The organism is Pseudoalteromonas sp. CO325X, assembly GCF_004208955.1.
In the GTDB taxonomy this organism is placed as follows: Bacteria; Pseudomonadota; Gammaproteobacteria; order Enterobacterales; family Alteromonadaceae; genus Pseudoalteromonas; species Pseudoalteromonas ruthenica.
In genome coordinates, this window is sequence record NZ_SGPG01000026.1 from 57,672 (window position 1) to 173,014 (window position 115,343).

Genomic DNA, 115,343 nt, shown 5'->3' on the forward strand with positions numbered 1-115,343 from the left:
GATGTGATCTTCTTAACACGGCCGCGCGATAGAGATTAACTATGACGAGAAAGAAAAAGTCCCGCAAGGTCATCAACAACGGCACTGCGCGTTTAAGTAAAGATAAGCTCAGAGAGCTGCGAGCGATGAAAGAGCAGCGCAGCAAGAAAAAGAAAAAAGGTGCCGAGCCCGGTAACCGTAATTCACAACTTTTAAAAGTTGAGGGTAGCGAGAGCAGAGAGAGCGGCAAAACAGATAAGCGGGTGGGGAGCAAAAAGCCTGTGAGCTTAACACCACAGGCGCCTAAACAGAGCAAGCCTGAGTCTAAGCCTCGGCGCAATCTTCAACCACAAGCGACTCTGCGCCAAGCGAATGAGCCAGAACTGAGTCCGCAACAAGAGTTGGCACAGATTGAAGCGGATGAGCGCCTGCTAGCGCTTATTGAGCGTCACGATCAAGGCGAAACGTTAACAGGCAAAGATGCAAAATATTTCAATGCCAAGGTCGCACGTCATGAGCAACTATGCGAGATACTGGGCATTGATGATGAAGACTTTGCGGATGACGAAGATCTGCTTGACAGTTATATGAATGATTCTTTGGCGGATGAGTGGCTAGACGAAGAGGATAAAAAATGAGTTCCATGTGGATCATTGCCATCGTAATTGGGGCGCTGATCATTGCTGGGTTGGCTTTTTACGCAGGGCGTTTGATTTGGCAAGTGAAGGAGCAAAATCAGGCGATTGCAGCTAAACGAGCAGAGCTCGCCGAAAAGCGCTTAGCCCGTAATGCAAAATTGAGTGATAGTATCCACCTGCTCGCGAAAGCGATGAAAGAAGGTCAATGTGAATACTCGGAAGGGTGTTTACGAGTGTGGGTGCTTATGAGTCAGTACAGCTTCGATCAAGAGCGCGACTTGCAGGCGCACTATCCGGGTGTCTATGCCATGTACGATGCGGTTAAGGACCTACCTACTCACGAGGCACGCAAAAAATATTCGAAGAAGGAAATCTTCAAGCAAGACAGTGCGCGCTGGCGTAAAGAAAAAGAGTTGGAAGCGGACATTCTTGAGGATGCAGAAAAAATCCTCAGTGAATTTACCGCTGACCCCAACAGTAAGCATGTGTTTATGTAAGAAAAGCCGCTGTATAGCGGCTTTTTTATCGCTTCTAGATTACTCGTGAAAAGCGTTGTTGGTTGAGTTTTTGTTGTAAGTATTGATCAAAACACATACAGATGATGCGAATGAAGAGAATACCTTTTGCAGTTACGCGAATATGCCGCTCACTGACGCTCAGCATGTCATCGTTAATAAACCCCTGTAACTGCGCCAGCTCGTTGGCAAAGTGAGCTTTAAAGTTTATGTGGTATTGATTTGAGAATGCGTCCATATCTAGCTCAAAGTGGCAAATAAGCTGCTTTATTACCGCCGCGCGAATATGGTCTTCATCGTTGAGTGTCAGTGCTTTACAGGCACTCAGAGTATGATGTTCTAACGCTTGGTAATACAGCTTCAACTCTTTGTGGTTTTGAATGATGTGATTGCCCAGTTGCGAAATGGCGGACACGCCTAAACCCAGTAGGGGGAGGTCACCGCCGAGAGTGTATCCTTGAAAGTTCCGGTGCAGATGACCTTGACGCTGAGCGACAGCCAGTTCATCTTCCGGCTTGGCAAAGTGGTCCATACCAATGAATTGGTATCCAGCCGCTAGCATGGCGGAGAGGGTTTCTTTAAACATCGTCAGCTTGGCTTGGGCACTGGGCAAATCGGCGTCTTTAATTTTGCGCTGCGCGGCAAAACGCTCTGGCAGATGGGCATAATTAAATATCGAGACGCGATCCGGGCCAATATCAATCAGTCTGGCAATCGAGCGCGCAAAGGAAGCGGTTGATTGTTTCGGTAATCCGTAGATCATATCGACATTGACCGAGGTAAAGCCTACCGCTTGCGCGCGACGAACCAGTTGTTCTACATCCTGTGCGCACTGTGGTCGATTAACGGCGTTTTGTACCTCATCATTGAAGTCTTGAACACCAAAAGAAATACGATTAAAACCGAGCGCCTTAAGCTCATCAATGCGCTCTAGCGGTAAAGCGCGGGGATCAACTTCAATGCTGCGCTCACTGTCGCTGGCAATATTAAAGTGCTCATTAATGAGAGTCATTAAGCGGTGCATTTGTGCGCTATCTAAAAATGTTGGCGTGCCGCCGCCCAAGTGCAGCTGTTTAACTTTTAAGTGGCGGCTATGCTCACTTAATAGCGCCATTTCCTGGCCTAGATAATCCAGGTATAAATCCGCTTTATGTTGGTGGCGGGTGACAATTTTATTGCAGCCGCAGTAATAGCAAAGTTGGTGGCAGAAGGGGATGTGAATATACAACGATAATTCATCGCCCTGACACTGATTTAGTGCGTTTATTAGCGTATTGCCATCGGCCCCATCGGTTAATTGTAAAGCCGTAGGATAAGAGGTATATCTCGGGCCAGAAACGTTGTATTTGTTTATTAGCTCATTGTGCCATTGTACTTGTGCTATCACGACGCTCTCTCACACAGGTGGAAGTGCGGCTAGTTTACTTAACTTGCACAGCGGTGCTTTGATCTACAGCAATTGAGCGTGAACTATTCCAAAGTCGGGGTATTGCGTGCCAGTTCAGCCAGTAGAGCATGGGCACTATCGCCGGTCATTTCATACGGATTAAACTCACTTTTGCCGCTAAAGCGCATGGTGGTTTCGCGAATAATGCTTGAAGCGGGGATATAACCCATACTCCAACGGCCAAAATTACGTTCAGTGATCTCACCATAGCTCAGCAGCAGTATATCTTGATGCCGTGTATCGCTTAGTATGCGCTGGTACAAAGCATTCACTCTGGCTCTTGAGCCTTCTAAACACTGTAAAAAGTATTCATGGTTGAAACAGAGTAATCCTGATATATCGTTACTTCGGTTGTTGCTGCGCGAGTGCTCTAAAATTTGTGCCACATCGTCAGTGCTGAGAGAATCACTGACACGGGAAGCGTAAACTAAACGAACTAAAAACATAGCAAGTTGAATTCCTTGGTGTTGTACTGTGCAAAGTGTAGATGGCGGTGAGTTAATTTGGGAGAAAATATGACAAAAAAAATCGTGATTATTGGAGCCGGTTGGCTTGGTGAAGCGCTGGCACAGCGCTGTTTATCGTCAGGGTGGCAGGTACAAGCAACGCACCGTCGTCGTGGTGAGCAAAGTCACGAACGTCAATTTGTTATTAACGAGCGTGGTGAACTTGAGCATGACCTCGATTTAACCGATGCGTTTTGGCTATGTGCAATGACTCCGGGGAGTCGAAACCCCAATAGCAACTACCTACAAAGCCTTGAGTCGGCGCTGGCGCTCTATCAAACATTGCATGGCCGAGGGTTCGTATTGTGCTCAAGCTCGGGTATCTACCCTCAACAGAGTGGCGACTACAAAGAAAGCAGTGAATTGACGCTAAGCAGTGAACGCCAGCAGCGTTTGTTTGCTGCCGAACAGCGCGTGTTACAACAGGGTGGTCGGGCACTGCGTCTAGGAGGTCTTATAGGCCCGAAGCGGGAACCGGGGCGTTTTGTTAGTGGTAAAGCGCTATCATCACATGGCGATGATGTGGTGAACATGGTGCACCGTGACGATGTGATTGACGGCATTTTGCAGCTACTGTCGCACTATGAGCAAACGCAAAGCGTTTACAATTTGGTTCATCCTCAGCACCCTACGAAACAGCAATATTACCGTGATCACTGTCAGCGTTTGGGCAATGAGCCTCCGACCTTTACCAATCAGAGGCCCATTAAACGGCGTATCGATGGAAGCGCCATCGAACAACTAGGGTTTAGTTATCAGCAACCCATTTAGGCCGACGGCAACACCCCGTCAATCAGAGCACATAGTGCGCGCTCTTTGAGCAATTGATTAGCGCGCTCAATATCGGGAGCGAAATACCGGTCCTTGTCATAGTAAGCGACGCGTTCTCGCAAAGTGGCCTTGGCTTGCTCAACACTAGCGGCCGCTTTTAGCGGAGCGCGAAAATCAAGCCCTTGCGCACTGGCTAAATACTCTACTGCGAGTACACCGCGAGAATTCTCGGCCATATCTTGCAGTCGTCGCGCAGCAAAGGTGGCCATCGACACATGATCTTCTTGGTTGGCCGAGGTGGGTAGGCTATCGACCGATGCTGGGTGAGCTAAGGATTTATTCTCCGAAGCCAAAGCTGCTGCGGTGACTTGGGCTATCATAAAACCCGAATTTACGCCGCCGTTTTCCACCAAAAATGGCGGTAGTTTAGATAAGTTCGAATCTATGAGTAGGGCGATACGGCGCTCAGACAGCGCGCTGATTTCGCTGATCGCTAAGGCGAGATTGTCCGCCGCCATGGCGATGGGCTCGGCATGAAAGTTGCCCCCGGAAATGATTTCACCTTGCTCGGCAAAGACCAGCGGGTTATCGGTGACGCCATTGGCCTCGACTAGAATAACTTCACTGGCTTGGCGAATTTGCGTTAAGCACGCCCCTAGTACTTGTGGCTGGCAGCGTAAGCAGTAAGGGTCTTGCACTTTTTCACAGTCGATATGGGCGCGGCTAATGGCTGACTCTTTATCTAGCAGTTGCCGAAAAACTTGGGCGCTGTCGATTTGCCCTTGTTGGCCTCGGGCGAGGTGAATACGCTCGTCAAAAGGTGCCCGTGAGCCCATCGCCGCCTCAATGCTCATGGCGCCGATAACCGCACTTTGTGCCCATAAATCCTCGCCCTGAAATAGCCCCTCTAAGGCTAATGCCGTCGATGCTTGAGTGCCGTTGAGTAGTGCCAAGCCTTCTTTCGCGGCAAGAGTGATGGGGGTCAGGTTAGCTTTGGCGAAGGCTTGCGCTGCTGGCAAGATATCACCTTGATAGCGCACTTCTCCTTCGCCTAATAGCGGTAGGCACATATGTGCTAAGGGCGCTAAGTCTCCGGATGCGCCCACTGAGCCCTTAATGGGAATGCACGGGTAAATACCAGCATTAACTTGGGCAATTAAGAGATCGATAACGCATTGTCGCACGCCGGAAAAACCACGTGATAAAGAGTTGATTTTCAACAACATCATTAAGCGAACTGTACTATCTTGCATCAACTCACCAATACCGGCGGCATGTGAGAGCACAATAGAGCGCTGCAGCAGTTCTAGTTCCGGCTCAGCAATTTTGGTGTTCGCAAGTAAGCCAAAGCCAGTATTAATGCCATAAACGGTTCGCTTATCCTTGATTACTTGTTGCACGCAGGCGGCGCTTGCGGCGATAGCGCTCAGAGCACTCTCGTCTAAGGTGATATTGATAGGTTGTTGCTGCGCTTGGCGCAAAGTGGCTAAATCGAGCTGACCAGGGTGCAGGTGAACATTAATCATGGCGCTGCTCCTTATTGACCATAGGTAAATCTAAGCCTTGCTCAGCAGCACAGTCTATGGCGATATCGTAGCCGGCATCAGCATGGCGCATCACTCCGGTAGCGGGGTCGTTCCACAGCACTTTCCCCAGTTTGTCGTGTGCTTCATCGCTGCCATCGGCAACAATGACCACCCCGGCATGTTGGCTAAAGCCCATGCCTACGCCACCACCATGGTGTAGTGACACCCAAGTGGCACCGCCAGCGGTGTTCAGTAACGCGTTTAATAACGGCCAATCCGATACCGCATCTGAGCCATCGCGCATCGCTTCTGTTTCGCGGTTAGGGCTTGCAACTGAGCCAGAATCAAGGTGATCGCGGCCAATGACAACCGGCGCTTTTAGTTCACCGTTTTTAACCATGGTGTTAAAGGCTTGCGCTAAGCGGGCGCGATCTTTGAGCCCTACCCAACAAATACGAGCCGGTAGACCTTGGAATTGAATGCGCTCTCGGGCCATATCAAGCCAATTATGCAGATGCGGATCATCGGCAATAAGCTCTTTCACCTTGGCATCGGTTTTATAAATGTCTTCTGGGTCGCCCGATAAAGCCACCCAGCGGAAGGGACCAATACCTTGGCAAAAGAGTGGGCGAATATAAGCAGGCACAAAACCAGGGAAATCGAAGGCGTTATTAACGCCCATATCTTGTGCCATTTGGCGAATATTGTTGCCATAATCCGTGGCAGCGGCGCCTGCGTGTTGCATGGCGAGCATGGCACGTACCTGCACCGCCATGGATTGTTTCGCTTCGCGTACCACCCGCTCTGGGTCTTGCTGGCGCAGCTCATGAGCTTGCTCCAGAGTCCATCCCTGAGGCAAATAGCCATTTAATGGATCATGAGCGGAGGTTTGGTCGGTGACCACATCGGGTGTAACTTGACGCTCAACCAGCTCGCTGTAAACATCGGCGGCGTTACCTAATAACCCCACTGAGATTGCTTCACCTTGAGCGCAGGCGCTGTTAATCATTGCTAAGGCTTCGTCTAAGCTACTGGCTTGTTTATCCAGGTAGCGGGTTTTTAGACGAAACTCAATTCGGCTTGGGTCACACTCAACGACTAAGGCACTAAAGCCTGCCATGGTTGCTGCTAACGGCTGGGCTCCGCCCATGCCTCCTAGGCCGCCGGTGAGGATCCAACGGCCCTTTGCTTGACCTTCAAAATGCTGTTTGGCCATTGCCACAAAGGTTTCATAGGTTCCTTGCACTATGCCCTGAGAGCCAATATAAATCCATGAGCCAGCAGTCATTTGTCCGTACATCATCAGACCTTGTTTATCGAGCTCGTTAAAGTGCTCCCAATTAGCCCAATGAGGCACCAAATTTGAATTCGCGATAAGCACTCGGGGAGCATTGCTGTGGGTTGTAAAAACGCCAACAGGCTTTCCTGATTGCACCAATAAGGTTTGGTCGTCCTCAAGGCGGTTTAGGGTGCGAATGATCTCATCAAAACAAGGCCAGTCACGAGCTGCGCGGCCTATCCCGCCGTACACAACCAGTGCTTCAGGGTGCTCGGCAACCTCTGGGTCGAGGTTATTCATTAGCATGCGTTTAGCAGCCTCAGTTTGCCAGCTTTTAGCGGCGATTTTATCACCGTGCGGGGCGCGAATAACGCGGCTATTATCTAATCTGTGTGTTGTCATAATGTCACCTGTTGATAGGTTGTATATACAATTGGTTTTTATAAAATTTTTTAACTGCGTTTAGTGAATGTTAAATGGCCACCCAAGCGATATTTGCTGCCCGGAGATACAAGCCTAGCGAAGCTAACAATGCCTCTTTGTGACCAGGTACGACGGATCACTTGTAAGCAAGGCTCTTCGTTATAGAGGTTTAACCACGTACACATTTGTTGGTTTGGAGTAATAGCCTCGACCGTATGTCGGGCCTCGGTCAGAGGGGCAACTTGAGACAAATACTCATGTGGCGTCAGGGTATGAAAATCCTGCTGCAGGTAGTTAGGTGCCAGCTCCGGGTTAACAAAGCGCTCTTCTACTTGCAGGGGCGCATCGTTTTCAAAGTGCACTAATACTGAGTGATACACCTGATCGCCGGGCTCCACGCCTAGCGCAATAGCGATGGGAGCAACGGCATCAATGGACTCTAGGGTTACCGGTGCACAACTGTAACTGTGGTTACGTTCACGCACCTCATCGGCGATGTTACGGATCTCCAGCAGTGATGACTGTGATTTAAAACTGGCAACGAAGCTCCCTAAACCTTGGGTGCGAGTGAGTATGCCGGCATCGGTAAGCTCACTTAGAGCACGGCGTGCGGTCATGCGGCTGACTGCAAATTGCTGCGCAAGCTGGTTTTCTGATGGCACACGTTGGAACTCTTGCCATTGTCCGCTGCGGATCTGGGTTAAAATATGATCTTTAATTTGATGATACTTAGCTGACGACATGGGGGCTCCTAATCAATACCATCGCGGTACTTTGCACTGCCTTGGTTATTATGTAAACATGGCATAAATATCTTGTATATACAAGCTTAGCAAATTACTCATTAGGAGCACGTCTAATGCACGCGGATCACATTATAGTAGATGTAAATATCGCCACTATGGAGCCTCAAGGTGATGACCTTTATGGTGTTATCGAGCAAGGAGCCGTGGTCATGGGTGAGGGGGTTATTCAATGGCTTGGGCCGATGAGTGAGCTCCCAGAACTGGATTTATTAAGTATTCCTGTGACCTCGGCAAAAGGGGCGTGGGTGACTCCAGGGCTCGTCGATTGCCATACTCACTTGGTGTTTGCCGGTAATCGTGCACGAGAATTTGAGCGCCGTTTACAAGGAGAAAGTTACCAAGCTATTGCTGAGCAAGGGGGAGGGATTGCGACCACCGTGAGCGCAACCCGCGCGGCAGAGCCGGAACAGTTGTACGTTAGCGCCAAACAGCGCCTTGATGCGCTCTACGCTGAAGGGGTGACCACAGTAGAGACAAAATCAGGGTATGGTTTAAACCTAGCTGCTGAGCTAAAACTGCTGGAGGTCGCCAAGTTACTTGATAGCCATCACCCTGTATCGATTCAGAGCACATTTTTAGGTGCCCATGCATTGCCAAAAGAGTATCAAGGAGACAGTGATGGTTATATCGATCTGGTATGTGAGCAGATGCTCCCCGAAGTGGCGGCCAAGAAACTGGCCAGTGCTGTAGATGTTTTTTGTGAGCATGTTGGTTTTTCCCATGCGCAAACAGAGCGGGTGCTTAAGGCGGCGCAGGATTTAGGCTTCAAACTTAAGCTCCATGCCGAGCAGCTCTCTAATATGGGCGGTACTGCCTTGGCTGCGAAATATCAGGCGTTATCAAGTGATCATCTTGAATACCTTGACGAACAAGGGGTTAAGGCAATGGCACAAAGCGGTATGGTTGCGGTATTGCTCCCGGGGGCGTTCTATTACCTTAGAGAGAGTCAGTATCCACCGATAGAGTTGTTGCATCGTTATAATGTGCCTATCGCAATTGCCACTGATTTTAATCCCGGCACATCCCCGTTGTGCTCATTGCAGCTAATGATGAATATGGCCTGTACTTTGTTTCGACTAACACCAGCGCAAGCGTTACAAGGCGTGACATGTCATGCGGCACGAGCGTTAGGGCTTGCAGACAGAGGTACGCTTGCACCAGGGAAGCGTGCCGATGTGGCGTTGTGGGACATTGAGCACCCCGCACAATTAAGTTACGAATTTGGAACCAAGCCCTTGAAACAACTGTGGATTCAGGGAGTGTTAAGCAAAACTTTCTGATCATGGGCGGCTAAATTATAAGCGGCTATACTTGGCTTATTAACAAGTGTCAGCCGCGTCAACAATAACGATAATAATCATGATCACCAGCATTCATTTGAGCGCCTTTATTAGCGGACTGTTTATGATGGCGCTAATCGTCAGCGTTGTTCTCGTCAGTGAACGCCGTGATGGCTTAAGTGCGATGTTCTACTCAATCGCTGGACTGGCCTATATCAGTGGCTATTGGCAAGTCGCCAGCGTCATTTTGTTAGGCGCTTATGGCGTTCGTTGTTGGCTTGTATACCGGCATCAAAATAAAAGATTACTGCTTGGCAAGGGTGGGTTAGTGCTATTGCAGAGCTTGCTGATAGCAACGCACCTCTCTTTTGAGTTGCACAGCGCTTGGTTATGCATCGTCCCCTTGTTGTTGCAGCTTAGCGCTTATATGGAGCTGAGCTTTAGTGAGCCGGAAGTTGCATCCAACCAACAAGCTAATACACTTGATAACCACTCTCTCCCTATTATTTCTTGGCCGCAAGCGTTAGCGCAATATCAAGATTGGAGCGCCAATAATCGCGCTGATATCGCCTTAATTTTAGTACAAATAGAAGGTTATGAGCCTCTTAACCGTCAGCTTGGGCAAGAATTCGCTGAGCTATTACTGATGCAAGCCTTAACGCGGATGAATCAAGTCATCGACCACCCGCAAGTGTTAAATCTCAATGTGCCGCGACGACAAGTGCAACAGAGCGCGCAACTTTTCCAAGTTGCTCCGCTGTGTTACGGCACAGTGGTGGTATTCGATCAAGAGCGACACGTGCATGAGCAAGTTGCTCAACAGCTAGCCGATGCTGCTCAGCGGCCGTTCAATTCTCAGCAGGGTATCGTCGAGCTAAAACCGCATATCGCTATCGTACAAGGGGCGAGTTCAGCATCAAGCCTTGATGACATGTTGCAGTGCGCGTTTAAAACGCGTGACTTTTATCCCGAGCAACGTATTAGTCATTACAGTGCTGAGCTAGAGCAGCAGGTGCAAGCCCACGAAATACAACTGAAAGAGTTAGAGAAGGTCGATTTTGAGCAAGACTTTGTGCTTTATTTTCAGCCTGTAATTGGATTGCCCAAACAAGAGCTCTTGTATGTTGAATTATTGCTACGATGGCAGCATCCAGAAAAAGGGTTATTAAAAGCCGAAGAATTTATTGCTGATCTGCGTGCCGTTGGACGTGGTTATAAGCTGGCATTCCATGTGCTTGAACGTGCAGCAGAAATGGCCTTGGCATTAAAAATGGACGGGCAGCCGACCCCGATAAGCATTAACTTGTATGGTGAAGAAGTCTTGCACGATGAGTTTGTTGATTTTGCTGAGCGTATGGTACGAGAGCATAATCTTGCTCATGGCGATTTAATTGTTGAGTGTCCTCTGCCAGTGCTTATGTCGCTGGATAATCGCGCTTTGTCATTGTTAACTCGGTTACACCAGGTGGGGGTTCACGTCTGTTTGGATGGTCTTGGCGAAACGCCGCTATTTTTAGCAAAATTGCCTAAGCTTAAGCTAAGTTACGTCAAAGTGGACCCTGCATTGACTGAAGATGTTGATTATACCAGCGCCAATAAAGCGTTACTCAATGGCCTTATTGACATGCATCGCCACCTAAAGGCGCAAGTGATTTGCCAAGGTATTGAAACCGAAGCCCAGCTTAGCTACATCAAAGAGTTCAATGTGCAAGGCGCGCAAGGGTTCATTTTTACCCAGCCTTTACCATTAGAAGGGTTATTAGGGTGGGGGCGACAGTGGCGTCACCAACAATCCTTCAGCTAGCGTTGGTATCTTGCACGTAAAAAAGCAATAACTAAGGCAGTGAGAATTTGCCCAGCGGCATTCGCGCCAGCGTCATAACCATTGGGGTCTTGCTCTGGAGCCGCTTCGCACAAATGAATGTACGCCAGCGCCGAAGTGCGCGCGGCGCAAAAGACATATTGCTCAGCTTCGCTAAGGCTTACACCTCGGTGATTAAATGCACTAGCTGGCGCGCAGGTAATGGCATCGACATCCAACTCTATGGCCAGCGGGCTAGTAAGAGTAAAGCTGTGTAGGGCGCTATTCACCGACTCTGCTATTGATGTGGTCGTGGCTACTTTAAGAGCATGATAACTGGTGTAGCTGGCGTGATGTTCATGCAGTGCGGCTAGTATATCTTGGTTATTTTTCTGTTCATCCAGAGCGATGACATGGTAGCCCTGTAAATATCCCCGGCGTGCAGCATAGTGAAAACCATTGCCACTGTGGCGTCCCTCAAGTGCACGAAAGTCACCGTGGGGGTCTAGATTGAGTGCATTGATGGCACAGCCGAAATGCTTACTGCTTGCGCTCAGTAACGGGTAACAATTATTGTGACCGCCACCTATCACTATCGGGGTTAGTCCGGCCGCTAGAATAGCTGCCACTACAGGTTCGACTAACTGATCTATATTCTCACACAAGGCCCGCAGGCGTACCGTGTCGTCTGGATTAAGGTTGTCCAAAGCCTGGCTTTGCAGCTGCAGCGCTTGGCAGTCTATTTCTCCTAGCAAGAGTGTGTCTTGTACGGGGGTAAATTCATTAACAGGAAGGTTTAAAAACTTTGATAAAAAAGCGCGAAAACCTTGTTGAGCCCCGCCTTTACCTAAGTTTGCCCGAGGGCCTATATCTTCTGGAATACCGAGAATAACGTAACGTATGCCAAAGGCATAAGCATCTTTGAGGGCTTGACTGAACTCCAAACGCGTATCGAGCAAGGCCATCGCCTGCCACACACGCTGTTCGCCGGGGCGAGCAGCCACTATGCCTTGTAAGCTCTGCTCATCATAAATAGTGACTGCATGATTCATATAGTGGATTAATCCTCTAATACATCAAGCTCTTCGTCTTCGATGTACTCTAGCTCTAGCTCTTCGGCGGACAATATAATGCCGGTACTATCGGCATAAATATAATCATCTTCGTAGAAAGAGACCCCGGCAAAGTTAACTGGAATTCCTTCCTCACCCGGAGCGAGATTGTCTGCGCCCACAGGAATTGAGGCAATCGCTTGGATGCCTAGCTCCAGCTCTTCTAGCTCATCAACATGGCGTACCGCACCATATACGATGATCCCTTCCCAATTATTCTCGACGGCGAGTTCTGCAAGCTCGATGTCTACCAGCGCGCGGCGAGTAGAACCGCCACCATCAACGAGCAGCACACAGTCAGTACCATCTTGTTGCAGTACCTCACGCAGCAGTTGGCTACTCTCAAAACATTTCACCGTTCTTATACGGCCGCAAAATGCACTTTGACCACCAAAATTAATAAACATGGGTTCAAGCACATCAACTACATCGGCAAAATGGTCGCAAAGTTCAGAAGTACTGTATTCCATTGGGCTCTCCTACGGGCACTTTTGCATCAAGTATACCTAGGTTATGGGGCTTAGCAAGCGAAGCGCAAGGTCATCGTGAGACGACATATTAGTGTCTAAAAAACGTCATGTAATTGTTATTTTCGCTCACTATAGTCAAAGTAAGTCAGCTAGTTAGGTGAAAGCGAATGATCTTATCGCACATAGATCGCATAGACAGGGCACTGTTTAAGGTGATATTTCGCCGGCGTTACCGGCGCTGGTTACATCACTGCATTCGCATGACATCACGCTCAGGAGACGGCATTTTATATGGGGCCTTTGCTCTTTACCTAGTGGCATTTAGTACCGCGCAGCAACAGACGTTAGTAATGGTACTGCTGGTGGCTTACCTAATCGAGAGACCAGTGTATTACGCTACTAAAAACCTGTTTCAGCGTGTGAGGCCCTGTGATGGCGTGATAAGCCATGCGCATATTCGCCCAAGCGATAAATTTAGTTTGCCTTCAGGGCACAGCGCAGCGGCGTGGGTATTTGCTACTGTAGTCAGCCACTTCTATCCACCACTAGCTATATTTCTTTATGCATGGGCAAGCTTGGTAGCGTTATCGCGGGTGCTGCTCGGGGTACATTATCCCCTTGATGTAGTTATCGGCTCGTTGATGGGTTACGGCTGTGCCCTTTTAGCACTTATTATTACAGGGACTTTATGAGAATTCTTTATGGCGTTCAGGGCACAGGGAATGGCCACACCACACGCGCTCGGGTCATGGCCAAGGCATTTGCCAAGGCGGGTATTAAAGTGGATTACTTATTTTCAGGGCGCAGCAAAGCTGATTATTTTGATATGCAGGAGTTTGCCGACTTTCAGACGCGAACAGGGCTTACCTTTGTCACCGAACGGGGTCGAGTTAATGGCTTTAAAACGGTTAAACAAGCGAAAATACGAGAATTTATCAGTGATATTCGTGAACTCAACTTACGCCATTATGATTTAATCTTTAATGACTTTGAGCCCGTTACCGCGTGGGCTGGGCGTCGGCAAAAAATTCCTGTTATTGGCATGAGCCATCAAGCCGCATTTTTATCACCCCACGTACCGGTAACTGGCGATAACCTCTTTACCAAAGCAATGATCCGTAACTTCGCTCCAGCGGATGTTTATCTCGGAGTGCATTGGCAGCCTTTTGACGATTCTATTATTCCTCCGTTTATTGAGCATGGCACTGCGGTTGATAGTGAGTATGTCGATAACAAGGTACTGGTGTACCTGCCTTTTGAGGAGCTGGAGGAGGTTATACATTATCTCAAAGACTTTCCTGGCAAAGAGTTTTACTGTTATCACCCACACGCGCAAGACCAGTCTCTCGCTCATATTCATTTGCGCCGCCCGTCTCGGGCAAACTTCCTGCGTGATTTGGCAAGTGCGAGCGGAGTTATAGCCAATGCCGGTTTTGAACTTGCCAGTGAAGCGCTTACGTTGGGTAAGAAGCTCTTGCTTAAACCTCTGAACGGTCAATTCGAGCAATACTCAAATGCATTGACGTTGCAGCAAATGCAGCGGGCGCAAGTGATGCACTATCTTGATCAAGATGCGCTCGAAGATTGGATCAATATTGCGACCCAATCTCGAATTAACTATCCTCAAGATCCTGCGCCTTTGGTCGATTGGTTAGTACAGGGGCAGTGGCATCAGCGTAAAGGCTTAAATGAGCAGTTGTGGCACAACGTGTTGTAATTTTTGTTGGTTCTGGTCGCTTGATTAAGATATAACTGCCTTGATTTTAAGAAAAATCGACAAATTTTTTGCGACATATCATATATGGCGGCTAAAATTTGAAGATAATGGCGCTGCAGTTACTTAGAAGGTCAAAACCATGAACTTTATGAAAAAGCTCACGATTAAACGTCGTTTACAGTTAAATGGCGCAGTCGTAGCAACAGCTTTGCTGGTGTTATTCGCTGTAATTATCTATGAAGCCCGCATAATGGGCTTACTTAACTCCACACTGGAAAATGCTGAAGAGCTCAATGTTCATGAGCTTACCTTACGTAAGCATGAGAAAAACTTTCTATTTTACAAGCAAGAACAAGCATTGGATGAGTTTGCCACTGAGTATCAAGCTCTTGAAGCGCGGGTAGCGAAGCTGCGCGAGCAGTTTGTGACCCTCGATGGTGATACTCAGCTGATTGATAATTTCGCCTCACAGGCGCAGCAGTATCGTGATGACTTTAACAACGTCGAGGCTTTACAGCGCGAAATCGGCTTGCACCCAAAAGATGCCCTTTATGGCGCTCTACGCAGCGCCGTACATGAAGTCGAAACTCTTCTTAAAGAGCGACAAAACTTTGAAATGCTGGCGCTGATGTTACAACTTCGTCGGGCTGAGAAAGATTTTATGTTGCGCCTTGATGTGAAGTATCTAGGGAAGTTTGACACCCATTTCAGCGCATTGAAAAACAAAGTGCAAAGCGCGGGGTTTGATGCGCCATATCGCACTAAGTTAATCACCCTCCTTGATGACTATCGCAGTAAATTTAAAAGCTTGGTTGATGCCCAACAACGCTTGGGCGTTGATTTAGAGTCTGGCGCGCTGGGGCAATTGCGCCAGTCCGTTGAGCAAAGTGACAAGTATGCTCGCCAAGTGCTGGGCGCCACGAAAGAGATGATAGAGCAAGAGATGCGAGTGACTCAGATCACTGCTCTGACAATTTTAGTGATTGCTGCAATCTTGGTGGCGGCGCTGCTGACAATGACCAGTCGCGCGATTATTCAGCCAATTGATAGAGCGGTCAGTGCTATTACCCGTATTCGTGAGACCAATGATTTAAGTATTCAAATTGACACCCAAGGCAATGACGAAATTGCGACGCTGACTAGCAATATCAATAACCTCACCGCCGGTTTTAGAGGGCTTATTTTTGATGTAAACAATGCCCTAGCGACACTGAACGCCGCAACAGAAGACTTAGCTAGCACCACCGCATCAACCAGTACTGGCGTACAAGAGCAGTTACAAGAAGCTGATATGGTGGCCACAGCAGCCACCGAGATGCAGGCAACCATTCATGATATCTCTGGCAACACAGAGGAAGCTGCGAAACGAGCGCAAACAACCAATGAAAGTGCTTCTCAAGGGCGTCAGGAAGTGGATGCCACCGTATCTCGTATTGCCCAGCTCTCGGACTCGCTTGGTAATGCCTCTGGGGTGGTTGGTGATTTAGAGAAAGATGCTGACACCATTGGTTCGGTACTGGATGTTATTCGCGGTATCGCTGAGCAAACCAACCTCCTAGCGTTGAACGCTGCCATAGAAGCGGCACGGGCGGGTGAGCAAGGCCGTGGCTTTGCGGTGGTTGCGGATGAAGTACGTTCATTGGCGCAACGCACACAAGACTCCACACAGGAGATAGAAAATATTATTTCTGGCCTGCAACAGCGGACCCAACAAGTTGTGAGTATTATGCAACAGTGTCGCGATCAAGGCGGTGAGAGTGCAGAGCAAGCTTCTCGTGCCGGCGACTTACTGAGCTCGATTACCCAAGAAATTGAAACCATAATGGAAATGAGTACGCAAATCGCGGTGGCCATTGAGCAGCAATCACAGGTTGCCTCTGAAGTGAATCAAAACGTGGTGCGTATTCGTGATATTGCGGAGCAGGCCAGTGGCCATGCAAGTAATAATGCCCATACCAGTGAGGAAGTCGCAGAGCAGGCTCGGGTGTTGCACGATGCCGTGGCTAAATACAAGGTTTAGAAAAGCCGAAGACAGTAACATAATAAAAGGGGGCGAGAGCCCCTTTTTTGTACTCACCCACCCTAGTTGGTGGCAACGCACTTAGCTTAAGGCGTCACCTTAATCGCAATGCTTGCATCACGCTGGGCATTCGCTGATTTAAGTCGCGCCAAATAACTCTGCCAGAGATTATCTTTGTTACTGGTCAGTTCGGCTAAGTAGCGAAAGCTGTATAAGCCACTGAGATGGCCATCATCAAAAATTAGGCGCACGGCGTAGTGGCCAACAGGTTCGATTTTGTTGATACCAACGTCCCGTTTGTTGGTGACTAGGTTTGGCTCGCTTTGATGGTGGCCTTGTACTTCGGCAGAAGGGGAGTGTACACGTAGGAATTCAGCACTGAGCTCGGCGCTATCGCCATTGTCAAAGTGAATGTCTAAGGTTTTTGAACGCTGATGATAGTGTAAGGTTGTTATCAACATAAACCAGCCTCAGTAAAAAGGGCTTGGGTGGAGTTGCCCAAGCCCATGCCGTTATAAAATAAAGCGGCTTAGGTCTTCGTCTTGCACCAAGTTACCCAAGTGCTGATTGACGTACTCGCCGTCAATGGTAAGACGTGAGCCTGCCTTATCGGAAGCATCGAAGGATATTTCTTCCATCAATCGCTCCATCACTGTGTGTAGTCGACGAGCACCAATATTTTCTGTCTTTTCATTCACTTGCCACGCTGCTTGAGCAATGCTGTCAATGGCATCATCAGTGAACTCGATGGTGACTTCTTCGGTATTCATAAGCGCGATTTGTTGCTCCGTTAGCGAAGCATGCGGCTCAGTCAAAATACGCTTAAAGTCATTGGCGCTGAGGGCGTCTAACTCAACTCGGATCGGTAAACGGCCTTGTAGTTCAGGGATTAAATCTGAGGGTTTAGCCATTTGGAACGCGCCAGAAGCAATAAATAGAATATGGTCAGTTTTCACCATACCGTGCTTGGTGCTCACACTTGAACCTTCGATAAGCGGCAGTAGGTCACGTTGTACCCCCTCACGGCTTACATCTGGACCATTTGCTTCACCGCGCTTACAAATTTTGTCTACTTCATCTAAGAACACAATACCGTGTTGCTCAACGGCTTCAATAGCGAGCTCTTTAACATCTTCGGGGTTAACCAGTTTTGCGGCTTCTTCCTCAACTAGTAGTTTAAAGGCTTCTTTAATCTTCAACTTGCGCTTTTTGGTTTTGCCGCCGGACATGTTTTGGAACATGCTCTGCAGTTGGTTGGTCATTTCTTCCATGCCGGGCGGTGACATGATTTCAACATTAGGCGCTTGCTCAGCAACATCGATTTCAATTTCTTTATCATCGAGCTGACCTTCACGTAATTTCTTCCGGAAACTTTGGCGGGTACTACTATTTTCACTCGGTTGTGACTCGCCCCAGGTGTCTTTAGCTGGTGGCAGTAATGCGTCTAAAATACGCTCTTCTGCAGCTTCCTCAGCACGGAAGTGGTGTTTCTTCGCCTGCTGCTCACGAACCATCTTAATGGCAATGTCGACGAGATCGCGAATAATAGTCTCTACTTCTTTGCCAACATAGCCAACTTCAGTGAACTTAGTCGCTTCTACTTTCAAAAAAGGAGCATTAGCAAGTTTGGCTAACCGGCGTGCTATTTCAGTTTTACCCACACCGGTTGGGCCGATCATAAGGATATTTTTCGGTGTTACTTCCTGGCGCAGGCTCTCGTCAAGCTGCATACGGCGCCAACGGTTGCGCAGGGCGATAGCCACCGCTTTTTTAGCATTGCTCTGACCAATAATGTGTTGATCAAGCTCGTGAACGATTTCTCTGGGAGTCATAGCTGACATGGCAGCTCCTTTTACAATTCTTCGATAGTTTGGTGGTTGTTGGTAAAGACGCAGATATCGCCAGCGATTTTTAAGCTGCGTTCAACGATTTCACGCGCACCAAGCTCTGTGTTTTCTAATAATGCAATTGCGGCTGATTGGGCAAAGTTGCCGCCGCTACCAATCGCAATTAGGTCATGTTCAGGCTGTACCACATCGCCATTACCGGTAATAATCAATGAGGTGGTTTCATCAGCAACCGCAAGAATGGCTTCGAGTCGCCTTAAGGCTCTGTCACTGCGCCAATCTTTGGCCATCTCTACAGCGGCTTTGGTTAAATGCCCTTGGTGCATCTCTAATTTACTTTCAAAACGCTCAAAAAGGGTAAACGCATCGGCTGTACCGCCTGCAAACCCGGCGATCACTTTACCGTTGAAAAGACGACGCACTTTACGCGCGTTGCCCTTCATTACCGTGTTGCCGAGCGAAACTTGGCCATCGCCGCCAATAACAACCTTGCCTTCACGGCGTACAGAAACGATTGTGGTCATGTGTGTCCTTATACCCAGTCTGGGTGTTTGTAACTGTCTAATAGCGAGGAAATATGGGCATGAAAAAGGGATTTCAAGGTAAACTTGCAATCCCTTTATGTGATTTGCTGTGCCTGCTTGGTTATTTACATGGCGATAACGGCTTTCGCTTTGCCTAATTCCACAACCAGATGCCACAGCCCATGATTTTTGCCTGACGCTTAAGCTTGTTCTTATCGCTCTCTGCGCCGCGCTTAGTCGGATAGGGGCCTAACCGTACTCTAAACCAGACGCCATTGCTGCCTTCAGTGCGCCTGATTTCTGATACTAGCCCGACAAAGGCTATTTTGGCCTTGAGCGTTTCCGCCTGCGCATAGGTTCTAAATGACCCGCATTGCATTTGATAAGGGCCTTTTTGCTCAATTTCTTTGACCTCAACCTCTATCTCGGCTTGCTTTATTTCGTTGATAAATTCGGGCGTTTGCGGCTTTTTAATTTCTGGCTTGGAGGCGCTTGGTTTCTGCTTAACTTGCTCAACAGCCTCAGGATCAGCATGGGTTTTTATATACCAGAGGCCGTAAGCGAAGCCGGCGAGTAACAAAATGGCCAAAGCAATAAGCACAAGCGGCAGAGGCTTTTTTGCTTGGGCTTTTTTGTTCTTACCACGCTGAGGTCGTTTGCGATTTATATAGTCGTGCTGGGCCATAATTGTTTTTGTGTTCTCTTTACATCATGTCTATGGGATCAACGTCCAAATTCCAGCGTACTTTTTGCGCCAGCTTATTACTACCGAGGTAGTTCATTAGTTGCGCCAAAAAGCCGTGTAGCGCGCCTCTATCTTGCCCTTGAATATGCAATTGATAACGGTATTTGCCAGCGACTCGCTCGAGCGGTGCGGGAATCGGACCCAGCAATTGTATCTTAGGCACGGGGGCTGCGGGAACTAAATCCGATAAAAAGCGCAACAGTAGCGATAAATCATGCGCTTCCGCCCTTAGCAGGGCTAAGTGCGAAAACGGTGGCATTTCTGTTTCATGGCGCTCTTGCAAAGCATAACGGGCAAAGTGTTGGTAACCATTATTGACTAAATCTTGCAATAGTGGGTGCTCTGGGAAGTGAGTTTGCAGCAACACGGTGCCTGGTTCGCCACTGCGCCCTGCGCGTCCTGCTACTTGAGTCACTAGTTGTGCTAAGTGTTCGGTGGCACGGAAATCACATGAGTATAACCCGGCGTCGACATCAAGAATAATGACTAGGCTGACATCGGCAAAGTGGTGGCCTTTGGCTAGCATTTGTGTGCCCACCAATAAGCGTGCGCCGCCGCGATTGATGGCAGCCAGTTCTTCCTCCAAACTGCCTTTACGTCGTGTTGAATCTCGGTCGATACGGCTGATGGGTGTGTCGGGAAATTGCTCGCTTAGTGCTTCTTGCAATTGCTCGGTGCCCAGTCCCACTGGGTTTATTTGTGTGCTACCACAATCCGGGCATTGCATGGGTGGTGCACTTTGCTCGCCACAATGATGGCACACCAAACGACGCATGGCCTTGTGGTAGGTCGCGCTGGTGCTACAACGCGAGCAATCGCTGAGCCATCCGCACTCATGGCAAATGAGCGAAGGGGAAAAGCCGCGACGGTTCAAAAATACCATCACTTGCTTTTGTCTCGCCAGCTCACGCTTGATATAGGCAAGGGCGCTATGGCTGAGTCCAGCCTCAAGGTGCTGACCTTTAATGTCTATGAGTTCAAATTGATTGTCACTGCTGGTTTGTGCCCGTTGGGTGAGACTGAGCAATTGGTACTTATCGGACAATGCACGGTTGAGTGTTTCCAGGGCAGGGGTCGCGCTGCCTAGAACTAAGGGAATGTTTTGCTGTTGCGCACGATAAGCAGCCAGATCTCGGGCGTGATAGCGTAGGGTGTCTTGCTGTTTGAATGAGGCGTCATGCTCCTCATCGACAATAATCATGCCTATGCGTAAAAACGGCATAAAAATCGCTGAACGTGTGCCAATCACTATGGCACAGCTACCTTTTTGGCAAAACCGCCAGGTTTGCAAACGCTCATTATCTGTCAACGCTGAGTGCCAGAGCATAATTGGCGTATTGGGGAAGCGGCGGCGAAAGCGATTTACCGTCTGTGGTGTTAGGCCTATTTCGGGGACCAAGACTAAGGCTTGTTTGCCTTGTTGCAAAACCTCCTCTAAGCACTGCAGATACACCTCGGTTTTGCCGCTGCCAGTGACTCCCTCAAGTAAAAAAGCGGAAAACCCAGGAGATTGATTAATGGTCGTGCAGGCGACAGCTTGTTCGCTGTTTAACCTTGGTTTGTTGGCCACTTGTAATGGCTGCTCGCGCCATTGACTATCAAACTCAACTGCTTGAGTTATTAGTTTTTTATTGATGAGGGCATCAATGGTGGCTTTGGAGTAGCCCAGAGCTTTAATTTCCGTGGTGGGCGATTTCCCTGATTCAGCTAGCTGCTTAAGCAAGGCTTGTTGCTTTTTCGCCCGCAGTGTCGGTTGTTGTTGCCCTTGCTTGGTGAGTTGCAGGTAATTAATGCTGGTTTTATCAATATCCGCGCCTTCACGCAGCGCTTTTGGCAAAGCGGTAAAGACGGTTTCACCTAATGGATAATGATAATAGCGAGCAGTAAATTGCAATAACTGTAGGTGACTGTCATCAATAATGGCAGTGCTATCGAGCACGGCTTTAACGGCTTTGACTTTATCTTCCGGCATCTCTGTGCTGGCTTTTACCTTTAACACCATACCGGTCAGGACACGCGAACCAAAAGGAACACTGACCCTTACCCCTACAGTCACGGCGCGAGAGCACAACTCGATGGGCAATAAATAGTCGAAGCTACGGTGTAAGGGCACCTTAAGTGCTACTTCAACGTAGCACGGGGTCGCGTTGCTACTGTGGCTGTTGGAATCGCGAGATGATGGCAACAAAAATCAGGCCCCAAGAACTAGAATATAGCGCTAATGTACTAAATTCATGGCGCAGTGAATAGCCGCAATTAAAGCTTGAACATTAATCAGGAGTCAAATAAAATACGCGGCCTTAAGGGTGCTGAGCGGGTTATATCCATGCTTTGGCACATTGAAACTAACGCGTATGGTGCCAAACTTCGGGTTTGGAGAGCGATACGGCCTATTTAGAGGTAACCCCCATGAAAGAAGGTATCCACCCTAAGTACGAAGCAATCAACGCAACGTGCTCTTGTGGCAACAAATTCCAGACAAGCTCTACCCTGTGTAAAGACATTCACCTAGACGTATGTTCAGAGTGTCACCCATTCTACACTGGTAAGCAAAAGATCCTTGATACAGGTGGTCGTGTAGATCGCTTCAATAAGCGCTTCGGTGCGCTTAGCAGCAAGAAGTAATCTTTGCTTGTCGAGAAAAGCACCTTCGGGTGCTTTTTTTGTGTCTATGATTTTTATCCATCCCCGTTATTCATACTAGCCATTTCACCTTAAGCTCTAGCTCATTTAAAGTGACAAAAAAGCACAATAATGACGCTAAAGTTCACTAAAATTCACTTACTTTGTTATTAGCGAACAATAAGATTCGTTATCCGATCGGTATTCTTTTTAGTTATATTAAGTTATTCGGATATAGCATTATGCATGGCTTTAGGTGGTTTTTTATGCATGCATAAGTCCCTATAGTGCATGGAATATCAAAATTTACACATAAAGCTTTAGATAATGTGCATGAATTTGGGCTTAAAACCCTTTAATTTCGTACAACAGGATAGACCTGATATTGCTTGAATATATTTAGAAAAGCGGTATGGTTTGCCTTAACTAGCTGAACTCTCACATACATTTCTAGCAGGATACTCGTTCATGTCTGACTTTCGTGAAAAAGCCCTCGATTACCACGCTAACCCCGTTCCAGGAAAAATTAGCATTGAACTCACCAAAAGCGCCGAGACCGTTAACGATCTCGCTTTAGCCTACAGCCCAGGTGTCGCAGAGCCGGTACGTGAAATCGCTGCCGATGCTAATAATGCTTATAAATACACGGCCAAAGGCAACATGGTTGCTGTGATCTCTAATGGCAGCGCCATTTTAGGATTGGGTAACTTAGGGCCGTTAGCGTCTAAGCCGGTCATGGAAGGCAAGGCACTACTGTTTAAGCGTTTTGCTAATCTTGATTCCATCGATATCGAGGTGAAGCATCGCACCACGGAAGACTTTATTAACACTGTAGAAAATATTGCCGATACCTTTGGCGGTATTAACCTCGAAGATATTAAAGCCCCAGAGTGCTTCGAAATCGAGCAAGCGCTCATTGAACGCTGTAATGTGCCAGTATTTCATGATGATCAACACGGCACTGCTATTGTCACTGCCGCAGGCATGCTAAACGCCTTAGAAATTCAAGGTAAAGATATTCGTGATGCTCTGATTGTGTGTTTGGGGGCTGGCGCAGCGGCAGTTGCGTGTATGGAGCTGCTTATTAAGTGTGGCGCTCAGCGCGAGCATATTTACATGCTTGACCGTAAAGGGGTGATCCACACGCGTCGTGATGACTTAAATGAATACAAGCAATTATTTGCTAACAACACCGATAAGCGCACCTTGCAAGACGTTATTGCCGATGCCGATGTGTTCGTTGGTGTTTCTGGCCCAGATTTGCTCTCAGCTGAAGACCTTAAGTTGATGGCCGACAAGCCAGTCATTTTTGCCTGTTCTAACCCAGACCCAGAAATTAAGCCGGATGTGGCACACAGTGCGCGCAAAGACTTAATTATGGCCACTGGGCGCTCTGACTACCCGAACCAGGTGAATAACGTACTGTGTTTCCCATTTATTTTCCGTGGTGCACTGGACGTGCGTGCCACCGCTATCAATGATGAGATGAAAATTGCCGCTGTAGAGGCTATTCGTAGCATCGCCAAGGAGCCAGTACCTGAGTCAGTGTTAACGGCATCTGGAGTGAGCGAATTAGAGTTTGGCGCGCAATACATTATTCCCAAGCCTATGGATCCACGATTATTACCACGCGTAGCGAAAGCCGTGGCGCAAGCGGCTGTGGAATCAGGTGTTGCGCAAATTGATATGCCAGCGAATTATATGGCTGAGTAATCACTTTACTACTCAGCGCTAGAAAAAAGAAAACCCAAGCTCAGTGCTTGGGTTTTTTATGGCTTGCAAAGAGCAATTGCTTCACTAACCGCTTCTCATACAGGCCGACTTGCGACATCTATGAACAATACTAAGCTAGCTCCTGCAATGAGGCCTAATGCTCAGGGTTTAGTTAAACTGGCTTGTCTTTGCTAGTCCTCTCCGATAACAGGCACTTCCACACCCATTTCTTCCATAATTTTTCTCACCTCTTCAGGTACCTTCTCCGGGTTATCTTTTCGGAGATCTTCGTCATTTGGCAGCGGCTGACCAGTAAAGGCATGTAGAAATGCTTCACACAGCAACTCACTGTTGGTGGCATGACGAAGATTATTCACCTGGCGGCGAGTACGTTCATCGGTTAATACTTTTAAAACATTGAGCGGGATGGAAACGGTAATTTTCTTTACCTGTTGGGCTTTTTTTCCATGCTCCGCATAAGGGTGAATGTATTCACCATTCCACTTGGCCATAATTTGCGTCTTATTTTTGGTCACTTAGGCATCAATAAGGGCGAAATTTTATCGCGTTGGTAAGGATAGTCAAATATTCATAAATTAGCTATTTAGACGTATAAATGTTTTGACTTCTAAATTATGTTAATTTAACCTTTTGGACGTCTAAACATCTATTTTCTTGATTGGGGGCAAATATGTCACAACTAAAAAAAGACACCATCGCCGTGCGCCATGGTATTGATGCCGATAAGCACCATGGTGCGGTGGTGCCACCCATTCATTTATCGACCACCTATTCCTTTGCTGATTTTGATAGCAAACGCGAATATGACTATGGTCGTAGCGGTAATCCCAATCGGGATATTTTGGCGCAGACCTTAGCGCAACTAGAGGGAGGTGAGCACGGAATTATTACCGCGACAGGTATGGCCGCAGTACACCTAGTGACGCAGCTACTGACGCCCAACGACACCCTAGTGATCCCCCATGATTGTTATGGCGGCAGTTATCGTTTATTTACTTCTTTGGCGAAGCGGGGGTTGCTCAAGGTTGAGGTTATCGATTTCACTCAATCAAACTGTTACCAACGCTTAGTGGCCGCCAAACCCAAACTGCTGTGGATTGAAACACCCAGTAACCCCATTTTGCGACTCACGGATATCCGCGCAGTGTGCGATGCCGCGCAGAGCATTGGTGCGCTGGTTGCAGCCGATAACACGTTTTTATCTCCCGCCTTACAAAACCCGCTTTTATTGGGTTGTGATGTGGTGGTGCATTCGACCACTAAATATATCAATGGTCATTCCGATGTGGTCGGTGGTGCGGTGATCACCAAAACCAAAGAGTTAGGTGAAGAGCTGGCATGGTGGGCTAATAATATTGGCATTACCGGCGCCGCTTTCGATAGCTATCTCACCCTGCGTGGTTTGCGTACCTTGAAAGTGCGCCTGAAGCAGCATGAAGAGAACGCCTTGGCGATTGCCCAATACCTTGAACAGCATCCTTGTGTGCAGTCAGTTTACTACCCAGGGTTGAGTTCGCACCCACAACACGACTTGGCAAAAGCGCAGCAACAGGGTTTTGGCGGCATGGTGAGCTTTGATATTAAAGGTCAGTTGCAAGACAGTGCCAAATTCCTCACCTCAGTAACGCAGTTTACCTTAGCGGAATCGTTGGGCGGGGTGGAAAGCCTTATTTGTCACCCGGCGACCATGACTCATGCGGGCATGGACAAGGCCGCGCGACTTGAAGCTGGGGTCGGCGACACGCTCATCCGGATTTCTGTTGGTATTGAAGATAAGCAGGATCTTATCGATGACTTAGATGCCGCTTTTAACGCCCTAGCAAGCAAATAAGAGGATACTATGACTCAGGTTGTACATAAGTTTGGTGGTTCGAGTCTCAGCAACGCGGCGCGTTACCATGCGGTCGCCAATATTGTTATCGGCAACAGCCAACTCGGTGACGTGGTGGTGGTCTCTGCGGCGGGCAAAACCACGGATACGCTAGTGAAGTTGTGGCAGGCCTATCAACAGCACGATAGCCATGGTTATCATGATGTCTTGCAGTTGCTACGCACCCATCAGCATGAGCTTATTGATGAGCTATTGGCAGCGCACCAAGCACACGCTCTGCAATCACAGCTTAATAGTGAGCTTCAGCGCATAGCCGAGCAATTGCAGACCAATACCTTAGATGAGGCATCCTTATTAGCCCATGGTGAACTGTGGTCGGCACGCTTGCTCGCAACCTATTTGCAGCAGTTAGGCTGTGCTGCGCAAGATCTTGATGCGCGGCAGCTACTGTGTGTGCACCAAGGGCAACTTCTGCATTTGGACAATGAAAAGCTCTGTGAGCGCCATATTGTCAGGGATAAAATCAACGTTGTAACGGGGTTTATTGCCGCCGATAGCAACCAGCAAACTGTCACCTTGGGACGCAATGGCAGTGACTACAGCGCCACTTTATTGGCCCGTTATGTCAACGCCAAACAAGTTTGTATCTGGACCGACACGCAGGGGGTTTTCAGCACCGACCCACGCAAAGTAGCCGATGCCTTAAAATATCAAAAAATCTGTCGTAGCCAAGCCAACCGCCTTGCCCAGTTAGGTAATCCGGTATTGCATGCGAAAACGCTGTCGCCTTTGCAAGGTAGCGCGATTAAGCTATCGGTGCGCAGCTCCTATGACAGCGATGCCAGTGGCACCGAGATTGTCCGCGAAGGTTACTGTAAGCATAAACGTTTTGTGACCACCATCGAGGGCGTTGACCTATATCGTGTGTCGAGCCTTAAAGTGGATGAACTGGCAACGTTAAGCCAGCTTATACAGCACACCATAGGCTATTTTCAGCAGCAGGGTGTAGACTTTTTGATTGTACCTAGCGCCCACAGCACTCTGATCTCCCGCGAGCTGGGAGAGCGTGGACAACTCGTTGAGTCAAACCTCAATGGGTGCGCCTTAGTTAGCCCAAACCAGTATACTCAGCAAGGCTACCAAGAAATGCTGGCATGCTTAGAGCAGCTTAACTTGACTATCCGCTTTAGCCACTGCGATCAGGACTACGCCTTGGTATTGACTGATCAAATCATTGATGCTGATAGTTTAGGGAAGGTACATCGCACCTTAATTGGTGCACACCAGCAAATTGCCGTGATTGTCGCCGGCCTTGGCAATGTGGGCAGTGTGTTTTTACAACAGTTTACGCAGCAGCTAGCGCGTTTAGAGCAGCATTTTGAGGTAAAACTGGTTGGTCTACTTCGAAGTCGCAGCATGTTATTTGACCCCTGTGGGTTAGACCCGCAGAATTGGCAAGGTCAATGGTTAGAACAAGCGGTTCCCTATCAAAGCGAGCAGTTGTGCGAACGCCTCAATGAGCTTGATTACGAACACAAGGTGGTCATTGATATAACCGCCAGTGAGTCATTCAGTGGCCTTTACCCTGACTTTGTGCGAGCTAACTGTCATTTGATCAGTGCCAACAAGTATGCCGGAACAGCGCCACATAGTTGGTATCAGTCGTTACGTAACGAGCTGGCAGAGCGCAATCTCAAATGGCGTTATAACACCAGTGTTGGCGCTGGGCTACCCATTAACTTTGCACTAGCTGATTTGCAGCGTAGTGGCGATGAGATCACCCGTATTCAAGGTGTGTTTTCTGGGACGTTATCATGGTTATGCAGTCACTATGATGGCAGCCAAGCTTTTTCTGAACTGCTTTTTGCGGCGCAAAAGCTGGGCTTTACCGAGCCCGATCCGCGTGAAGATTTATCCGGTCGAGATGTACAACGTAAGCTGTTGATCCTTGCACGCGAGTTGGGTTTGCAGTTGGACATTGACGATATTGAGTTAAGCCCACTGATGCCAGAGTCTTTAGCAAAAGGGAGCTGGCAGGATTTTCTCGATAATATTGCCTTACTTGATGACTTTGTTAGCACCCACGCACAGCAGGCGCAAGCCGAGCAAAAGGTACTGAGGTACAACGCTGACTTACGCATTGTTGATGGCAAGGTAAAAGCCCAAGTGGGTCTTGTTGCAGTGGCACAATCCAACCCCTTAGCGGGGTTAAGTCCGGGCGACAATATCTTTGTCGTCAACAGTCGCTGGTATGCGCAGAATGCCTTGGTTATTCAAGGCCCAGGTGCAGGGAAAGAGGTCACCGCTGCAGGTGTCCACTCAGATCTCTACTGGCTTATTGAGAGTCTTAGTTAATGCGGTAACAGGGTAATAAAAAAGCCAAGCATCACTGCTTGGCTTTTTTATTTAGAAGAGTTCGTCTTCAGTGGGCAGCTCAGGCTCATCCTGCCCTTGCGTTTCGAAGATCACCGGCGGCGCTTTTTCCACATACTTAGTGGGGGCAGTCCCCTTTATAAAGTATTCAAAGCGGCTGGTGTGGTCGTTTTGATGACTTAATAATCCTGATTTTAAATCAATTCGTACTGATTCCAGTCCTTCGGGTGGCTCAATAGGGGCCGCAGGCTCATCTTCAAGGGCCACACGCATGTAATCAATCCAAGCCGGTTGCGCTGTTTTCGCACCAGATTCGGCACCAAAGGTTTGTCCTTTCCCTAAGTTGTTGTTGTAACTGCTGCGTCCTAGCGGGTTACCTGGGTTATCAAAGCCAACCCACACTGTGGTCATAACATTGGCGTTAAAGCCACTAAACCAGGTATCGACCGAGTTGTTGGTGGTGCCGGTTTTACCTGATAAATCACGGCGCTTTAACCGTGTTGCGCGCCAGCCTGTGCCATTCCAGCCGGTGCCATGCTTCCAGCTGCCACCGCCCCAAATTGCACTGGTCATCGCATCGGCAATTAAGAAGGCATTCTGTTTAGAAATAACCTGTGGTGCGCATTGCGGTAACTGGGTATCAGTAGTCTCTGTGCTGTCAGTGTTGTCGGGATTACTCTCACTGGTGCTGCTGGGCTCGAGCATTGCCAACTCTGCAAACATTTCATTGCTGCGCTTTTGCTCTTCAGAGCAGGCCTTATAGGGTCGAGCTTGCATTAGCACTTCGCCTTCGGCGCTTTGTATTTCGGTAATAAAGTAAGGCTCAACTAAATGCCCACCATTGGCGAAAGCACTCATACCGCGAGCTAATTCTAAAGGTGTTAATGAAGCACTTCCCAGCGCCAGGGTTTCATTGCGCGGAATATCTTCATCATGAAAGCCAAACTTGAGTAAGTGTTCAGCGGCAGGGTCTACACCGACGCCGCGCAGCAACCTTACTGAAACCACGTTTTTTGACTGCGCTAAGGCACGTCTAACACGGATCGGGCCGACATATTTAGCTGGGCTATTCTTGGGTCGCCAAGCAACACCTTGGCTTTTATCCCAGTGATTTATCGGCGCATCGTTAATAATGGTTGCTAAGGAGTAACCGTGCTCTAACGCCGCAGAGTAAATGAAGGGCTTGATGTTAGAGCCAACTTGGCGCTTTGCCTGAACCGCTCGATTGTATTGGCTTTGTTCAAAGCTGTAGCCACCGACAATCGCCTTAATACGGCCGTCTTTAGGGTCAATAGAGACCAGTGCACTGGATGCTTCGGGAACTTGCGCTAACAGCGGGCGGCCGTCATTGTCGAAACGATACCAAATCTGAGCACCTGCAGAGAGAATATCGGCCGCGCTCTTCGGAGCGTAACTTTGACGAGACTGAGTAATAAATTTGCGCGCCCATTTTAACCCGTCCCACTCTATGGTGAACCGTTCACCTAATTCATTAAGTACTTCAACGGATTGCTCGTCCACACTCATCACCACTGCACCATGTAAGTCAGCGAGTGGGTTAAGGCCTTGCAAGTGGGCGATTAACTGTGGTTCGTCAAGAGGAGCTTCGGTTTCGCTATCCCATAGCACGGCTTCGGGGCCGCGATAACCATGGCGCATATCATACGCATATAGATTATCACGCAATGCTTGCTGAGCTGCTTGCTGCACTTTTGACTCTACCGAGGTGTAAACTCGCATACCTGAATTATAGGCTTGCTCCTCGCCATATTGAGCAACCAACTCGGCGCGCACCATCTCAGAAATATAAGGCGCATAAAGCTCTATCTCGGCGCCGTGGAAACGTGCGGTAATTGGTTTATTAGTTGCCTCATCAAACTCAGCCTGAGTGATATAGCCCTCATCTAACATCCGGCCTAACACGACGTTGCGGCGATTTTTAGCACGCTCAGGGTTGCGGATAGGGTTAAGTGCAGAAGGCGCCTTGGGTAGGCCCGCAATCATAGCCATTTGCGCTAAATCAAGTTCTTGTAGAGGCTTTCCATAGTACACTTGTGCTGCAGCACCGATGCCAAAGGCGCGATTACCAAGCTCAATCTTATTAAGATAAAGCTCAAAGATTTCATCTTTGGTCAATAATTGCTCAATATGCAATGCGATAAATATTTCTTTCACTTTTCGGATGTATGCTTTTTCCCGAGTAAGAAAGAAGTTTCGTGCCAGCTGCATGGTGATAGTACTTGCGCCTTGGCGCTTTTCACCCGTCGAGATAAGAACGATTGCACTACGGACAATACCGATAGGGTCGATACCGTAATGATCGTAGAAACGATTATCTTCAGTGGCCAGGAATGCATTCAGCATAGGCTGAGGTACTTCGCTGATTTTTACGGGAATTCGCCGTTTTTCACCAAACTGGTTGATAAGTTTTCCATCTCGGGTAAATACTTGCATTGGAGTCTGCAATTTTACGTCCTTTAGCACCGCCACACTGGGGATGTCAGATCTGACGTAAAGGTACAGCCCAGCTAGTACGATGCAGCCCAAGAGGACACATATGCAAAGGATTTGTAAAAATTTTTTGAATATTTTCACGGATATTTCCCTGTTTAGACTCCCAATTGAGCGAAGAGATTGGTAGTATATCTTGATTGAATAGTGAATAAAATTTTTTCATCGATAATTTATAAGTCTATTATAATTATAAAAAAAGGTTTCACGTTGCTCTTATGTTAAATCGACTTCTTAAAAAGTCTGTGCCTGCTATGGTCGGTATAGATATTGGCTCGCACTCTGTAAAAGCGGTGTTATTAACACAGCATGAGCAGGGTTATCGCCTTGATGCTGTTGCTATAGAGCCCATGCCTAAAGGGGCTATGGCCGAGCGTAACATTCAAGACATTGAGGCGATTGGACGAGTTATTGCAAAACTTAGACGGCGCATTCCAAAGTCTGTTAGCCATGCCATTGTTGCAGTTTCCGGTCAAACAGTGATCACTAAGATGATCTACATGGATGTGTCTCTGAGTGACTCTGAACTAGAGTCACAAATCGAAATTGAGGCTGACAGCTTAATTCCTTATCCACTTGATGAAGTCAGTATCGACTTTGAAAAGTTGGAAATAAATGAAGCTGATCCATCCAAGGTTAATGTTTTACTCTCTGCTGCGCGCACCGAAAGTGTTGAAGCTCGTTCCGGCGCCGTTGAGGCCGGTGGCTTTGATACTAAGGTGGTTGATGTTGAAACGTACGCGTTATCACGTAGCTTGGATGTGAGCTATGCTGCACTGCCAGAAGATGCGAAAGACAAAGTTGTGGCGCTTGTGGATATCGGCGCGGTGATGACGCTAGTGAGTGTGGTGCAAAAGGGTGAAACCATCTACACCCGGGACCAAGTCTTCGGTGGCGAGCAGTACACTAACACTATTGTCTCCTACTACAATAAAAACTTTGACGAAGCTGAGCGCGCCAAGTGCACCAGCGATTTGCCGCCAAACTACACGTTTGAGGTACTTGCGCCGTTCCAGACCTCATTGCTACAGCAAGTGCGTCGAGCCGTGCAAATGTTCCTTACGACCAGCGGGAAAGACCAAGTGGATTACATTGTTCTCTCTGGTGGAACGGCAATGATCGAAGGGTTAGATAGACTATTAATCGACGAGTTAGGGATCCACACTGTTGTCGTTGACCCATTTGCGAGCATGGAGATTGGTTCCAAAGTGGATCAAGAGCTAATGCAAAAGCATAAGGCACAGTTCGCTGTTGCTGCGGGTCTTGCATTGAGGAGTTTCTCAGCATGCCACATATAAATTTATTGCCCTGGCGTGAGGCCGCGCGTAAAGAAGCACAACAACGTTTTGTAACTATTTTAGTTGTTGTCTTAGTTGCCGCTTTTGCGTCAATGTTTGCTTTAAGTTCATTTTACAGCGCACTCAAAGATGGGCAGAACGTTCGTAACAACTTCCTGAGCCGGGAAATTCAGATCTTAGATAGGCGCATCGCAGAAATTCGTGAGCTAGATAAGAAGAAAGAAAGCTTGCAACAGCGCATGCGTCTAATTGAAGAGCTGCAAAGTAACCGAAATCTCGGTACCCAAATAATGGATGAAGTAGCGAAAATTGTACCTTCAGGTGTTTACTTCACAACCTTAGAGCGTCGCGGCGATGCGATTCAAGTAACGGGTAAAAGTGAGTCAAACAACCGTTTATCGACTATGATCCGTCAGGTAGAGAGTTCATACCTGCTTGAAAATGCCTCATTGCAAGGCATTGTAGCCGGTGAAGAGCAGTCACGATTACTTAGCGATTTCAATATGCAATTCAATGTGAAGTCTTTCGATGAAATTGGCGAGGCACAAGAATGAGTATAGATCTTAAATCCCTCAACGATATCGATTGGAATGAGCTGGAACTTGATAATATCGGGGATTGGCCGGTAGCCGTAAAAGCAATTGTTTGTGTGATTGCTGCAGCATTGGTGTTGTTTTTCAGCTATAAACTATTGGTTGCTGACGAAATAACCTCTTACGAGCAAGCTCAGAAAAAAGAGTCTGAGTTACGCAGCACTTACCGTACCAAGTACGCCGTGGCAAGTAGATTAGAAATCTACAAGCAACAAATGCAGGAAATGGAAGAAAAGTTCTCGCAGTTGTTGAAGAAGCTACCAACGTCGAACGAAACCCCAGGGTTACTTGATGACCTTTCTTATGTAGGGACAACAAGTGGCTTGACCTTCGTAAAAATCGGTTGGCTTCCCGAGATTAAGAAAGAGTTCTACACCGAGCTTCCGATCAAAATCGAAGTAGAGGGAAGTTATCACGAGTTTGGCGAGTTTGTTGGCAAAGTGGCTCAACTACCTCGTATTATCAGCTTGCACGACTTTGAAATTGAAGCGACGGGTGATGACCAGCTGGTATTCAGTGTGGTTGCTAAAACTTATCGCTATGAGGGGGCAGAATAATGAAAAAACTCCTCACAATTACCACCGTGGCGGTGTTATTGAGTGGTTGTTTTGATGATACAACCGAACAGCGCGAATTTATTAACCGGGTAAAAGCCAGCACTCAACCTAATGTTGAGCCTATCCCCGAAGTCGCGCAGTTTGAACACTTTGCTTATGATGCTTCGAGCTTGCGTAGCCCATTTGTGGCACCCCGCCCGGAAGTTATTCAAGATAAATTGATACAAGTGCAAAACTGTTTGCACCCCGATCCACAGCGTAAAAAGGAACCGCTGGAGCGTTATCCGTTGGATAACTTATCAATGAAGGGAACTTTAGGCTCAGGTGAGCAAACGTGGGCGTTAGTGAAAGCGTCGGATGCAACATTGCACCGTGTATCACGGGGCAACTATGTTGGCTTGTATCACGGTAAAGTGACACAAGTACGCAGTAACTATATAGAATTATTAGAGTTAATCCCTGATGGAGCAGGATGTTGGAAAGAACGCCTGACCAAGCTAGAGATGTTGGAGGCAGGCGATGATTCCAGTTCATAAAAATCAAGGTAAAAGCACAATGCAAAAACACGGATTCAATATGAATCGTATTTACTCTTTGGTACTCGCTTTTGCGACCCTATTTATGTCGAGTTTTGCGACCGCAGTGCCGCTGTTGTACGACGTTCGCTATAACCCTTTGCTGGAAGGTGAAACTGAGATCGAGTTCGTTTTTGACGAAGAGATCTACATCGAACCGCAGATTCAGGTATTCAGTGAGCCAGCGCGAATTGAACTGTTTTTTGACGAAGCCGATTATGAACAGAGCCTTGAAGAGGTCTTAATCAATAAAGCGGGTGTTGAAAAAGTCACCAGTGAGTTCGTAAACGACGGCTTTAAAGTGACGGTGTATCTTGATCACTTAAAGATTTATCAAACCCGTATCGATAAAAACCTGTTCTACTTGCACGTTTCTGACAACCCTACGCAAGATGCTGCACAAACAATTGCAGAAGAAGATGAAGGCACAAGCTACATCAACCGTATCCAAGCGTTAGATTTTCGTCGTGGCGAAAAAGGCGAAGCTCGGGTGCTGGTATTCTTGCAAGAGAATATGGCGGCTATCGACGTAAGAGAGCAAGCGGGTAAGATTGTTGTTGAATTCCATAATACGGACATTATCGATGATCTGTTGTATCAACTCGATGTTATGGACTTTGGTACTGTTGTGAGCATGATTGAAACCTTCAAAGATGGTTCCAACAGTCGTATCGTTATCGATACCACAGATGCCTTTGATTACAACTATCAGCAGCTAGACAACATCTTTACTATCACTGTTGAAAAAGATGAGTCGAAGCGTAGCTTCTTGGGTAATGGTAAAGAATACCAAGGCCGCCCAATGTCTTTGAACTTCCAAGACATCTCAATTCGAGCAGTATTGCAAATCATCGCTGACTATAACGGCTTTAACCTCGTTGTTAGTGACTCAGTAGCAGGTAACATTACTCTTCGTTTAGATGGTGTACCTTGGGACCAAGCGTTAGACATTGTGCTGCGAGTTAAAGGCTTAGATAAGCGTATGGATGGTTCCATTTTAATGGTTGCACCGACCGAAGAGCTCGCTGCGCGAGAAGCAAAAGAGCTTAAGGCCAAACAGCAAGTTGAAGACTTAGAGCCGCTTTACAGTGAGTATATTCAGCTTAACTATGCCAAGGCGCAGACCTTTGCAGACCTACTGAAAACCGATGTAAACAGCATTATTTCTCAGCGTGGTAGTGTGTCTGTTGATGAACGTACCAACACTCTGCTTATCAAAGATACGGCGAAAAGTATTGAAAACGTGCGTCGTATGATAGAAAACCTCGATGTGCCAGTTAAGCAGGTTGTGATTGAGTCGCGCATGGTCACCGTTCGTGACAATGTTCAAGAAGACTTAGGTATCCGTTGGGGTTTCAGTGACCAGCAAGACAGTGACGGTATTTCTGGTAATCTTGATGGTGCCAATGCTATTGCTAACGGTCAGCGCCCAAGTATTGGCGACCGTTTAAATGTTAACTTGCCTATCGCTAACCCTGCGGGAAGCATTGGTATGCATGTAGCGAAGTTAGCAGATGGTACCTTGATCGACCTCGAGCTTACAGCGCTAGAGCAAGAGAACAAAGGTGAAATCATTGCTAGCCCGCGAATCACAACGGCTAACCAGAAAAAGGCACGAATTGAACAAGGTACGGAAATTCCTTATGTTCAGGCCGCCTCAAGTGGTGCCACTACCGTAACCTTCAAAAAAGCGGTGTTGAGCTTAGAAGTGACGCCTCATATCACCCCAGATAACAAAGTGATTCTCGATCTTGCGATTACCCAGGATACCCGAGGCGACACCGTAGACACGCCTACTGGCCCTGCGACAGCAATCGATACACAACGTATTGAGACGCAGGTATTAGTAGAAAATGGTCAAACAGTGGTGCTTGGTGGTATTTACCAGCAGCAAATTATTAACTCTGCCAGTAAAGTACCGTTGTTGGGTGACATTCCTTACCTAGGTTACTTATTCCGCTCAACCAGTGAGCGTAATGAGAAAAAGGAGCTACTTATCTTTGTTACTCCGAAGATCATGGTAGAAGACTCGATTTAAGCACGAGTTAGATAGCAAAAAGCCACTTCGTTTGAAGTGGCTTTTTTGTGTGCGCTGATAACGAAAATGCGAGTTAAGTAACCCGATAATGGGCGCTCTCGTTTTTACATGTATTCGAATACCTTAACCACGCGCTCCACGCCTGAAATATTGCGGGCGATATTGACCGCTTTGTTTGCTTCCACGTCTGCTACCAGCCCCATTAAAAAGACCTCACCATTTTCCGTGACGACTTTAATATTGTTACCACTGACATCCTCAGCTGCCAACAACTGGGTTTTTATCTTTGATGTTAGCCAGGTATCGTGGCTTTGTGTGGTGATGCTGGTAGGGGAGCCAATACGTAATTGGTTATGAAGCTTTCGCGTGCCATCGATGCGCTCTGCTGCGCGTTGTACAGTGGTTTTATACTGTTCACTCGGCACTTGCCCTAGCAGTAATACAATACCGTTATAGCTGACGACAGACACGTTGGCGTTGGCATTTTCGCCTAACGCCTCTTTAATCGCCATGGTGGTTTTTATTTCAATATTATTGTCATCTATCTGACTGCCTATAGTGCGGCGATCGTTAGCTGCTGTGACTGCGCCAGCGGTGCCGGCGACTACGGCTGCGGCGCAGCCTTGCAAAAGCACAGTACCAACTAAAATAGCTATAAGGTTCTTATTCATTAGCTTTCTTCCTGTGGGAATAAGGTCATATCAACAAGTTCTGTCAAACAGTGTATGTTGACTACATGAGATTCCAAAATACGGCTTGGACGCTTAGCTGGTACGCGAATCTCGACGTCACTTGCACTGAGCAGTCCCGCCAGCTCGCCGCCATCATCGCCGACTAACACGATAACGGTCATGTCTTTAGTCAAAGCGGCTTCTACGGCGCTGACGACATTCTTTTCATTGCCATTAATAGCAATGGCAAGTAATAAATCCCCTTGCTCGCCGAGCGCTTTAATCTGCCTAGCAAAGATATCGCGGCTGGGTTGTGATGAGCCAGCCGGGCTTAAATTCAGTGCGTGTGATGACAGTGATACCGCAGGTAAACACGGGCGCTCGGTCTCAAAATGGTTCACCAACAGAGCGGCAAAATGGTCGCTGAGCATATGGCAACTTGCAGCGCCACAACATAATAATTTGCGGCCGTTAATCAATGTCTGTGCAATACTCAACGAAGCGGTTTCAAGCACGCTAGGTAAAACTTCCCCTGCGGCAATTTGCGCCTGAATGCTTTCGGTAAAAAGTGCTTTAACTTGTTCCTGCATTTATAATACGTTCTTTATCCAGTGAAACTCTGGCTCTTTCTCACCTTGTATTGCGACAAAATCAGCACGCAATACGCAGCCTGCTAAGCCCTTTTGTTGCACATAGTGTGCAATGGTTCTTTGTAGTCGCTGTTGCTTGGTGTGGCTAAGCGCATGCAGAGCCCCGCCATAACTACTGTGGCGACGAAACTTTACCTCAACAAATACCCACACCTGACCTTCTTTCATTATCAGGTCCAGTTCGCCATAGCGACAATGGTAATTGCGCGCCACCGGCGTCAGCCCTTGCTGAGTTAGGTATTTCTGTGCCAGCAACTCAAAGTGCTGGCCTTTTTCTCGGCTATTGCGCCACGCTTTCGGGAGCCATGACATTACTCGATTCCTCAAATTGCTTCTTCATGAAAAGCGGTGTGGGATCGAGGTGCTCAAGACTCACTTTGTTAATGCTTCTTGACTGATAGCGTGCCCACGCTAAATGGCGAACAATTTCGCCGTTACTTATTACACTTAGCTCTCCAGTAAGACCGGTTTGACTTTTTCCTGGCAGCATACTGAGCTGTCGCAATTGCGGGATCAGTGAAATCGCATCATAGCCCATGGCAAATAGACGCTGCTCAATGTCGGCAACGTCAGGCCAGAGGCTATCAAAGCGTTCTCTGAGCTGCCGAGTATTCAGATTAGCTAACCCCTTTGTCGGTAGCATCCACGGTAACTCAGTGAAGTATAAGCCATTTAAATCACGTTTATCGGTGCTATCAATACGCGTGCTGTGGCTTTTGGAGCTTGCATACAGGGGAATGCGCTCAACGAAGGTGCTCACGTTAACATCAAGATAGGGTTTTAATAGCCGAGTTTGCGTGGCATTAGCGAGTAGATAAACCACATCTATGTCGCGACGAGAACGGGTTTCACTCTTTACGTTGCGCTTAAAAATGCCCTCGATGGCGTCTATGCGTGCTTCGCTATCGTCGACTTCAAGTAACTCAGTGATGACTTTTTCCATTTCTTTATTGTCATCGAATAACCCCACAAGTGGTGGTTGCTCATTATAACGTTGCCACTGACTGCTAAAGTGCTCACTCAATCTTTGTCCTGAGCGCTCATTTGGGGCCAAGATCAGCGGCTTTTCAAAGCCTTTAGCCATAAAGTGTGCTAAGGCCTGATCTAATTCGTGCTCCGGGGCTAGAGCAAAATAATAATGCTGTAAAGACTGGCGTTCGATGTCGCTGCGGTTCAGGTATATGCTGGGTATTCCCTCTAGCAGGTTGTGCTGTTCAAAGCGGTTAATGTTGCTTTTCAGTAATGGCCCCACGGCGAAATCGATTTGCTTGTCATTGAGCTGCTGCGTTAGTTGCTGATTTTCTAAATTTGCATCAATGAAATAAATGTCTTCGAATTGATAGTTATCCAGGGCCGCTAATACTCCTGACTTCACGGCTTCACCCAAGCCCTTATTAGCGCCACTTAAAGGTAAAATAACGGCTAATTTAGTAGCGTTATAGGGCTCAACTTTCATCAGCTCAGCCACTTTTTCGTCTAGGGCAAAGCTCGCGGGGTGTCCTGGATAGCGGCGTTGCCAGTTATTAGAAGCTTGGTGTAATTCAACCGGAGAACCCAAATAAAGTTGTTTTATTTTAGCAAGTTGCACCCAGCCTTTAGCGATAGCTGAGCCGGAGTCATACTTTGTTAGCTGTTGTGGGCTCAAAGATTGTAAAGACCGCCACAAAATAGGGTTTAACTGTGACGCTTCTATTTGATAGCGGTTTGCGGTTTCTGAAGCACGCAATAAAAATGGTGCGCTTTGTTGTGGCATTTGCATTCGCATGTAGGCGGTGCCTTGCACTAACTGATGCCAGTAGAAGTGCTCTGGCGTTTGTAATTGCGATTGCACTGAGCGTGAGGTTTGCAAAGCACGTTGTGGTTCGCCCATTTGCGCTTGCGCGTAAGACTTTAATAACACCGCTTGAATTTGTTGCTCAGGGTGACTGCGTAACAGGGTATCGCTGGCTTGCAATAATAGCGACCAGTTTTGCTCATTAATAGCCTGGTTTTGAGTGCGGTTAAGTAACTGTACGCGAGTGGCGCCTTCGCTATTTTGAGCTTGTTGGTATAACTGCTGTGCACTGAGTGTCTGAATCGGCTCAGGCTCACTCACGTTAGTTGTAAGATTTTCACTTTCTTGTGGCTTTTGTGTTGTGCTGCAGGCCGATAAGCCTGACAATAACAGCATAAAAGCAATCGATTTGAGTCGCACAGTCTTTGTATTCCAATTGGCCTTAGTGTGATTCGCTTATCTTACTGACTGATGCAGGAGAGCTCAATGTCCAATGCGGATATTTCAACCGACCCCCAAGACCAAGGTACCTTATTTATTGTTGCCACACCCATTGGTAACTTGGATGACATCAGCCAGCGTGCTATCAAAACCCTAAGTGACGTCGACTTAATCGCTGCTGAAGACACGCGCCACACTGCCAAGCTGCTGTCGCACCTGGGACTCAGTAAGCGTACCTTTGCCTTGCATGATCATAACGAAAAACAAAAGGCACAGCAGGTACTCACTTGGCTACAGCAAGGACAAAACGTAGCGCTGGTGAGCGACGCCGGAACACCTCTGATAAGCGATCCTGGTTATGCCTTAGTGAGTTTATGCCGTGAACAAGGGGCTCAAGTAACGCCAATTCCCGGCCCATGTGCAGCTATTGCGGCGCTGAGTTGCTCCGGATTACCCACAGACCAATTCCAATTTATTGGTTTTGCACCAGCAAAATCCAAGGCCAGACAAAGCTTTTTCAGTGACGCTTATAACTCAGGCATGACCAGCATTATTTACGAAAGTACGCACCGTATTATGGCGAGCTTAGAGGATTTAAGTGTCGCGCTAGGAGAGCAAGCTCAAGTCGTGCTTGCTAAAGAGTTAACGAAAAGCTTCGAGACCTTTTTCAGTGGTACGGTCACTGAGTTACAGCAGTTTTTACAGCAGGACCCTGCGCGACAAAAGGGTGAAATCGTGTTGATGCTGCCAGGGAAATCGAATAAGGCCAGTGCCGTAAGTGAAGAGGCACTGCGTTTGATTGCCTTGCTGGAAGAGCACATGCCACTGAAGCAAGCTTGCGGCGTGGCTGCTGACTATCTCGGACAAAAGAAAAATGCACTGTATAAGGCCGTGATAGCGCAAAAGCAATAAAGTGCTGGGCAAATCACTTGGCATGCGTATAATGGCGCCCCTGAGTCAGCCGGATAATCGCTGCCTGTGACGAAAATGATCAGGGGGAGGAAAGTCCGGGCTCCACAGGGCAGGGTGCCAGCTAACGGCTGGGGGGCGTGAGCCTACGACAAGTGCAGCAGAGAGAAAACCGCCTAAGTCCTTCGGGACCGGTAAGGGTGAAAGGGTGCGGTAAGAGCGCACCGGGCCACTGGTAACAGTTGGTTGCAAGGTAAACTCCACCCGGAGCAAGACCAAATAGGGTTCCTTATGATGTGGCCCACATCGGAACCGGGTAGGTTGCTTGAGCCATAGAGCAATTTATGGCCTAGACGAATGATTATCGATCTCCCTTGGGAGAGAACAGAACCCGGCTTATAGGCTGACTCAAACAATTCCATGCCCGCTTGAATCATCAAGCGGTTTTTGGAACCTTTCCTTAGTAATAGTTAACTCTTTCAGCCATGTTGGCGAACAGAGGTACACCTTGCGGCGCGCAGGGTTTCTTTATTAACAACTAACTGATAGTACTTTACCTGAAGCTGCCGATTGCATCAGAACTTGATGGTTTGCCCATACACAGGTATCTCAGCCTCTATCCCATGATCGCAACGCAATTTTTCTTTAAGTGTGGCTAAGGCATCGGGCTCACCATGCACTAATGCGAGTTGCAATGGCTGCTGAAAATGCCCAATCCAATCACTCAATTCCTGCTGCCCTGCATGCGCGGAAAACCCACCTAAGGTTTCAACATTGGCTTTGACGGCGAATTGTTCACCGAACATCCTGATATGTTGCGCCCCTTCAACCAGCCTACGCCCCAAGGTGCCTTGAGCCTGATAGCCGACAAAAATAAGGGTGTTGCGACTGTCCCAGATACGGTGCTTAAAGTGGTGAGTGATGCGCCCACCCGTGCACATACCGCTGCCAGCGATGATCAGTGCGCCATTAGTGATCTTGTTGATTGACATCGACTCTTCTGGTGACACCATAAGGTGCAGCGTGCTGAGAAAGCGCTTGAGTAAGGTTTGTTCGCCGGTACATAGCGCTTTCACGCCCTCACAATCCAAGGTTGGCAGCCATTGGTCATAAACCTGGGTGACCTCTATGGCCATCGGACTGTCTAAAAATATGTGCCAATCGTCAAGCTCCCCGGCGAGCTGTAACTTACCCAAATAAAGTAATAGTTCTTGTGCTCGTCCTACGGCAAAGGCTGGGATCATGACATTACCGCCTTTAGTGTATGCGCGGTGCAAAATATCTTTAAACTGAGCTAAGGTATCGCCTTGAGAGCGGTGTTCACGGTCGCCATAGGTCCCTTCCATGAGCACTAAGTCGGCCCGCGTCAAGCATGTGGGATCCTTCATCAACAAGGTATCTTTATTGCCTAGATCTCCAGAAAAAACTAAGGTCTTTTGACGGCTATGCTCATCAAATTTCAATTCTACAATCGCTGAGCCGAGTATGTGGCCTGCGTCGTAGAAACACACAGAGGCGTTGTCGGCTAATTTTCTCTGCTGTTGATAGGCAGTGGGTTTTAATAGAGCGAGCACATGCAGGACATCGGTTTTCGTGTATTGTGGCGTCAATTCACACTGACCTTTTCGTTTGAGCTTACGATTCTCGCGCATTAAATCGTTTTCATACAGGCTAAGCGCATCAAACAACATAATTGGCAGCAACTGTGCCGTTGCCTCAGTGCAATAGATATCACCATTAAAACCATCATGAACCAATAATGGCAAACGTCCACAATGATCTAAGTGGGCATGAGATAAAATAACTGCATCCAGGGAGTAAGGGTTAAAAGGAAATTGCTCACGTACCGCCTCCGTTTTTGCCTTCATTCCTTGATGCAGGCCACAGTCTAGCAGTACCGCCCCCAGCGCTGGAGACGAAACCAAGTGACATGAGCCGGTCACTTCTTGTGCAGCACCGTAAAAGGTAATTTCAGCCATGCATATCCCCCTCACACCCATGCTAGCGACAACCCTGATTACTGTACTATCAGTGTAGTGAGTAAAACTGACGGGGGTAAGAATTAATTCAAACCTCGTCGTAAGCTAGCGATGATTGGTCAATCACTGTTGCAACAATTGAGCGTGGTCTTTCAATCAGTATGCTAAAAATTAGCATCCAGCACGCTAATATTTCCGGTTACTCTAATCATAAACGCACACTACACTGAACCTATGTCGTTTCATAACGCGAGTTATCAGCGTAAGTCTAAAGGTGCACCATGAATGTTATTAAAGTACTCAATGCCCAGCCTGCTGAAGATGGGGCGGGCGTTAAGATCCGCCGCGTACCAGGTTTCGACGGTCGTTATCTAGATCCCTTTTTAATGCTTGACGAGCTTAAATCAGACCATAGTGACGATTACATGGCAGGGTTTCCCGCGCATCCCCATCGCGGCATTGAAACGTTTACTTATCTTATTAAAGGTGGTTTTGAACATCGCGACCATCTTGGCAACCGTAAAGCTGTTCGCGCCGGTGATGTGCAATGGATGAGTACAGGTAAAGGAGTCATCCATAGTGAAATGCCCCTGGCTGATAGTGAAGGCCTGCACGGTTTTCAGATTTGGCTCAATATGGATGCCAAAGACAAAATGAATGCGCCACAATATCAGGACTCGGCGCAAAGTGGCTTGCCGCAAATAAGTAGCCAAGGAGTGTATTTAAAAGCCTTGGCAGGTGCTTGGACTCTTAACGCTGAACAAGTGCAGTCACCTCTGAGCAACCTAGCTTGCAACGGCGCGATTGCTGATATCAACATCGATTCTGAAGCGCAACTAAAGATGCCGGCGATGGGCTGTGAGCGGGTGCTAGCCTATATACACACCGGTTCAATTACTGCTGCAGGACAAAGGTATCAGGCGGGACAGTTGCTGGTGCTTGATGGCGACAGTGCCATCATTGCGACCACGGATCAACCTAGTGGTTTACTACTGCTGCGGGGCGAACCGTTGCACCAACCGATCGCACACATGGGTCCATTCGTTATGAATACACAAGCCCAGTTACAGGATGCTATCCGCGATTATCAAAACGGGCAATTCGGACAATTATCACAATAGGAGGCTACCTTTATGGGTTTACTCGTGAATGGAAAGTGGCAAGACAAGTGGTACGACACTGATAGTAGCAAAGGTGAATTTCAGCGAGAAAGTGCGCAGTTACGTAACTGGGTCACCGCTGATGGCAGTGCTGGACCAAGTGGCCGGGAAGGGTTTAAAGCGCAGAAAGGGCGTTATCATTTATACGTAAGTTTAGCCTGTCCATGGGCGCATCGAACGCTTATTTTCCGCACCTTAAAAGGCCTTGAAGACTATATTGATGTGTCGGTAGTAAGCCCAGATATGCTGTCGCAAGGATGGACTTTCGATCAAGCTAAGGGCAGCTCGGGTGATTCATTATTCGGTTACCACTATATGCATCAGTTGTACACGCGCAATAATCCTACATACAGTGGCCGTGTCACTGTTCCTGTGCTGTGGGATAAGCAACAAAACTGTATCGTGAGTAATGAATCAGCGGAAATTATCCGGATGTTTAATGAGGCCTTCAACCATCTGACTGGCAACACACTGGACTTTTATCCTGAGCACTTACGCAAGGATATCGACGCGATTAACGAGCTGGTTTACCACGGTATCAATAACGGCGTCTATCGAACGGGGTTTGCCACTACACAGCAAGCCTACGAACAAGCTTTTGATACGCTATTTAGCGCTCTGGAAAAAGTAGAAAGAAGACTGGCAGGTCAGCGTTACCTGGTGGGCAGCGAGCTCACTGAAGCAGATTGGCGGTTATTCACGACCTTGATACGATTCGATGCCGTTTACTTTGGCCACTTTAAGTGTAATAAGCGCACCATAGAGAGCTATGATAATTTAGCGAATTATTTGCGTGACTTATACCAAGTTAAGGGCGTGGCTGAAACACTCAATATGGCGCACATTAAACGTCATTATTACTTTAGTCACACCATGATTAATCCGACTCAAGTAGTGCCTAAAGGGCCTGATTTAGATTTTAGTCGTCCGCACAACCGTCGCTTTATGGGCTAAATTAAAAGCTGAGCCAGTCGCAGCCATTTTAAAGAAGGGCGGCTAGTTAGCAGCTCTGTAAGACTGCCAGCAGAAAATGCCGTAGCCACACCTTTGGGGTGGCTCATCAACTTACCACCTTGATAATGTAGCTGCTGTTTGTCCAAAGCGATAAGCTGCTTACGAATCTGCCCTTGCTCGGCCAGTAAATCAGCATATTCAGTCTGTTTTTTCAGGATCAGACGGGTCAGCATCGGTTTGCTCCTGTGAAGATGAAGGTTTCTTGCTTACTGCAATGGTGCGTTCAAAGCTCACTTGCGCCAAGGCAAGCTTCATTTGCCGGATTAGCCACCACAGCAGAAGTAATTGCGCCGCTAATGAGCCACAGATACTCAGAGCCATCGATTGTGTTAACCAGTACAGCACCGTGGCGGCGGCGCCAACAACAGTTAACCAAATTACCAATGCGGTCATAGCAATGGCGACAATCAAACCCAAAGTTAATAACAGCGCTTTGGCACTGATTTTTGCTTCAGTGGCAGCGAGCTCAAAGATGCACTGTATTTGTTCACCCCAGCGCTGCGCGTAATCTTGAAATAATTGAGCAACCCGCGTCAAAGACGCAGATTGCTCATCATGCTGCTCGTTCTCAGCAGCCGAGTCATGATGCTCTTCAGCCATGATTATTTACGGCGAATAAGAGCGGTAACGGCCATGCCTGCCGCGAATGCCAGTCCCGCACACAGCAATGGATTTTCTTGCGCAAAGCGGCGACTGCGACTCACAGAGCTTTTCAAACTCGCTTCTAACGCTTCGCGCTTCTCGTGTAGAGTCTCGGCAGACTCACTAGCATGTTTGCGCACATAGTCTTCTGCCGTGGCCGCTTTCTGAGCCACTTGGTCTACCGCAGCGTGGGCGGCTTTAGAGGCGCTTTCAGTAGTTGGAGCTGTGGGTGTGTGAGCTGAATTGCTTTGCGTTTGTTCAGCAGTCTTAGTATTAGCATTTGCCATGGTGTATCTCCTTTATCTGACAGTTCACAGTTTTTAACGCAACTCTCATTCCAAGTATTAGAAGTCAACAAAATCAGTAGCTTAAAAACATACGCAGATAAAATTGAGAGGGTAAGACTAAATACTTACGCACTCAGGCAGTAAAATTTACACAGTGAAGATCACGGTATCACGTGGAATGAATAAAAAATGAACATTTATTCCCTAGGTAAAAGTATGATCCACATTTTCCCACCGAATTCATAGACTTCCTTAAAACCCGCATATTATCTAGCTTTGCAAGAGGTTGTTGGATTTTTCATTGCTTGACAAAAAGGCTTGTCAAGCCCTAGACTGTAGTTCAGTGGGAAAATGTGGGTTTTAGTGGATCAATGTGGATCTGCACTATTACCGAAAACCAAAACAGCAACACTTGGACGGCATTTTATTTATGTTTCGCGGCGCCAGCACACTCAGCCTTGATGACAAGGGCCGATTTGCGATACCAACAAAGTATCGGAATCAGCTGCTTGCGGATAATGGCGGCGAAATTATCTGCACTATCAATTTAAGTGATCCCTGTTTATTGCTGTATCCCCTGAGTGAATGGCAAGTCATCGAACAACGCTTAGCGAGTTTGTCGAACATTAAGCCCAGAGCGAAACGTATGCAGCGCTTGCTACTAGGGAACGCGATGGATTACCAAGTTGATAAAAATGGCCGTGTGCTATTAGCTCCTCATCTACGCGACTATGCGCAACTAGGTAAGAAAATCGTACTCGTGGGGCAACTGAATAAGTTTGAAATTTGGGATGAGGCGCGTTGGCAGCAGCAAATGCAAGACGACATTGCTATCGAACTAGGACAAGAATTTGAACAGGATGAAGATCTCGCTGATTTTTCATTCTAACTCTAAAAGGCGCGAACACACGCATGAGCGAAGACTTTCAACATATATCCGTGTTAATGACGGAGACAATAGAGGCTCTGGCCATTAAACCTGATGGTATTTATATCGACGGGACTTTTGGCCGTGGTGGGCACTCTGGCGAAATACTCGCTCGTCTTGGTGAGCAGGGGCGCTTGCAAGCCATCGATCAAGACCCGAGCGCTATCGCTGCGGCACAACGCTTTGCTGACGACCCACGTTTTAATATTGCCCATAGTCGTTTCTCTCGTCTTGATGAAGTCGCCGAAGCACAGGGACTTATCGGCAAGGTCGATGGTATTTTGCTCGATATTGGCGTGTCCTCACCTCAGCTAGATGATGCTGGACGTGGCTTTAGCTTCATGAAAGACGGACCCTTAGATATGCGTATGGACCCCTCTCAAGGGCGAAGTGCTGCGCAGTGGCTGGCAGAAGCAGAGTTAGAGGACATGGTCTTCGTGTTTAAAAAGTACGGTGAGGAAAAGTTTGCTCGGCGTATTGCAACCAAAATAATCGAGACTCGCGCCCACACTGACATTAATTCAACCGCGCAATTAGCCAAGCTGATTGATGAAGCGGTGCCTGTTAAAGACAAACATAAGCACCCAGCAACGCGCACATTCCAAGCTATTCGCATTTATATCAATAGTGAATTAGAGGAAATTCAGACGGCATTACAAGCAGCTCTGAAAGTATTGAAACCGGGTGGGCGATTAGTGGTGATTTCTTTCCACTCCTTAGAGGATCGCATTGTAAAACAGTTTATTAAAAAGCAGAGCAAGGGAGAGGCAATGCCTAGAGGTCTGCCGTTAACCGATGAGCAATTAAAACAACAGTTAACGCTTAAGGCAGTAGGCAAAGCCATTAAGCCGAGCGAGGAAGAAATCGCTCGCAACAGCCGTGCGCGCAGCTCCGTCCTTCGTGTAGCTGAGAGATTGGGATGAGCCAACAACAACTAAATCGCCATCCAAATCTCTTGTTAGAGATCTTGCGGGGACTATTTGACAATAAGATCACATTGGGGCTGCTTTTTCTTATTCTTATCAGTGCCTTGGCTATAGTACAAGTCACTCATTTGTCGCGAGCAAAATTGATCGCTCAAGACCGCTTATTACAAGAGCGGGACGAATTAGATTTGAACTGGCGTTACTTATTAGTTGAGGAAGAGTTTTATTCTCAACATGCCCGCATCGAGCAAATAGCGAAAGAGCAGTTGGATATGAAGCGCCCCACCAGTGAAGACGAGGAAGTGGTAATAGTCCCATGAGAGCTGCAAAGCGTAAAAACAATGGTAACAACCTTATCACCTGGCGGTTTATGCTGGTCTGCGGTGCTGTGCTTATGGTGTTTGTCACCTTAGTTGCACGTGCCGCTTATTTGCAAGTGATAGAGCCGGATAAAGCGCGTAGCGAGAACGCCAAACGCACCGTGCGAGTAGAGAAGCTTCAAGTACAACGCGGTATGATTTTTGACCGTCAAGGCAAAGAGTTGGCGGTCAGCGTACCTGTTGTGAGTGTTTACGCCGACCCTAAGGCGATTGATAAGTACTTGCGCAAGAAGGTAGTGAGCCATACCAAAAAGCAGGGCCAAGACCCGCAAGATGTCTTGGACAGACCCGCCCACTTAAAAGATTTAAAACAAGCCTTCTATAAACAAGATATGCGCTGGCGTGAACTGGCTGATGTATTGCGTTTAGGACGTGCCCATGTCGATAAGCGCCTTACCGGTGATAAAGACCGCCGTTTCGTTTATTTAAAGCGCCAAGTAACCCCTGCGGTTGCCAATTATATTGATGAACTCAACCTGCCAGGCGTGCATCTGCTAGACGAGTCTAAACGTTATTATCCAGCGGGAGAGATCACCGCTCATGTATTGGGATTTACCAATATTGATGGTCATGGCATCGAGGGCATTGAGAAACTCTATGATGAAGCACTCACGGGCACTGAAGGACGACGCACTATTCGTAAGGATGCGCGTGGCCGCGAAGTGGCGGTGCTTGACGAACGTCAGCGCGTGGAGCCAGAAAATATCGAGCTATCCATCGACCAACGTATTCAAGTTATCGCATATAAGGCGCTGAAATCGGCCGTGCTCACCTACAAAGCAACATCAGGTTCGGCCATGGTGGTGGATGTAAAAACCGGCGAAATTTTAGCCATGGTTAACAGCCCCTCGTTCAACCCCAATAATTTAGAAGATGCAGCGCCACATAAGCGCCGCAACCGCGCTATTACCGATTTATTTGAGCCGGGTTCAACCATTAAACCTTTGTCAGTGTTAGCTGGTTTAGATTATGGAAATATCCAGGCGAACGACACCATAGACACTTACCCAGGGTGGATGCGTGTGGGTGGCAGTCTAGTGCAAGATACCCATAACCGGGGTGAGATGTCACTGCGAGAAATACTCAAAGTATCAAGCAATATGGGGGTGGCGAAGATCACCCAAGATCTCCCTAAAGACTATTTTGTCGGTTTATTTGAGCGTGTTGGTTTTGGCAGTGATACCGGCACTGGCATGGTGGGTGAAAGCCGCGGCTTATTCTACCCTAATCGCCGTTGGTCAGATTTCGAAATCGCGACCTTATCTTTTGGTTATGCGATTTCCGTTAGTACCGCGCAGCTCGCGCGCTTTTATGCCACCTTGGGTTCGGGCGGTATTTCTCGACCACTGACGATTTTAAAACAACCACAACCTTTGCAAGGTGAACGCGTCTTTAAAGAAAAAGACGTGAATGCGGTAGTTGAGATGATGGAAAGCGTCTTTGAAAAAGGCGGCACGGCCTCGAAAGTGAAAGTGGATGGTTATCGTGTAGCGGCTAAAACAGGAACTTCTAAAAAAGCGGTTGCGGGTGGCTATGGCGATGAATACGTGGGGTATTTTGCCGGCCTTGGCCCGGTCAGTGATCCGCGATTAGCGGTTGTGGTGATGGTTAATGAACCCGGCGGCGATGTTTATTATGGCGGTGCTACAGCCGGCCCTGTATTTGCTGAGATCATGTCTAATGCGCTGCGTATTTTGAATGTAGCACCTGATTTAGAGCCCGTCGCTAACCTTGCAGAAGAAGGAGGTGGAGATGCGTAATCTTCGCGAAGTACTCGCACCTTGGGGCATAGATACCGACATTGAGTTGGTCAATGAGTTACAGCTCGATAGCCGCCGCGTCAATCGCGGCGATGTCTTTGTCGCTATTAAAGGCCATCAACTGGATGGCGGACAATTTGCTAAACAAGCCATTGCCGCAGGAGCGAATGCGGTTATTGCCGACAGCCGCTGTCAACTTAACAGTGATGATGAGCGCATTATTGTCGTGGATGAGCTTAGCCTGCGTCTTTCGCAGTTGGCGGCGCAATTTTACGGCGAGCCAAGTAATGCCTTTGATCTGGTTGGCGTAACTGGCACCAATGGAAAATCGTCTACCACCTCATTTATTGCTACTTTAGCGCAGTACTGTGAGCGCAGCAGTGCCATAATCGGCACGTTGGGTTGGGGCGATGCCCAGCAGATGAATGCGCTGAGCAACACTACGCCGAGCAGTGTTGAGCTGCAACAGATTTTTGCCAAGTTAAAACAACAACAAAAACAGTTAGTGGCAATGGAAGTCTCTTCGCATGGCCTTATTCAAGGCCGTGTTGCTAATAGCCATTTTCGCGCCGCTGTATTTACCAACTTGTCTCGCGATCACTTAGATTACCACGGCGATATGCAGAGTTATGCTGATGCCAAGCTGATCCTCATGCGTGATTGTAATGCGAAAATGGTGGTGCTTAACCAAGACGATGCGGTTGCTCAGGGATGGCTAGAAAAATATCCATTTGATGACTTGGTTGTATACGGCCGTAAAACCTTACCCCCTGAGCTCGGTCGCTATGTGTATTTTAGCGATGTTCAGTTTTTACCTAGCGGTTTACGCGCGCAGATCAGCAGTAGTTGGGGAGAAGGGCAAATAGAGCTGCCGCTGTTTGGTGAGTTTAATCTTTATAATGTGTGCGCCGCACTGGCAACATTGCTTGGCCTAGGTTACCCGCTGTCTGCGTTACTAACCGGCTGTAAAACTTTGACGCCTATCGCTGGGCGTATGCAAGCGTATAGTGCACCACAACAGCCCACCTGTGTGGTGGATTATGCCCATACCCCCGATGCTTTAGAGCTCGCATTGCAAGCCTTGCGTCAACACGCACCTGGTAAAGTGACCTGTGTGTTCGGGTGTGGCGGTGACCGCGATAAAGGTAAGCGGCCATTAATGGCCAAGGCGGCACAAAAGTACGCTGACCGTGTTGTGGTGACCAGCGATAATCCACGCAGCGAAGACCCACACACCATACTCGATGATATTAAAAGCGGTTTCAGTGCCAATATTGAAGCTCATTATGAAGTGGACAGAGCAAAGGCAATCGCCTTGGCGATTACACAAGCGGGCAGTGAGGACATTGTGCTCATCGCCGGCAAAGGCCATGAAGACTATCAAATCATTGGCGAGCAGACACTCGCATTTTGCGACCGCACTGTGGTGCAGCAGTTATTGCATCAACAAGGAGGTAAATAATGATTGCCATGGATTTAAACTGGCTTAGCGACACCTTAGGGTGTGCCTACCAGGGCGAGAATTGTGCTGTCGAAAATATTAATACCGATACGCGTAGCTTATGTGCAGGGGAAGTGTTTTTAGCACTTAAAGGGCCGAATTTTGACGGCCATCAGTTTATTGATGTGGCTGAGCAACAAGGGGCCGTTGCGCTCATTGTTGAACACCCAGTAGATAGTTCCTTGCCGCAACTGATTGTGGCTGATACACGATTGGCTTTAGGGCAAATCGGTGCTGCGGTAAAAGCCCAAGTAGCCCCTAAAACTATCGCTATCACAGGGAGCGTGGGTAAAACCACAGTGAAAGAAATGTGTGCGGCAATATTGGCACAAAAAGGGGAAGTGCTGGCGACAAAAGGCAACTTTAACAACGATATTGGTGTGCCATTAACCTTAATGCGTCTAGCGCCAAAACATCAGTACGCCGTTATTGAGTTGGGCGCGAATCACCTCGGCGAAATTGCCTACACCACATCATTAACTAAACCCGATGTGGCTGTAGTATGTAATGTTGCTGAGGCACACCTTGAGGGCTTTGGCTCGTTACAAGGAGTGGCCACCGCGAAAGGCGAAATCTTTTCTGGTCTCGGCGAGCATGGTGTAGCAGTCATTAATGCTGATAGCGAATTTAAACAGCAGTGGCTAGACGATTTGGGCTCACGCAAAGTGAAGCAGTTTTCCATGAGTCAGCAACTGGATGTATGGGCAGAAGATATTCATCTTGATGCATTGGCCCGGGCGTCGTTTACGCTGTGTAACAACAAAGAGAAAGTCGCTGTTGAGCTTGCTATTCCCGGTAAACATAATGTCACCAATGTCTTGATTGCTGCAGCATTAACGACCAGTGTCGGCTGCTCCTTACAAGAGGTTGCCAGTGGTCTTAAGACCATGCATCAAGCCCATGGCCGCGTTAATCTGATTGAGGTATCAAGTCAGCTCACAGTCATTGATGATAGTTACAATGCCAACGTCAAATCGGTGCAAGCCGCGATTGACCTACTCGCTGACGTTCAAGGCCATCGTGTACTGGCTTTGGGTGATATGAATGAGCTCGGTGAAGATGCCCGTGATTATCATCAACAAGTGGGTGAGTATGCAAAACAACGCGGTATTGAAGCCGTTTATTCTCTGGGCGTATTGAGCCGTTACGCCAGTGATGTCTATGAACAAGCCGAACGCCACTTTTCTGGGCGTGATCAACTCCTTGAGCAAATGCTTAAAGACTTACGACAGACACAACAAAAAACAACGGTAGTCGTGAAAGGATCGCGCAGTTCACGCATGGAGCTTTTAGTGGAAGATTTAGTGGCGCATGGCAAGCAGTTAGCCAGCGAGGGAGAGAAGTAATGTTAGTGTGGCTGGCTGAATACCTGACCCAATTTTATAGTGGATTTAATGTCTTTTCATATTTGACGTTGCGAGCCATTTTAGGAATTTTAACAGCGTTGTTGATGTCGTTGTACTTTGGGCCGAAATTGATCGTGGCGCTCCAGCGTATGCAAATCGGTCAAACCGTGCGTGATGACGGTCCACAATCTCATCTAAGTAAATCCGGCACACCCACCATGGGTGGACTACTCATTCTGGGCGCTATTTTTACCAGCACTTTGCTGTGGGCCGACTTAAGCAATAAATACGTGTGGGCAACGTTGTTTGTAATTGGCTCGTTGGGGATTGTTGGGTTTATTGATGATTACCGTAAAGTGATTCGCAAAGACCCTAAAGGATTAATAGCTAAGTGGAAGTATTTTTGGCAATCAGTTATTGCCTTAGTCGTCGCGTTTGCGCTCTATGTCAGCTCTCAGCAAGCTGCGGAAACGGCGCTGATAGTGCCGTTTTTCAAAGAAGTGATGCCTCAGCTAGGGTTGTTCTACATTGTCATGACCTACTTCGTTTTAGTCGGTACATCTAATGCGGTCAACCTCACCGACGGCCTTGATGGGTTAGCCATCGTACCGACTATTTTGGTCGCCTCAGCGTTGGCAATCATCGCTTATGTTACCGGTCATGCGAACTTTTCCAGCTACCTGCATATCCCTCATTTACCGCTGACCAGTGAGCTGGTGGTGGTGTGCACCGCCATTGTCGGCGCTGGGTTAGGCTTTTTATGGTTCAACACCTATCCAGCTCAAGTCTTTATGGGCGATGTAGGTTCCTTGGCGTTAGGCGGAGCACTGGGCATTATTGCCGTGTTGGTACGCCAAGAGTTGGTATTGGTGATTATGGGCGGGGTCTTTGTGATGGAGGCGTTGTCAGTGATCTTACAGGTGGGGTCCTACAAGCTGCGCGGTGAGCGAATTTTCCGTATGGCCCCCATTCATCATCATTATGAATTAAAAGGTTGGCCAGAACCGCGCGTCATCGTGCGCTTTTGGATAATTTCCATTGTATTAGTTTTGGCCGGTTTGGCGACATTGAAGATTAGGTAATGAGCTATTTAGACACGCTTAAAAATAAACGTATCGCGGTGCTTGGACTGGGTATATCTGGTCTGGGCACGGTGCGTTTTCTGCATGCTCATAATCTTCACCCAGTGCTTATTGATTCCCGTCAACAGGTACCAACACAATTGTGGCTCGACTCTCACGTGCCGCACTTAGAACGTCGCTTTGGCGATTTTGATAAAGCCGAACTGACGCAGTTTGATGTCATTATTATCGCCCCAGGCATAGCACTTAGCACACCACAAGTGCGCCAAGCAATTGCCGAAGGTGTTGAAGTGATCGGCGATGTCGAGCTCTTTGCTCGTCTTAATAACAAACCTGTGCTTGCAGTGACAGGTTCAAATGGTAAGTCCACGGTGGTTTCACTGTTAGCTAAAGTACTGGAGTGCGGCGGCTTACAGGTGGGCTTAGGTGGCAACATTGGCACCGCAGTACTTGATTTGCTCGCGCAAGATATGGATGCGTATGTGTTAGAGCTGTCGAGCTTTCAGTTAGAGACAACAACCAGCTTAGCCGCGAAGTCAGCGTGCATCTTAAACCTGTGTGAAGATCATCTTGACCGCTACACAGGCATGGCTGATTACATCTGCGCCAAGCAGCGTATTTATCAAGATTGTCAGCTAGCTGTGTACAATCGTGGTGACGCAGATACCTACCCAGAGCATGCATCACAACAGCTGAGTTTTGCGTTGCATGATGCCGACTACCATATCATGCAACATCAGGGCGAGCGCTATTTCGCATACCGTAACTCGCCTTTATTGCCTTGTAGTAAAACGGTGTTACCGGGCAGCCATAATCAACTCAATGTGCTTGCAGTGATGGCGTTGTGTCATGATTTTCACTTTGATATTGGTGTGTTTGAACGTGCATTTTCAGAATTCAAAGGCTTAGACCACCGCTGTCAGTACGTTACTACCTTAAATGATGTGCGCTATTTCAACGACTCAAAAGCCACCAATGTCGGAGCTACATTGGCAGCAATTAAGGGGTTAGCCGCTGAGCCCGGGCGATTGATTTTACTTGCTGGTGGTGATGCCAAAGGCGCGGATCTGATGCCACTGAAAGAAATCTTGGCCGAACAAGTCGCTGAACTCATCTGTTTCGGGAAAGACGGTGACGCCATTGCCGCGCTTAAACCAGGCAGTCATCGCGTTAATGGCATGAGTGAAGCGGTGCAAAAGGCAAAAGCCTGCGCGCAGGCTGGCGATATTGTGCTGCTTGCACCGGCTTGCGCCAGTTTAGATATGTACAGCAATTACATGGCCCGGGGTAATGACTTTATTCAGCAGGTGTTGGAGGGGTCATCATGAGCTGGGAAAAGATCAAAGACTTATTCCATCTAAAACCTTCAGGGCAACTTTATGATGTGCCACTTATCTACGCGTTGCTGTGTCTTATTGGCGTAGGCTTTGTAATGGTGACCAGTGCCTCGATGCCGGAAGCGGAGCGCCTGTACGATAACCCTTACCATATCATGATCCGCCAAGCTGTGTTTGTGGCCTTAGGCTTTGTGCTATTTATTGTCGCCATCAGCGTAAAAATGCAATGGTGGAAAGTAGCCAATCCTTATTTGCTGCTATTAGGTTTAGGTTTATTAGTACTGGTATTAATTGTTGGCAATGAAATCAATGGCTCGAAGCGATGGATCCCCATGGGGCCGATTAATATCCAAGCTTCTGAAGTCGCGAAGCTATTCTTTTTTAGCTACTTAGCTGGCTACCTCGTGCGTAAACGCGACGAAGTACAGGAGAACTTAAAAGGCTTTGTTAAACCCATTAGTGTGTTCATTGTCTACGCCGGATTGATTTTGTTGCAGCCGGATTTAGGCACCGTGGTGGTGATGTTTGTCACCACGGTCGGGTTACTTTTCCTTGCCGGCGCGAAACTATGGCAGTTTTTCGCGCTTATGCTCTCTGGCATAGGTTTAGTCATCGCTCTTATTGTTTTTGAGCCATACCGCTGGGCTCGTGTGGTGGGTTTCTTGGAGCCGTGGGAAGATCCCTTTGGCAAAGGTTATCAACTGGTTCAGTCGTTGATGGCCTATGGGCAAGGTGGATGGCTAGGCCAAGGGCTCGGCAACAGCGTGCAAAAACTGCAATACATGCCACACGCTCACAATGATTTTATATTCGCCGTGGTCGCGGAAGAGTTAGGCTTTATAGGTGTATTAACCATTCTCGTACTGCTGGGAACCTTGGTATTTCGAGCGCTGCTTATCGGCCAGCGCGCTCTCAAAGCGAATAAGGAATATGAGGGTTATTTAGCTTTAGGAATTGGTATTTGGTTTGCTTTTCAAAGCATGGTGAACGTCGGTGCCAGCGCCGGAATTTTGCCAACCAAAGGCCTTACCTTACCCTTTATCTCGTACGGGGGGTCTAGTTTTTTAGTGATGGCCATTGCGGCGGGCGTGTTATTGCGAGTGGATTTTGAAACGAAAATGGCCACTAAGCAAGCAACACCGCGTGGTAATCGCCGAAGTGTCAGTGGCTCAACTTCAGCAGTTCAGGGGGCAGCATGAGTAAACGTATGGTAGTGGCTGCAGGTGGAACTGGTGGACATATCTTTCCGGGCATTGCCGTAGCCCAATACTTAATAGCGCGCGATTGGCAGGTATCTTGGGTCGGAACCGACGACCGTATGGAAGCCGAAGTAGTCCCTAAACACGACATTGAGATTGATTTTATCGATGTTCAAGGCGTACGCGGGAACGGCTTAATGCGACTGTTCAAAGCGCCACTGATGATTCTGAAAGCGTTTTTTAAAGCGCGTCATATTCTCAAGCAGCGTCGTCCTAATGTGGTGCTGACTATGGGCGGCTATGTCACTGGCCCCGTTGGTTTGGCGGCAAAAAGTTTAGGCATCCCTTTAATTATCCACGAGCAAAATGCGGTCGCTGGCATGAGCAATAAACTGCTCGCTAAAATTGCCACGCAAACGCTTGGGGCCTTCCCAGGGGCTTTAGCCAATGATGATTTTAAAGTGCTGGGCAATCCGGTGCGCCAATCATTGATGCATATTGAACCTAAGCAGGTTGGCTCACCGGTTAACATGTTAGTTGTAGGTGGCTCTTTGGGAGCGAAAGTGTTGAATGACGTGTTGCCTGGCGCTTTTGCTGAGCTGACCCAGCGTCATCCTCTCGCCGTGTGGCACCAAACCGGTAAGGCGCGCTCAGCGCATGTACAGCAGCAATATGATGAGCTAGGACTTGAAGCGAAAGTAACTGAATTTATTGATGATATGGACGCAGCACTGGCGTGGGCTGATGTCATTGTTTGTCGCGCTGGAGCGCTGACAGTCAGTGAAGTTGCAGCCGCTGGGCGGATGGCGCTATTTGTGCCGTTTCCACATGCTGTGGATGACCATCAAACCGCCAATGCAGAGTATTTGGTGCAAGGTGAAGCAGCATTATGTATGCAACAGAGCGACTTTAATCACAGCTCTGTGCAACAGCTGTTGATGCCATTTTTGCAGCAACCAGAATTAATGACCGAGATGGGTAAGCGCGCGAAAGCGCTCGCCAAGCTCGATGCAACCGCACAGGTTGCCAAACAATGTGAGCAGTATAGTTAATGACACAGGCAATGAGCACAGCCCCGAAATTGGGCAAGCAACAAGATAACGGCCAACGACCAGCGATGCGCCGCGTTGAGACAATTCACTTTATTGGCATCGGCGGTGCTGGTATGGGCGGCATCGCTGAAGTGCTGGCTTACGAAGGATATCGTATTACCGGCTCAGATATAGCCCAAAGTGCAATGACTGAGCGGCTGATTAAAGTCGGCGCAGAAGTGTTTATTGGGCACGACCAAAACAATGTTAAAGATGCGTCGGTAGTGGTGGTTTCCAGTGCTATTGACGAGCAAAACCCTGAAATTATTGCTGCTCGAAGTGCCCGTATTCCTATTGTGCGTCGCGCTGAGATGCTCGCTGAGTTGATGCGTTTTCGCCATGGTATTGCCATTGCTGGTACTCATGGAAAAACTACCACTACGAGCTTAGTAGCCAGTATTTTTGCTGAGGCCAAGCTCGATCCCACCTTTATAATCGGCGGCTTACTCAATAGCGCCGGCAGTAACGCGAAGGTTGGTGACAGTCGTTATTTAATTGCCGAAGCCGATGAAAGTGATGCTTCATTTTTACATTTGCAGCCGATGGTATCGGTGATCACCAATGTTGAAGAAGATCACATGGATACCTATGATGGCAGCCTCGAGAAAATGAAAGACACCTATGTGGATTTCATACACAACTTGCCATTTTATGGTCTTGCCGTGGTGTGTATTGATTCTGAAGTCGCTAAAGAGCTGATTCCCCGCTTTTCTCGTCAGGTGACAACCTATGGCGAACACTGTGATGCTGACTATCGGCTCACTGACTTTAGCCAAAATGCCAGCACCTGCTCGTTCACGGTACTGTCAAAACAGGGTGAGCGTCTCGACGTGACCTTAAATATGCCCGGCAAACACAATGCCTTAAACGCCACCGCAGCGATTGCTGTAGCAAAGGATGAAGGCATTAGTGATAGCGCTATTCTCAGTGCGCTGCAGAAGTTTGAGGGCATCGGTCGTCGTTTTCAGCATTATGGTGAGTTCACTAACGAGCGTGGCAAAGTCATGCTTATTGACGATTATGGCCACCACCCGAGTGAAGTTGCAGCCACTATTAAAGCAGCGCGTGACGGCTGGTCGCAAAAACGCTTGGTGATGATTTACCAACCACACCGTTATAGCCGTACCCGCGATTTGTACGAAGATTTTGTTAAGGTATTGAGTGATGTCGATCAGCTGATTTTGCTCGATGTTTATGCTGCCGGTGAAGAGCCTATTGTGGGTGCTGATTCTAAGAGTTTGTGTCGCAGTCTGCGCCAGCGTGGTAAAGAGCCATTGCATGTGGCCGATCACAACGAGTTGGCCCGTGTTCTGGCGACTACCTTGGCTGATGATGACTTAGTGATCACTCAAGGAGCAGGCAATATTGGTCAGCTAGTGAAGAAGCTGGCGGCCACTGAGCTACAAATAAACCAACTTGAGCAGGTGTCGTCATGAGTCGAGATTTCGGTAAGGTAGCCGTTCTACTTGGGGGCTCGTCGGCTGAGCGCGAAGTATCGCTAAAATCGGGTAATGCAGTGCACAACGCGCTTGTCCAAGCGGGTGTTGACGCTCACCAGTTTGACCCCGCACATCAACCTCTACACGAACTCATGCAAGGCCAATTCGCGCGAGTGTTTATTGCCCTCCATGGTCGCGGCGGGGAAGATGGCACCTTACAAGGCGCTCTGGAATTTATGGGCTTGCCTTACACCGGGTCGGGAGTATTGGGCTCTGCGTTGGCTATGGATAAAGTGCGCTGTAAACACTTATTCCAGGTAGCGGGACTGCGTACCTCTCCTTATGTTGTGGTCGATAAAAACAGTGCCTACGACAGCCAGGCGATAATGGCACAACTGGGTCACGTGATGGTTAAGCCGTCTCATGAAGGGTCCAGTATTGGCATGGCTGAAGCCCATACCGCACAGCAGCTAAAGCAAGCATTGCAAGACGCTTTTCAGTTTGATGATCAAGTGCTGGTGGAGCAATGGTTAAGTGGCCGCGAATTTACTGTATCGATTTTAGCTGATAAGGCCTTACCTGTGATTGAAATGCGCACTCCCAGTGGTTTTTACGACTACCAAGCCAAATATCAATCCAGCACCACTGAATACTTTTGCCCTGCTGATATCAGTGCTGAGCAAACAGCACAGTTACAAGAGATGGCGCTTCATGCATTTAATCTTGTTGGTGCCAAAGGGTGGGGACGAGTTGATGCGATGCAAGGTGATGACGGCGAGTTTTATTTGCTAGAAGTGAATACCGTGCCAGGGATGACAGAGAAATCCTTAGTACCTATGGCCGCCAAAGCGCAAGGTATTGAATTCCCTGAGTTAGTACAACGCATTTTGGAGCAGACCCTGTAAATGAGTGAACTGAGAGAGAAGCTTATTAACTTAAAAGAGCGTACCAACTGGTCGCTACTCTTTGGTGTGAGTTTCTTTCTGTTGGTGCTCTTTGTGGTGATTAAACTGACCTTTAATTTCTCCGATTGGTTGGTCCAAGATAAAGACGCGCGACTTAAGCAACTGCAGGTACTGGGTGAGCCACATTACACCGAAGAGCGAGATATTATTACCGCCATTAAGCAAGCCGATCTGGATAGCTTTTTTGAGCTTGATGTAAAGCATGTTCAGCAATTAGTGACTGAACTGCCTTGGGTAGCCAGCGCCTCGGTGCGCAAGCAATGGCCAGACACTTTGCAGGTGTATGTGGTTGAACATCATCCCGTTGCTTATTGGAATGATGACATGCTGCTCAATACGAAAGGGCAGGTTTTTTCTGCCCCCACCAACAAGGTGAATACCCAACTGCCTAGCCTGTTTGGCCCAGAGGGCAGCGAAGGAGAGGCGTGGCAAACGTTTGTGCGCTTTAAAGAGTTGTTTGCTGTTAATGGCCTTAACCTAACGAGCTTGGCGCTTTCGGAGCGCTTTGCCTGGCAATTATGGTTGGATAATGGCATTCGCTTGAACTTAGGGCGTGAAGAGAAAGCCAAGCGGGTGCAGCGATTTATTGATGTCTATCCACACTTGAAAAAACGTCAAGATGTGCGAGTAGATGTTGTCGATTTACGATATGATACCGGCCTTGCGGTGCAGTTTAAGCCGCTGGATGTAACGGAAGAAGAACAAAAGAGTAAGGCATGACCAAGTCAGTAGAACGTAACCTTGTGATCGGTTTAGATGTGGGCACTGCAAAAGTAGTTGCCACCGTCGGTGAGATCACCGATGACAATAAGCTCAGCATAGTCGGCGTCGGCCGCCAGGTTTCGCATGGCATGGATAAAGGGGGGGTGAACGATCTCAACCTTGTTTCCGAGTCTATTCGTCGTGCCATCGATGAAGCTGAGCTTATGGCTGATTGCCGTATCAGCTCAGTGTATTTAGGTATTTCTGGTAAGCATATTCAATGTCAGAATGAAACCGGTGTTGTTGCGATTAATAACACCGAGGTCACCGACGAGGACATCGATAACGTCATTCATATTGCACGTTCAGTGCCTATTTCTGCTGAGCGCAAAATGTTGCATGCATTGCCGCAGGAATACAGCATTGATATGCAAGAAGGCATTAAAAACCCGTTGGGCATGAGCGGTGTGCGCATGGAAGCTAAGGCGCATATTATTACTTGCTCAAATGACATGGCCAAAAACATTGAAAAATGTGTTGAACGCTGTGGCTTACAAGTCGATCAGCTTATCTTTAATGCCCTTGCATCATGCTACTCAGTACTCACTGATGATGAGAAAGAACTGGGTGTTGCAGTGTTAGATATCGGTGGTGGCACCATGGATATCACTATCTACATTAATGGCGCGCTACGCCACTCCGCAGTGATCCCAGTCGCCGGGAACCAGGTGACTGGTGATATCGCGAAAATTTTCCGTACACCAATTTCGCATGCGGAAGCGATTAAAGTGCAACACGCCTGCGCAAGCAGCCAAATGGCTAGCAACGAAGAGCAAATCGAGGTACCTAGCGTAGGCGGTCGCCCAGCACGCATTATGTCGCGCCATACCCTATCAGAGGTGGTAGAGCCGCGTTTTAGAGAATTATTTGAACTGGCGCTTGAAGAAATTCGGCGCTCAGGCTTAGAAGATCAAATTGCCGCAGGATTGGTTATTACCGGCGGTAGTTCGAAGATGGCCGGTGCCCTGGAAGTGGCTGAAGACATTTTCCAGATGCCGGTACGTATCGGCAGTCCGATAGGGATAAGCGGATTGACCGACTATGTAAACGATCCCTCATTTGCAACCGCTGTAGGTTTGTTACAATATGGTCGGACCATGCAGTCGATCAACGCAACAAAAGCGAAAGCAGACGAGGGTAACTGGTGGAACCGAATCACGAAGTGGTTCCAAGGCGAGTTTTAGTGCTCAAGTCGGAGAGTTAACATGTTTGATATGATGGAAGAACACAGCGAAGAAGCTGTTATCAAAGTAATAGGTGTCGGTGGCGGCGGTGGTAACGCCGTTGAACACATGGTGCAACAGCACATCGAAGGGGTAAAATTTATTACCGCGAACACCGATGCGCAAGCACTGCGTAAATCATCAGCTGACGTTACGGTTCAGCTAGGTACGCAGATCACCTCAGGTTTAGGTGCTGGTGCCAATCCAGATATTGGTAAGAAAAGCGCCGAAGAAGATGCAGAAACCATTAAAAGCGCATTAGAAGGCGCTGATATGGTATTTATCGCAGCCGGTATGGGCGGCGGTACGGGCACGGGTGCAGCCCCAGTGGTGGCGCGTTTAGCCAAAGAGCTCGGTATTCTAACTGTAGCTGTGGTTACTCGCCCGTTTGATTTTGAAGGCAAGAAGCGTGCAGCAGCAGCGGAACATGGCATTGGTGAATTGGCGGAAATTGTTGATTCATTGATTACTATTCCGAATAACAAACTGCTCAAAGTGCTCGGTAAAGGCACAACCTTATTGGACGCTTTCGCTAAGGCGAATGACGTACTTTATGGTGCGGTACAAGGTATTGCCGAGCTGATCACCCGCGCTGGATTGATCAACGTCGACTTTGCTGACGTACGTACGGTGATGTCAGCCATGGGGACGGCGATGATGGGCTCAGCCTCAGCATCAGGTCCTGACCGAGCACAAGAAGCTGCCGAAGCGGCGATTTCAAGCCCGCTCCTTGAAGACGTGGATCTAACGGGTGCAAAAGGCATCTTGGTCAATATTACTGCCGGTATGGATTTATCAATCGAAGAATTTGAAATCGTTGGTAATCACGTTAAAGCCTTGGCATCTGAAAATGCCACCGTGGTCGTTGGTACCGCAATTGATATGGAAATGAGCGATGAACTGCGCGTAACCGTTGTTGCAACGGGTCTCGGTGGTGATCGTCGTCCACAGTTTGGTGTTGTCGACAATGGTTTCAAGCGAGCTTCAGGCTCAGATGTAACCTCTAGCACGAGCAACAACCAGAGCATGTCTATGTTTGTGCCAAGTTTTGCTTCGCAGGGAACTCAAAGCGCTAGCGAAGAGTCCAAGCCGGTAGAAGAGCAGCCTAAAGTCGATAATAGCAGTGCTAGCCCGGCGGCAACGCCGAGCCAAGAAAGCCACAAAGGCAGCGGCAATAGTGCTGGCAGCAAGAAACAAGAAGACGGTGGCGATTACTTCGACATCCCAGCGTTCTTGCGTAAGCAGGCTGATTAGTACAGAAAATAAACTGATTTGTTAACAGCAGCGATGTGTGGTAGAATCCGCCGTCTGACTTTAGTTTAAAGAGTGAGCGAAAGCCTATGATTAAACAGCGTACAATTGCAGAAGTAGTCAAAGCCACGGGTGTTGGGCTTCACAAAGGTGAGAAGGTTTCCTTAACTCTCCGACCTGCGAGCGCAAATACTGGGATAGTATTTCGTCGCGTGGACCTTGATCCGGTTGTGGATTTCGAGACAACCCCGGAAGCGGTGGGTGATACGCAATTGTGTACCTGTTTAACAAACAAAGACGGCGTTCGTTTATCGACTACTGAACACCTTATCGCTGCGGTTGCGGCGTTAGGTATCGACAACTTAATTGTTGAGTTAGATAGTGCAGAAGTACCTATTATGGACGGCAGTGCGTTGCCGTTCATCTATCTACTACAAAAAGGTGGGTTAGCCGAGCAAAATGTTGCTAAGCGCTTTATTCGCGTGAAAGAAAAGGTACGCGTTGAAGAGGGCGACAAATGGGCCGAGATTGAGCCTTATGATGGTTTCCATATCGACTTTGAAATTGCCTTCGACCACCCAGCTATCAATGAAAGCCGTCAGCGTATCGGTCTCGATATTACGGCGCAAAACTTCATTGAACAAATCAGCCGCGCGCGTACTTTCGGATTTATGAAAGACATTGAATACATGCATGCCAACAACCTAGCCCTTGGCGGTAGTATGGATAATGCAGTGGTATTGGATGATTTTAAAGTATTGAATCCGAATGGCTTGCGTTATGACGATGAGTTCGTAAAACATAAGATCCTCGATTGTGTGGGTGATATGTTTATGACCGGCCACAACATTCTCGGTAAGCTGACAGCTTATAAATCAGGGCATGACCTGAATAATAAGCTACTGCGTAAGATTATGGCTACTGAGTCTGCATGGGAATGGGCAACATTCGAAGACACCGTATCGATGCCTGCTCCGGCACTCGAGCTGCAAACAGCTTAAAAAATACTGATAAAAAATGACGCTGTTGAGCGTCATTTTTTTTGTCTGCCGTGTAGCGCCAAGCGCCGTAATTTCTGCTGTAGCGAGGGAGGAGCATTCTCGGCCACATGTTCCAAATACTCAGCGCTTTGCTCGCTCATGGCCCGCTTCTTCGGCGCGGTTGTTTTGTTGCTGCCGGTCTGCGACTGAGGAGTTAAACGTCTCGCGGCATCGGGAGAGGTTTGAATTTTTACTTGGCAAAGTTGCGCCAAGCCTTGTTGGCGAAAGGCGGAAAGGATATCCATCTTTACGTAATTGAGTTTTAACGCAATGGTGGCACTTTGTGCTTCAATGATCAGCGCATCATCACGAATATTAGCAACACGACATTTCTTCGCTAGATTCTCACCGATCACTTCACGCAGCACGCTCTGTTGCTGACTGAGCTGTTGGCTTTTAGCGCTATAGCCGGCAATACGTGACCCCATACGCGGGCTCAACTGGCCCAAAACTTCGTCAAGTTGTTTGGGTGCATACCTATCTTTCGCCATAAATCTAAGGTGCCTCTTGAATTCGCCTAAATCGTCACCACCTCTAGAGAATGCTTGAGCCCTGAGAATCACTTCTTTATTGCAAGCGGTGGGCAGCCAGTCATTCGGATGATTGCAAAGATCTCTATGAACGCTATGATAGGCCAGCGATAATACCAATGCCATTAATTTCTAATGCTGTAAACTACTGCGGCCAACAGGATAAATGGAATTGGTATTATTAGGTGCTGCAATTCATTGAGTTTGTTATGATGTCGCTCAAAAGTACACCGCTCAAGCAGTCACATTTTAGTTTGTCCACGCCAAGTGCTTCTAATGTCACGCTGGTGCTGTATAAATGGATGATATTAAGTAAGCAAGTGACTCGGGTTTGACCCAGAGCGCTTAATGCAGATGAGAATGTAACGGTTAAATCATGATCACTAAATTATTTACCAAGGTTTTTGGTAGCCGCAATGACCGCACAATAAAAAACCTACGCAAAACGGTCGCTTTAATAAATGCGTTAGAGAGCCAACTAGAGTCGCTCAGTGATGACGAGTTAAAGGCGAAAACCGCCGAGTTTCGCGAACGTTACGATAATGGCACCAGTCTAGATGACCTTCTTCCAGAAGCCTTTGCTGTTGTGCGCGAGGCTTCTAAGCGTGTTTATGGCATGCGCCACTTCGACGTGCAGCTAATTGGCGGCATGGTATTACACCAGGGCCGTATCGCAGAAATGCGTACCGGTGAAGGTAAAACCCTGACGGCAACGTTGCCTGCCTACTTAAATGGCTTGACCGGTAAAGGTGTGCACGTTATTACCGTGAATGATTACCTTGCCAAGCGAGACGCGGAAACCAACCGCCCGCTGTTCGAGTTCTTAGGTTTATCGGTTGGCTGTAACGTGCCTGGCATGATGCCGATGCAGAAAAAAGAAGCCTACAGTGCAGATATTACCTACGGTACTAACAATGAGTTTGGTTTCGACTATTTGCGCGACAATATGGCTTTCAGCATTGATGAGCGTGTGCAACGACCACTCAACTTCGCTGTTGTCGATGAAGTGGATTCAATCCTTATTGACGAAGCACGTACCCCGCTGATTATTTCTGGCCCGGCAGAGGATAGCTCAGAGCTATATACGCAAATCAATAAGATTGTGCCTGAGCTCGAACTGCAAGAAAAAGAAGACGAAGAGGGTGTTGAAGGCGATGGTGATTTCACTATCGACGAAAAAGGCAAGCAAGTTCACCTGACCGAGCGCGGCCAAGTTAAAGTTGAAGAACTGCTAACGCAGCGCGGTCTAATCGAAGAAGGTGACTCGTTGTACTCAGCGGGTAGCATTACCCTACTGAGCCATGTTTATGCCGCTCTTAGAGCTCATAAACTGTATCAGAAAGATGTTGATTACGTGGTCAAAGACAATGAAGTTATTATTGTTGATGAGCACACCGGTCGTACTATGGAAGGGCGTCGCTGGTCTGAGGGCTTACACCAAGCGGTTGAAGCCAAAGAAGGGGTGAAAATCCAAAACGAGAACCAGACGCTGGCATCGATCACCTTCCAGAACTACTTCCGCATTTATGAAACCTTGGCCGGTATGACGGGTACCGCTGATACCGAAGCATTCGAATTCCAACAAATTTACGGCCTAGATACGGTTGTTATCCCTACTAATAAACCGATGATCCGCGACGATCGTGCTGATTTGGTTTACCTGACGCAAGACGAAAAGTACGAAGCCATCTTAGCAGATATTAAAGACTGCCAAGAACGCGGCCAACCGGTACTCGTGGGGACAATTTCAATTGAGAGTTCTGAGTATCTGTCGCAATATTTGCGTAAAGAGAAAATTCAGCACAACGTATTGAATGCCAAATTCCACGCCCAAGAAGCCGATATCGTTGCTGATGCAGGTCTGCCTGGCACAGTAACAATTGCGACCAACATGGCCGGTCGTGGTACCGATATCGTGCTCGGTGGTAACTGGCAAAGTGATATCGACAAGCTTGATAACCCAAGTGAAGAGCAAATCGCCGACATCAAGGCTAAGTGGCAAGAGCGCCATGATGCCGTTATCGCTGCCGGTGGCTTGCATATTATTGGTACTGAGCGCCATGAGTCTCGCCGTATCGACAACCAGTTACGTGGTCGTTCTGGTCGTCAGGGGGATGCGGGTTCAAGCCGTTTCTACCTATCAATGGAAGATGCATTGATGCGTATTTTTGCCGGCGAACGCATGACTAACATGATGCGCAAGCTGGGTATGCAGCGTGGCGAAGCTATCGAGCACCCATGGGTTAACCGTGCTATTGAAAATGCGCAGCGTAAAGTTGAGGCCCGTAATTTTGATATTCGTAAGCAACTACTTGAGTACGATGATGTGGCTAATGACCAACGTCGCGTCGTTTACGCTCAGCGTAACGAGTTGCTTGAAGAAGGGGATATCTCTGAGACTATTACCGCCATCCGCCATGACGTGGTTAATGGTGTGATTGATCAATACATTCCGCCTCAATCATTGGCAGAAATGTGGGATGTGCCTGGTCTGGAAGAGCGTCTAAAAGCCGACTTCCTGCTCGAGTTACCTATTCAGCAGTGGCTGGCCGACGATAACAAGCTGTTTGAAGAAAAGCTGCGTGATCGTATTGTTGATGAGGCGGCCAACGCTTATAAAGCGAAAGAAGAAATGGTCGGCGCACAAGTGCTTCGCCAATTTGAAAAAGCGGTCATGCTGCAAAGCCTAGATCAGCATTGGAAAGATCATCTTGCCGCGATGGACCACTTACGCCAAGGCATTCATTTACGTGGCTACGCGCAAAAGAATCCGAAGCAAGAATACAAGCGTGAATCGTTTGAGTTGTTCTCTGCTATGTTAGAGAACCTCAAGATTGATGTCGTTAATATTCTAAGCAAGGTACAAGTGCGTGCCGAAGAAGACGTAGAGAAAGTCGAAGAGCAGCACCGTAAATCGGAAGAGGTTCCTCGTCAGTATCAACATGCTGATGCTGAGCAAGTCGGTGGCGATGCGCCGCAGGCAGCTGTGGCTTCTCGTAGTGAGCCAAAGGTGGGTCGTAACTCACCCTGTCCTTGTGGTTCAGGTAAAAAGTATAAGCAGTGCTGTGGCAAGTTAAGCTAATAGCACAGTTAAAATAATGGTTTTAAAAAGCGGCATATTGCCGCTTTTTGTTTATGGAGTTGTACTATGAAGCAGGTTGACGTTGCCGTAGGTATTATTAAACGCGAATCGCAAACCTATATTTGTAAGCGCCCAGAAGATAAGCACCAGGGCGGGCTGTGGGAGTTTCCTGGGGGCAAAATTGAAGCGGGTGAATCAGTTGCCCAAGCGCTGAGCCGGGAACTACACGAGGAAGTGGCAATCCGTGTGCATAGCACCGAAGAATTTATGCGCATCGAGCATGACTACGGCGACAAGCATGTGTGTCTGCATATTCATATCGTTGCCGATTTCAGTGGCGAACCGCATGGTGCTGAAGGGCAGCAAGGGGCTTGGGTGGATATCGCAGCCCTAAACGACTACGCCTTTCCTGAGGCGAATGTAGCGATTATCAACAAGCTACTGGAACAGTCATAAATTGTTACAAACTGCGCCTGTGTTTAGCAAATGTTCAGGTTAATATGGCGTAGTCGGAATAATAACTCTATTAATCTAATCGGGACAACAACATGTATAAAGTAACCTTAGTTGCTGCGGCTACGGCCTTAGCATTAGGTTTGACTGGTTGCAGTGAGCAGCCAACACAGTCAAGCAGTAACAATCAACAAGCAGAAACAGTTGCAAAACAAGAAACAAAAAAATCGCAGCAGCTGGGTTCAGGTATTGAGCTTGAAAATATCGATAGTAATGTGCGTGCACAAGATGACTTCTACTATCACGTTAACGGTCAATGGCTTGAGCGCACCGAAATTCCCGGTGATAAATCTAACTACGGCTCATTCACCGCTTTATATGATCAGTCGCAAGCAGCGCTTAAAGAAGTGATTGAAGCAGCAGCTAAAAATAGCGACGCTAAAGCGGGCAGTGATGAGCAAAAGCTGGGCGCATTTTATACCAGCTACATGAATACTGATGCGCTTGAAGAAAAAGGCATTACGCCATTAAAGCCGTACTTAGAGAACATTGCCGCCGTGAGCGATAAGTCAGAATTAGTATCGCTGATGGCCGACATTCGCATTCAAGGTGGTACCACGCCATTTGCTTGGTATGTTAACAATGATGCCAAAAACTCTAGCCAATATGCGCTTTATGTATCGCAATCGGGTCTGGGTCTACCAGATCGTGATTATTACCTAAAAGACGAAGAAAAGTTCGCCACTATTCGTGATGAATATATTACTTACATCACTGATATGCTTACCAAAGCGGGTGTTGACGATGCTCAGCAAGCGGCGCAGGACATCGTTGCCCTAGAGAGTAAGCTTGCCAAAGCCCAGTGGAGCCGAGTGCAAAGCCGTGATGCGACCAAGTCATACAACAAGATGACCGTGGCCGAGGCAAACGAGTTGACTGGTGAATTCGATTTTGCGCAGTTCTTAGCGCAGTCGGATATCGACAGCAAAGAAGTGATCATTCGCCAACCGTCTTACTTTGAAGACTTTGGCAACATCTTCGCAGAAACTGAGCTGGATACTTGGCAGGATTACCTGACTTTCCACTTTGTGAGCAACTATGCCGATGAGCTAAGTAAAGACTTTGTCGATCGTAAATTCGCTTTCTACAGCACCACATTACGTGGCGTAGAAGAGCAAAAGCCGCGTTGGAAAAAGGCGGTGGACTCTGCCAATGCTGTGTTAGGCGAAATGCTCGGTAAGGTCTACGTCAAAGACAACTTCCCGCCAGAAGCGAAAGCGCGTATGGAAGAGTTGGTAGAGAATCTGATCAAAGGCTTTGACCAAGCGATTGACGGCCTAGAGTGGATGAGCGCTGAAACCAAAGTGGCCGCCAAAGAAAAACTTAATAAATTCACTCCGAAAATCGGTTACCCAGATAAGTGGAAAGATTACTCGGCACTGGAAATTAAAGCAGATGACCTAGCGGGTAACTTTATTCGCTACAGCGAGTGGGCGTATAACGAAATGCGCGAGAAACTAGGTAAGCCGGTTGATCGTTCTGAGTGGCACATGACGCCACAGACCGTTAATGCCTATTACAACCCGGTGAATAACGAAATTGTGTTCCCAGCAGCTATTTTACAACCGCCATTTTTCAACCTAGAAGCGGATGACGCCGTCAACTACGGTGCAATTGGTGCGGTGATCGGTCACGAATTAGGCCATGGCTTTGATGACCAAGGCGCTAAGTATGATGGTGACGGAAACCTACGTAACTGGTGGAGTGAGCAGGATTTAGCGCAGTTTGAACAGCGCGGTAAGAAATTAGTGGAGCAGTTTAACGGCTTCGCTCCGTTCGAAGATGCTAGCGTCAACGGCGAGCTAACACTGGGCGAAAACATTGGTGACTTAGGCGGCCTAACCGTGGCTTACAAAGCTTATCAGCTATCATTAAATGGCCAACCAGCGCCAGAGCTGGATGGTTTCACCGGTGAGCAGCGTTTCTTCATGGGCTGGGCACAAATTTGGCGTCGTAAGTATCGTGATGAAGAGCTCCGTAACCGTTTGATGACGGACCCTCACGCCCCAAGTCACTACCGTGTTATTGGTGTATTGCCAAACATGCCTGAATTCTACGAAGCCTTTGACGTCAAAGAAGGGGATGAGATGTACATCAAACCCGAAGATCGCGTCAAGATTTGGTAATTTCCATTAATCGCTACAAGGCCCAGCAATTGCTGGGCTTTTTTATGTTGGCGACCGCAAAGACATTGCTTCACTGTCGATTTATCACTAAGTTAATTATGCGACTAAAAAAACAACAGAGTAGAGTATGAAGCGAATAACATTAGGACTATGCGCAGCAGGGATTTCGCTCAGTGTATTATCTGGGGTGGCTCAGGCTTATGATCGTATTACCGGCCATAGCTTTGCCAGCCGTTCGGAAGTGATTGCAACGCAAGGAATGGCAGCAACTTCCCAACCGCTGGCCACACAGGTGGCCTTAGATATTCTCAAACAAGGCGGGAATGCCATTGATGCTGCGATTGCTGCCAATGCCACGCTTGGCCTGGTCGAGCCCACAGGGTGCGGAGTTGGCGGCGACTTATTTGCCATTGTGTACTCAGCTGAGGATGACAAACTTTATGGTTTGAATGCCTCAGGGCGCTCGCCCCAAGGCTTGAGTTTCGAGGAACTAAAGAAACTCACCGCTGAGGAAGGTAAAATCCCCAGCTATGGGCCTTTACCGGTTTCTGTGCCCGGTGCTGTCGATGGCTGGTTTGAGCTGCATAAAAAGTTTGGCTCGTTGAGCATGGCAAAAATTCTAAAGCCGAGTATAGAGTATGCGGAAAACGGCTTTCCGGTCAGTGAATTGATTGCATATTACATGCAGCGCAGTGTGTCAGCGCGGGCTCAATACCCAGGTTTCCAAGAAGTCTTTATGGCTGATGGTGAAATGCCGAAAAAAGGCGAGATATTTAAAAACCCGGCATTGGCTAATACCTATAAACAGCTAGCCATGGGCGGGCGTGATGCGTTTTATAAGGGCAAAATTGCCAAAGAAATAGACCGTTATATGCAAGCCCACGGTGGTTACCTGCGCTATGAAGATTTAGCGAACCATACTAGCGAATGGGTCGAGCCGGTGGCCAGCACCTACCGTGGTCATACGTTGTGGGAATTGCCGCCGAATGGGCAGGGAATCGCGGCACAGCAAATCCTTAATATTCTTGAAGACTATGATATTGCCGCCATGGGTTTTGATAGTGCGCAGTATATTCATACTTTTGTCGAGGCGAAGAAGTTAGCCTTTGCTGATCGCGCTAAATATTATGCCGACCCTGCGTTTAATGACATTCCTGTGCAACGGCTAATATCTAAAGACTATGCCGACGAGCGACGTAAGTTGATTGACCCCAATAAAGCGGCGAAGCGCGATCAAGCTGGGCCGGTAGAGGGGGATACTATTTACCTCACGACCGCAGACAAAGACGGTAACATGGTGTCGCTCATTCAAAGTAATTATCGCGGTATGGGCTCAGGCATGACCCCCGAAAAGCTGGGCTTTGTACTGCAAAACCGAGGAGAGTTATTCTCGTTACAGCCCGGGCACTTTAATCAGTATCAACCCGGCAAGCGCCCGTTTCACACCATTATTCCTGCCTTTGTGACCAAAGATGGTGAACCGTACATGAGTTATGGGGTGATGGGAGGCGCAACACAGCCACAAATGCACGCGCAAATCCTCATCAATATGATTGATTTTGGTATGAACTTGCAAGAAGCGGGCGATGCGCCTCGGATCTTACATACAGGCTCCAGCCAGCCTACTGATGAAGTGATGACCGACGGCGGCTATGTATCACTTGAAACTGGCTTTAGTATGGAAACGCAGCGTCAGCTAATGAAAAAAGGTCATACCCTGCAAGGCGCAGTGGGGCCATTCGGGGGGTATCAAGCGATTATGCGTGACCCGGAAAACGGTGTTTATTACGGCGCCTCTGAGACCAGAAAAGACGGCCATGCGGCGGGGTATTGATATACCCTAGCAGGCAGATAGTGTTAATTGATAAAGGCGGCTTCGGCCGCCTTTATGTTTTATCAGCGGATGTAAATAATCGATAAATGATAGCGCTGTCATTATGAATTTTATATGATGGTCGATAATCAGCCAAAAAAACAATAACACCAACAAGGGAAGGAATGAGTCACCATGTTTAGAAAACGCCTTATCGCCGCCTTAATGCTCCCCATTGCGGCTCAGGCTCAGCTGAGCCAAGAGCAAGTTAACCAGTTTGCTGCGAATACCGAGTTTATGTTCGCGGTAGAAGACAACTTCCATAACAAAGACAGCAGCTTTCTTGGCAGCATTACCCTGACTAACCGCTCCGATGTGGCGCTGCCGGCAGGCCAGGGAGATTGGCAAATCTACTTGCATAACGTGCGCAAAATGAAGGAGCAAAGCGTTAAAGGGCTGCGTATTGAACACGTTAATGGCGACTTACACCGATTAATTCCTACTAGTGACTTTGCTGGTTTAGCCAGCGGTGAAACCCTGGTGATCCCATTTGAAGCCAGTGTATGGATAGTCGCTTACAGTGACTTTATGCCCCGTGCCTTTGTTGTTGCTAAGGATACTAAGCCTGCCATTTTTGCTAATACCGACAGCGAGGACTTTAGTGACTTCGTTACCCCTTTTAGTGAGCCCAAGCAGCTCCGCCGTTACAACAACCCCGAAGATAAAACCATCTTGGTTGATGCAAAGGTGCGTTTTGAGCGTAACCAAGGTTTAACCAAGGTCGATGCCGAACAAGCAGTTAAACGTATTATTCCTAGGCCACAAGAGGTGGATTACCATCGTGGCAGTGCGGTGTTAGACGAGAGCTGGAGTATCAGCTTTGCCGGGCAGTTAAGCTCAGAAGTGGCGCTCTTCACTGCGGATCTTAAAGCCAAATATGGCTTGAACCTCCGCGCTCAGGCCGACCACCTTAATGCTGGCGAAGATAAAGTCATTAAGCTCAGCGTGGATGCTCAGGTCGGTGAGCCTGAAGGGTATTACTTGGAAATTGATGACGACATTATCCGCATCGTCGGCCACGATAATGCCGGTGCTTTTTATGGTATGCAGAGTTTGTTGGCGCTGTTACCAGCGACCGGTGCGGCAACATTACCGAACCTTGAAGTGCGCGATAATCCCCGTTATGGCTGGCGTGGCATGCACTACGACAATGGCCGTAATTATCATGGTAAGGCAGCGATGTTCAAGCTCGTAGAGCAAATGGCGCGCTATAAAATGAACCGCTTACATTGGCATTTTTCCGAAGATGAGGGGTGGCGCTTAGAAATTCCTGGTTTACCCGAGCTTACCGAAATTGGCGCGTATCGTTGTTTCGATCTACAAGAAAATCGCTGTTTGCTTACGCAGTTGGGCACGGGGCCATTTAAGTCAGGTTCCGGCAATGGCTACTTAAGTCGCGCCGACTTTATCGAGCTATTGCAGTTTGCCAAAGCCCGCCATATTGAGATCATCCCAGAAATTGAGGGGCCCGGCCATGCTCGTGCCTCTATTAAAGCGATGGAAGCCCGTTATCGTCGTCTTAAGCAGCAGGCAGAACAATATGCTCAAGGCTCTTTAACTAACCCACAACCGGGTACTCAGGAGTTTAGTCAGGTTGATTTAAGTGCCGCCACCCGCTATCTGCTCAGTGACCCAAAAGACACCTCCAGCTATATCACGGTGCAAAATTACACCGATAACTCAATGAATGTGTGCTTAGACTCAACCTATGCATTTATGGATAAAGTCACTTATGAGTTACAGCAAATGTACCGTGAAGCGGGGACTAAACTTCGCTACTTGCACATTGGCGGTGATGAAGTGGGAGCTGGCTCTTGGATTGGCTCTCCCGCATGCCAAGCGCTATTCGCCGAAGCCAACAATGGGGTGGCCGGAGTGGCCGATTTAAAACCCTACTTTACTCAGCGGGTGGCACAGTTGCTACATAAGCGTGGCATTGCCCCTGGGGTGTGGGAAGACGGCATTATGTACGACAAGGTCAACCCGTTTAACCGCGATGAGTACCCCAATGAGGTGTTCTTTACCAACGCCTGGGACAATATTTGGGAATGGGGCGTCGCCGATCGTGCCTATCGTTTAGCTAACGCCGGTTATCAAGTGATCCTCTCTCATGGCACACATTTATATTTTGACCATCCTTATGAAGCGCACCCACAAGAGCGCGGATATTACTGGGCAACGCGCTACACCGATACCGAGAAAGTGTTTGGTTATATGCCTGACGACCTTTATGCCAATGCTGATTACACCCGCGCTCGCGATAAAATAGATAACCTCGAAGCCTTGGTGGGTCGACCAATGCCAGCCTTGGAAAAGCCAGAAAATGTGTTGGGAATGCAAGGGCAAGTATGGTCTGAAACGATTCGTACCGAAGAACAAGTACTAGCCATGGTTTTCCCCCGTATGCTTGCGGTCGCTGAGCGTGCATGGCACAAAGCGAAGTGGGAAGGAGAGCAACCCGATTCTCGCGCACGCCAGCAGGATTGGCAGCGCTTTGCCAGTGCTTTAGCAATAAAGGAGCTATACAAACTCGATCGTGATGGCATTACCTTGCACTTACCGGTGCCTGGCGGTGTGATTGAGCAGGGTAAGTTGGTGGCTAATAGCGCCTATCCTGGGCTAAGTATCGAATACAGCCTAGATAACGGTAGCACTTGGCAGCCTTATAAGCAGTCGGTCACTGTCAGTGCGAACGCTGAGGTGTTACTGCGCTCACGGGTGAATAATCAAACCAGTCGCACCACTCGCGTGCGTTAATCACCGCATACATAAAGAGGCATGGCTGCGAGGCGATGCCTGTTTTGTATCCCTCCAGCCATTGCATACAGACAGCGCAAAGTGCCGGTTCATAACCTTTGTAACCCGGCATAATTAAGCCAACTCTTTGTTATATAGCTCTTTATCAGGCTGATAAAATTCTTGCTGGTAAAATAAACGCTTTTGACGTACAGTTTATGGCAGCGCTGTCATTTTTGTGAACTAGGCGTTAGTTTTATCCTAACGTGCTGTGAAAAAGCGCGGCTATAACAATAATATTTATATTCGGTGAGCTTGTGCGCTTACTTATAGGCTGGCTTTGAAGTCAGCTTCCATCGAAACGGTAGAGATAACTATATGATCTGCTTAGTTTTGATGTTATCTATATCGACAACGAGAAGAGTTTATGGAAGCAACAGTGTCAACAACTAAAAAGCAAAGCAACTTTGTGCCTATGGCCATTGTCGCGACCCTGTTTTTTATTCTAGGGTTCGCAACATGGCTCAATGGCTCATTGATGCCCTACCTCCAACAAATTTTGAAGCTGACGCCGTTTCAGGCCTCGCTTATTCTATTTTCTTTCTATATCGCGGTCACTTTTACGGCTGTGCCCTCAGCACTAGTGATCAAGAAAATTGGCTATAAAAATGGCATGGCACTGGGTATGGCAACTATGATGGTCGCGGGGTTCTTATACATTCCGGCCGCCAAAACCCAAGTGTTTGCATTATTCTTATTTGCCCAATTGGTGATGGGGATAGGGCAAACCTTGCTGCAAACAGCCGTTAACCCTTATGTCGTGCGCATTGGCCCTGAAGAGTCAGCGGCAGCACGTGTCAGTATCATGGGCATTTTAAATAAAGGTGCAGGGGTATTTGCGCCTATGGTGTTTACCGCATTGATTATTAGCAACTTCACCGGTTTAGTGGGCAAAGAGCTCAGCCAAGATGATATTGATGCCATGGCTAACAGCTTAGTATGGCCTTATATTGGCATGGCATTATTTATCGGTGCGTTGGCGTTAGCTGTTAAATATTCTCCGCTGCCTGAGTTGGTCGATGATGAAGAGCAAGCAGGTGGTAAAGGTCAGGTTAAAGCCGCATTAGCGCACCCGAACTTGGCTCTGGGCGTGATGGCCTTGTTCTTGTACGTCGCAGTTGAGGTGATCGCCGGTGATACTATTGGCTCTTATGCACTTGCTCTTGGCGTGGAAAACTACGGGGTGATGACCTCTTATACTATGGTGTGCATGGTGGCGGGTTATATTCTCGGGATTATTCTTATTCCGCGCGTTATTTCCCAGCAAGCCGCACTCAGTGGCTCAGCAATTCTCGGCTTTGCCTTGGTGATTGGTATTACTACCGTGAGTCGCGACTCTACAGTGTTAGCGCAAGCATTGTTAGTGCCTTTTGGTGGGCCTGCACTACCAGACACGGTACTGATGCTCGCTTTGTGTGGTCTAGCTAATGCTGTGGTATGGCCAGCAATTTGGCCACTGGCATTATCGGGCTTAGGCAAACTGACTAGCGTTGGCTCAGGCCTATTAGTAATGGGGATTGCTGGTGGGGCGTTCGGCCCAGTGTTTTTGAGTTTAGCAACCGGTTCAACAATTTCCGCAGAAGGACAGCAAAATGCGTATTGGGTGATGTTACCTAGCTATGTATTTTTCCTGTTCTATGCCCTCAAAGGTCACAAAATGACCTCTTGGAAGTAACTAATTTCTATTCCATTAGAAATATTCCCGTGTGTGAATGCCAGCCATGTGCTGGCATTTTTTATATTGGTAGGCTCGGCGTTACAGTAGCAACGTTCTTAGTTGGCACAGCGACTTTACCTCATAGGTTGGGGTCATATGCGCAGGGGCCTGTTTCTCATGGCGATTTAGCCAGCAAGTATCGATGCCCGCATTGATGCCGCCAACAATGTCCGATTCCAGCGTATCGCCAACCATCAGTATCTGCTCTTTTGGTGGGTGACCCATTAGCGCGAAGGCATGATCAAATACCGCCATATGAGGTTTGGCATAGCCGACTTGCTCAGAAATAACCAACCACTCAAAAGCGCCTTTTAAGCCGGTTTTTTCTAATCGGGCGCTTTGTAGTTCAGTAAAACCGTTGGTGATAATGCCCAGCTTCGCTTTACCTTGTAGCGCGTTAAGCAGCTCGATTGCACCGGGCAGGGGTTGGCAAATTTCTGCCATCGCTTCCATAAATCGTAAGTTTAGCTCTCGAGCACTCACGCCTAGGCGCTCGGACCATTGCTCGAAACGGCGTTCCTGTAACTGCTGCGCTGTGATGGTGTTGTCCTGATATGCCACCCATAATGGCCGATTTACGGCTTCGAAGGTGCGGTAATCAGCGTCGGCAAAGTCCACTTCATAGCGAGCAAACATGTGTGTTAAGCCCGCTTTAGCATCAAAGTGGAACAGGGTTTCATCGGCATCAAAAAGAATCCAAGGGTAGCGCATAATTAACGTGTACTCGCAAATAACTCACTGTGATTAAAAGGCGCCATTGCCAGTAACAAGGCCTGTTGATAACTGCTTTGACGGGTGGCATGGCCTTGCGTTAACAAGCCAATAGCACCGCCTTGCTGTTTAATATTCTTGGTTGCAAAAGCCTCATCCATCACATTGCCAAGCTCTTGTCCTTGCTCTAGTTTTTGGTATAAGTGCTTTGGCAGGGGCAAATTGCAGCTACGTCCGACACTGTGCTCGTCGCCATGAGCGATAACTACAAAGGCAAAAGTGGCCGCCCCGTAGTCGAATTGCGCGGCGCCGCCTTCCATAGCCATGTAATAATCACCTTGATAATGCGCTTGGCAATAACGAATGCGGTTGTGCGCACCTTGCAGGGTTTGCGCCTCACCTAAAGGTTGATCGGCAACGCCTGAGGGAGCGTCCACACCTTGGCAAATAATGTCTCTATCCGGAAAGTAGGTGGCAAGGGCGGCTTTGGCGGCATTGATCTTTACTGGGTTTTTAGAGCCCACAATCAGCGTAATGGGTTTGTCGCTGTGGCATTCAAGCATGTGTCGTCCTTATTGTGCTGTTTGCCCAAAGTGTAGCATGCTCAATTGGCATTAAATATCAGTAGTGACTCTCCAGCTTCCAAACGGGCTTGATATTCATTTTGTTGCCACCCCAGAGTGGCTAATACTTGGCTTTCAATGCTGGACCAATTATTAATGCTACGAAAGCGTTTGTGGGTATGAGCAATGTTTTCTGCCACCTTTAAAATCGCGTAGTACAAGCGCTCTTCTTCACTGCTTTGGTGCTCGCCTAAAAAGTCTAAATCATGATGGCGAAGCACGGTATTGCACAACACTTTCGGTAAATGCCAAGAATGGGCCATATAAAAACCAAGGATGGCGTGATTACAGGGATAGCGTTTATCTTCGAGCTGAGTCAACGATGCATGGACGTTGTCGTTGGCTTCGTTTAGTACGTTCACGTAATCAGGGTAATTCATCGCCATCACCGGAATGCCGATATCATGAAATAACCCCAATGTTTGTAAATTATCAGCAGGCAAGCTTCGCGTTAAGCTTTGGCCTATGTAAACGCATAAGCGTGAGATCTCGGTTGAGGTATCCCAGAACCGCGCCAGGGAAATGCAGCACCCTTGTTGCCGAAATACTTGTTTGAGCAAATAGCGGGAGACAATATGGCTAATAGTATTGAGGCCTAAGAGAATCACCGCGTAGTTAATATCGGTGATTTCCTTTTCTTTACCAAAATTGGGTGAATTTACCACGCGAAGCACGGTGGCTGACATCGCCACGTCGGTGGCAATAAGCTCACTAACAACATCAATACTGGGATCGTTGCGGTTTAACTCCGCTTGCAGCTGCTCTAATGCGGCGGGCTTAACAGGCAGCTTAAATCCAGCTTCTAGCTGTGACAGTAATGTTTCGTCAATACCTTGCATTGCCTCTCCCAAAGTTAGTTGGCGCGCATCAAAAAAGGATGCAGCCGTGCTGAGCCTCTAGGGTTTAGTTGTGATACACCAAGTACAGCCACCATCACGCCTAAGTTTAGCGTAAATTCACGGTCGTGACCCGAAAAGTCGTGCACTTGCAACGTGTTATCACCACAGTGGTGTAGGGAGTAGGGCTGTGAGCAAAGGAAGTGGTGCACTGCAGGGCAGCGCACCAAGAACATTCGATAAGGGTTTAGAACTGATAGCGCACTGAGGCTTTGAAGTTGCGTGGCGCGCCGTAGCGGTATTGATCGTAGAAACCTATTTGATTGTAGTAGCGTTTATCAAAGAGATTATCGAGGTTAATGCTGAGCGTAAGTTGCTCAGAGACAGCATAACGAGCCATGATATTGGCGATACCGTAGCCACCTTGACCTACTTCTACTGGGCCGGTCACTGGGTTGGAAACTTCATCAAAGGTTTCGCTTTGCCAGTTAATGCCACCACCGAGGGTTAAGCCAGCTAGGGCGCCAGAAAAATCATAGGTAGAAAAGAATTTAATCTGATCTTCTGGGTTGGTTGAGTTTAATATCTCGCCTTCTGGTGTTTCGCCCTCGGCATGAGTATAACCCAGATACACTTGCCAATTTTCGGTGATAGCACCGTTAAGTTCGAGCTCTACGCCTTTAGTGCGAGTGCCGTCAATGCCTTTATAAATACGCTGCGTGGTGCCTGGAATGGTTTCGCCAGTGTATTCACCCACATTATCTTGGTCGATTTGAAAGGCTGAAAAAGCGACATCGAGCTTGTCGTTGAATAAGGTGGCTTTAATACCCAACTCGAGGTTTTCCCCTTGCACCGGGTCAAGATATTGGCCTTGTTCGCCAATTAAGCTTTGTGGTGAGAAAATATCAGCGCTGTTGGTATAAACAACCCAGTTATCGGTGAGCGCGTAAGACAACCCTAAATAGTAAGTGAGTTCGTCGTTTAGTGAGTAATCGTGCGCCCGGCCGAAATTATCGGTATCGGTTTGCCATTGATTTAAGCGCACACCGCTAATTACCGACAATGATGCCGTTGGTTTCAACTGTGCAGCCACATAGGCTGACTGTTGCTCGGTCTTACCATACGAGCCGTAAGCGGCGGTGTCAGCCCACTGCGGCGCAGGGAATGCATAATCATCTTGGCGAAAATCACCGACCTGGGTTGGGGCGTTGATTGCCGGGTAGTAAGGCGTGGCAAATTCTTGCTTTTGCTGATTCCAACCCACAAGCAGCTGATGCGATTGGCCTAGCCAGTCAAACTGACCCAGTAGCTCGATGTCGCCTGTGTGCTGCGTTCGTTCGGCGTCAATAAAGTTGACTGAGCCGGGGATCATGCCCTCATTGCTTTCCTGGTCGGGGTTTCCGCGCACCCACCACACATCGTACTCTAAGTCGTTATCGCCATATATATAGCTGGCTGAGAGTTGCCAATGCGAATTGAAGTGATGCTCAAACGTCACCACCGAATTAAGCGCTTGGGTTTTTGATGATGACCAAGGTTGTGCCGTTGAGGTGCCACGGTCGTATTGCGTGCGGCTGCCATCACTATAAAATATCGGCATCCCTCCAGACATGGTTCCTTCTGGGTCGGTATATTGATAGTCAGCACTCACTCGTAATAAGCTGGCGCGACCAATATCGGTTTCAACTGCGCCGTATAAAGTGGTTTGGCTCTGTGCAAAGCGCGATTGGAAAGATTCACGGTCGCTGTAGGCAGCAACAACTCGACCACGAACTCGCCCTTGTTGGCTCAGTGCTCCAGAGGCATCAACGGTTGCTCGTTGGTAGTCCCATGAGCCCAGTGAAGCAGAGACATTAACTTGAGCGACCTCGGTTGGGCGTTTGCGGATAAGGTTGATAGCCGCAGAAGGGTTACCGGCTCCTAACATTAATCCAGTGGCACCGCGTACCACATCAACGCGTTCATAAATTGCTGTATCGGTTAAGTTATCTCCGTAGTTGAAGCGGGTGTCGTAGGTGGTTGCAATACCATCGTATAAAATACTGTTGACGCCAATACCGCGCGCTCGAATGGAAAACTTGCCATTATCCGCCTCGCGAATACTGATCCCGGTGACAGCACCAATCGCCTCAACTGGGCTGGTCAGCTGTTGGTCTTGCATACGCTGTTGGTTAATAGCAATGGCAGATTGTGGGGTATCAAGGTGGTTCAAATCCAGCCCGGTGGCGGAATTTAAAGACTCAACGCGATAGTCTCTGTTATTGAGTTTTTGTCCGGTTACAGTGAGGACCTCGATATGACGAGTATCGTCTTTAGCGCTGGCTAAGGCGCAATTGATGGAGCTGAGCGAAAGTAAAAGACTTAAAAAAGGTAGGGAAAATCTAAAAGAGCACATAAAATAAATCCGTTATTTTGATGAATAAAGAAGCGCTTACAGGGTTATGAAACTGCTAGACGCTTTGGAACTGAATTAGATACGCGAGCCATTATAAAGAAAGGTAAATAAATGTAAATCATTATCATTTAATGTTTTGCCTATGACGCCGGAGGATAAATGAAAGTATTTCTAAGTGTTAGTTGCGCCCTGCTGTGTGCTTTGTTGATGGTAACGCCCCTGCAAGCTCAGCAGGTACAGCAAGGGGCGATGAGTGGCGAGCAATTGCTAAGTGACTATCCCGCTTTTCAACAGCATTACCAAGACTACCAACCCACAGAGCAAGACTTACAAGCAATGGCTAAGTTAGCTGGTAAGGAGTTAGTGGTGTTGTTAGGCACCTGGTGTCACGACAGTGAGCAGGAAGTCCCTAAACTGCTTAAATTGCTAAAGCACAGCGAAGTTGAGCTCGCCCAGGTGTCGTTCATTGCCGTGGACTACCAAAAGCAGGATAAGGCGGGTGTAGCACAACGTTTTAATCTTAAGTACACACCCACGTTTATTGTTCTAGATGAGGGGCAAGAAATTCACCGTGTGGTTGAAAAGCCCAACAAATCGCTAGCAGCCGACCTTACGCGGTTTTAAGTCATTGCGCAGTGAGCACAAGCCAATATAGATAAGTTTTAAAGCCACTTGGCTAGTGCGTAATTAGGGAAGTTGTCATAACTGATCTAAAGCAAACAAGCAAAGCGGCGCTGAGTCTGTTGATTCAAGGCGCAGACTATAGTGGTTTTGGTGATTATTAATTTGGCTCCGTTGAGCCTGACAGCTACGGTTGTAGCTCCTCTTGACGTGTTGAGGGCAGTTGGGAGACGCCCGTTTTCTTGTTTGCTCATGAAGAGCTGATTCATATTTAAATTAATACATCGATCACTGATTGCAAGAGGCTAATTTACCTGGTGGATGCCTTTCTCTCTTCTGGCCTTTTGATTCTTCGGTTGGGTAATAGGGCTCAAGGCATCATGAGCAGCGGCCTTGAACGGGACGACTCTATGAGTCGTCCCTACCTCTTCGAGTAGGTACGACTTGCTCATAAGAGAACTGGAAATTGCTGTTTAAAGAGTTGCGGTGCAGAATATGGAAGAATTTAACAAGGAGGTTTTATGCCAGAAAAAGATAGTCGCCATTTTTTTAACCTAACAAATATCGCGGCGGTAGTTTCTCTCTCCGTGCCGCTCCTATACATAATCGGTCACTTGTATTTCCAAGGGTACTTGAGTGTTTACAACCAGTCGGTTGATTCGCTGTCTTTGCCATTTGAGTCGATTTTGATGAAATCGTTTTACGTAACTTCTGGCGCGGTGATTAACTTGTTGGAGGCAGCATTTGGGAGTTTCAAAAGTTTACTTATTTGGGGAGGCTTTTTATTCCTTTACTCCGCTGTGCTGATGTACCTAGAAAAGCATTCTGATAGTGTGAAGAAAAAAATAGCTGAGAAAAAGCAGCACTTCAGAGGCAGTAGACTCTTTAGGTATGCATTCCTACCAACTGTGGTAGCTTTATTGGCAGTAGGTATTCCGGTGTTTGTTGCAGCCGTACTTTTTGTATTATTTGCATTTATTTGGAGTAGCCACTCCTATGGTGCAAAGTTTGCTAAAGAAGAGATAGCTGATTTTGCTTATTGTAATGCAGAGCAAAAGGCTGTGTGTACAACTGTGCATGAACCGAGTGGTCAAAGTACTCAAGGAGTATTGATAGCATCTACCGACAAGTTTGTTGCGCTATATACAGGCCAAAAGGTGGTTCTAATCAGCAATCAGAATTTGAAGATTGAAACCCAACCTAAAAAATAACTATACAGCAAAGTAGCACAGAGGTAGCACCGAAGGGATGCGGTTAGTAGTTAATAACGTGAAATAGTAGTAAAAATGGTGGCCCCACCTGGACTCGAACCAGGGACCTAACGATTATGAGTCGTGCGCTCTAACCAACTGAGCTATAGGGCCATTTTGTGTTTTATAGTGAAGTCAGAGTAAACACATCCATGATGATAGTCACTCGGCTCGGTCATCCACGACCTCGCGTTCTTCACTTTCGAAGTGATGTTAAATCACTTCTCAAAGCCTTTGGCTTACGTTCATCACCTAAGCTATAGGGCCATTTGCGTGCCACTGATAAAGATATCAGTATCCTGACAAGCGCCGAGCAGTATAAAAACTTTTGTGGGCCTTGTCACTAGCTGTGGGGTGATTATTTTGCCGCTCGAAATCAATCGCTTACTAATTAACCTAAGGGCGTAGCTTGAGCTGTAACCTCGCAAACGACTTGCTCTGAACTTTTAAGGTAGTGGGTGAGTGCGCGCTACTTACAAAAAGCGATTTAGGGTTTGCAGGCACAAAAAAAGCCGACGTAGGTCGGCTTTGGCTTTGCTTAACATTTAGCTCTATAGGCCAAGTTTCTTCTCTAAATAGTGGATATTAGTGCCACCATTTTTGAAGTTCTCGTCCGATAAAATCAGTTTATGAAGCTCGGTATTGGTTTTAATGCCGTCGATAACCAACTCGTTGAGCGCGTTGCGCGAGCGAGCAATGGCAACGTCACGGTTCTCACCGTAACAAATAAGCTTACCAATCATTGAGTCATAATGTGGCGGTACAGTGTAGTCCGCATAAATATGGCTATCCCAGCGAATACCCAAACCACCGGCTGGGTGGAAGCGGGTGATCTTACCTGGTGATGGGATAAAGGTTTTTGGGTCTTCCGCATTAATACGGCACTCAATAGCGTGACCACGGATTTGCACATCTTCCTGAGTGATTGATAATGGCTGACCAGCAGCAATTTTTAACTGCTCTTTAATTAGGTCAATACCTGTTACCATTTCTGTTACAGGGTGTTCTACCTGAATACGGGTATTCATCTCGATAAAGTAGAACTCACCGTTTTCATATAGGAATTCGAAGGTGCCCGCGCCGCGATAACCAATTTCGATACACGCGCGAGTACAGCGATCGCCAATGTACTTACGCATTTCTGCGGTGATACCTGGTGCAGGTGCTTCTTCAACTACTTTTTGGTGGCGGCGTTGCATCGAGCAATCACGCTCACCTAGGTGAATTGCGTTGCCTTGGCCGTCTGCCAATACTTGCACTTCGATATGGCGTGGGTTTTCTAGGAATTTCTCCATATAAACCATGCCATTACCAAAGAACTGCTTGGCTTCTTGCTGAGTAAGGGCGATGGAGTCGACCAGCTCTTTCTCGCTGCGTACGACGCGCATACCACGGCCACCGCCGCCGCCAGCGGCTTTGATGATCACTGGGTAACCGATGCGCTTAGCAATTTGCATATTACGTTCGGTGTCGTTAGTGAGCGGACCATCAGAACCGGGTACACAAGGAACGCCGGCTTTACGCATCGCTTCAATGGCCGATACTTTGTCACCCATAAGACGAATGGTGTCGCCTTTAGGACCAATAAATACGAAGCCACTTTGCTCAACTTGGTCGGCAAAATCAGCGTTTTCCGATAGGAAGCCATAACCTGGGTGAATAGCGACTGCATCGGTGACTTCCGCCGCAGCAATAATGCGGGGAATATCTAAGTAGCTTTCGGTAGCAGGTGGCTTACCAATACAAATAGTTTCATCTGCAAGGAGCACGTGTTTCAGGTCACGGTCGGCGGTAGAATGCACGGCAACCGTTTTTATACCTAGCTCTTTACAGGCGCGCAGAACACGAAGTGCAATTTCACCTCGGTTTGCGATAACAACTTTATCTAACATAGTTAGTGCCTTGTTTGAGTTGCGCGATTATTCGATGATGAAAAGAGGTTGGTCGAACTCAACAGGCTCGCCATTTTCAACCAAGATTGCTTTAACCGTACCGGCTTTGTCAGCTTCAATCTGGTTCATCATCTTCATCGCTTCAACGATGCACAAAGTATCGCCTACGTTAACTTTACTACCTACCTCAACATAAGCAGCGGCTTCTGGTGAAGAGGCCGCGTAGAATGTACCAACCATAGGTGAGGTTACTTCATGGCCGCTAGGGCGAGCAGGTGCATCGCTCGCTGCTGGTGCATCACTGGCTGGAGCTGCAGCTGGGGCTGCAGGAGCAGGAGCCGCTTGTGGCGCCAAGGCGTAATGCTGTGGCATCGCTGGAGCTTGGCTATGACGGTTAATACGTACCGACTCTTCACCTTCGGTGATCTCAAGCTCAGCAATGCCAGACTCTTCAACTAGTTCAATTAATTTCTTTATTTTGCGAATGTCCATGAAAAACCCGCCTGTTAGTTAGTTTTTAATTCGAATTCTGCAACCGGTTGACCGCTGCTTGAAGCGCGAAGTGGTAACCCATTGCACCAAAACCGCAGATAACCCCTTGTGCCACGTCAGAAAAGTAAGAGTGGTGACGGAAGGGTTCGCGTTGATGAATGTTGCTGAGGTGAACTTCAAAGAAGGGAATATCAACACTGAGTAGAGCGTCACGCAGAGCCACACTGGTGTGGGTGAATGCGGCAGGGTTTATAATAATGCTATCAAATTGCTGCCACGCGTCGTGAATGTGCTCTATTAATGCTGCTTCGCTGTTACTTTGAAAGTGCGCCAACTCAACATTTAAGGCCGCTGCTGCATCATTTAGTTCACCGGTGATCTGCGCCAGTGTTTTTACGCCATATTTATCCGGCTCACGCTTACCTAACATGTTTAGGTTAGGACCGTTAATAACTAAAACCTTAAACTTTGCAGCCATAATGCGACTAAAATCCTTTATCGTGTGAGTTTTAAGTGATTGTACAAATAATAGTATTTAACTTAAGGGCAAAAGTAGCAAATAGCAAACTTTTCTCACGTTTGCCGACTATTATAGAGAGTTCGACGTAAATAGCAGCAAAATACTGGTCTAATGACCTTGTTAACCAGGTTTGGTTAGGTGGGGTTTACTAGTGCGGGGAAAGTGAGCAGGGTGATGAGGCTCACCCTGCATTAATCAGTAAAAAGGATTACTGTGCTGCGTCACGCACCGCTTGTAGGTGGGAAGCAAATTCATCTGCCCCCATAAAACCGGTGACTCTCAGCTCAGGTAATTCTTCGTTGCTGTTATCGAAAAACAAAATACTTGGCAGACCAAAAACGGTGTAGTGCTCCATTAATTCAATGGTGGTGTCGTTACTTTCGGTGAGGTCGACCTGTACTAAGGTGAAATGCTCAAACTGCTGTTGCACGTTGTCTTTCGGGAATGTGTACTTCTCAAACTCTTTACATGCCACACACCACTCGGCATAGAGATCAACCATCACCAAGCCATCGGTTTGAGCAATCAAGGTTTCCAGTTCTGCTAGATTAGCGACATGTACAAATTCACCATGCTTTTCGTTAGAGGAAACTGTCGCAGCCGTGCTGTTACTCTGTGGCTTAGGCCAAATGTAGTTTTGTACCAGCATTAAGCCACCAACAAACAGCAGCATGGCAAAACTCCATAGAATCGTTTTTCCTTTCCCTTGGTTTTGCCCGCTTTGCCAATAATGTAAGTAGATAGCGGTAGCAATTGCCAACAAGCCGGCCATGAGCAGGATCACCTCGAAAGGTAAAATACGCTCTAATAAGATAAGTGGCACAAACAACATTAAGAAGCCAAACAAGGTTTTTACTTGCTCCATCCAGCCACCGGCCTTGGGGAGTAATTTCCCGCCCGAGGTGCCTAATAGCAGCAGCGGTAGGCCCATACCTAGGCTTAAGGCATACAAGGTCAAGCCACCAACCACAAAATCGCCGCTTTGAGCCACATAAAGTAGCGCTGCAGAAAGTGGTGCGGTGGTGCACGGCGAGGCAATCAGGCCGCTGAGCACGCCCATCAAGAATACGCCGGTGTAGTTTCCGCCTTTTTGCTTATTACTGACTTCTGTTAAGCGGCTCATCAAACTTTGGGGTAAACGAATCTCGTACAGCCCAAACATCGATAGCGCCAGCAATACAAACAGTAAACTAAAGCTGATTAAGACATAGGGGTGCTGTAAATAGCCTTGAATATGCCCGCCGAAATAGGCAACCACTAAACCTAGTAACGCATAGGTCACGGCCATGCCCTGCACATAAACAAACGACAGGCTAAAGGCTTTTTTCGTAGAGAGATTTTTCTGCCCAGCGATTAAGCTAGAAAGAATCGGGAACATGGGGAACACGCAAGGTGTAAACGCCAGGCCGATACCGACAACAAAAAAGAATACTAAATTAGTGACCAAGCTTTGGCTGGCTAAACGCTCAGTGAGTGATTGTTCACCCTCATCATTGGTGGCTTTGTTAGCCGGGACCGCGGTGGTTGGCGCACCGGTAGTCGCCGTGCTGGCAGCAAGGGCCGTAAGCGGAATTTCCACCACTTCAGGGGGGTAGCAAAGGCCTGCTTCGGCGCAGCCCTGATAACGTACTTTGACACTGGCATTATCACCCACATCACTGAGTTTGGAAATAATACTCACACTATCAAAATAGACCTCAGTGCGACCGAAAAACTCGTCTTCAATCATGTCCCCTTGGGGAAGGTCACTGGGTGGAGTGATGGTGGCGCCCTTACCGACAAACTCTAACTTATGTTTGTAGAGATAATAACCTGGCTCAATATCCCACCCTACAAATAAGGTATCGCCTTGTTGGTCAAAGTCGAGCTTAAATGCCTGCTCGACGGGGAGAAAAGTGCTTTTAGAGGGCTCTAATAAGCTATTTAAAACGGAGTTGTTCGCCCAACTTAGCGAGCTAAACGCTAAGGTGAGCAAAAACAGCACATAACGCATTAATTTAATACCTCATCCATCCAATTAAAATACGCCAGGTTTCCGGTGGCCACATCAACAACCTGAATTTCAGGCACTTCATAACTATGTAGCTGTTTAATGGTTTGGATCACCTGGTTCATTTTCTCAGACTTGGTTTTAATTAGCAGTTTGGTCTCGTTTTCGCTGGCCACTTCTCCTTGCCACATGTAGATTGACTCTACTTCGGGAAGAATGTTGACACAGGCGGCGAGTTTTAACTGCACCAATTGTTCTGCCATCGCGCGTGCTTCTTGTTTATTTGCACAAGTTGTAAAGATAAGCCGGTAGTGAGTAGTCATACTGAACCTTTTTGTGAGTCCCGTTTCTAACCCCCATACTAGCTGATAGCAAGGGCAAAGCCCATAGAGCGACAACAGATGACTTGAAATCTGACCTTATCAACCTCAATTCTATTTCATCGACTTTTATGAGAGCCGTTATGTTCAGAGCACTTTTTTTACTATTTATCATTGTTCCAATCATCGAAATCGCGCTATTGATTCAATTAAGCGAGGTGATTGGCGGCGTTGCCACCATTGCCTTAATTATCGTTACCGCGATTTTGGGCGCTAAGCTGGTGAAGCAACAAGGCGTTGGCGCAATGCGTGAGGCGCAGGTGCAAATGGCACAAGGGCAAATGCCGGCAAAACAAATGTTTACTGGTATCTGTGTCATCATTGCTGGCGTTCTGTTGTTGACGCCCGGTATAGTGACCGACGTATTCGGCTTCTTATTACTGACTCCCGCAGTGCGCAATAAAATGGCCGCAACCTTTGCTTCTCAGGCGCAAGTGCGCATGAGCCAAGGTATGGGGCAAAGCACCTTCAGTGCTGAATTTCACAGCCATCAACAGCATCAACATAGTGAGCGTCGCGAAGAGCACACCACCATCGAAGGTGAATATGAACGAAAAGAGTAAAAAATTTTAATTTTTACTCTTGGGTTTTAAAACCTCGACCCCCATTAGATATGGCAACTAAATTTTAATGACTTTTCTGTAGTTGTTCAGAAACTGTTAGGAGAAACAAACAAATGAACATTCGTCCTTTACATGATCGCGTGATCGTTAAGCGTCTAGAAGAAGAAGCCAAGTCTGCTGGCGGTATCGTGCTGACTGGTTCTGCGGCTGAAAAATCATCGCGAGGTGAAGTAGTTGCAGTAGGTAATGGCCGGGTATTGGATAGCGGCGAAGTACGCGCATTGGAAGTCAAAGCGGGCGACACTGTGTTGTTCGGCTCTTACGTTGAGAAGACTGAAAAAATCGACGGTCAAGAGTACCTAATTATGCGTGAAGACAACATCCTAGGTATCGTGAGCTAACTCACCCCTTGATGTTGACACACTTGGTTTAAACAGAATTTAGAGGAAAGAAACAATGGCAGCAAAAGAAGTACGTTTTGCAAATGACGCCCGCACTAAAATGCTTAAAGGCGTAAATGTATTAGCAGATGCAGTAAAAGTAACTTTAGGTCCTAAAGGCCGTAACGTTGTTCTAGATAAGTCTTTTGGCTCACCCACAATCACTAAAGATGGTGTTTCTGTAGCGAAAGAAATTGAGCTTGAAGACAAGTTCGAGAACATGGGCGCGCAGATGGTTAAAGAAGTAGCCTCAAAAGCGAATGACGCTGCCGGTGACGGTACCACTACTGCAACCGTACTAGCACAGTCAATTGTTAACGAAGGCCTTAAAGCTGTTGCTGCGGGTATGAACCCAATGGACCTTAAGCGCGGTATCGACAAAGCCGTTACCGCTGCAGTAGAGGAATTGAAAACCCTTTCTGTGCCTTGTGCAGATAACAAAGCCATTGCTCAGGTGGGTACTATCTCAGCCAACTCTGACAAAGAGATTGGTGAAATCATTGCTGAAGCAATGGAAAAAGTAGGCCGTGAGTCTGGTGTTATCACTGTTGAAGAAGGTCAATCACTACAGAATGAACTGGATGTTGTTGAAGGTATGCAGTTCGACCGTGGTTACCTTTCTCCTTACTTCATCAACAACTCAGAAAAAGGTGTTGTTGAACTAGATAACCCACACATCCTATTGGTTGACAAAAAAGTATCAAACATCCGTGAGCTTCTACCTACCCTAGAAGCGGTAGCGAAAACTAGCAAGCCATTGCTGATTGTTGCTGAAGACCTAGAAGGTGAGGCACTGGCAACATTGGTTGTTAACAACATGCGTGGCATCGTTAAAGTCGCTGCGGTTAAAGCGCCTGGTTTTGGTGATCGTCGTAAAGCGATGCTACAAGACATCGCCATCCTAACCGGTGGTACAGTGATTTCTGAAGAAATCGGTCTTGAGCTTGAAAAAGCGACACTAGAAGACTTAGGTACAGCGAAGCGCGTAGTAATCACCAAAGATGACACCACCATTATTGATGGTGCTGGTGAGCAAGAAGCGATTGATGGCCGTGTGGGTCAAATCAAAGCGCAAATCGAAGAAGCGACGTCTGACTACGATAAAGAGAAACTACAAGAGCGCATGGCGAAACTAGCTGGCGGTGTTGCGGTAATCAAAGTCGGCGCTGCGACCGAAGTTGAAATGAAAGAGAAGAAAGACCGCGTAGAAGATGCGTTACACGCAACGCGTGCTGCGGTTGAAGAGGGTGTTGTACCTGGTGGTGGTGTAGCGCTGGTTCGTGTAGCAACTAAGATTGCTTCACTTACCGCTGACAACGAAGACCAAAACCATGGTATCAACGTAGCCCTACGCGCTATGGAAGCGCCACTTCGCCAAATCGTTTCTAACGCTGGTGATGAAGCATCAGTGGTTGTCAACGCAGTCAAAGGTGGCGAAGGTAACTACGGTTACAACGCGGCAACAGGCGAGTACAGCGACATGCTAGAGATGGGTATCCTTGACCCAACGAAAGTAACACGCTCTGCATTGCAGTTCGCAGCTTCGGTAGCCGGTCTAATGATCACCACAGAAGCGATGGTTGCTGAACTACCTAAAGAAGACGCACCAGCCGCACCAGATATGGGTGGCATGGGCGGAATGGGTGGCATGGGCGGCATGATGTAATCATCCCTCAAGCTATCTCGCTTTATAAAAACCCAGCTTCGGCTGGGTTTTTTCATGGCTGCTGAATTTTCATCCCTAACTTGACCCTGACAGCAATATTTGTGCTTCTGGCGCTCAGGAAGAGGGCTGAAGGCGGCAACGATTATTGGCTCAGTAACCTTTATTGTTGGGCGCTCAAGGAGTAGCGAACGTTAGACTCAAGCAATAAAAAGTCGCTGCTGCTAAATGAGAGATTCGACGAGGCAAACTGTAAAACTCAGAGGGGTGAGTTGCTGGGCGTTGACTCGATTGGGTACACAGGCTACAAATAGTTATTAATGATTACTAATTGTTACGAACTTGGCGGTGTTTTAGTAATCAAACAACACAACAAGCGGTCTATAGTAGATAGACGTACGCAATTGGAGAGTATGATGAAATCACTGAGCTACAGTTTGGCAATCGCGGCCTTAGTTACATCCCTTAGTAGCTATGCTGGCGAAGCAAAAATCAAATGGCATGACTTAGACGACTACACCGATGCGCGTCCAGCTAATGAAGTAAAAGGACCGTTTCACAAGCGACTGGTTAAAAACTTTAATAAGCACTTTAGTAGAGAAGCAGAAAATCTGCCTGAAGGGTATGTGTTTAACGCTGAGATCACTAACCTCGATTTGGCCGGCGATGTGCGCTTTGGGATGAATGAGATCCGCGTGATTAAACCTATTTACATGCCTAAGATTAACTTTACCTACTCGGTCACCGATGCCGAGGGTAAGGTGGTCAGTGAAGGGGAAGCGGATTTAAAAGACATGCAGTTTATGGATCGCATTCGCTCACCTCGAGCCAACGAAGCCAACTATTATGATTTTCGCTTGATAAGCTCGTGGTTTGAGAAAACCTTGTTGCCTGAGCTGGGTATCGAGCCGAAGAAAGCCTATCGCTAGCGACTAGCACTATTTAATTAAGGCAAAGTTAGGCGCCCAATGGGCGCTTTTTCTTTTTGATCTTAACTTGATCTTTTTTATTTCAGAATGTACATTCTTAAAAACGCTAAGCAGAGAACAACCTATGGCACGAACCAGAGAATTTGATGTAAGTGAAGCCCTGCGCAAGGCAACTATTATGTTTTGGCGCCAAGGTTACCGCGATACATCAATGGAGCAGTTGGTTAAAGCAACAGGTGTGAGTAGGTATGGTTTTTACCAAGAATTTGGTAACAAGAAAGAACTGTTCAAACGGTGTTTGCAAGAGTATTCCCTCAGCAAAATTAGCCCGGGGTTAAAGCGCATTGCGCAAAGTGATGGTGAGCTTGAAGATTTACGCTGTTTTTTCTCCATGTACAGCGAGAACATTGCTGAGCATGGCGCTAATGGCTGTCTTATTTGCAATACAGCTACCGAGATTGGTGAAACAGATATGGATGTGAACAGCATTGTGCGTGATATTTATGCCAAGCTGACCGCTCAGTTTCAGCATTTTATTGAGCGAGCTCAAGCACGTAGCGAGGTACGCCAGGAACTCAGTGCGTTTGATTTAAGCGTGTGCTTACTCGGTGTGTTGCAAGGCGTAGCAGTGATGGCTCGCAGTGATTTTCATCGTGACACATTACGGCAATATTTGACGACTATATTCGACATGATGGCTGAACCCGAATAAGGTACTATGCTATTATGAAAATAAAGAGCCTCACTTGAGGCGTTATTTTTTACCATTATCAGAATGTGCGTTCTGTTATAAGGAGTGATAATGAACCACTTTATTAGCAACTTAGCCCTGCGGTGGGGGCAGTGCGTGACACGCTACCCTTGGCTATTGCTTATTGTCAGTGTGCTAATTTGCATCGCACTGGCAATAGGGGCTAAAGGGCTCACTTTCTCGAACGACTACCGGGCATTTTTCAGCCCCGAGAACCCAGAGCTCGTTGCCTTTGAGAACTTCCAAGACAAATACAGTAAAAATGACAACATTCTGATCGTCGTGCACGACGAGCAAAGCCAAGGATTAACGCCTAATCATGCGAAGGTGGTGGAGCAGCTCACCGAACAGGCGTGGAAAACTCCTTTTGCGAGTCGTGTCGACTCTATCACTAATTTCCAACATACCTATGCTGAGCAAGACGACCTTATCGTCGCCGATCTGATCAAAAATGCCGAGCAATTATCTTGGCCAGCGTTGCAAGAAAAAGCACGCATAGCCCTTGATGAACCGCTACTGGCCAACCGCTTAATTGCCAACAATGGCCGCACCTCGGGTATTAATATTACCGTGCAATATCCAGGGGAGTCTTTGGCGGAAGTGCCAAAAGCGGTGAATTATGTGCGCGATTTAGTGGCGCAAATGAAGCAGCAGCACCCTGAGCTTACCTTTGCTATTAGTGGCATCTCTATGCTCAACAACGCCTTTAGTGAGGCTGGGCAAACCGATGCACAAACCCTCACGCCGATTATGTACCTAGTGCTCATCGTGGTGATGTATATGAGCCTGCGTAGTATTCCCGGTACCATTGCTGCGGTGGGTGTCGTGATCCTTGCCAGTGCTGCGGCCATGGGCCTAACTGGCTATATCGGCATAGAGCTTACGCCTATCTCTATTACCGCACCGACCATTATTCTCACCTTGGCCATTGCCGATAGCATCCACGTGCTGTTGTCTTACGCAAGCGCGCGAAGAGAGGGCATGGACAAGCTAGCTGCAATTAAAGAGAGCTTACGGGTCAATTTTGTTGCCGTGTCCATTACCAGTATCACCACCATCGTTGGTTTTTTAACCTTAAATATGTCTGATGCGCCGCCATTTGCTGATCTAGGGAACATCACCGCCATGGGTATCGCCGCAGCTTGGTTGCTCTCACTGGTATTTTTGCCTTGTTTACTGGCTATTTTGCCGGATAAAAAAACCTATAAGAAAAAACGCAACGGCCTGAATGTGTGGTTAGGGCGCTTTGGTAATCAGGTCGCGAAAAAGTATCGAATGATTATTGCTGCGACAGTGCTACTGAGCATTGGCTGTGGCTTGGCTATTCCGCAAATTGAGCTCAATGACGAGTTCGTAAACTACTTTGATCAGCGCGTTGAGTTTCGTCGCGACACCGACTTCACCATGGAGCACTTAACAGGCATTTATGTAGTGGAGTTTGACATTCAAAGTGGTGAAAGTGGCGGCGTCAGTAAACCCGAGTATCAGCAGGGACTGGCAGAGTTCACCACATGGTTACGTCAACAGCCAGAAGTAGTCCATGTGTATAGCTACACCGACATCATTAAACGCTTAAATAAGAATATGCATCAGGATAACGAGGCGCTGTATCGCTTGCCTGATAATCGTCAGTTGGCGGCGCAGTATCTGTTGCTGTACGAGATGTCACTGCCCTTTGGCCTCGATTTAACTGACCGCGTCAGTATGGATAAATCGGCTTCACGGTTAAGCCTGACGTTAGATAACCTGTCTACTGCAGAAATTCAGGCCTTTATTGAGCGCGCTGAAGGCTGGCTGCAAAGCAACACGCCAGCGCCGATGCATGCCAAAGCCACTGGCGCTACGGTGATGTTCTCACATATTTTCCAACGTAACGCACAAAGCATGCTCAGTGGTAATGCCATTGCCATCATCGCGATTTGCCTGATTATGATCCTCACCTTACGTAGCCTGAAGTACGGCTTCTTAAGCTTGATCCCCAATACCATTCCGATGTTGTTCACCTTTGGCGTGTGGGCACTGTTAGTGGGGCAAGTGGGGGTTGCGGCCGCCACAGTGACCTCAACCTCGTTAGGGATCATTGTCGATAACACCGTGCACTTCCTCAGCAAGTACCTAAGAGCTCGGCGAGAGCGCGGCCTCACACCGCAAGCGGCCATTGAATATGCGTTTACCACTGTCGGAGAGGCCATCTTCGTGACCACCTTAATTTTAGCGGGCGGCTTTATGGTGCTGGCTTACTCCACCTTTATGATCAACGCGCAAATGGGCATGTTAACGGCGCTGGCCATTGTTATGGCGCTGATCATTGATTTCTTATTACTCCCGGCGCTGCTCATGCTTGTTGCACGCCCGTCTACCTCATCTCAACCGAGTCTTTCAGCTATTAAGGAGAACCCGCATGAAGCCATTAATTCCTAGTGCTTTTGCCGTGCTATCGGCAGTCACATTGATCACCCCAGTTTGGGCTGCAACTGCTTCCAGCGATGCGCAACAACGAGGCTATGAAATCGCGGCACAAAGTGACCGCTCCGATCGCGGCTTTGGCGTCAGTCGTGTCGATGTCATGATGCACCTTGAAGACGCCAGCGGGCGTAAATCGAGCCGCAGCTTAAGCATGCTCACCAAAGAAGTGGCCGATGAAGATAAAGGCGATAAAAGCCTGATTGTCTTTAACTCCCCAGCCGATGTACAAGACACCAAGCTGTTATCGCATGCGCAAATACTGGAGCCAGACGATCAGTGGCTTTATCTTCCAGCGCTAAAACGCGTAAAGCGCATTTCCTCGGCAAATAAATCGGGTCCCTTTGTGGGCAGTGAGTTTGCTTTTGAGGATTTTACCGCCCAAGAGCTCAATAAGTACGAGTATCGCTATATTGATGAGCAGCAATGCGGTGAGTTCACCTGTGCGGTGGTCGATCGTATTCCCAAGTATGAAAATTCTGGCTATACCCGCCAGCGCGCCTTAATCGATTTAAGTCATTACCAGGTTCGCAAAATCGACTTTTATGACCGTAAAGAAGCCCATCTTAAAACTCTGACCTTGTCTGATTATCAGCACTATCAAGACAAATTCTGGCGACCACAAACCATGCATATGGAAAACCATCAAAGCGGTAAAAAAACCACCTTGGTGTTCTCTGATTACGATTTCTCTGTGCGCTTAAGTAATCGCGATTTTGTTAAATCGTCATTGAAGTAAGGATGTAGTGATGTTCAGGAAGTGGTGGCTATTGCTCTGTGTGTTTGCGCCTTGCGTGTATGGTCAATGGCAAATAACGCCTGCGGTAGAGCTCGGCGCCCGGCAATACAACGGCGAGAGTGCCCGGGTTCAGCAAACGCATAACTTTGCTTGGGACCCAAGGCTATGGCTTGAGCTTGATTACCGCTCCCGCGCCTCGGGTCTACAAGCACATATAAAGCCGGTGGTGACTGTGGCCGCGACCAATAGCGCCCTGCCTGAATGGGATTTACAAGAGGCTTACTTACAGAAAACCTTCTATAACTGGCAGCTAAGCGCCGGTATGAACACGGTATTTTGGGGTGTCGCCGAGTCTCGTCATTTGGTGGATATTGTCAATCAACGTATTCCTGCACGTAACTTTGAAGGCGAAGAGAAGCTTGGCGAACTATTGGTGCAGGTTGACTACTTTACCGAAAACGGCACCTTATCGCTGCTATCTATGCCTTGGTTTCGCTCCCGCGATTACAGCCAACCCGATGAGCGCTTTTCATTGCCAGTGGCCATTAGCCAAGAGCGCTTTGTCGGTTTATCTGAGCACACTCGGGGATCACTGGCGCTGCGCTATGCCACGGTGCTCGATGATTGGGATGTCGGTGCTTATTTCTTCCACGGTTTAGATAAAACCCCAGCCTTTGAAATCACCGAGCAAGGCCAAGGACAAGCCATTTACAGCGCCTTGCAGCAATGGGGCCTTGATGCGCAATACACCAGTGAGCGCTGGCTCGGTAAGCTCGAGGCGGTGCACCGCAATCATGATTACGGTGGTAGTAGCTGGGCTTACACCTTAGGGGGAGAATATTACTTTTATGGAGTGGCGGGCAGCAGTAAAGATCTCAGTCTGTTGTTGGAGCTGCACCGCGACACCGACGCCGAGGCTCGGGAAAATCAAATATATCGTAATAGCAGCTTTGTAGGCTCTCGCCTCGCTTGGAACGACACCGATGCCACCACCTTGTTATTGGGAGCCCTTATCGATAATGGCGGCGATTCCACCGCTATTAAGGGCGAGTTCGAAACCCGTATTCATAGTCAGTTGAGTCTTGATGTTGAGGCCCGGATGTTTGTTGATCAACAACCACAGCAGCCGCTTTACCTCTACCGAGATGATGACTTTATAGAAGTAAGATTGACCTATTACCTGTAAGGAGCATGTATGGTAAGTCAGTATAGTGATGTTGTGATCATCGGTGGTTCAATGGCTGGTGGTTGCTTAGCACGACAATTAAAACTAAAACACCCCGAGCTATCGGTCACCGTGTTAGAGCGCAAAAAGTCATTTAATTCTTGGGTTGGAGAATCAACCCTAGAATCGTTTTGGGATTACGCCGCCAGTGATCTGCAACTGGGCTTTTATCTAGACACCAACCATTTGTACAAACATGGTTTGCGGTTTTTCTTCGACAGCGTCGACCGTGATCTCAATGTTGAGGAAATGAGTGAGCTTGGGCGCACCTGGTATCACGGTATTCCGGCGCACCAAATTGATCGCGCTAAGTTTGATAACGATCTAGTGCGCTTTAACCGAGATATTGGTGTGGACGTTTTACTGGGTGAGACGGTCAGCGATATCGAACTCGATGGCGAGCATGGTCACAGCGTGAAAACCGCAGACAAATCCTTTCGCTGTCGTTATTTAGTCGATGCCGCCGGGTTTGCTGCGCCGCTGGGTAAAAAGCTGGATTTAATTGAGTCGCAAGATCATCGCCACTCTGTGAGCTCAGCTTGGGCGCGGTTTAAGTTTACCACGCCACTCGATAGCCTGGGTAGTGAGCAGTGGCGTGCACGTACCAACTTTACCACCCGCGCATTAGCGACCAACCACTTTATGTATAAAGGGTATTGGTTATGGCTCATTCCATTGGATGAGCACACTGTCAGTATCGGTGTAACCGCTAAAAACACCGACGTCAGCTTAAATGTGAAAACCAGTGACGACTTCGTGGAATTTTTACGCTCGCATAAATGTATGCAGGAAATTCTCGGTAGCCACTTCAAATTGCAGGATTACAAAGCCATGAAGCGGCTATCACGGCGGGCCAAGCAGTCGTTCTCAACCGATCGTTGGTTTCTCACCGGCATGTCATCGGCCTTTTTAGACCCCTTATTGTCGCCGGGCTCGGCCTATTTGACCGATGCTAATCGCATGATTGGTGAACTTATAGAGGCGGATTTAGCCGGTAACGAGGCCATGTTTGCAGGCAAAACCAAGGCCTTCAATGCCTACCTCTTAGGCTGGTTTGAGAGCTTTATGCTGCATATTACCGGGAACTACCACGGCAGCTACGAGGTGCACCGCACGCATTTTGAAGCCTTATTAATGCATTGGTTCGGCTTTATTTTACCTTCGTCCATGGCGCGCCATTTTGGTTATTGCCCGAGCATGAGTGAAATGAGCCAAGAGCAGTTGAATGAAAAAGCGCTGGCCATGGTGCAAGGGGCGGCGATTTCCCGCATTCATGAACTTAAAGATGAGTTTATCCAGCTGATCCAAGGCCAAGAGCATCGTCTTAATCGCGGTCACTTCTTTGATATTGAGCTCACCAAGTGCCGCATGAAACACGCCCATAGCCGGGGCGTAATGTTAGACGAGATGGCCATAGCCGAACTTGATAAGGCCTTATTGGAAGTCACTTATTTAGGGTTCTTACGCAGTCTGTGTGAAATTCAGCGTATGGACTTTGATGAAGAAAAAATGCCGCTAGTGGTCGAGGCAGCAATTAATGACAAGCTATCGCTTACCCACGCGATGGAATTATTTAAACACTGATACTGACAGAACAAAGAGCACAAAAATGGAAAATTTAGCAAACAACAACAGGGTTAATGCACATACGGCGGATGCCACTGCGCGGGCTATTTTAGAACTCATTTTTGCCCAGCGGCGGCTGCTACCGATTGAGCAAGATGTGGCGTTTGACGAGCAAATAGCCGGTCATTATGAAAAGGTGTTGGATTTTGTTCACCGCCAGCAGCCCATCAATATGGTGCTGCCAGCCTTTCCGGCAAAATCACCCAATCGCAACAAAACCTTGGGCTATCTGCCAGATAAAGGAGAGTTTTTTGCATTTGAGCGGCTGGTGCAATTATGTCAGCAAATTGAAGAGGTTTATGAGCCAGGTGCAAAAGTAACGATCTGCTCAGATGGGCGCGTTTTCGCCGATATTATCCATGTCAGCGACGCCCATGTCAGTGAGTATGTAAACGGCCTGCGCCGCTTTGCCAACAAGCACTATCCGGATTATTTCGACTTCTTTAACCTCGAAGATGTATATGACAAGGTCAATGACTTCGCGGTATTGCGTGAGGAGCTGATGATTGAATACGGTGAAACACTCAAATCTTTGCGTCAGCGCATTAAAACAGAGAAAGAAGCCAGCACCATGTACAAGGGCATTACCCGATTCATGTTAGAAGATTTCTCGGGTATCGAAAAGTTTTCTCAACATAGCCGTACAGCGCTGCAAAAGGTTGCTAAAACCGCCGCTTATCGTGTTATTCAGCGCAGTAATGCATGGGGACGACTACTGAAACAGGAGTTGCCTCAGGCGCTGCGATTATCGATTCACCCGCAGTATTTGGTTTCTGAGAAAATCGGCATTTCACTAGTGTCGCAAAACGATGTATGGACCACCCCTTGGCACTCGGTACTGGTTAAAGACGGCGACGAGCACAGTTTGATGCCTCGGGAGCAAGCCGAGCAGCTGGGTTGTGTCTTAGTGTTCATTAATGGTCAAGCCAGCCACTATGAGCGTATGCACAGAGAGTCACAGTTATGATCAGCGAACAGGTCTCACCAGCGTGCTTCACGATTGACGCACGAGAAAGCGGTGCGAAGAAACTAGCACATTTAAACATTGCCGAACTTGAGCAAGTGATCTTGAACCAAGGTATGGTGCTGCTGCGTGGCTTTGACCCCAGTAGCGATGAGCAAATGGTGGCCTTTGCGAAAAAGCTGGGGCCGCTGCTGGCGTGGGATTTTGGCTATGTGCTGGATTTAAAAATAAACCAACAGCCGCAAAATCATATTTTTAGTCAAGGAAAGGTTGAGCTGCATTGGGATGGTGCCTTTGCAGGGGCGACGCCGCGATTTAACTTCTTTCAGTGTCTACAAAGTAGTGCCATTAGTGGTGGCGGTGAAACCACCTTTGTGAATACCTGTCGGTTGCTTGAGAGCTGTTCATCCCAGCAGTTGCAGCAGTATCAAGATAAGGTGATCCGCTATTTTGCTGAGAAAAAGGCGCATTATGGTGGGGCTATTGAGGAGCCATTGATTAGCCCGCATCCAGCGACTAAACGTCAGCGAATGCGCTTTATTGAACCCTTTAATGAGGATAATATGGCCGTTAATCCAGTGGAGACCCAGGTGCAGGGCATGTCCTCGTCGCAAGGTGACGCTTTTTTGCGTGAGCTGATAGCTCACCTGTATGACAGCGATAGCTTCTACGCCCATCAGTGGACACAAGGCGATTACTTGCTGGTGGATAACCATGCCATGTTGCATGGTCGCCACCGCTTTCAAGGTGAAGGGCTAACACGACACCTTAAGCGTGTTCATATTTTGTAACGAGCAACCAATAACGATGAAAAGAGCTTATCTTTACCCCACTTTACTGACGCTATTTTTTATAGCGTGGAGTTCAGCATTTGCGACGCAGTTTAGTGTCACTGATGTTGTGCATAACTGGGGAACATCGTTGACTATGGTATTAGGATCCTTTGTCGCAGGTGCGACGCCCTTAGGTGGCGGAGCTGTTGCTTTTCCGGTCTTCACTAAGTTATTCGGGTTTGAAGCACACAGCGCAAAGGTCTTCTCATTGGCGATTCAGTCTGTGGGAATGACCTTTGCCACCATTTTTTTTGTTTCTCGCGGGGTCCGTATATATTGGTCACTGCTGGCGCGATTAATGCCCTTTGCTTTATTGGGTTTAGCGTGTGGGTTTTCATTATCGGTTGACGGTGAACCACTTAAAATCACCTTTAGTTTCTTGCTATTGGCTTGTAGTTACTTATTGATGCAGCGCTGTGATACCCGGTTGCTGCAGTGGCGAAACAGCTGGTCGCTGTACCTTATCGCTACACTGGGCGGGTTACTCTCGGCATATATTGGCGCCGGAGCCGATACCTTGCTGTTTTTCTACCTGGTATTGCGGCAAAAGTTCGATGCCAAAGCACTGATCCCAACCACAGTGTGTTTTATGGCGATACTTTCTGTGACTGGCAGTGTACTGCTCATTTTACAAGGGCAGCTAAGCGGTGCTCATGTGGCCTTTGAACCGTGGTTTTTCGCTGCTCCCGTGGTCGCCATAGGCGCACCGCTAGGAGGGTATGTAATGAGTAAAATTAACGAAAAGTACGTATTACGCTTTATTTATGCGTTGATATTCATTGAAGTGTGCTCAACGGTGGTGATATTACAATTTTCGCTGGTATTGAAGGTGCTATTGGTGGCGGCAACGCTCGCGGTGGTTGTACTTGCATTGCGCCAACGCGGGGGCATACTCCGCGAGCGGTGGGTAAAGGCAAAAGGCGCTTAACGCGCCGCGAGCAATGTTTCGACCTCTCCAAGGCGGGTGATGATTTTATCCGGATTAGCATCGGCAATATCCAACCCGTGGTTGTAGCCATAATTAACGCAGATCACCGGGCAGCCGGCGTTTCTGGCGGTTGCCACATCATTTTTTGAATCTCCCACATACACGCCTTCGCTAATATCAAGACTGAGATTATTTAAGGCACTAAACAGCATGGCAGGGTCTGGTTTGCGCTGGGGCAGGGTGTCACCACAAACAATGGCATCAAAGTAATCGGCAATGCCCAAAGCATTTACCAGAGCATGAGTGTGGCTTTCATTTTTATTAGTGACAAGTAGTAACTTTAACCCTTGCTGCTGCAGTACTTGCAGAGTCGCTTTGGCATCAACATATAAAGTCGAGGAATCGGTCACACATTGGTTGTAAGCAGCACTGACTTTCGCCGCTGCCGCGCTAACATCAATATGCGTAGCGCCCACTTTTGCTAAGGCGCGCTCGGTGGCTTTATCAATGCCGTTGCCTATCCAAGTTTGCACGTCGTCCACGGTGACTTGACCGACTTGGTAGTGCTCCAGCGTGGTATTAATGGCGGCGCAGATATCGGCAGCGGTATTGATTAAGGTGCCGTCTAAATCAAAGCCAACCCAAGTCAGCGAGTGAGGTAATTGCATTTTAACATCCTTGTTTTAAACAGGACTTTACTGGTCTTTAAAAGTCGCCAGCAAAGTGAGTATATGTTGCAGTTTAACCACGGTTTGTTTCAACTTTTGTTCATCAAGTTGCTCGGCTTGGGAAAGTGCCTCGACATCGGCGGCCACGTCTAATACATAGGGTTTAAAGCGCTTTGCTTCAAAGTCGAATCCCGCGTCGCGATTGAACAGGGCTTGAAACTTACCATGGCCTTCTTTTTGTAGCTGATCCAGTTTTTGATCGGCGTCTAAGGCCTGACGATAAGCGAGTTTAAGGTTTTCGTTTAACTTTTCGATAATTGCGTGCATTTTTTTCTAAAGCTTTAGAGCAGATGGCCGATATGGTACGTGGATTCATTTAAAATGTCAGGTAGCGTTATGAATATATCAGGAAGTTCACTTCCCGCCATGAGCGGAGCCGATCAAGGCGCCGAGGTTTATAGCGCGGCCCTTGCTAAGAAACGACAGCAAGCCGATGGCCAGGCTGCATTGGCGTTGATTGAGTCAGCAGGTAATGTGACCAAAGCAGCGCAGAGCCCAGCCGCCTCGACTACGGCAACCTTGGGTAATAACATTAATATCCACGTGTAATAGCAAGGCAGCGCGTCGTAAATGAACCCCAAGCAACCCGCGTTAAGCGGGTTTTTTTATGGCTCTAAATGCAGATCAATGGGGGTTTTACTGCGTTCGCCACCGACCTCACGCACCAACTTTGGTACTAAAAAGCCAGGCAGTTCGCTAAGTACCTCTGCCATGATAGCGCGGGCTTCATCATCGCTTACCTCAAAATGTGCGGCGCCTTGTACTTTGTCTAATTGATGCAGGTAGTAGGGGAGTATCCCGGCGGCAAATAGGCGCTCACTTAAGGCGATTTGCGCAACGGCACTGGCATTGACCTCTTTCAATAACACCGCTTGATTCAGCTGCGTTACCCCCGCCTGAGTGAGCCGCTTACAGGCATTGGCAAAGATCTCATCAACCTCGTTAGCATGATTAATATGATGCACAAAGACTATTTGTAATGGCGATTGGGCAAAACGCTGACATAACTGTTCGGTAATGCGCGCCGGGATGGTCACCGGCAAGCGCGAGTGAATGCGTAAACGCTTAATGTTAGGGAGTTGCTCTAGCTTATCTAAAAACCATGCCAGAGCTTCGTCTTTTGCCATGAGCGGGTCGCCACCGCTGAGGATCACTTCATTGATCTCTGGATGATGACCAATGTAGGTTAGTTTATCGGCCAAAGCGGCTTTATTGAGTTGGTTATCTTGGTACGGGAAATGACGACGAAAACAATATCGGCAGTTGATTGCGCACGCGGTTTTAAACATCAGCAAGACACGGGAGCGGTATTTGTGCAATAAACCCGGCTCGTTGTTATCTTGTTCTTGCAACGGATCGACACTGTACTGCGAGTGTTGCTGAAACTCTTGTCGTCGCGGCAGCACTTGTAATAACAAGGGATCGCGGGCGTCACCCTTGGCCATTTTGGCGATAAAGGGGCGCGGTACTCGTAGATTAAATAAGCTTTTGGCCTCACTATCCGGTTGATACGAATCGGGAGGTAAATCCAACATACTAAGCAGCTCTTCGGGGCGAGTGACTACATCGGCTAATTCTTTTTGCCAGTTTTTATGCAAATTTACTTCGATTCTTTGTATCATTGACGGATTAATTACTCGAAAAACGGTTATTAGAGGACAAGATGGCGAATTATAGCACCAACGAATTCAAGGGTGGCCTAAAATTTATGTTGGATGGCGAGCCTTGCAGCATCCTAGAAAACGAAGTGGTTAAGCCGGGTAAAGGCCAAGCATTTAACCGCGTTCGTATCCGCAAACTGATCTCAGGTAAGGTATTAGAGAAAACCTTTAAGTCAGGCGAAAGTGTGGAAGCGGCTGATGTAATGGATACCGACCTAGCTTATCTATACACAGATGGCGAATTCTGGCACTTCATGAACAACGAAACCTTTGAGCAAATCGCTGCTGATGAAAAAGCGGTAGGCGACAACGTAAAATGGCTTGTAGAAAACGATGTGTGCACCATCACTTTATGGGACGGCAACCCGATTGCTGTAACACCACCCAACTTCGTTGAACTTGAAGTAACTGAAACCGATCCAGGCCTAAAAGGCGACACGGCTGGTACCGGTGGCAAGCCTGCTACTTTAAGTACCGGTGCCGTGGTACGTGTTCCTTTGTTCATCCAAATTGGTGAAGTGATCAAGGTTGATACCCGCTCAGCTGAGTACGTGGGTCGCGTAAAATAAGCACCTTATACGTGTATATCCCAGCCCGGGCAGCCGCGCTGGGATTTTTTATGGGAGATTTTTGTGATGTGGCAGCCCAGTGCCGATATTCATACTTTGCAGCAGCGCGCTAAGCTCATTCAGCAGGTGAGGCAGTTTTTTTATCAACGTGATGTGATGGAGGTGGATACTCCGTCGCTAAGCAAGGCGTCAGTGACTGATGAACACTTACATAGCTTTGCCACGCGGTTTGTGGGCCAAGGCTATGCCGAGGGCTTACCACTGTATTTACAAACCTCTCCTGAATACGCGATGAAGCGCCTTCTTGCAGCAGGCAGTGGAGCTATTTTCCAAATCTGTAAAGCCTTTCGTAACGAGGAAAACGGCCGTCATCACAACCCCGAGTTCACTATGCTTGAGTGGTATCGTCCGGGTTTTGATGAGTTTGACCTTATGGCTGAGATTGACGAATTGATGCAACAGCTGTTGGGTTGTGAAAAAGCCCAATATATAAGCTATCAGCAGGTGTTCATACAGGTGCTGGGCGTGGATCCGTTAACGGCAAGTTTGCGTGAATTAAAGCAGCTTGCAAGCACTCATGGCTTTGCCGATATCGCCGCAAATGAAGAAGAGGCTGACACCTTATTACAGCTGCTATTTTGCATGGTGATAGAGCCGACGATCGGCCAGCAACAGCCTTGTTTTGTGTATCACTTTCCAGCCTCGCAAGCGGCACTAGCGCGTCTTCATGAGCAAGACCCACGCGTTGCCGGGCGTTTTGAGCTGTATTATCAAGGGCAAGAGCTCGCTAATGGCTTTAACGAGCTGACCGACGCCAATGAACAGCGCCAGCGCTTTGCCAATGATAACAACAAACGTATCGCTAAGGGTCTTGAGCCCGTAGCCCTGGATGAAAACTTATTAACAGCATTGGATGCCGGCCTACCACAGTGTGCCGGAGTCGCCCTCGGAGTGGATCGTCTCGTAATGATAGCCTGCGGCAAAAACCATATTCGTGAAGTGCTGAGCTTCGACATTGAGCGCGCCTAACCTCAAATTATTGTAGGCAAGGCTCAGCCTTACAAAACATGCTATTGGGCTAAAGCCCAACCCACAGGTTCAGGGTAGATTTGTTGTAGGCAAGGCTTCAGCTTTGCAAAGCACGAGATTGGGCTAAAGCCCAACCTACAGGTGCAGGGTAGGTGTGTTGTAGGCAAGGCTTCAGCCTTGCAAAGCACGCGATAGGGCTAAAGCCGAACCCACAGGTTTAGGCAGGTGTGTTGTAGGCAAGGCTTTAGCCTTGCAATGCGCGTAATTGGGCTAAAGCCCAACCTACAGGTGCAGGGTAGGTGTGTTGTAGGCAAGGCTTCAGCCTTGCAAAACACGAGATTGGGCTAAAGCCCAACCCACAGGTTCCGCAAGATGTGTTGTAGGCAAGGCTTTAGCCTTGCAAAGCTCGTGATTGGGCTAAAGTCCAACCTACAGGTTCAGGGTAGGTGTGTTGTAGGCAAGGCTTCAGCCTTGCAACACGCGATTGGGAAAGCCCAACCCACAGTTTAGGTTGGTTTGTTGTAGGCAAGGCTTCAGCCTTGCAACACGCGATTGGGAAAGCCCAACCCACAGTTTAGGTTGGTTTGTTGTAGGCAAGGCTTTAGCCTTGCAACCTATAAATAAACCGAATTCCAGTACGGATATAATCGCACACTTGAGACAATCCCTTTTCGCAAGGGGTTGGCAACAATGTACCTGGCTATATGAATACGCTGCTCATCCTCACGCAAAGCGTGATCATAAAACCCGCTTTGCCAAACTTTACCGCGACGCTGTAATTGACGATTAACCATGGCTGCGGTGCAACCTTTTAGGTGTCGTATACAAGCGCTAAGATCGCTATGGTGCAGCAACACAAGCCCATGAAAGTGGTCTGGCATTAAGACCCAGGTTAACCATTGGCAGCCGCAAGCCTGCTCATTCGTTGTAATCGTGGTGCAAAATAGCTGTGCTAGCTTCGCAGAGGCAAAAAATGGTGTGCGTTTGTAACAACAAAAAGTAATAAAATACTCGCGGTGGATTTGCGAATAACGTCCTTTTAATAAATCACTATAAGGCATATTCAGCTCCTTTGAATATGGTGGACATTCAATTATAGCTCGAGAGTTACAAGGTTGCCTGTGTTGGGGTGAAGGCGCTATTGGGCTAAAGCCCAACCCACAGGTTCAGGGTAGGTGTATTGTAGGCAAGGCTTCAGCCTTGCACAGCGCGTGATTGGGCTAAAGCCCAACCTACAGGTTCAGGGTCGATGTGTTGTAGGCAAGGCTTCAGCCTTGCAAAACACGCGATTGGGCTAAAGCCCAACCTACAATTTCAGGTAGGTGTGTTGTAGGCAAGGCTTCAGCCTTGCAATGCGCGTAACTGGGCTAAAACCCAACCTACAGGTGCAGATAGTGTATTGTAGGCAAGGCTTTAGCCTTGCAAGCTATTGGGCACAATATCGGCGTAATACGGAATAAAAACGAGCTAATAACTGTTTGATTTAAATAAGGAATAGAAATAAGCAAGAAAAGAATGGGGCGACTGATGGGACTTGAACCCACGACAACCGGAATCACAATCCAGGGCTCTACCAACTGAGCTACAGCCGCCACAAAGGGGATACATCACCTCGTGATGTGTGGCGCGCATAATACATAGTTTCCGCCACCTTGTGAAGTGTAAATTTAAGATAATTATTCGTTCGCTGCAAATTTGTTCAGTGAACACAGTGAAAGCCGCTCAACCACGGAGTATTACAGCATGAAAAGCATATGCTAGGCTTATTTGTTGCTTGAGTTGCACTAATGTTCAGTTGGCGTTTAGGTTCGGCTTGAGAAAATAATAGATTAGGTACTTTACGGCGCATAGGTACAAAGCATAAAGTTGTAAGGTGTCATGGGCTATCAGCATATAATTAGGAGCGCTAATGGAAGCAATAACAAACTGGCTGTCGGAAAACTCCGGACTGCTCACTCACTACGCCATTCAATTTGTTTTGGCACTGATTGTCTTTTTGGTCGGTATGCGCCTTGCTAAGTGGTGTAGCAAGCTGACTGAAAAAGGTTTTGCCAAGCGTAAAGTAGACAAAGCGGTTGGCTCATTCTGTGGCAACATCATTTATGCCTTGGTGTTCATTGCCACTATTTTAATGGCGCTATCACAAGTCGGTGTTGAGACCACTTCCTTTATTGCTATTCTAGGTGCGGCGGGCTTGGCCGTAGGTCTGGCATTGCAAGGGTCACTTTCTAATTTCGCCTCGGGTGTGCTGATCATTATTTTGCGTCCATTTAAATCAGGTGACTACATTGAAGCAGGCGGTAAAGCAGGAAGTGTTCGTAAAATTGAAATCTTCTCTACCGAGCTCAACACACCAGATAATAAAATTATCGTGATGCCTAATTCATCGATTATGTCTGGCGCCATAGTAAACTACTCACGTGAGAAAACGCGTCGTATCGACTTGGTTATTGGCGTGAGCTACGATGCCGATCTTAAAAAGACCAAAGAAGTTTTAAAGTCAGTGCTTGATGCTGAATCAAGGCTGTTAAAAGAGCCAGCATACACGGTGGCCGTGAACGAACTGGCTGATTCAAGTGTGAACTTTGTGGTTCGCCCTTGGGTAAACACCGTTGACTATTGGCCAACGTATTTTGATTTGATGGAAAACATCAAAATTGCATTAGATGACAACGACATCGGTATTCCATATCCACAAATGGATGTGCATTTACATAAAACCAGCGAATAAACTAGGGGAACCGCGCTGACATGAAATTGAAGTATTTATCTGTTCTCGTTGCTGCAGGCGTAGTAACGAGCGCTGTGGCTAGCGAAAAAAAGACTTGGGAAGCCAACGCTGAGCTAGGTGCCATTATCACCAGTGGTAATACCGAAACAACTACATTCAAGGGCGCTTTAAACGTAAAGCACAACCTTGAAAACTGGAATAACGAGTACAAGCTCGACGGCATCTATAAAGAAGACGAAGTCGAGAAAGACGACGGTACTAAAGTCACTGAGCGCACTAACGAAAAGTATTTTGCATCGGCGCAAGGTAACTACAAGCTCAACGAGGAAAACGCGCACTTATTCGTGTACGGCTCCTATTTAAGTGACTACTTTGGCGCTTACCGCCAAGAAGCGGTGGTCTCTGGCGGTTACGGTTTGCGTTTGCTCGATACCGACACCATGGTGCTCAATGCGGAAATTGGTCCGGGTTATAAGTATTTCCAATACCCAGACGATAGCACCGAAGTAGGTGATGACGGTGAGTTACTGGCTGACGAGTGGGAAGGTGAAGTGATCGCCCTAGCAAAGGCTGATTACACTTGGCAGATCTCCGAGGGTGCCAAATTTACTCAGCTAGTTGCGATGGAATACGGTAGTACCAACACTAAAACTCGCTCTGAAACAGCGCTGTTAACTAAAATTAATGGCTCTTTGCAAATGAAAGTGGGCTTTAACGTCACTCATAACTCCGATGTTGCGGATGACAAAGAAAACACTGACACCGAAACCGCGTTAACCTTGGTGTATAACTTTTAACAAATCAAGTAACGCGAGATAACAACGGAAGACCACCATCTTCCGTTTTTTTTCGCTCAAAATTCCGGTAATATGCCGCGGTTGTCTTCTATTTTTCTATTCTCGGGAAGGGATGTTGTGAAACAAATTCTAGTGCTGTTTGTACTTATTTCGATGCTGCTATTTAGTCAGTCAGTTGTTGCAGTAAATGGGGCTACGCCTACTGCAGCTCAAATAGAACAGTTTAAAAAGCTCCCCCGGGCCCAGCAAGAAGCATTGGCTCGTCAATATGGTTTTGACCTAGATGAAATAATGGGCAATAAATCCCAACAGAAAAACAGCGGGGACTTGGGCTTAAATGAACCTTTATCATCAGATGATAATGAGGAGAATAAAAAAACTGCTGAAGAACTTGAGGAAGAAAGATATAAGCCTGAACCCGAAGAGTTAGAGGTTTTTGGAAGCAGTTTTTTTGACTCTGAGTCACTCGGTGAAGCTAGGCAAAGAGGGCTTTATACACCCATATCGCTACCCGATTCCTATGTGGTAGGTCCTGGCGATCAGTTTATAGTTTCATTTTATGGTAAGCAGAGCGCTCAATATGAATTAGAAGTTGATAGAGCCGGAAGACTAATTATCCCAGAGCTGTCCCCCGTGCAGGTGTCAGGCCTCTCCTATAAGGCAATGAAAAATATTATAAAAAATAAGATTTCATCGGAAATGATAGGTGTAGATGTCTATATTACCGCAGGAGAGTTAAAGTCTACGCCAGTGCTAGTACTAGGCGAAGTTGAACAGCCTGGTCGTCATGTGGTGCCATCTCTAGCTTCTGTAACAGATGTCCTCGTGGAAGCAGGGGGAATCACAGATATTGGCTCAATGCGTAATATCACAATCAAGCGCAACGGTGAAACCACCACTACCTTCGACTTGTATGAATTACTACTAAATGGCGATGATAGTTCAGATATTACTTTAAAGCCCAAGGATATCATCCTAATTCCACCTGTAGGTCCTCAAATATCCGTCGATGGCTTAGTTAAGCGCCCTGCAATCTTCGAGCTTAAGGAAAAAGAAAACCTTAAAAGTCTGATCGATATGGCGGGTGGAGCTAAGCCTAACGGCAATTTATCGAAGGTTTTAGTCGAGCGCTATACAAGCTCTGGCCTGAAAACTGTTTTGCAAGTAGATCTACTAAGCGGTGATAAGCCATTTTTTCTGGAGGATGGTGATGAGGTCAACGTTACTCGGACGAATAACGAATTAACAGATGCTGTCACTTTAATTGGAGCTGTAAGTCAACCTGGCAACTATAGTTGGCGTGATGGGTTTACAATCAAAGACATCATTACTTCTCTCAAATCTGATGTTTTATCTATAGCAGATTTCAATTATTCGCTGATCTTACGAGAAAAAGATCAGACAGGACAAGTTGATGTATTGCAGTTTTCTCTATCAGAAGTTTTTGCTGGCACAGATTCGGTTAAATTGCAGCCTAGAGATGTGATTGTCGTGTTCAGCCGGTTTAACGACAAAGAAGAGGAAAGTAAAAGTATACGCTCGTTAGCATTCTCAACTGATGAACTGGATTTGAAAGAAAAAGAAGAGCAGTGGCAGGATTATAAAAATAGAAAATTTGAGGAGTTTATTGGTGTAAGAGACCCTTTTGAGGAAGCGCTCAAAGAGAGTGAAAAACAGCTCGAAACTCAAGCCTTAGATGAAATACTAAGAGGTAAAGAAGAAGAAGTTGATGATGAGCAATTAACCGCTTTCGGTCGACAGAAGCTTTTACAACCAATAATAAGAATGCTTACTGAGCAAGCAAGTGTGAAGTCGAAGGCAAAAGTAGTCGCTATATCGGGCAAAGTAAAGTATCCAGGTGTATACCCACTACCCATTGGCGGAAATATTAAAGATTTGGTTCAAGCAGCGGGTGGGCTACATGAGTCTGCATACATAGAAAGTGCGGAGCTTACGCGCTTTGAAAGTGGCCAAGGAGCTACCCTGTCCCATTTTAATATTGATTTAGCAGAGGCTTTAAGCTCTCCAAATAACAAAGAGTTCAAATTAAATAGTAAAGACTCGTTAAATATATTCGTAACACCGAATTGGCAAGAAAAGCGAGTTGTAACTCTTTTAGGTGAATTTAATTTTCCAGGGACCTACCGAATCCGCCGGGGGGAAACTTTAAAGAATCTCATCGAAAGAGCTGGTGGTATGACAGAGTATGCCTACCCCAACGGCGCTGTTTACACTCGAGAAGTTATTCGAAAGCAGGAAAAAGAACAGTTAAAACGGCTTCAGGAAGACCTTCGCAGGGAGATTGCTTCAAAAAGTTTACAAAAGTCAGTAACTGACTCATCGATGAGTTATTCAGAAATGAGTAAACTACTAGACGATCTGGGAGATGTTGATGCGTTAGGACGTCTTGTTATAGATTTACCAAGGGTGCTAACTGGCCAACAAAACATTGAATTACAAAATCGTGACGCAATTTACCTACCGCCTAAGCAAAACACTATTAGTGTCGTAGGTGAAGTTAACCAATCAGCATCACATTTGTTTGAAGATAACCTGTCTATTGAAGACTATATAAATCGAAGCGGGGGAGTTCGACAGCGCGCAGATTTAGATGGCCTATATGTTATTAAGGCAAATGGTAGTGTAGAAGTTCCTGAGGCTGGCAATTGGTTTGCTGTTGCTAACGCAAGCACTGAGCTTCAACCTGGGGATACAATTGTGGTGCCTCTTGATGCGGATTATACGGATAATCTAACTCTTTGGAGTACCGCGACACAGATACTCTATCAGTTGGGCGTAGCGGTCGCGGCGATAGGTTCGCTGTAAAAATATAGTTGCAAACTCAGCAATATTTACAATAATTTAAATCTAATGCTGTTTATCTCGTGATGTAAATCATGTAGATTGAACAGCATTAGTTGAATTTTATGGCGCTTACCTCAGAGGCCGGAACGGTTCTTTTGTGCGCAATAAGCTCCTAATTAATTTGGCAATTGCCTTGAAACTTTGTTGATATAAACGCATAATGAAGGCGCCCTGATTTGATGCTACATTTTTGAAGTGTCGGTCGGGCTCTTTAATATATTGTTTTGTTAACAAGCTAATCGATTAGCATTAATTAACGTGTAAAGTGTCCACCGGATACAAGGAGATAAAAAATGAAGCGTTTGCAAAAACTCGCTTTAATTCCAGCCGCTGTGGCTGCGACTCTGGCTGGTAATGCCTATGCAGGTACGTCAGCGTGTTTCGAAGTCTATAAAACTGCTGATGATGGTGCAGTAACTGCTCATCAAAAGCTTTATAGAGCTGCAGAATGTCAAGATCCGCGTTCTGGCGCAAGCGAGACAGGTCTTGCTGCTCTAGATCTAAGCTCAGTAGCATATGAGCTTACCAAGAACTACGGCATGAACTTGAACGATGTAAACTCATTGGATGAAGAGCTTCAGTTAGTTTATATTCCAACAACTAACCTTCCAAGTGGTACAGTTCTTAAGTTCCGCCTAACAGGTGATGCTAACTGGGGTACTGGTAACGCTAACCAAATGCACCTAATCCAGGTTGACCAAAACGGTATCTACCGTGAGGTAGCAACTTCAGATGGTACTTTCAACGAAGGTAAAGAAATTACTTTCGTAGTAAAAGCAGGTGTTTCTGTTCAATCAGGTTCACGTTTAGTATGGTCACGCAGCGTTGCAGCTGACGGTCAGAATGCTACTCCAGATGCGAACGGTACTCCAACTACCAACGCAGCTCTTATCGAGTCGCCTTACCTAAATATCGAAACCTCTGAGTCATGTTCTGAAGAATACGACAACATCGGTATCGAAGCATTTTATGCAAACGTAGGTGGTGTTGATCTTATCGGTGCTAAGAACAAGCAAGAAGACTTCGTTGAAATCAAGCGTCAGTTCACTGTTCTTAAGCCAGTAGATTCATTCACTATGGTAACTATCGATGGTGACGGTGGTCTATACAATTGGACAAGTGGTTCAACTGGTAATCTTGAAGATAACCTTTCTGAAGTAGCACCTCGTACACGTTTCATCGACGGCGGCACTATGGACCGTATCGTTCAGAACGTTGACATGATGCTTACAGACCCAGATGGTGAAGCACTACCTCTTGATATCGACCGTCAAGCGTATGCTGAAGCAGCTGTATTCCCATTCGTCATGAAGAACGACCTAACTCTTGATGGCCACATCACTTTAGACCCTCAAGATGACGTACACGTACGTTACTCTGTAGACGGTGTAAACATGCCTTCAGCAGTTGATGTTTCTCTATGGCACGATTGGACTGGCGACAACGCAACTCCAACCAACCTAATCACAGCAACACCAGCAGGTTGGACTTACTCTAACCCAGCAGGCACTACTGACATCATCTACGATGCAGATGAAATCTTCGGTGGCGCTGATGAAGTAGTTTACGCTAAGCTTCAAAACGTAAACGACGGCATCATGAACTTTAACTACAACGTAATGATGGACGCTAACATCGACTTTGAAGATGAGACCTTCCACGACGTAATCACTACATCTTGTGTTGAAGAAAAAGCGTTTGAAGTAGGTGTTGACGGTGCGGTTCTTAAAGTACCTTACACTTATGACACAGGTAACAACTGGGTACGTATCACTAACGAATCAGACTCTGTAGCTACAATTACAGCTGATATCTTCGACGAGAGTGGTAACGTTATCAAAGCTGTTCAAGTTGGCTCTGTAGCAGGTAAAGCTTCTACTGTTCTTCGTGCAAACGAAGTAATCAAAGCAGCTAAAGCTGCTGGTTACACAGGTACAGGCTTCCGTCACACAATGACGTTCAACGTTGCAGCTCCTAAAGATGAAGTTCACGGTGTAAGCGTTCAGAACATCCCAGGTGGTGTTGACCGCGTACTTCCAGTTCTTGATCAAAACAGCTGGAACCAGTAATTGCTAATGTAATTACAAAGTAAGTATTCTTACATGAAGCCAGTCAGGTAACTGACTGGCTTTTTTTATTGAACTTTCTTGATAAAGTTAAGTCACAAAAGCAGTTTTAATAAGAGCACTTAGTGTTTCCTCAACTTGGGCGTAGTCATAGCCTAGAATATTTTCATGCAACTCTATGCTCCAGCCTAAATTGAAGTAACTTAAGTTTCACTAATAGGAGTTATAAAGATGAAACGATTAGCATTGGCTGTTGCCGCTACTTTAGCCTTACCGTTTAGCGTTCAAGCAAATGATGGTCAACGAATAGCTCAGTTAGAGCAGCAGGTCAGTATGCTGATCAACAGGGTTAGCCAATTACAAAAGAATCAGACTGTAATAGCCAAAGAAATAGGCCTACTTGAGGGAGAGAGAATCACTACGGATGAAGCCGTACCTCTTCAAGGAGCTGTTTTGGAGGGCTCTGAGAGTGCAAAAATAGCCATTATGGAGTTCACGGATATACAGTGCCCTTATTGTAAGAAGTTTTCTTTAGAAACCTATCCGAAACTAAAAAAAGACTTCATTGATACAGATAAAGTTATATTCGCTAACCGTCAGAATCCACTTTCAATTCATGAGCAAGCAACAGAAGCATCAGCTCATTTGATTTGTGCAAACCAGCAAGGTAAGTTTGCTCAAGTTAAAGAAGCGCTATTTACAGAAAGTGATCTTGTCAAACAAGAAAAATGGCAAGAAATTGGGGCTATAAAAAGCTTGGATCAAGACAGCTTATCTGCGTGTTTAGATAATGAGAAAATATATCAGCAAATAGCGCTAGATAAAAAGTTAGCAAAAGCATTGGGAATAACAAAAACACCGACGTTCGTAATTGGTTTACATAACAAAGGAAAGCTTGAAAGCTGGAAGAAGCTGGAGGGCGCACCAAAGTATGAGGACCTTCGCGAAATAATTGATAGGCTTATAGAAAAAAATTAAACTAGCGTATAAATAAGTTGCTATAAGGTGGCTTTTGTCCACCTTTAGTTAAAGAGGTATTAGATGAAAAAAGCAAAGAAAAATTTAGGCTTTACGCTTATTGAGCTACTAATAGTAATGGTGATTTTAGGCTTACTAGCCTCAATAGTCGCCCCAAGAATGTTTAGTAAGGTTGCTTCTGCAAAGGATCAAGTAGCGGGGGCTCAGTTACAGGTTTTAGCAACAGCTTTAGATTCATACCGACTTGACTTAGGGGACTACCCGGAAAAGTTACAAGATTTGAGACAGTCAGATGAGGAATATTGGGACGGCCCTTATTTTGCTAAGAAAATCCCTTTAGACCCTTGGAATAACGAATACTTTTATGCGCCGGAGCCAAACCCAAATACCGGCGAGTCATTTACTTTGAAAAGTTTGGGTAAAGACGGCAAGGAAGGCGGAGAGGGCGAAGACGCAGATGTGGAATTCTAAGGTCGAAGCCTTTTTGAATACCAACGAGGTATTAGATAATGGTCGGGTCGAGGAGGCGAAAGCTTTTCAAGCGAGTGTGGATAAACCTCTAGAGCAGATTCTTTTCAACTCCGGATGGCTAGATGAAGAGCAACTTGTGGAGCTCTACTCTGAGTTGTTAGGAAAGCCACGATGGACAAAAGGTTTTTGTTTATCGGTTGAAGAAATTGCTAAGTTAGACTCGGTCAATATCAAATTTATGATAAAGCACGGGTTTATACCTATCGCAAAAGACAACGAGTGTTTAATCGTTGGATTCACATCACCCCACTCTCAAGAGGGGTTAGATTACTTATCTTTTATTCCATTTGATGTGCAGCTCGTAGTCATAACAGATAAAGAATTAGAGCTCTACGCTGAGCAATTTGAGTTACTGTCAAGCTCACTAAGCACACAGGTAAGTAGTGATAACGTAGAGAAGCTAAAAGAGCTTGCACTAGGCGCTCCGACGGTGAACTTAGTTAATAATTTAATCAACCGTGGTATAAAGCTTGGAGCGTCGGATTTACATATTGAGCCGATGCAAGGCAGGTATAGGGCAAGGTATCGAGTGGACGGAATTCTTAAAGAAGCTGACCCTATTCCGAACAACTTACAGTTGGCTGTAATATCTCGTATCAAAATCCTCTCTGGAATGGATATA

Annotated in this window: 103 protein-coding genes, 2 tRNA genes and 1 other RNA gene (2 of these 106 cut by a window edge); 68 read left to right on the forward strand and 38 right to left on the reverse strand. The window is 47.5% G+C overall.

Translation table 11 applies throughout. The annotated features are described in order from the left end of the window. The 3 genes in view from EXT46_RS14310 to EXT46_RS14320 are tightly spaced (at most 2 nt apart) and all read left to right on the forward strand, a layout consistent with a single transcriptional unit that may run on beyond the window. Nucleotides 1-39: the 3' portion of a class I SAM-dependent methyltransferase gene (locus EXT46_RS14310; RefSeq protein ID WP_130148064.1), read on the forward strand. It extends 615 nt beyond the left edge of the window; only the last 39 of its 654 coding nucleotides appear in the window; the start codon falls outside the window, past its left edge; its stop codon occupies nucleotides 37-39. A 2-nt stretch (nucleotides 40-41) separates the two neighbouring features. Beyond that, nucleotides 42-617, forward strand: coding sequence for a Der GTPase-activating protein YihI (gene yihI, locus EXT46_RS14315; protein WP_053910186.1), 576 nt, complete (start codon nucleotides 42-44; stop codon nucleotides 615-617). Next, a complete protein-coding gene (locus EXT46_RS14320; protein WP_130148066.1) occupies nucleotides 614-1,114 on the forward strand; it encodes a DUF2489 domain-containing protein in 501 nt (166 codons plus the stop codon). The genes yihI and EXT46_RS14320 overlap by 4 nt, the downstream gene beginning before the upstream one ends. A 34-nt stretch (nucleotides 1,115-1,148) precedes the next feature. On the opposite strand, the gene hemN is transcribed toward EXT46_RS14320, so the two are convergent. Both hemN and EXT46_RS14330 read right to left on the reverse strand, forming a co-directional pair. Continuing rightward, a complete protein-coding gene (gene hemN, locus EXT46_RS14325) occupies nucleotides 1,149-2,519 on the reverse strand; it encodes an oxygen-independent coproporphyrinogen III oxidase (RefSeq protein WP_130148068.1) in 1,371 nt (456 codons plus the stop codon). An 83-nt stretch (nucleotides 2,520-2,602) separates the two neighbouring features. Next, nucleotides 2,603-3,025: a BLUF domain-containing protein gene (locus EXT46_RS14330; RefSeq protein ID WP_045980441.1), complete on the reverse strand. Its 423-nt coding sequence runs from the start codon at nucleotides 3,023-3,025 to the stop codon at nucleotides 2,603-2,605. A gap of 69 nt (nucleotides 3,026-3,094) precedes the next feature. On the opposite strand from EXT46_RS14330, the gene EXT46_RS14335 reads away from it, so the two are divergent. Next, nucleotides 3,095-3,856 (forward strand): NADP-binding protein, encoded by a 762-nt coding sequence (locus EXT46_RS14335; protein WP_130148070.1) that lies wholly within the window; start codon nucleotides 3,095-3,097, stop codon nucleotides 3,854-3,856. Here the strand turns inward: EXT46_RS14335 and hutH are convergent. From hutH to hutC, 3 genes are read right to left on the reverse strand one after another with little or no spacing between them, the layout of a single operon-like run. Then, nucleotides 3,853-5,382, reverse strand: a complete 1,530-nt coding sequence (hutH, locus tag EXT46_RS14340; protein WP_022946639.1) for a histidine ammonia-lyase — start codon at nucleotides 5,380-5,382, stop codon at nucleotides 3,853-3,855. The two genes, EXT46_RS14335 and hutH, sit on opposite strands and share 4 nt — an antisense overlap. Continuing rightward, the gene (gene hutU / locus EXT46_RS14345; RefSeq protein ID WP_130148072.1) at nucleotides 5,375-7,063 is read right to left on the reverse strand and encodes a urocanate hydratase; all 1,689 of its coding nucleotides are present in this window, start codon (nucleotides 7,061-7,063) and stop codon (nucleotides 5,375-5,377) included. Before hutU ends, hutH begins: the two co-directional genes overlap by 8 nt. A 50-nt stretch (nucleotides 7,064-7,113) precedes the next feature. Continuing rightward, entirely contained in the window at nucleotides 7,114-7,827 is a 714-nt protein-coding gene (gene hutC / locus EXT46_RS14350; protein WP_053910180.1) for a histidine utilization repressor, read from the reverse strand. 116 nt (nucleotides 7,828-7,943) lie between these two features. On the opposite strand from hutC, the gene hutI reads away from it, so the two are divergent. Next, the gene (gene hutI, locus EXT46_RS14355; protein WP_130148074.1) at nucleotides 7,944-9,170 is read left to right on the forward strand and encodes an imidazolonepropionase; all 1,227 of its coding nucleotides are present in this window, start codon (nucleotides 7,944-7,946) and stop codon (nucleotides 9,168-9,170) included. Between the two features lie 79 nt (nucleotides 9,171-9,249). Continuing rightward, complete coding sequence (locus EXT46_RS14360) at nucleotides 9,250-10,974, forward strand: EAL domain-containing protein (protein WP_130148076.1); 1,725 nt, start codon at nucleotides 9,250-9,252, stop codon at nucleotides 10,972-10,974. On the opposite strand, the gene EXT46_RS14365 is transcribed toward EXT46_RS14360, so the two are convergent. Together EXT46_RS14365 and rraA are read right to left on the reverse strand one after the other, a co-directional pair. Next, on the reverse strand, nucleotides 10,971-12,023 hold the full coding sequence (locus tag EXT46_RS14365) for a formimidoylglutamase (RefSeq protein ID WP_130148078.1): 1,053 nt from the start codon (nucleotides 12,021-12,023) through the stop codon (nucleotides 10,971-10,973). The genes EXT46_RS14360 and EXT46_RS14365 overlap by 4 nt on opposite strands. A gap of 8 nt (nucleotides 12,024-12,031) precedes the next feature. Then, nucleotides 12,032-12,553 (reverse strand): ribonuclease E activity regulator RraA, encoded by a 522-nt coding sequence (gene rraA, locus EXT46_RS14370; RefSeq protein ID WP_022946645.1) that lies wholly within the window; start codon nucleotides 12,551-12,553, stop codon nucleotides 12,032-12,034. A 167-nt stretch (nucleotides 12,554-12,720) separates the two neighbouring features. Here rraA and EXT46_RS14375 point away from each other — a divergent pair, with 167 nt between their 5' ends. From EXT46_RS14375 to EXT46_RS14385, 3 genes are all read left to right on the forward strand, one after another. Next, nucleotides 12,721-13,245, forward strand: coding sequence for a phosphatase PAP2 family protein (locus tag EXT46_RS14375; protein WP_053910176.1), 525 nt, complete (start codon nucleotides 12,721-12,723; stop codon nucleotides 13,243-13,245). Beyond that, the gene (locus EXT46_RS14380) at nucleotides 13,242-14,270 is read left to right on the forward strand and encodes an MJ1255/VC2487 family glycosyltransferase (RefSeq protein WP_130148080.1); all 1,029 of its coding nucleotides are present in this window, start codon (nucleotides 13,242-13,244) and stop codon (nucleotides 14,268-14,270) included. The genes EXT46_RS14375 and EXT46_RS14380 overlap by 4 nt, the downstream gene beginning before the upstream one ends. 139 nt (nucleotides 14,271-14,409) lie before the next feature. Next, a complete protein-coding gene (locus EXT46_RS14385; RefSeq protein WP_130148082.1) occupies nucleotides 14,410-16,290 on the forward strand; it encodes a methyl-accepting chemotaxis protein in 1,881 nt (626 codons plus the stop codon). An 86-nt stretch (nucleotides 16,291-16,376) separates the two neighbouring features. Here EXT46_RS14385 and EXT46_RS14390 read toward each other — a convergent pair whose 3' ends face one another. The 5 genes from EXT46_RS14390 to priA all read right to left on the reverse strand — a co-directional run bounded on the left by EXT46_RS14390 (nucleotide 16,377) and on the right by priA (nucleotide 21,591). Then, a complete protein-coding gene (locus tag EXT46_RS14390) occupies nucleotides 16,377-16,751 on the reverse strand; it encodes a DUF971 domain-containing protein (RefSeq protein WP_130148084.1) in 375 nt (124 codons plus the stop codon). A 51-nt stretch (nucleotides 16,752-16,802) separates the two neighbouring features. Beyond that, entirely contained in the window at nucleotides 16,803-18,131 is a 1,329-nt protein-coding gene (gene hslU, locus EXT46_RS14395; RefSeq protein ID WP_130148086.1) for an HslU--HslV peptidase ATPase subunit, read from the reverse strand. Nucleotides 18,132-18,142: 11 nt separating this feature from the next. Further along, the gene (gene hslV, locus EXT46_RS14400; RefSeq protein WP_022946651.1) at nucleotides 18,143-18,661 is read right to left on the reverse strand and encodes an ATP-dependent protease subunit HslV; all 519 of its coding nucleotides are present in this window, start codon (nucleotides 18,659-18,661) and stop codon (nucleotides 18,143-18,145) included. Nucleotides 18,662-18,815: 154 nt separating this feature from the next. Beyond that, nucleotides 18,816-19,346 carry an SPOR domain-containing protein gene (locus EXT46_RS14405; RefSeq protein ID WP_130148088.1) on the reverse strand — a complete coding sequence of 177 codons (531 nt, stop codon included), beginning with the start codon at nucleotides 19,344-19,346 and terminating at the stop codon, nucleotides 18,816-18,818. A 19-nt stretch (nucleotides 19,347-19,365) separates the two neighbouring features. Then, on the reverse strand, nucleotides 19,366-21,591 hold the full coding sequence (gene priA, locus EXT46_RS14410) for a primosomal protein N' (RefSeq protein ID WP_130148271.1): 2,226 nt from the start codon (nucleotides 21,589-21,591) through the stop codon (nucleotides 19,366-19,368). A gap of 224 nt (nucleotides 21,592-21,815) precedes the next feature. On the opposite strand from priA, the gene rpmE reads away from it, so the two are divergent. Beyond that, complete coding sequence (gene rpmE, locus EXT46_RS14415) at nucleotides 21,816-22,031, forward strand: 50S ribosomal protein L31 (protein ID WP_081604468.1); 216 nt, start codon at nucleotides 21,816-21,818, stop codon at nucleotides 22,029-22,031. A 465-nt stretch (nucleotides 22,032-22,496) separates the two neighbouring features. Beyond that, nucleotides 22,497-23,741, forward strand: coding sequence for a malic enzyme-like NAD(P)-binding protein (locus tag EXT46_RS14420; RefSeq protein WP_130148090.1), 1,245 nt, complete (start codon nucleotides 22,497-22,499; stop codon nucleotides 23,739-23,741). 191 nt (nucleotides 23,742-23,932) lie between these two features. Here the strand turns inward: EXT46_RS14420 and metJ are convergent, their stop codons facing one another. After that, the gene (gene metJ / locus EXT46_RS14425) at nucleotides 23,933-24,253 is read right to left on the reverse strand and encodes a met regulon transcriptional regulator MetJ (RefSeq protein WP_022946657.1); all 321 of its coding nucleotides are present in this window, start codon (nucleotides 24,251-24,253) and stop codon (nucleotides 23,933-23,935) included. Nucleotides 24,254-24,432: 179 nt separating this feature from the next. On the opposite strand from metJ, the gene metB reads away from it, so the two are divergent. Both metB and metL read left to right on the forward strand, forming a co-directional pair. Beyond that, entirely contained in the window at nucleotides 24,433-25,593 is a 1,161-nt protein-coding gene (gene metB, locus EXT46_RS14430) for a cystathionine gamma-synthase (protein WP_130148092.1), read from the forward strand. Between the two features lie 9 nt (nucleotides 25,594-25,602). Further along, nucleotides 25,603-27,948, forward strand: coding sequence for a bifunctional aspartate kinase/homoserine dehydrogenase II (gene metL, locus EXT46_RS14435; protein ID WP_130148094.1), 2,346 nt, complete (start codon nucleotides 25,603-25,605; stop codon nucleotides 27,946-27,948). Nucleotides 27,949-27,999: 51 nt separating this feature from the next. Here the strand turns inward: metL and EXT46_RS14440 are convergent, their stop codons facing one another. Then, nucleotides 28,000-30,561 (reverse strand): PBP1A family penicillin-binding protein, encoded by a 2,562-nt coding sequence (locus tag EXT46_RS14440; protein ID WP_130148096.1) that lies wholly within the window; start codon nucleotides 30,559-30,561, stop codon nucleotides 28,000-28,002. A gap of 134 nt (nucleotides 30,562-30,695) precedes the next feature. Between EXT46_RS14440 and EXT46_RS14445 the strand changes: the two genes are divergently transcribed. From EXT46_RS14445 to EXT46_RS14465, 5 genes are read left to right on the forward strand one after another with little or no spacing between them, the layout of a single operon-like run. Further along, nucleotides 30,696-31,775, forward strand: a complete 1,080-nt coding sequence (locus EXT46_RS14445) for a pilus assembly protein PilM (RefSeq protein WP_022946666.1) — start codon at nucleotides 30,696-30,698, stop codon at nucleotides 31,773-31,775. Further along, complete coding sequence (locus tag EXT46_RS14450; protein WP_022946665.1) at nucleotides 31,763-32,329, forward strand: PilN domain-containing protein; 567 nt, start codon at nucleotides 31,763-31,765, stop codon at nucleotides 32,327-32,329. The genes EXT46_RS14445 and EXT46_RS14450 overlap by 13 nt, the downstream gene beginning before the upstream one ends. Beyond that, nucleotides 32,326-32,925, forward strand: a complete 600-nt coding sequence (pilO, locus tag EXT46_RS14455) for a type 4a pilus biogenesis protein PilO (protein ID WP_022946664.1) — start codon at nucleotides 32,326-32,328, stop codon at nucleotides 32,923-32,925. The genes EXT46_RS14450 and pilO overlap by 4 nt, the downstream gene beginning before the upstream one ends. Then, nucleotides 32,925-33,461 carry a pilus assembly protein PilP gene (locus EXT46_RS14460; protein ID WP_022946663.1) on the forward strand — a complete coding sequence of 179 codons (537 nt, stop codon included), beginning with the start codon at nucleotides 32,925-32,927 and terminating at the stop codon, nucleotides 33,459-33,461. Before pilO ends, EXT46_RS14460 begins: the two co-directional genes overlap by 1 nt. Next, entirely contained in the window at nucleotides 33,445-35,538 is a 2,094-nt protein-coding gene (locus tag EXT46_RS14465; RefSeq protein ID WP_130148098.1) for a type IV pilus secretin PilQ family protein, read from the forward strand. Before EXT46_RS14460 ends, EXT46_RS14465 begins: the two co-directional genes overlap by 17 nt. A 104-nt stretch (nucleotides 35,539-35,642) precedes the next feature. Here EXT46_RS14465 and dolP read toward each other — a convergent pair whose 3' ends face one another. From dolP to EXT46_RS14485, 4 genes are read right to left on the reverse strand one after another with little or no spacing between them, the layout of a single operon-like run. Then, the gene (gene dolP / locus EXT46_RS14470) at nucleotides 35,643-36,209 is read right to left on the reverse strand and encodes a division/outer membrane stress-associated lipid-binding lipoprotein (RefSeq protein ID WP_130148100.1); all 567 of its coding nucleotides are present in this window, start codon (nucleotides 36,207-36,209) and stop codon (nucleotides 35,643-35,645) included. Then, on the reverse strand, nucleotides 36,209-36,799 hold the full coding sequence (locus tag EXT46_RS14475) for an SIS domain-containing protein (protein WP_130148102.1): 591 nt from the start codon (nucleotides 36,797-36,799) through the stop codon (nucleotides 36,209-36,211). Before EXT46_RS14475 ends, dolP begins: the two co-directional genes overlap by 1 nt. Then, nucleotides 36,800-37,171 carry a YraN family protein gene (locus EXT46_RS14480; RefSeq protein ID WP_022946090.1) on the reverse strand — a complete coding sequence of 124 codons (372 nt, stop codon included), beginning with the start codon at nucleotides 37,169-37,171 and terminating at the stop codon, nucleotides 36,800-36,802. It abuts the gene before it with no gap. Beyond that, nucleotides 37,140-39,029, reverse strand: coding sequence for a penicillin-binding protein activator (locus EXT46_RS14485; protein ID WP_022946089.1), 1,890 nt, complete (start codon nucleotides 39,027-39,029; stop codon nucleotides 37,140-37,142). The genes EXT46_RS14480 and EXT46_RS14485 overlap by 32 nt, the downstream gene beginning before the upstream one ends. 90 nt (nucleotides 39,030-39,119) lie before the next feature. On the opposite strand from EXT46_RS14485, the gene rsmI reads away from it, so the two are divergent. Together rsmI and rnpB are read left to right on the forward strand one after the other, a co-directional pair. Continuing rightward, entirely contained in the window at nucleotides 39,120-39,986 is an 867-nt protein-coding gene (gene rsmI, locus EXT46_RS14490) for a 16S rRNA (cytidine(1402)-2'-O)-methyltransferase (RefSeq protein WP_130148104.1), read from the forward strand. Between the two features lie 41 nt (nucleotides 39,987-40,027). Next, nucleotides 40,028-40,398, forward strand: an RNA gene (gene rnpB, locus EXT46_RS14495) — RNase P RNA component class A. A 160-nt stretch (nucleotides 40,399-40,558) separates the two neighbouring features. Here rnpB and EXT46_RS14500 read toward each other — a convergent pair. Further along, entirely contained in the window at nucleotides 40,559-41,962 is a 1,404-nt protein-coding gene (locus EXT46_RS14500) for an MBL fold metallo-hydrolase (RefSeq protein WP_130148107.1), read from the reverse strand. A 281-nt stretch (nucleotides 41,963-42,243) separates the two neighbouring features. On the opposite strand from EXT46_RS14500, the gene EXT46_RS14505 reads away from it, so the two are divergent. Together EXT46_RS14505 and EXT46_RS14510 are read left to right on the forward strand one after the other, a co-directional pair. Then, a complete protein-coding gene (locus EXT46_RS14505) occupies nucleotides 42,244-43,083 on the forward strand; it encodes a pirin family protein (protein WP_130148109.1) in 840 nt (279 codons plus the stop codon). A 12-nt stretch (nucleotides 43,084-43,095) separates the two neighbouring features. Continuing rightward, nucleotides 43,096-44,076 (forward strand): glutathione S-transferase family protein, encoded by a 981-nt coding sequence (locus tag EXT46_RS14510; protein WP_130148111.1) that lies wholly within the window; start codon nucleotides 43,096-43,098, stop codon nucleotides 44,074-44,076. Here the strand turns inward: EXT46_RS14510 and EXT46_RS14515 are convergent. From EXT46_RS14515 to EXT46_RS14525, 3 genes are read right to left on the reverse strand one after another with little or no spacing between them, the layout of a single operon-like run. Further along, nucleotides 44,073-44,309 (reverse strand): hypothetical protein, encoded by a 237-nt coding sequence (locus EXT46_RS14515; RefSeq protein WP_022946083.1) that lies wholly within the window; start codon nucleotides 44,307-44,309, stop codon nucleotides 44,073-44,075. The two genes, EXT46_RS14510 and EXT46_RS14515, sit on opposite strands and share 4 nt — an antisense overlap. Further along, complete coding sequence (locus EXT46_RS14520) at nucleotides 44,275-44,736, reverse strand: hypothetical protein (protein WP_022946082.1); 462 nt, start codon at nucleotides 44,734-44,736, stop codon at nucleotides 44,275-44,277. The genes EXT46_RS14515 and EXT46_RS14520 overlap by 35 nt, the downstream gene beginning before the upstream one ends. Before the next feature lie 2 nt (nucleotides 44,737-44,738). After that, nucleotides 44,739-45,065, reverse strand: coding sequence for a hypothetical protein (locus tag EXT46_RS14525; protein ID WP_022946081.1), 327 nt, complete (start codon nucleotides 45,063-45,065; stop codon nucleotides 44,739-44,741). 430 nt (nucleotides 45,066-45,495) lie between these two features. Between EXT46_RS14525 and mraZ the strand changes: the two genes are divergently transcribed. From mraZ to lpxC, 16 genes are all read left to right on the forward strand, one after another. Further along, complete coding sequence (mraZ, locus tag EXT46_RS14530; protein ID WP_045980475.1) at nucleotides 45,496-45,954, forward strand: division/cell wall cluster transcriptional repressor MraZ; 459 nt, start codon at nucleotides 45,496-45,498, stop codon at nucleotides 45,952-45,954. Nucleotides 45,955-45,977: 23 nt separating this feature from the next. Further along, nucleotides 45,978-46,916 carry a 16S rRNA (cytosine(1402)-N(4))-methyltransferase RsmH gene (gene rsmH / locus EXT46_RS14535; protein ID WP_053910161.1) on the forward strand — a complete coding sequence of 313 codons (939 nt, stop codon included), beginning with the start codon at nucleotides 45,978-45,980 and terminating at the stop codon, nucleotides 46,914-46,916. Beyond that, nucleotides 46,913-47,239: a cell division protein FtsL gene (gene ftsL, locus EXT46_RS14540; protein WP_022946078.1), complete on the forward strand. Its 327-nt coding sequence runs from the start codon at nucleotides 46,913-46,915 to the stop codon at nucleotides 47,237-47,239. The genes rsmH and ftsL overlap by 4 nt, the downstream gene beginning before the upstream one ends. Next, a complete protein-coding gene (locus tag EXT46_RS14545) occupies nucleotides 47,236-49,059 on the forward strand; it encodes a penicillin-binding transpeptidase domain-containing protein (RefSeq protein ID WP_240701146.1) in 1,824 nt (607 codons plus the stop codon). Before ftsL ends, EXT46_RS14545 begins: the two co-directional genes overlap by 4 nt. Continuing rightward, nucleotides 49,052-50,521 (forward strand): UDP-N-acetylmuramoyl-L-alanyl-D-glutamate--2,6-diaminopimelate ligase, encoded by a 1,470-nt coding sequence (gene murE, locus EXT46_RS14550; RefSeq protein WP_130148113.1) that lies wholly within the window; start codon nucleotides 49,052-49,054, stop codon nucleotides 50,519-50,521. The genes EXT46_RS14545 and murE overlap by 8 nt, the downstream gene beginning before the upstream one ends. After that, nucleotides 50,521-51,906, forward strand: coding sequence for a UDP-N-acetylmuramoyl-tripeptide--D-alanyl-D-alanine ligase (gene murF / locus EXT46_RS14555; protein WP_130148115.1), 1,386 nt, complete (start codon nucleotides 50,521-50,523; stop codon nucleotides 51,904-51,906). Before murE ends, murF begins: the two co-directional genes overlap by 1 nt. Then, a complete protein-coding gene (gene mraY, locus EXT46_RS14560; protein ID WP_130148117.1) occupies nucleotides 51,906-52,988 on the forward strand; it encodes a phospho-N-acetylmuramoyl-pentapeptide-transferase in 1,083 nt (360 codons plus the stop codon). The genes murF and mraY overlap by 1 nt, the downstream gene beginning before the upstream one ends. Further along, nucleotides 52,988-54,316 (forward strand): UDP-N-acetylmuramoyl-L-alanine--D-glutamate ligase, encoded by a 1,329-nt coding sequence (murD, locus tag EXT46_RS14565; RefSeq protein WP_130148119.1) that lies wholly within the window; start codon nucleotides 52,988-52,990, stop codon nucleotides 54,314-54,316. The genes mraY and murD overlap by 1 nt, the downstream gene beginning before the upstream one ends. Beyond that, nucleotides 54,310-55,524: a cell division protein FtsW gene (gene ftsW / locus EXT46_RS14570; protein ID WP_045980422.1), complete on the forward strand. Its 1,215-nt coding sequence runs from the start codon at nucleotides 54,310-54,312 to the stop codon at nucleotides 55,522-55,524. The genes murD and ftsW overlap by 7 nt, the downstream gene beginning before the upstream one ends. Continuing rightward, nucleotides 55,521-56,576 (forward strand): undecaprenyldiphospho-muramoylpentapeptide beta-N-acetylglucosaminyltransferase, encoded by a 1,056-nt coding sequence (murG, locus tag EXT46_RS14575; RefSeq protein ID WP_053910156.1) that lies wholly within the window; start codon nucleotides 55,521-55,523, stop codon nucleotides 56,574-56,576. The genes ftsW and murG overlap by 4 nt, the downstream gene beginning before the upstream one ends. Nucleotides 56,577-56,587: 11 nt before the next feature. Continuing rightward, complete coding sequence (gene murC, locus EXT46_RS14580; RefSeq protein WP_040643288.1) at nucleotides 56,588-58,051, forward strand: UDP-N-acetylmuramate--L-alanine ligase; 1,464 nt, start codon at nucleotides 56,588-56,590, stop codon at nucleotides 58,049-58,051. Continuing rightward, nucleotides 58,048-58,959, forward strand: coding sequence for a D-alanine--D-alanine ligase (locus EXT46_RS14585; protein WP_130148121.1), 912 nt, complete (start codon nucleotides 58,048-58,050; stop codon nucleotides 58,957-58,959). Before murC ends, EXT46_RS14585 begins: the two co-directional genes overlap by 4 nt. Then, on the forward strand, nucleotides 58,960-59,739 hold the full coding sequence (locus EXT46_RS14590) for a cell division protein FtsQ/DivIB (protein WP_130148123.1): 780 nt from the start codon (nucleotides 58,960-58,962) through the stop codon (nucleotides 59,737-59,739). Further along, nucleotides 59,736-60,965, forward strand: coding sequence for a cell division protein FtsA (gene ftsA, locus EXT46_RS14595; RefSeq protein WP_022946067.1), 1,230 nt, complete (start codon nucleotides 59,736-59,738; stop codon nucleotides 60,963-60,965). The genes EXT46_RS14590 and ftsA overlap by 4 nt, the downstream gene beginning before the upstream one ends. Nucleotides 60,966-60,986: 21 nt before the next feature. Next, the gene (ftsZ, locus tag EXT46_RS14600; RefSeq protein WP_130148125.1) at nucleotides 60,987-62,258 is read left to right on the forward strand and encodes a cell division protein FtsZ; all 1,272 of its coding nucleotides are present in this window, start codon (nucleotides 60,987-60,989) and stop codon (nucleotides 62,256-62,258) included. A gap of 86 nt (nucleotides 62,259-62,344) precedes the next feature. Further along, the gene (gene lpxC / locus EXT46_RS14605; RefSeq protein ID WP_022946065.1) at nucleotides 62,345-63,256 is read left to right on the forward strand and encodes a UDP-3-O-acyl-N-acetylglucosamine deacetylase; all 912 of its coding nucleotides are present in this window, start codon (nucleotides 62,345-62,347) and stop codon (nucleotides 63,254-63,256) included. A 32-nt stretch (nucleotides 63,257-63,288) separates the two neighbouring features. Here lpxC and EXT46_RS14610 read toward each other — a convergent pair whose 3' ends face one another. Next, a complete protein-coding gene (locus EXT46_RS14610) occupies nucleotides 63,289-63,786 on the reverse strand; it encodes a DciA family protein (protein WP_130148127.1) in 498 nt (165 codons plus the stop codon). 415 nt (nucleotides 63,787-64,201) lie between these two features. Here EXT46_RS14610 and secA point away from each other — a divergent pair, with 415 nt between their 5' ends. The 6 genes from secA to EXT46_RS14640 all read left to right on the forward strand — a co-directional run bounded on the left by secA (nucleotide 64,202) and on the right by EXT46_RS14640 (nucleotide 75,890). Continuing rightward, nucleotides 64,202-66,907 carry a preprotein translocase subunit SecA gene (gene secA, locus EXT46_RS14615; RefSeq protein ID WP_022946063.1) on the forward strand — a complete coding sequence of 902 codons (2,706 nt, stop codon included), beginning with the start codon at nucleotides 64,202-64,204 and terminating at the stop codon, nucleotides 66,905-66,907. A 66-nt stretch (nucleotides 66,908-66,973) separates the two neighbouring features. Beyond that, entirely contained in the window at nucleotides 66,974-67,363 is a 390-nt protein-coding gene (gene mutT, locus EXT46_RS14620) for an 8-oxo-dGTP diphosphatase MutT (protein WP_130148129.1), read from the forward strand. A 92-nt stretch (nucleotides 67,364-67,455) separates the two neighbouring features. Next, on the forward strand, nucleotides 67,456-69,546 hold the full coding sequence (locus EXT46_RS14625; RefSeq protein WP_130148131.1) for a M13 family metallopeptidase: 2,091 nt from the start codon (nucleotides 67,456-67,458) through the stop codon (nucleotides 69,544-69,546). Nucleotides 69,547-69,673: 127 nt separating this feature from the next. After that, nucleotides 69,674-71,380, forward strand: a complete 1,707-nt coding sequence (ggt, locus tag EXT46_RS14630; protein WP_130148133.1) for a gamma-glutamyltransferase — start codon at nucleotides 69,674-69,676, stop codon at nucleotides 71,378-71,380. Nucleotides 71,381-71,554: 174 nt separating this feature from the next. Next, a complete protein-coding gene (locus tag EXT46_RS14635; protein ID WP_130148135.1) occupies nucleotides 71,555-74,176 on the forward strand; it encodes a family 20 glycosylhydrolase in 2,622 nt (873 codons plus the stop codon). Nucleotides 74,177-74,582: 406 nt separating this feature from the next. After that, entirely contained in the window at nucleotides 74,583-75,890 is a 1,308-nt protein-coding gene (locus EXT46_RS14640; RefSeq protein ID WP_130148137.1) for a sugar MFS transporter, read from the forward strand. An 81-nt stretch (nucleotides 75,891-75,971) separates the two neighbouring features. On the opposite strand, the gene yjjG is transcribed toward EXT46_RS14640, so the two are convergent. The 4 genes from yjjG to EXT46_RS14660 all read right to left on the reverse strand — a co-directional run bounded on the left by yjjG (nucleotide 75,972) and on the right by EXT46_RS14660 (nucleotide 80,497). After that, on the reverse strand, nucleotides 75,972-76,643 hold the full coding sequence (gene yjjG, locus EXT46_RS14645; protein ID WP_130148139.1) for a pyrimidine 5'-nucleotidase: 672 nt from the start codon (nucleotides 76,641-76,643) through the stop codon (nucleotides 75,972-75,974). A gap of 2 nt (nucleotides 76,644-76,645) precedes the next feature. Then, a complete protein-coding gene (yjjX, locus tag EXT46_RS14650; protein ID WP_130148141.1) occupies nucleotides 76,646-77,206 on the reverse strand; it encodes an inosine/xanthosine triphosphatase in 561 nt (186 codons plus the stop codon). A gap of 41 nt (nucleotides 77,207-77,247) precedes the next feature. Continuing rightward, nucleotides 77,248-78,105, reverse strand: a complete 858-nt coding sequence (locus EXT46_RS14655; protein ID WP_130148143.1) for an HDOD domain-containing protein — start codon at nucleotides 78,103-78,105, stop codon at nucleotides 77,248-77,250. A 244-nt stretch (nucleotides 78,106-78,349) separates the two neighbouring features. Continuing rightward, nucleotides 78,350-80,497 carry a TonB-dependent siderophore receptor gene (locus tag EXT46_RS14660; protein ID WP_130148145.1) on the reverse strand — a complete coding sequence of 716 codons (2,148 nt, stop codon included), beginning with the start codon at nucleotides 80,495-80,497 and terminating at the stop codon, nucleotides 78,350-78,352. A gap of 159 nt (nucleotides 80,498-80,656) precedes the next feature. Here EXT46_RS14660 and EXT46_RS14665 point away from each other — a divergent pair, with 159 nt between their 5' ends. Beyond that, nucleotides 80,657-81,121 carry a thioredoxin domain-containing protein gene (locus EXT46_RS14665; RefSeq protein ID WP_130148147.1) on the forward strand — a complete coding sequence of 155 codons (465 nt, stop codon included), beginning with the start codon at nucleotides 80,657-80,659 and terminating at the stop codon, nucleotides 81,119-81,121. Nucleotides 81,122-81,639: 518 nt separating this feature from the next. Further along, nucleotides 81,640-82,329 carry a hypothetical protein gene (locus EXT46_RS14670; RefSeq protein WP_130148149.1) on the forward strand — a complete coding sequence of 230 codons (690 nt, stop codon included), beginning with the start codon at nucleotides 81,640-81,642 and terminating at the stop codon, nucleotides 82,327-82,329. Between the two features lie 76 nt (nucleotides 82,330-82,405). Here the strand turns inward: EXT46_RS14670 and EXT46_RS14675 are convergent. From EXT46_RS14675 to cutA, 6 genes are all read right to left on the reverse strand, one after another. After that, a tRNA-Ile gene (locus EXT46_RS14675) sits at nucleotides 82,406-82,482 on the reverse strand. Between the two features lie 437 nt (nucleotides 82,483-82,919). Further along, nucleotides 82,920-84,260: an acetyl-CoA carboxylase biotin carboxylase subunit gene (gene accC, locus EXT46_RS14680; protein ID WP_022946050.1), complete on the reverse strand. Its 1,341-nt coding sequence runs from the start codon at nucleotides 84,258-84,260 to the stop codon at nucleotides 82,920-82,922. Nucleotides 84,261-84,287: 27 nt separating this feature from the next. After that, the gene (accB, locus tag EXT46_RS14685) at nucleotides 84,288-84,752 is read right to left on the reverse strand and encodes an acetyl-CoA carboxylase biotin carboxyl carrier protein (RefSeq protein ID WP_045980407.1); all 465 of its coding nucleotides are present in this window, start codon (nucleotides 84,750-84,752) and stop codon (nucleotides 84,288-84,290) included. Between the two features lie 25 nt (nucleotides 84,753-84,777). Continuing rightward, nucleotides 84,778-85,230, reverse strand: a complete 453-nt coding sequence (gene aroQ / locus EXT46_RS14690; protein ID WP_053910140.1) for a type II 3-dehydroquinate dehydratase — start codon at nucleotides 85,228-85,230, stop codon at nucleotides 84,778-84,780. 250 nt (nucleotides 85,231-85,480) lie between these two features. Continuing rightward, on the reverse strand, nucleotides 85,481-87,265 hold the full coding sequence (locus EXT46_RS14695) for a protein-disulfide reductase DsbD (protein WP_053910139.1): 1,785 nt from the start codon (nucleotides 87,263-87,265) through the stop codon (nucleotides 85,481-85,483). Beyond that, nucleotides 87,265-87,585 (reverse strand): divalent-cation tolerance protein CutA, encoded by a 321-nt coding sequence (cutA, locus tag EXT46_RS14700; RefSeq protein ID WP_022945974.1) that lies wholly within the window; start codon nucleotides 87,583-87,585, stop codon nucleotides 87,265-87,267. Before cutA ends, EXT46_RS14695 begins: the two co-directional genes overlap by 1 nt. Before the next feature lie 140 nt (nucleotides 87,586-87,725). On the opposite strand from cutA, the gene EXT46_RS14705 reads away from it, so the two are divergent. The 12 genes from EXT46_RS14705 (at nucleotide 87,726) to EXT46_RS14760 (ending at nucleotide 100,766) form a co-directional block, all read left to right on the forward strand. Further along, a complete protein-coding gene (locus EXT46_RS14705; protein WP_022945975.1) occupies nucleotides 87,726-88,205 on the forward strand; it encodes an FxsA family protein in 480 nt (159 codons plus the stop codon). 113 nt (nucleotides 88,206-88,318) lie between these two features. Then, entirely contained in the window at nucleotides 88,319-88,606 is a 288-nt protein-coding gene (locus EXT46_RS14710) for a co-chaperone GroES (protein ID WP_130148151.1), read from the forward strand. Nucleotides 88,607-88,661: 55 nt separating this feature from the next. Beyond that, the gene (gene groL, locus EXT46_RS14715) at nucleotides 88,662-90,311 is read left to right on the forward strand and encodes a chaperonin GroEL (protein ID WP_053910138.1); all 1,650 of its coding nucleotides are present in this window, start codon (nucleotides 88,662-88,664) and stop codon (nucleotides 90,309-90,311) included. 410 nt (nucleotides 90,312-90,721) lie between these two features. Next, entirely contained in the window at nucleotides 90,722-91,237 is a 516-nt protein-coding gene (locus tag EXT46_RS14720) for a DUF3016 domain-containing protein (protein ID WP_231658040.1), read from the forward strand. A gap of 124 nt (nucleotides 91,238-91,361) precedes the next feature. Next, a complete protein-coding gene (locus tag EXT46_RS14725) occupies nucleotides 91,362-91,949 on the forward strand; it encodes a TetR/AcrR family transcriptional regulator (RefSeq protein ID WP_022945979.1) in 588 nt (195 codons plus the stop codon). A gap of 90 nt (nucleotides 91,950-92,039) precedes the next feature. Next, nucleotides 92,040-94,409 carry an MMPL family transporter gene (locus tag EXT46_RS14730; RefSeq protein ID WP_130148153.1) on the forward strand — a complete coding sequence of 790 codons (2,370 nt, stop codon included), beginning with the start codon at nucleotides 92,040-92,042 and terminating at the stop codon, nucleotides 94,407-94,409. After that, a complete protein-coding gene (locus tag EXT46_RS14735) occupies nucleotides 94,390-95,190 on the forward strand; it encodes an outer membrane lipoprotein-sorting protein (RefSeq protein WP_053910135.1) in 801 nt (266 codons plus the stop codon). The genes EXT46_RS14730 and EXT46_RS14735 overlap by 20 nt, the downstream gene beginning before the upstream one ends. Nucleotides 95,191-95,200: 10 nt before the next feature. After that, nucleotides 95,201-96,376, forward strand: coding sequence for a hypothetical protein (locus EXT46_RS14740; protein WP_130148155.1), 1,176 nt, complete (start codon nucleotides 95,201-95,203; stop codon nucleotides 96,374-96,376). 9 nt (nucleotides 96,377-96,385) lie between these two features. Beyond that, the gene (locus EXT46_RS14745; protein WP_130148157.1) at nucleotides 96,386-97,999 is read left to right on the forward strand and encodes an NAD(P)/FAD-dependent oxidoreductase; all 1,614 of its coding nucleotides are present in this window, start codon (nucleotides 96,386-96,388) and stop codon (nucleotides 97,997-97,999) included. Between the two features lie 25 nt (nucleotides 98,000-98,024). Beyond that, the gene (locus EXT46_RS14750) at nucleotides 98,025-99,008 is read left to right on the forward strand and encodes an isocyanide synthase family protein (RefSeq protein ID WP_130148159.1); all 984 of its coding nucleotides are present in this window, start codon (nucleotides 98,025-98,027) and stop codon (nucleotides 99,006-99,008) included. Next, nucleotides 99,005-99,796, forward strand: coding sequence for a TauD/TfdA family dioxygenase (locus EXT46_RS14755; protein WP_130148161.1), 792 nt, complete (start codon nucleotides 99,005-99,007; stop codon nucleotides 99,794-99,796). The genes EXT46_RS14750 and EXT46_RS14755 overlap by 4 nt, the downstream gene beginning before the upstream one ends. A gap of 16 nt (nucleotides 99,797-99,812) precedes the next feature. Continuing rightward, nucleotides 99,813-100,766 carry a sulfite exporter TauE/SafE family protein gene (locus EXT46_RS14760; protein WP_130148163.1) on the forward strand — a complete coding sequence of 318 codons (954 nt, stop codon included), beginning with the start codon at nucleotides 99,813-99,815 and terminating at the stop codon, nucleotides 100,764-100,766. On the opposite strand, the gene gph is transcribed toward EXT46_RS14760, so the two are convergent. Beyond that, on the reverse strand, nucleotides 100,763-101,434 hold the full coding sequence (gph, locus tag EXT46_RS14765) for a phosphoglycolate phosphatase (RefSeq protein WP_130148165.1): 672 nt from the start codon (nucleotides 101,432-101,434) through the stop codon (nucleotides 100,763-100,765). The two genes, EXT46_RS14760 and gph, sit on opposite strands and share 4 nt — an antisense overlap. A 27-nt stretch (nucleotides 101,435-101,461) precedes the next feature. After that, nucleotides 101,462-101,761, reverse strand: a complete 300-nt coding sequence (locus tag EXT46_RS14770; protein WP_045980396.1) for a hypothetical protein — start codon at nucleotides 101,759-101,761, stop codon at nucleotides 101,462-101,464. Nucleotides 101,762-101,830: 69 nt separating this feature from the next. Between EXT46_RS14770 and EXT46_RS14775 the strand changes: the two genes are divergently transcribed. After that, nucleotides 101,831-102,043: a hypothetical protein gene (locus tag EXT46_RS14775; protein ID WP_130148167.1), complete on the forward strand. Its 213-nt coding sequence runs from the start codon at nucleotides 101,831-101,833 to the stop codon at nucleotides 102,041-102,043. 56 nt (nucleotides 102,044-102,099) lie between these two features. Here the strand turns inward: EXT46_RS14775 and epmB are convergent, their stop codons facing one another. Beyond that, entirely contained in the window at nucleotides 102,100-103,116 is a 1,017-nt protein-coding gene (gene epmB, locus EXT46_RS14780; protein WP_130148169.1) for an EF-P beta-lysylation protein EpmB, read from the reverse strand. A 41-nt stretch (nucleotides 103,117-103,157) separates the two neighbouring features. Between epmB and efp the strand changes: the two genes are divergently transcribed. Both efp and epmA read left to right on the forward strand, forming a co-directional pair. Further along, entirely contained in the window at nucleotides 103,158-103,724 is a 567-nt protein-coding gene (efp, locus tag EXT46_RS14785; RefSeq protein WP_022945989.1) for an elongation factor P, read from the forward strand. A 66-nt stretch (nucleotides 103,725-103,790) separates the two neighbouring features. Next, on the forward strand, nucleotides 103,791-104,753 hold the full coding sequence (epmA, locus tag EXT46_RS14790) for an elongation factor P--(R)-beta-lysine ligase (protein WP_130148275.1): 963 nt from the start codon (nucleotides 103,791-103,793) through the stop codon (nucleotides 104,751-104,753). 614 nt (nucleotides 104,754-105,367) lie between these two features. On the opposite strand, the gene EXT46_RS14795 is transcribed toward epmA, so the two are convergent. Both EXT46_RS14795 and EXT46_RS14800 read right to left on the reverse strand, forming a co-directional pair. Next, nucleotides 105,368-105,814: a transposase gene (locus tag EXT46_RS14795; RefSeq protein WP_045980393.1), complete on the reverse strand. Its 447-nt coding sequence runs from the start codon at nucleotides 105,812-105,814 to the stop codon at nucleotides 105,368-105,370. 455 nt (nucleotides 105,815-106,269) lie between these two features. Then, a tRNA-His gene (locus tag EXT46_RS14800) sits at nucleotides 106,270-106,345 on the reverse strand. A 317-nt stretch (nucleotides 106,346-106,662) separates the two neighbouring features. Between EXT46_RS14800 and EXT46_RS14805 the strand changes: the two genes are divergently transcribed. The 7 genes from EXT46_RS14805 to EXT46_RS14835 all read left to right on the forward strand — a co-directional run. Further along, on the forward strand, nucleotides 106,663-107,484 hold the full coding sequence (locus EXT46_RS14805) for a mechanosensitive ion channel domain-containing protein (RefSeq protein WP_022945993.1): 822 nt from the start codon (nucleotides 106,663-106,665) through the stop codon (nucleotides 107,482-107,484). 20 nt (nucleotides 107,485-107,504) lie between these two features. Beyond that, entirely contained in the window at nucleotides 107,505-108,281 is a 777-nt protein-coding gene (locus EXT46_RS14810) for a DUF481 domain-containing protein (protein WP_130148171.1), read from the forward strand. Between the two features lie 117 nt (nucleotides 108,282-108,398). Continuing rightward, on the forward strand, nucleotides 108,399-111,107 hold the full coding sequence (locus EXT46_RS14815; RefSeq protein ID WP_240701147.1) for an SLBB domain-containing protein: 2,709 nt from the start codon (nucleotides 108,399-108,401) through the stop codon (nucleotides 111,105-111,107). A gap of 332 nt (nucleotides 111,108-111,439) precedes the next feature. Next, a complete protein-coding gene (locus tag EXT46_RS14820) occupies nucleotides 111,440-113,215 on the forward strand; it encodes a hypothetical protein (RefSeq protein WP_130148173.1) in 1,776 nt (591 codons plus the stop codon). A 228-nt stretch (nucleotides 113,216-113,443) separates the two neighbouring features. Continuing rightward, on the forward strand, nucleotides 113,444-114,190 hold the full coding sequence (locus EXT46_RS14825; protein ID WP_130148175.1) for a thioredoxin domain-containing protein: 747 nt from the start codon (nucleotides 113,444-113,446) through the stop codon (nucleotides 114,188-114,190). Between the two features lie 63 nt (nucleotides 114,191-114,253). After that, nucleotides 114,254-114,661: a type II secretion system major pseudopilin GspG gene (gene gspG, locus EXT46_RS14830; RefSeq protein ID WP_130148177.1), complete on the forward strand. Its 408-nt coding sequence runs from the start codon at nucleotides 114,254-114,256 to the stop codon at nucleotides 114,659-114,661. Beyond that, a protein-coding gene (locus EXT46_RS14835; protein ID WP_130148179.1) for a GspE/PulE family protein crosses the window boundary here: on the forward strand, nucleotides 114,648-115,343 show its start. It continues 966 nt past the right edge of the window; 696 of the gene's 1,662 nt are visible here — the first part of the coding sequence; its start codon is at nucleotides 114,648-114,650; its stop codon lies off the right edge, out of view. Before gspG ends, EXT46_RS14835 begins: the two co-directional genes overlap by 14 nt.

Excerpts from the sequence above, each read along its gene's own strand:
- yihI (WP_053910186.1), top strand. The coding sequence starts at position 42 with ATGACGAGAAAGAAAAAGTCCCGCAAGGTCATCAACAACGGCACTGCG.
- EXT46_RS14320 (WP_130148066.1), top strand. The coding sequence starts at position 614 with ATGAGTTCCATGTGGATCATTGCCATCGTAATTGGGGCGCTGATCATT.
- EXT46_RS14330 (WP_045980441.1), bottom strand. The coding sequence starts at position 3,025 with ATGTTTTTAGTTCGTTTAGTTTACGCTTCCCGTGTCAGTGATTCTCTC.
- EXT46_RS14335 (WP_130148070.1), top strand. The coding sequence starts at position 3,095 with ATGACAAAAAAAATCGTGATTATTGGAGCCGGTTGGCTTGGTGAAGCG.
- hutH (WP_022946639.1), bottom strand. The coding sequence starts at position 5,382 with ATGATTAATGTTCACCTGCACCCTGGTCAGCTCGATTTAGCCACTTTG.
- hutU (WP_130148072.1), bottom strand. The coding sequence starts at position 7,063 with ATGACAACACACAGATTAGATAATAGCCGCGTTATTCGCGCCCCGCAC.
- hutC (WP_053910180.1), bottom strand. The coding sequence starts at position 7,827 with ATGTCGTCAGCTAAGTATCATCAAATTAAAGATCATATTTTAACCCAG.
- hutI (WP_130148074.1), top strand. The coding sequence starts at position 7,944 with ATGCACGCGGATCACATTATAGTAGATGTAAATATCGCCACTATGGAG.
- EXT46_RS14360 (WP_130148076.1), top strand. The coding sequence starts at position 9,250 with ATGATCACCAGCATTCATTTGAGCGCCTTTATTAGCGGACTGTTTATG.
- EXT46_RS14365 (WP_130148078.1), bottom strand. The coding sequence starts at position 12,023 with ATGAATCATGCAGTCACTATTTATGATGAGCAGAGCTTACAAGGCATA.
- rraA (WP_022946645.1), bottom strand. The coding sequence starts at position 12,553 with ATGGAATACAGTACTTCTGAACTTTGCGACCATTTTGCCGATGTAGTT.
- EXT46_RS14375 (WP_053910176.1), top strand. The coding sequence starts at position 12,721 with ATGATCTTATCGCACATAGATCGCATAGACAGGGCACTGTTTAAGGTG.
- EXT46_RS14380 (WP_130148080.1), top strand. The coding sequence starts at position 13,242 with ATGAGAATTCTTTATGGCGTTCAGGGCACAGGGAATGGCCACACCACA.
- EXT46_RS14385 (WP_130148082.1), top strand. The coding sequence starts at position 14,410 with ATGAACTTTATGAAAAAGCTCACGATTAAACGTCGTTTACAGTTAAAT.
- EXT46_RS14390 (WP_130148084.1), bottom strand. The coding sequence starts at position 16,751 with ATGTTGATAACAACCTTACACTATCATCAGCGTTCAAAAACCTTAGAC.
- hslU (WP_130148086.1), bottom strand. The coding sequence starts at position 18,131 with ATGTCAGCTATGACTCCCAGAGAAATCGTTCACGAGCTTGATCAACAC.
- hslV (WP_022946651.1), bottom strand. The coding sequence starts at position 18,661 with ATGACCACAATCGTTTCTGTACGCCGTGAAGGCAAGGTTGTTATTGGC.
- EXT46_RS14405 (WP_130148088.1), bottom strand. The coding sequence starts at position 19,346 with ATGGCCCAGCACGACTATATAAATCGCAAACGACCTCAGCGTGGTAAG.
- rpmE (WP_081604468.1), top strand. The coding sequence starts at position 21,816 with ATGAAAGAAGGTATCCACCCTAAGTACGAAGCAATCAACGCAACGTGC.
- EXT46_RS14420 (WP_130148090.1), top strand. The coding sequence starts at position 22,497 with ATGTCTGACTTTCGTGAAAAAGCCCTCGATTACCACGCTAACCCCGTT.
- metJ (WP_022946657.1), bottom strand. The coding sequence starts at position 24,253 with ATGGCCAAGTGGAATGGTGAATACATTCACCCTTATGCGGAGCATGGA.
- metB (WP_130148092.1), top strand. The coding sequence starts at position 24,433 with ATGTCACAACTAAAAAAAGACACCATCGCCGTGCGCCATGGTATTGAT.
- metL (WP_130148094.1), top strand. The coding sequence starts at position 25,603 with ATGACTCAGGTTGTACATAAGTTTGGTGGTTCGAGTCTCAGCAACGCG.
- EXT46_RS14445 (WP_022946666.1), top strand. The coding sequence starts at position 30,696 with ATGTTAAATCGACTTCTTAAAAAGTCTGTGCCTGCTATGGTCGGTATA.
- EXT46_RS14450 (WP_022946665.1), top strand. The coding sequence starts at position 31,763 with ATGCCACATATAAATTTATTGCCCTGGCGTGAGGCCGCGCGTAAAGAA.
- pilO (WP_022946664.1), top strand. The coding sequence starts at position 32,326 with ATGAGTATAGATCTTAAATCCCTCAACGATATCGATTGGAATGAGCTG.
- EXT46_RS14460 (WP_022946663.1), top strand. The coding sequence starts at position 32,925 with ATGAAAAAACTCCTCACAATTACCACCGTGGCGGTGTTATTGAGTGGT.
- EXT46_RS14465 (WP_130148098.1), top strand. The coding sequence starts at position 33,445 with ATGATTCCAGTTCATAAAAATCAAGGTAAAAGCACAATGCAAAAACAC.
- dolP (WP_130148100.1), bottom strand. The coding sequence starts at position 36,209 with ATGAATAAGAACCTTATAGCTATTTTAGTTGGTACTGTGCTTTTGCAA.
- EXT46_RS14475 (WP_130148102.1), bottom strand. The coding sequence starts at position 36,799 with ATGCAGGAACAAGTTAAAGCACTTTTTACCGAAAGCATTCAGGCGCAA.
- EXT46_RS14480 (WP_022946090.1), bottom strand. The coding sequence starts at position 37,171 with ATGTCATGGCTCCCGAAAGCGTGGCGCAATAGCCGAGAAAAAGGCCAG.
- EXT46_RS14485 (WP_022946089.1), bottom strand. The coding sequence starts at position 39,029 with ATGCTGTTATTGTCAGGCTTATCGGCCTGCAGCACAACACAAAAGCCA.
- rsmI (WP_130148104.1), top strand. The coding sequence starts at position 39,120 with ATGTCCAATGCGGATATTTCAACCGACCCCCAAGACCAAGGTACCTTA.
- EXT46_RS14500 (WP_130148107.1), bottom strand. The coding sequence starts at position 41,962 with ATGGCTGAAATTACCTTTTACGGTGCTGCACAAGAAGTGACCGGCTCA.
- EXT46_RS14505 (WP_130148109.1), top strand. The coding sequence starts at position 42,244 with ATGAATGTTATTAAAGTACTCAATGCCCAGCCTGCTGAAGATGGGGCG.
- EXT46_RS14510 (WP_130148111.1), top strand. The coding sequence starts at position 43,096 with ATGGGTTTACTCGTGAATGGAAAGTGGCAAGACAAGTGGTACGACACT.
- EXT46_RS14515 (WP_022946083.1), bottom strand. The coding sequence starts at position 44,309 with ATGCTGACCCGTCTGATCCTGAAAAAACAGACTGAATATGCTGATTTA.
- EXT46_RS14520 (WP_022946082.1), bottom strand. The coding sequence starts at position 44,736 with ATGGCTGAAGAGCATCATGACTCGGCTGCTGAGAACGAGCAGCATGAT.
- EXT46_RS14525 (WP_022946081.1), bottom strand. The coding sequence starts at position 45,065 with ATGGCAAATGCTAATACTAAGACTGCTGAACAAACGCAAAGCAATTCA.
- mraZ (WP_045980475.1), top strand. The coding sequence starts at position 45,496 with ATGTTTCGCGGCGCCAGCACACTCAGCCTTGATGACAAGGGCCGATTT.
- rsmH (WP_053910161.1), top strand. The coding sequence starts at position 45,978 with ATGAGCGAAGACTTTCAACATATATCCGTGTTAATGACGGAGACAATA.
- ftsL (WP_022946078.1), top strand. The coding sequence starts at position 46,913 with ATGAGCCAACAACAACTAAATCGCCATCCAAATCTCTTGTTAGAGATC.
- EXT46_RS14545 (WP_240701146.1), top strand. The coding sequence starts at position 47,236 with ATGAGAGCTGCAAAGCGTAAAAACAATGGTAACAACCTTATCACCTGG.
- murE (WP_130148113.1), top strand. The coding sequence starts at position 49,052 with ATGCGTAATCTTCGCGAAGTACTCGCACCTTGGGGCATAGATACCGAC.
- murF (WP_130148115.1), top strand. The coding sequence starts at position 50,521 with ATGATTGCCATGGATTTAAACTGGCTTAGCGACACCTTAGGGTGTGCC.
- mraY (WP_130148117.1), top strand. The coding sequence starts at position 51,906 with ATGTTAGTGTGGCTGGCTGAATACCTGACCCAATTTTATAGTGGATTT.
- murD (WP_130148119.1), top strand. The coding sequence starts at position 52,988 with ATGAGCTATTTAGACACGCTTAAAAATAAACGTATCGCGGTGCTTGGA.
- murG (WP_053910156.1), top strand. The coding sequence starts at position 55,521 with ATGAGTAAACGTATGGTAGTGGCTGCAGGTGGAACTGGTGGACATATC.
- murC (WP_040643288.1), top strand. The coding sequence starts at position 56,588 with ATGAGCACAGCCCCGAAATTGGGCAAGCAACAAGATAACGGCCAACGA.
- EXT46_RS14585 (WP_130148121.1), top strand. The coding sequence starts at position 58,048 with ATGAGTCGAGATTTCGGTAAGGTAGCCGTTCTACTTGGGGGCTCGTCG.
- EXT46_RS14590 (WP_130148123.1), top strand. The coding sequence starts at position 58,960 with ATGAGTGAACTGAGAGAGAAGCTTATTAACTTAAAAGAGCGTACCAAC.
- ftsA (WP_022946067.1), top strand. The coding sequence starts at position 59,736 with ATGACCAAGTCAGTAGAACGTAACCTTGTGATCGGTTTAGATGTGGGC.
- ftsZ (WP_130148125.1), top strand. The coding sequence starts at position 60,987 with ATGTTTGATATGATGGAAGAACACAGCGAAGAAGCTGTTATCAAAGTA.
- lpxC (WP_022946065.1), top strand. The coding sequence starts at position 62,345 with ATGATTAAACAGCGTACAATTGCAGAAGTAGTCAAAGCCACGGGTGTT.
- EXT46_RS14610 (WP_130148127.1), bottom strand. The coding sequence starts at position 63,786 with ATGGCGAAAGATAGGTATGCACCCAAACAACTTGACGAAGTTTTGGGC.
- secA (WP_022946063.1), top strand. The coding sequence starts at position 64,202 with ATGATCACTAAATTATTTACCAAGGTTTTTGGTAGCCGCAATGACCGC.
- mutT (WP_130148129.1), top strand. The coding sequence starts at position 66,974 with ATGAAGCAGGTTGACGTTGCCGTAGGTATTATTAAACGCGAATCGCAA.
- EXT46_RS14625 (WP_130148131.1), top strand. The coding sequence starts at position 67,456 with ATGTATAAAGTAACCTTAGTTGCTGCGGCTACGGCCTTAGCATTAGGT.
- ggt (WP_130148133.1), top strand. The coding sequence starts at position 69,674 with ATGAAGCGAATAACATTAGGACTATGCGCAGCAGGGATTTCGCTCAGT.
- EXT46_RS14635 (WP_130148135.1), top strand. The coding sequence starts at position 71,555 with ATGTTTAGAAAACGCCTTATCGCCGCCTTAATGCTCCCCATTGCGGCT.
- EXT46_RS14640 (WP_130148137.1), top strand. The coding sequence starts at position 74,583 with ATGGAAGCAACAGTGTCAACAACTAAAAAGCAAAGCAACTTTGTGCCT.
- yjjG (WP_130148139.1), bottom strand. The coding sequence starts at position 76,643 with ATGCGCTACCCTTGGATTCTTTTTGATGCCGATGAAACCCTGTTCCAC.
- yjjX (WP_130148141.1), bottom strand. The coding sequence starts at position 77,206 with ATGCTTGAATGCCACAGCGACAAACCCATTACGCTGATTGTGGGCTCT.
- EXT46_RS14655 (WP_130148143.1), bottom strand. The coding sequence starts at position 78,105 with ATGCAAGGTATTGACGAAACATTACTGTCACAGCTAGAAGCTGGATTT.
- EXT46_RS14660 (WP_130148145.1), bottom strand. The coding sequence starts at position 80,497 with ATGTGCTCTTTTAGATTTTCCCTACCTTTTTTAAGTCTTTTACTTTCG.
- EXT46_RS14665 (WP_130148147.1), top strand. The coding sequence starts at position 80,657 with ATGAAAGTATTTCTAAGTGTTAGTTGCGCCCTGCTGTGTGCTTTGTTG.
- EXT46_RS14670 (WP_130148149.1), top strand. The coding sequence starts at position 81,640 with ATGCCAGAAAAAGATAGTCGCCATTTTTTTAACCTAACAAATATCGCG.
- accC (WP_022946050.1), bottom strand. The coding sequence starts at position 84,260 with ATGTTAGATAAAGTTGTTATCGCAAACCGAGGTGAAATTGCACTTCGT.
- accB (WP_045980407.1), bottom strand. The coding sequence starts at position 84,752 with ATGGACATTCGCAAAATAAAGAAATTAATTGAACTAGTTGAAGAGTCT.
- aroQ (WP_053910140.1), bottom strand. The coding sequence starts at position 85,230 with ATGGCTGCAAAGTTTAAGGTTTTAGTTATTAACGGTCCTAACCTAAAC.
- EXT46_RS14695 (WP_053910139.1), bottom strand. The coding sequence starts at position 87,265 with ATGCGTTATGTGCTGTTTTTGCTCACCTTAGCGTTTAGCTCGCTAAGT.
- cutA (WP_022945974.1), bottom strand. The coding sequence starts at position 87,585 with ATGACTACTCACTACCGGCTTATCTTTACAACTTGTGCAAATAAACAA.
- EXT46_RS14705 (WP_022945975.1), top strand. The coding sequence starts at position 87,726 with ATGTTCAGAGCACTTTTTTTACTATTTATCATTGTTCCAATCATCGAA.
- EXT46_RS14710 (WP_130148151.1), top strand. The coding sequence starts at position 88,319 with ATGAACATTCGTCCTTTACATGATCGCGTGATCGTTAAGCGTCTAGAA.
- groL (WP_053910138.1), top strand. The coding sequence starts at position 88,662 with ATGGCAGCAAAAGAAGTACGTTTTGCAAATGACGCCCGCACTAAAATG.
- EXT46_RS14720 (WP_231658040.1), top strand. The coding sequence starts at position 90,722 with ATGATGAAATCACTGAGCTACAGTTTGGCAATCGCGGCCTTAGTTACA.
- EXT46_RS14725 (WP_022945979.1), top strand. The coding sequence starts at position 91,362 with ATGGCACGAACCAGAGAATTTGATGTAAGTGAAGCCCTGCGCAAGGCA.
- EXT46_RS14730 (WP_130148153.1), top strand. The coding sequence starts at position 92,040 with ATGAACCACTTTATTAGCAACTTAGCCCTGCGGTGGGGGCAGTGCGTG.
- EXT46_RS14735 (WP_053910135.1), top strand. The coding sequence starts at position 94,390 with ATGAAGCCATTAATTCCTAGTGCTTTTGCCGTGCTATCGGCAGTCACA.
- EXT46_RS14740 (WP_130148155.1), top strand. The coding sequence starts at position 95,201 with ATGTTCAGGAAGTGGTGGCTATTGCTCTGTGTGTTTGCGCCTTGCGTG.
- EXT46_RS14745 (WP_130148157.1), top strand. The coding sequence starts at position 96,386 with ATGGTAAGTCAGTATAGTGATGTTGTGATCATCGGTGGTTCAATGGCT.
- EXT46_RS14750 (WP_130148159.1), top strand. The coding sequence starts at position 98,025 with ATGGAAAATTTAGCAAACAACAACAGGGTTAATGCACATACGGCGGAT.
- EXT46_RS14755 (WP_130148161.1), top strand. The coding sequence starts at position 99,005 with ATGATCAGCGAACAGGTCTCACCAGCGTGCTTCACGATTGACGCACGA.
- EXT46_RS14760 (WP_130148163.1), top strand. The coding sequence starts at position 99,813 with ATGAAAAGAGCTTATCTTTACCCCACTTTACTGACGCTATTTTTTATA.
- gph (WP_130148165.1), bottom strand. The coding sequence starts at position 101,434 with ATGCAATTACCTCACTCGCTGACTTGGGTTGGCTTTGATTTAGACGGC.
- EXT46_RS14770 (WP_045980396.1), bottom strand. The coding sequence starts at position 101,761 with ATGCACGCAATTATCGAAAAGTTAAACGAAAACCTTAAACTCGCTTAT.
- EXT46_RS14775 (WP_130148167.1), top strand. The coding sequence starts at position 101,831 with ATGAATATATCAGGAAGTTCACTTCCCGCCATGAGCGGAGCCGATCAA.
- epmB (WP_130148169.1), bottom strand. The coding sequence starts at position 103,116 with ATGATACAAAGAATCGAAGTAAATTTGCATAAAAACTGGCAAAAAGAA.
- efp (WP_022945989.1), top strand. The coding sequence starts at position 103,158 with ATGGCGAATTATAGCACCAACGAATTCAAGGGTGGCCTAAAATTTATG.
- epmA (WP_130148275.1), top strand. The coding sequence starts at position 103,791 with ATGTGGCAGCCCAGTGCCGATATTCATACTTTGCAGCAGCGCGCTAAG.
- EXT46_RS14795 (WP_045980393.1), bottom strand. The coding sequence starts at position 105,814 with ATGCCTTATAGTGATTTATTAAAAGGACGTTATTCGCAAATCCACCGC.
- EXT46_RS14805 (WP_022945993.1), top strand. The coding sequence starts at position 106,663 with ATGGAAGCAATAACAAACTGGCTGTCGGAAAACTCCGGACTGCTCACT.
- EXT46_RS14810 (WP_130148171.1), top strand. The coding sequence starts at position 107,505 with ATGAAATTGAAGTATTTATCTGTTCTCGTTGCTGCAGGCGTAGTAACG.
- EXT46_RS14820 (WP_130148173.1), top strand. The coding sequence starts at position 111,440 with ATGAAGCGTTTGCAAAAACTCGCTTTAATTCCAGCCGCTGTGGCTGCG.
- EXT46_RS14825 (WP_130148175.1), top strand. The coding sequence starts at position 113,444 with ATGAAACGATTAGCATTGGCTGTTGCCGCTACTTTAGCCTTACCGTTT.
- gspG (WP_130148177.1), top strand. The coding sequence starts at position 114,254 with ATGAAAAAAGCAAAGAAAAATTTAGGCTTTACGCTTATTGAGCTACTA.